Origin of the sequence: Pseudomonas sp. NPDC089547, assembly GCF_050280665.1 — a bacterium.
Taxonomy (GTDB): Bacteria; Pseudomonadota; Gammaproteobacteria; order Pseudomonadales; family Pseudomonadaceae; genus Aquipseudomonas.
Genome location: NZ_JBNNVS010000020.1, coordinates 1 through 114,687, shown reverse-complemented (window position 1 = coordinate 114,687; position 114,687 = coordinate 1). Strand labels below are relative to the sequence as shown.

The 114,687-nt window shown below is 62.1% G+C and carries 95 protein-coding genes, 4 tRNA genes and 1 pseudogene; 59 read left to right on the top strand and 41 right to left on the bottom strand.

The window, feature by feature from the left end:
• The 10 genes from ACQKPZ_RS15980 to ACQKPZ_RS15935 all read left to right on the top strand — a co-directional run.
• Positions 1–294, top strand: a 294-nt coding sequence (locus ACQKPZ_RS15980; RefSeq protein ID WP_427539750.1) for a transposase, incomplete at its 5' end; no start/stop codon positions are given.
• 301 nt (positions 295–595) lie between these two features.
• Positions 596–1,153 (top strand): CvpA family protein, encoded by a 558-nt coding sequence (locus ACQKPZ_RS15975; RefSeq protein ID WP_201207519.1) that lies wholly within the window; start codon positions 596–598, stop codon positions 1,151–1,153.
• A 42-nt stretch (positions 1,154–1,195) separates the two neighbouring features.
• Positions 1,196–2,701: an amidophosphoribosyltransferase gene (gene purF, locus ACQKPZ_RS15970; protein ID WP_391134723.1), complete on the top strand. Its 1,506-nt coding sequence runs from the start codon at positions 1,196–1,198 to the stop codon at positions 2,699–2,701.
• A 16-nt stretch (positions 2,702–2,717) separates the two neighbouring features.
• Positions 2,718–3,929 carry an O-succinylhomoserine sulfhydrylase gene (locus tag ACQKPZ_RS15965; protein ID WP_391134720.1) on the top strand — a complete coding sequence of 404 codons (1,212 nt, stop codon included), beginning with the start codon at positions 2,718–2,720 and terminating at the stop codon, positions 3,927–3,929.
• Entirely contained in the window at positions 3,926–4,699 is a 774-nt protein-coding gene (locus ACQKPZ_RS15960; RefSeq protein ID WP_403201348.1) for an SDR family oxidoreductase, read from the top strand. The genes ACQKPZ_RS15965 and ACQKPZ_RS15960 overlap by 4 nt, the downstream gene beginning before the upstream one ends.
• A gap of 147 nt (positions 4,700–4,846) precedes the next feature.
• Positions 4,847–4,922: transfer RNA gene (locus ACQKPZ_RS15955), tRNA-Val, on the top strand.
• Positions 4,923–4,988: 66 nt separating this feature from the next.
• Positions 4,989–5,065 (top strand) — tRNA-Asp (locus ACQKPZ_RS15950).
• Positions 5,066–5,164: 99 nt separating this feature from the next.
• A tRNA-Asp gene (locus ACQKPZ_RS15945) sits at positions 5,165–5,241 on the top strand.
• Between the two features lie 141 nt (positions 5,242–5,382).
• Positions 5,383–5,459: transfer RNA gene (locus ACQKPZ_RS15940), tRNA-Asp, on the top strand.
• Positions 5,460–5,657: 198 nt separating this feature from the next.
• Positions 5,658–6,470 carry a DUF2242 domain-containing protein gene (locus ACQKPZ_RS15935; protein ID WP_391134710.1) on the top strand — a complete coding sequence of 271 codons (813 nt, stop codon included), beginning with the start codon at positions 5,658–5,660 and terminating at the stop codon, positions 6,468–6,470.
• Positions 6,471–6,820: 350 nt separating this feature from the next.
• Here ACQKPZ_RS15935 and ACQKPZ_RS15930 read toward each other — a convergent pair whose 3' ends face one another.
• Both ACQKPZ_RS15930 and ACQKPZ_RS15925 read right to left on the bottom strand, forming a co-directional pair.
• Positions 6,821–7,861, bottom strand: a complete 1,041-nt coding sequence (locus ACQKPZ_RS15930; protein WP_427539747.1) for an AraC family transcriptional regulator — start codon at positions 7,859–7,861, stop codon at positions 6,821–6,823.
• A 4-nt stretch (positions 7,862–7,865) separates the two neighbouring features.
• Positions 7,866–8,984, bottom strand: a complete 1,119-nt coding sequence (locus ACQKPZ_RS15925) for a nitrilase-related carbon-nitrogen hydrolase (protein ID WP_427539744.1) — start codon at positions 8,982–8,984, stop codon at positions 7,866–7,868.
• Between the two features lie 202 nt (positions 8,985–9,186).
• On the opposite strand from ACQKPZ_RS15925, the gene ACQKPZ_RS15920 reads away from it, so the two are divergent.
• The 13 genes from ACQKPZ_RS15920 to dapB all read left to right on the top strand — a co-directional run bounded on the left by ACQKPZ_RS15920 (position 9,187) and on the right by dapB (position 21,039).
• On the top strand, positions 9,187–9,489 hold the full coding sequence (locus ACQKPZ_RS15920; protein WP_427539742.1) for a hypothetical protein: 303 nt from the start codon (positions 9,187–9,189) through the stop codon (positions 9,487–9,489).
• On the top strand, positions 9,482–10,183 hold the full coding sequence (locus ACQKPZ_RS15915; RefSeq protein WP_427539739.1) for an SDR family NAD(P)-dependent oxidoreductase: 702 nt from the start codon (positions 9,482–9,484) through the stop codon (positions 10,181–10,183). The genes ACQKPZ_RS15920 and ACQKPZ_RS15915 overlap by 8 nt, the downstream gene beginning before the upstream one ends.
• Positions 10,180–11,538 carry a class I adenylate-forming enzyme family protein gene (locus tag ACQKPZ_RS15910; RefSeq protein ID WP_427539736.1) on the top strand — a complete coding sequence of 453 codons (1,359 nt, stop codon included), beginning with the start codon at positions 10,180–10,182 and terminating at the stop codon, positions 11,536–11,538. Before ACQKPZ_RS15915 ends, ACQKPZ_RS15910 begins: the two co-directional genes overlap by 4 nt.
• Positions 11,535–11,771 (top strand): hypothetical protein, encoded by a 237-nt coding sequence (locus ACQKPZ_RS15905; RefSeq protein ID WP_427539733.1) that lies wholly within the window; start codon positions 11,535–11,537, stop codon positions 11,769–11,771. Before ACQKPZ_RS15910 ends, ACQKPZ_RS15905 begins: the two co-directional genes overlap by 4 nt.
• Positions 11,772–11,777: 6 nt before the next feature.
• Positions 11,778–12,794, top strand: coding sequence for a 3-oxoacyl-ACP synthase III family protein (locus ACQKPZ_RS15900; RefSeq protein ID WP_427539730.1), 1,017 nt, complete (start codon positions 11,778–11,780; stop codon positions 12,792–12,794).
• A gap of 64 nt (positions 12,795–12,858) precedes the next feature.
• Positions 12,859–14,868 carry an acyltransferase family protein gene (locus ACQKPZ_RS15895; RefSeq protein ID WP_427539727.1) on the top strand — a complete coding sequence of 670 codons (2,010 nt, stop codon included), beginning with the start codon at positions 12,859–12,861 and terminating at the stop codon, positions 14,866–14,868.
• 69 nt (positions 14,869–14,937) lie between these two features.
• Positions 14,938–16,491 carry an FAD-dependent oxidoreductase gene (locus ACQKPZ_RS15890; protein WP_427539724.1) on the top strand — a complete coding sequence of 518 codons (1,554 nt, stop codon included), beginning with the start codon at positions 14,938–14,940 and terminating at the stop codon, positions 16,489–16,491.
• Between the two features lie 33 nt (positions 16,492–16,524).
• Positions 16,525–17,241: a helix-turn-helix transcriptional regulator gene (locus ACQKPZ_RS15885; protein ID WP_427539721.1), complete on the top strand. Its 717-nt coding sequence runs from the start codon at positions 16,525–16,527 to the stop codon at positions 17,239–17,241.
• Positions 17,242–17,341: 100 nt separating this feature from the next.
• Positions 17,342–17,926, top strand: coding sequence for an acyl-homoserine-lactone synthase (locus ACQKPZ_RS15880; RefSeq protein WP_427539718.1), 585 nt, complete (start codon positions 17,342–17,344; stop codon positions 17,924–17,926).
• A gap of 85 nt (positions 17,927–18,011) precedes the next feature.
• Positions 18,012–18,683: an autoinducer binding domain-containing protein gene (locus ACQKPZ_RS15875; RefSeq protein WP_427539715.1), complete on the top strand. Its 672-nt coding sequence runs from the start codon at positions 18,012–18,014 to the stop codon at positions 18,681–18,683.
• A 112-nt stretch (positions 18,684–18,795) separates the two neighbouring features.
• Positions 18,796–19,809: an AfsA-related hotdog domain-containing protein gene (locus tag ACQKPZ_RS15870; RefSeq protein WP_427539712.1), complete on the top strand. Its 1,014-nt coding sequence runs from the start codon at positions 18,796–18,798 to the stop codon at positions 19,807–19,809.
• A gap of 45 nt (positions 19,810–19,854) precedes the next feature.
• On the top strand, positions 19,855–20,133 hold the full coding sequence (locus tag ACQKPZ_RS15865) for a YciI family protein (protein ID WP_427539709.1): 279 nt from the start codon (positions 19,855–19,857) through the stop codon (positions 20,131–20,133).
• A gap of 87 nt (positions 20,134–20,220) precedes the next feature.
• Entirely contained in the window at positions 20,221–21,039 is an 819-nt protein-coding gene (gene dapB / locus ACQKPZ_RS15860) for a 4-hydroxy-tetrahydrodipicolinate reductase (protein WP_427539706.1), read from the top strand.
• A 16-nt stretch (positions 21,040–21,055) separates the two neighbouring features.
• On the opposite strand, the gene ACQKPZ_RS15855 is transcribed toward dapB, so the two are convergent.
• From ACQKPZ_RS15855 to ACQKPZ_RS15845, 3 genes are all read right to left on the bottom strand, one after another.
• Positions 21,056–21,736 (bottom strand): hypothetical protein, encoded by a 681-nt coding sequence (locus tag ACQKPZ_RS15855; protein ID WP_427539703.1) that lies wholly within the window; start codon positions 21,734–21,736, stop codon positions 21,056–21,058.
• 71 nt (positions 21,737–21,807) lie between these two features.
• Positions 21,808–22,530, bottom strand: a complete 723-nt coding sequence (locus ACQKPZ_RS15850) for an NAD(P)H-dependent oxidoreductase (protein WP_427539700.1) — start codon at positions 22,528–22,530, stop codon at positions 21,808–21,810.
• A 280-nt stretch (positions 22,531–22,810) separates the two neighbouring features.
• On the bottom strand, positions 22,811–25,048 hold the full coding sequence (locus ACQKPZ_RS15845; RefSeq protein WP_427539697.1) for a TonB-dependent siderophore receptor: 2,238 nt from the start codon (positions 25,046–25,048) through the stop codon (positions 22,811–22,813).
• Positions 25,049–25,301: 253 nt separating this feature from the next.
• On the opposite strand from ACQKPZ_RS15845, the gene ACQKPZ_RS15840 reads away from it, so the two are divergent.
• Both ACQKPZ_RS15840 and ACQKPZ_RS15835 read left to right on the top strand, forming a co-directional pair.
• A complete protein-coding gene (locus ACQKPZ_RS15840) occupies positions 25,302–27,338 on the top strand; it encodes an FAD-dependent oxidoreductase (protein WP_427539694.1) in 2,037 nt (678 codons plus the stop codon).
• 153 nt (positions 27,339–27,491) lie between these two features.
• Entirely contained in the window at positions 27,492–28,382 is an 891-nt protein-coding gene (locus tag ACQKPZ_RS15835; protein ID WP_427539691.1) for a 1-aminocyclopropane-1-carboxylate deaminase/D-cysteine desulfhydrase, read from the top strand.
• Here the strand turns inward: ACQKPZ_RS15835 and ACQKPZ_RS15830 are convergent.
• Positions 28,373–28,918 (bottom strand): cytochrome b, encoded by a 546-nt coding sequence (locus ACQKPZ_RS15830; RefSeq protein ID WP_427539688.1) that lies wholly within the window; start codon positions 28,916–28,918, stop codon positions 28,373–28,375. The two genes, ACQKPZ_RS15835 and ACQKPZ_RS15830, sit on opposite strands and share 10 nt — an antisense overlap.
• 223 nt (positions 28,919–29,141) lie before the next feature.
• Complete coding sequence (locus tag ACQKPZ_RS15825) at positions 29,142–30,074, bottom strand: DUF1853 family protein (RefSeq protein ID WP_427539685.1); 933 nt, start codon at positions 30,072–30,074, stop codon at positions 29,142–29,144.
• 88 nt (positions 30,075–30,162) lie between these two features.
• Between ACQKPZ_RS15825 and ACQKPZ_RS15820 the strand changes: the two genes are divergently transcribed.
• The 11 genes from ACQKPZ_RS15820 (at position 30,163) to ACQKPZ_RS15770 (ending at position 42,178) form a co-directional block, all read left to right on the top strand.
• Positions 30,163–31,053 (top strand): NAD(+) kinase, encoded by an 891-nt coding sequence (locus ACQKPZ_RS15820; protein WP_016485536.1) that lies wholly within the window; start codon positions 30,163–30,165, stop codon positions 31,051–31,053.
• On the top strand, positions 31,053–32,024 hold the full coding sequence (locus ACQKPZ_RS15815; protein ID WP_427539682.1) for a metallophosphoesterase: 972 nt from the start codon (positions 31,053–31,055) through the stop codon (positions 32,022–32,024). Before ACQKPZ_RS15820 ends, ACQKPZ_RS15815 begins: the two co-directional genes overlap by 1 nt.
• Positions 32,021–32,908 carry a rhomboid family intramembrane serine protease gene (locus ACQKPZ_RS15810; RefSeq protein WP_427539679.1) on the top strand — a complete coding sequence of 296 codons (888 nt, stop codon included), beginning with the start codon at positions 32,021–32,023 and terminating at the stop codon, positions 32,906–32,908. The genes ACQKPZ_RS15815 and ACQKPZ_RS15810 overlap by 4 nt, the downstream gene beginning before the upstream one ends.
• Before the next feature lie 13 nt (positions 32,909–32,921).
• The gene (locus tag ACQKPZ_RS15805) at positions 32,922–33,182 is read left to right on the top strand and encodes a YeaC family protein (RefSeq protein ID WP_003260154.1); all 261 of its coding nucleotides are present in this window, start codon (positions 32,922–32,924) and stop codon (positions 33,180–33,182) included.
• Positions 33,179–34,009, top strand: coding sequence for a DUF2797 domain-containing protein (locus ACQKPZ_RS15800; RefSeq protein ID WP_427539676.1), 831 nt, complete (start codon positions 33,179–33,181; stop codon positions 34,007–34,009). Before ACQKPZ_RS15805 ends, ACQKPZ_RS15800 begins: the two co-directional genes overlap by 4 nt.
• A 13-nt stretch (positions 34,010–34,022) precedes the next feature.
• Positions 34,023–36,680 (top strand): aminopeptidase N, encoded by a 2,658-nt coding sequence (gene pepN, locus ACQKPZ_RS15795; protein ID WP_427539673.1) that lies wholly within the window; start codon positions 34,023–34,025, stop codon positions 36,678–36,680.
• A 238-nt stretch (positions 36,681–36,918) separates the two neighbouring features.
• Complete coding sequence (locus ACQKPZ_RS15790) at positions 36,919–37,947, top strand: WD40/YVTN/BNR-like repeat-containing protein (protein ID WP_427539670.1); 1,029 nt, start codon at positions 36,919–36,921, stop codon at positions 37,945–37,947.
• Between the two features lie 20 nt (positions 37,948–37,967).
• Positions 37,968–40,343 carry an efflux RND transporter permease subunit gene (locus ACQKPZ_RS15785; protein WP_427539667.1) on the top strand — a complete coding sequence of 792 codons (2,376 nt, stop codon included), beginning with the start codon at positions 37,968–37,970 and terminating at the stop codon, positions 40,341–40,343.
• 146 nt (positions 40,344–40,489) lie between these two features.
• Positions 40,490–40,780, top strand: a complete 291-nt coding sequence (locus tag ACQKPZ_RS15780; protein WP_427539664.1) for a DUF5629 family protein — start codon at positions 40,490–40,492, stop codon at positions 40,778–40,780.
• On the top strand, positions 40,746–41,876 hold the full coding sequence (locus tag ACQKPZ_RS15775) for a lactonase family protein (RefSeq protein WP_427539661.1): 1,131 nt from the start codon (positions 40,746–40,748) through the stop codon (positions 41,874–41,876). The genes ACQKPZ_RS15780 and ACQKPZ_RS15775 overlap by 35 nt, the downstream gene beginning before the upstream one ends.
• A gap of 122 nt (positions 41,877–41,998) precedes the next feature.
• On the top strand, positions 41,999–42,178 hold the full coding sequence (locus ACQKPZ_RS15770) for a hypothetical protein (protein WP_427539658.1): 180 nt from the start codon (positions 41,999–42,001) through the stop codon (positions 42,176–42,178).
• A 146-nt stretch (positions 42,179–42,324) separates the two neighbouring features.
• Here ACQKPZ_RS15770 and ACQKPZ_RS15765 read toward each other — a convergent pair whose 3' ends face one another.
• Genes ACQKPZ_RS15765 through ACQKPZ_RS15755 form a run of 3 tightly spaced genes read right to left on the bottom strand, consistent with a single transcriptional unit; the run spans position 42,325 to position 47,794 of the window.
• Positions 42,325–42,918: a glutathione S-transferase gene (locus tag ACQKPZ_RS15765; RefSeq protein WP_427539655.1), complete on the bottom strand. Its 594-nt coding sequence runs from the start codon at positions 42,916–42,918 to the stop codon at positions 42,325–42,327.
• Positions 42,915–46,559 carry an AAA family ATPase gene (locus ACQKPZ_RS15760; RefSeq protein ID WP_427539652.1) on the bottom strand — a complete coding sequence of 1,215 codons (3,645 nt, stop codon included), beginning with the start codon at positions 46,557–46,559 and terminating at the stop codon, positions 42,915–42,917. The genes ACQKPZ_RS15765 and ACQKPZ_RS15760 overlap by 4 nt, the downstream gene beginning before the upstream one ends.
• Positions 46,556–47,794, bottom strand: coding sequence for an exonuclease SbcCD subunit D C-terminal domain-containing protein (locus ACQKPZ_RS15755; protein WP_427539649.1), 1,239 nt, complete (start codon positions 47,792–47,794; stop codon positions 46,556–46,558). The genes ACQKPZ_RS15760 and ACQKPZ_RS15755 overlap by 4 nt, the downstream gene beginning before the upstream one ends.
• A 359-nt stretch (positions 47,795–48,153) precedes the next feature.
• Between ACQKPZ_RS15755 and ACQKPZ_RS15750 the strand changes: the two genes are divergently transcribed.
• Positions 48,154–48,600 (top strand): RHS repeat-associated core domain-containing protein, encoded by a 447-nt coding sequence (locus ACQKPZ_RS15750; RefSeq protein ID WP_427539646.1) that lies wholly within the window; start codon positions 48,154–48,156, stop codon positions 48,598–48,600.
• A gap of 959 nt (positions 48,601–49,559) precedes the next feature.
• On the opposite strand, the gene ACQKPZ_RS15745 is transcribed toward ACQKPZ_RS15750, so the two are convergent.
• From ACQKPZ_RS15745 to ACQKPZ_RS15720, 6 genes are read right to left on the bottom strand one after another with little or no spacing between them, the layout of a single operon-like run.
• A complete protein-coding gene (locus ACQKPZ_RS15745) occupies positions 49,560–51,194 on the bottom strand; it encodes a BatD family protein (protein ID WP_427539643.1) in 1,635 nt (544 codons plus the stop codon).
• Positions 51,191–52,909, bottom strand: a complete 1,719-nt coding sequence (locus ACQKPZ_RS15740) for a tetratricopeptide repeat protein (RefSeq protein ID WP_427539640.1) — start codon at positions 52,907–52,909, stop codon at positions 51,191–51,193. Before ACQKPZ_RS15740 ends, ACQKPZ_RS15745 begins: the two co-directional genes overlap by 4 nt.
• Positions 52,906–53,982: a vWA domain-containing protein gene (locus ACQKPZ_RS15735; RefSeq protein WP_300023774.1), complete on the bottom strand. Its 1,077-nt coding sequence runs from the start codon at positions 53,980–53,982 to the stop codon at positions 52,906–52,908. Before ACQKPZ_RS15735 ends, ACQKPZ_RS15740 begins: the two co-directional genes overlap by 4 nt.
• Positions 53,975–54,469 (bottom strand): DUF4381 domain-containing protein, encoded by a 495-nt coding sequence (locus tag ACQKPZ_RS15730; protein WP_391134641.1) that lies wholly within the window; start codon positions 54,467–54,469, stop codon positions 53,975–53,977. Before ACQKPZ_RS15730 ends, ACQKPZ_RS15735 begins: the two co-directional genes overlap by 8 nt.
• Positions 54,466–55,410 (bottom strand): DUF58 domain-containing protein, encoded by a 945-nt coding sequence (locus ACQKPZ_RS15725; RefSeq protein ID WP_403201282.1) that lies wholly within the window; start codon positions 55,408–55,410, stop codon positions 54,466–54,468. The genes ACQKPZ_RS15730 and ACQKPZ_RS15725 overlap by 4 nt, the downstream gene beginning before the upstream one ends.
• Before the next feature lie 4 nt (positions 55,411–55,414).
• Positions 55,415–56,374: an AAA family ATPase gene (locus tag ACQKPZ_RS15720; RefSeq protein ID WP_391134635.1), complete on the bottom strand. Its 960-nt coding sequence runs from the start codon at positions 56,372–56,374 to the stop codon at positions 55,415–55,417.
• 231 nt (positions 56,375–56,605) lie between these two features.
• Here ACQKPZ_RS15720 and ACQKPZ_RS15715 point away from each other — a divergent pair, with 231 nt between their 5' ends.
• On the top strand, positions 56,606–57,862 hold the full coding sequence (locus ACQKPZ_RS15715) for a phospholipase effector Tle1 domain-containing protein (RefSeq protein WP_427539637.1): 1,257 nt from the start codon (positions 56,606–56,608) through the stop codon (positions 57,860–57,862).
• Between the two features lie 261 nt (positions 57,863–58,123).
• Here the strand turns inward: ACQKPZ_RS15715 and ACQKPZ_RS15710 are convergent, their stop codons facing one another.
• The 5 genes from ACQKPZ_RS15710 to ACQKPZ_RS15690 all read right to left on the bottom strand — a co-directional run bounded on the left by ACQKPZ_RS15710 (position 58,124) and on the right by ACQKPZ_RS15690 (position 62,777).
• Positions 58,124–58,840, bottom strand: coding sequence for a type 1 glutamine amidotransferase (locus tag ACQKPZ_RS15710; protein WP_427539634.1), 717 nt, complete (start codon positions 58,838–58,840; stop codon positions 58,124–58,126).
• Between the two features lie 73 nt (positions 58,841–58,913).
• Entirely contained in the window at positions 58,914–59,807 is an 894-nt protein-coding gene (locus tag ACQKPZ_RS15705; protein ID WP_427539631.1) for a dihydrodipicolinate synthase family protein, read from the bottom strand.
• A gap of 44 nt (positions 59,808–59,851) precedes the next feature.
• On the bottom strand, positions 59,852–60,634 hold the full coding sequence (locus tag ACQKPZ_RS15700; protein ID WP_300023753.1) for an aldolase: 783 nt from the start codon (positions 60,632–60,634) through the stop codon (positions 59,852–59,854).
• A gap of 348 nt (positions 60,635–60,982) precedes the next feature.
• The gene (locus ACQKPZ_RS15695; protein WP_427539629.1) at positions 60,983–61,384 is read right to left on the bottom strand and encodes a hypothetical protein; all 402 of its coding nucleotides are present in this window, start codon (positions 61,382–61,384) and stop codon (positions 60,983–60,985) included.
• The gene (locus ACQKPZ_RS15690; RefSeq protein WP_427539626.1) at positions 61,377–62,777 is read right to left on the bottom strand and encodes a PAAR domain-containing protein; all 1,401 of its coding nucleotides are present in this window, start codon (positions 62,775–62,777) and stop codon (positions 61,377–61,379) included. The genes ACQKPZ_RS15695 and ACQKPZ_RS15690 overlap by 8 nt, the downstream gene beginning before the upstream one ends.
• A 398-nt stretch (positions 62,778–63,175) precedes the next feature.
• On the opposite strand from ACQKPZ_RS15690, the gene ACQKPZ_RS15685 reads away from it, so the two are divergent.
• The 3 genes from ACQKPZ_RS15685 to ACQKPZ_RS15675 all read left to right on the top strand — a co-directional run bounded on the left by ACQKPZ_RS15685 (position 63,176) and on the right by ACQKPZ_RS15675 (position 67,191).
• Entirely contained in the window at positions 63,176–63,676 is a 501-nt protein-coding gene (locus ACQKPZ_RS15685; RefSeq protein ID WP_427539623.1) for a sigma-70 family RNA polymerase sigma factor, read from the top strand.
• Entirely contained in the window at positions 63,673–64,599 is a 927-nt protein-coding gene (locus ACQKPZ_RS15680) for a FecR domain-containing protein (protein ID WP_427539620.1), read from the top strand. The genes ACQKPZ_RS15685 and ACQKPZ_RS15680 overlap by 4 nt, the downstream gene beginning before the upstream one ends.
• Positions 64,600–64,680: 81 nt before the next feature.
• Positions 64,681–67,191, top strand: coding sequence for a TonB-dependent siderophore receptor (locus ACQKPZ_RS15675; RefSeq protein WP_427539617.1), 2,511 nt, complete (start codon positions 64,681–64,683; stop codon positions 67,189–67,191).
• Positions 67,192–67,215: 24 nt separating this feature from the next.
• On the opposite strand, the gene mtlD is transcribed toward ACQKPZ_RS15675, so the two are convergent.
• Positions 67,216–69,339, bottom strand: a complete 2,124-nt coding sequence (gene mtlD / locus ACQKPZ_RS15670; RefSeq protein ID WP_427539614.1) for a bifunctional mannitol-1-phosphate dehydrogenase/phosphatase — start codon at positions 69,337–69,339, stop codon at positions 67,216–67,218.
• A 397-nt stretch (positions 69,340–69,736) separates the two neighbouring features.
• Between mtlD and ACQKPZ_RS15665 the strand changes: the two genes are divergently transcribed.
• Together ACQKPZ_RS15665 and ACQKPZ_RS15660 are read left to right on the top strand one after the other, a co-directional pair.
• Positions 69,737–70,033 (top strand): DUF3144 domain-containing protein, encoded by a 297-nt coding sequence (locus ACQKPZ_RS15665; protein ID WP_043202482.1) that lies wholly within the window; start codon positions 69,737–69,739, stop codon positions 70,031–70,033.
• 745 nt (positions 70,034–70,778) lie between these two features.
• Positions 70,779–71,924: a hypothetical protein gene (locus ACQKPZ_RS15660; RefSeq protein WP_427539611.1), complete on the top strand. Its 1,146-nt coding sequence runs from the start codon at positions 70,779–70,781 to the stop codon at positions 71,922–71,924.
• Positions 71,925–72,050: 126 nt separating this feature from the next.
• On the opposite strand, the gene soxR (ACQKPZ_RS15655) is transcribed toward ACQKPZ_RS15660, so the two are convergent.
• Complete coding sequence (gene soxR, locus ACQKPZ_RS15655; protein WP_427539608.1) at positions 72,051–72,506, bottom strand: redox-sensitive transcriptional activator SoxR; 456 nt, start codon at positions 72,504–72,506, stop codon at positions 72,051–72,053.
• 68 nt (positions 72,507–72,574) lie between these two features.
• Here soxR (ACQKPZ_RS15655) and ACQKPZ_RS15650 point away from each other — a divergent pair, with 68 nt between their 5' ends.
• Positions 72,575–72,886 (top strand): DUF3144 domain-containing protein, encoded by a 312-nt coding sequence (locus tag ACQKPZ_RS15650; RefSeq protein ID WP_427539605.1) that lies wholly within the window; start codon positions 72,575–72,577, stop codon positions 72,884–72,886.
• A 10-nt stretch (positions 72,887–72,896) separates the two neighbouring features.
• Here ACQKPZ_RS15650 and ACQKPZ_RS15645 read toward each other — a convergent pair whose 3' ends face one another.
• The gene (locus ACQKPZ_RS15645) at positions 72,897–73,790 is read right to left on the bottom strand and encodes a LysR family transcriptional regulator (RefSeq protein ID WP_391134601.1); all 894 of its coding nucleotides are present in this window, start codon (positions 73,788–73,790) and stop codon (positions 72,897–72,899) included.
• 147 nt (positions 73,791–73,937) lie between these two features.
• On the opposite strand from ACQKPZ_RS15645, the gene ACQKPZ_RS15640 reads away from it, so the two are divergent.
• The 4 genes from ACQKPZ_RS15640 (at position 73,938) to ACQKPZ_RS15625 (ending at position 79,118) form a co-directional block, all read left to right on the top strand.
• On the top strand, positions 73,938–75,017 hold the full coding sequence (locus tag ACQKPZ_RS15640) for a 4-oxalomesaconate tautomerase (protein ID WP_427539602.1): 1,080 nt from the start codon (positions 73,938–73,940) through the stop codon (positions 75,015–75,017).
• A gap of 59 nt (positions 75,018–75,076) precedes the next feature.
• On the top strand, positions 75,077–76,393 hold the full coding sequence (gene dctA, locus ACQKPZ_RS15635) for a C4-dicarboxylate transporter DctA (protein ID WP_427539599.1): 1,317 nt from the start codon (positions 75,077–75,079) through the stop codon (positions 76,391–76,393).
• Positions 76,394–76,515: 122 nt separating this feature from the next.
• A complete protein-coding gene (locus tag ACQKPZ_RS15630; RefSeq protein WP_427539596.1) occupies positions 76,516–77,820 on the top strand; it encodes a CitMHS family transporter in 1,305 nt (434 codons plus the stop codon).
• A 44-nt stretch (positions 77,821–77,864) separates the two neighbouring features.
• On the top strand, positions 77,865–79,118 hold the full coding sequence (locus tag ACQKPZ_RS15625; RefSeq protein WP_427539593.1) for an OprD family porin: 1,254 nt from the start codon (positions 77,865–77,867) through the stop codon (positions 79,116–79,118).
• A gap of 52 nt (positions 79,119–79,170) precedes the next feature.
• Here the strand turns inward: ACQKPZ_RS15625 and ACQKPZ_RS15620 are convergent, their stop codons facing one another.
• The gene (locus ACQKPZ_RS15620; RefSeq protein ID WP_086976253.1) at positions 79,171–79,419 is read right to left on the bottom strand and encodes a CsbD family protein; all 249 of its coding nucleotides are present in this window, start codon (positions 79,417–79,419) and stop codon (positions 79,171–79,173) included.
• A gap of 259 nt (positions 79,420–79,678) precedes the next feature.
• A complete protein-coding gene (gene soxR / locus ACQKPZ_RS15615) occupies positions 79,679–80,134 on the bottom strand; it encodes a redox-sensitive transcriptional activator SoxR (RefSeq protein ID WP_391134583.1) in 456 nt (151 codons plus the stop codon).
• Between the two features lie 84 nt (positions 80,135–80,218).
• Here soxR (ACQKPZ_RS15615) and ACQKPZ_RS15610 point away from each other — a divergent pair, with 84 nt between their 5' ends.
• The gene (locus tag ACQKPZ_RS15610; protein ID WP_427539590.1) at positions 80,219–81,316 is read left to right on the top strand and encodes an efflux RND transporter periplasmic adaptor subunit; all 1,098 of its coding nucleotides are present in this window, start codon (positions 80,219–80,221) and stop codon (positions 81,314–81,316) included.
• Positions 81,313–84,396: a MexW/MexI family multidrug efflux RND transporter permease subunit gene (locus ACQKPZ_RS15605; protein WP_427539587.1), complete on the top strand. Its 3,084-nt coding sequence runs from the start codon at positions 81,313–81,315 to the stop codon at positions 84,394–84,396. The genes ACQKPZ_RS15610 and ACQKPZ_RS15605 overlap by 4 nt, the downstream gene beginning before the upstream one ends.
• Before the next feature lie 138 nt (positions 84,397–84,534).
• Here the strand turns inward: ACQKPZ_RS15605 and ACQKPZ_RS15600 are convergent, their stop codons facing one another.
• Entirely contained in the window at positions 84,535–85,272 is a 738-nt protein-coding gene (locus ACQKPZ_RS15600; protein ID WP_427539585.1) for a GntR family transcriptional regulator, read from the bottom strand.
• Positions 85,273–85,390: 118 nt separating this feature from the next.
• Here ACQKPZ_RS15600 and ACQKPZ_RS15595 point away from each other — a divergent pair, with 118 nt between their 5' ends.
• Together ACQKPZ_RS15595 and ACQKPZ_RS15590 are read left to right on the top strand one after the other, a co-directional pair.
• A complete protein-coding gene (locus ACQKPZ_RS15595) occupies positions 85,391–86,746 on the top strand; it encodes a class-II fumarase/aspartase family protein (RefSeq protein ID WP_391134572.1) in 1,356 nt (451 codons plus the stop codon).
• 68 nt (positions 86,747–86,814) lie between these two features.
• Positions 86,815–88,116: a cation:dicarboxylate symporter family transporter gene (locus tag ACQKPZ_RS15590; RefSeq protein ID WP_427539582.1), complete on the top strand. Its 1,302-nt coding sequence runs from the start codon at positions 86,815–86,817 to the stop codon at positions 88,114–88,116.
• A gap of 134 nt (positions 88,117–88,250) precedes the next feature.
• Here ACQKPZ_RS15590 and ACQKPZ_RS15585 read toward each other — a convergent pair whose 3' ends face one another.
• The 6 genes from ACQKPZ_RS15585 to ACQKPZ_RS15560 all read right to left on the bottom strand — a co-directional run bounded on the left by ACQKPZ_RS15585 (position 88,251) and on the right by ACQKPZ_RS15560 (position 94,256).
• Positions 88,251–89,765, bottom strand: coding sequence for a DHA2 family efflux MFS transporter permease subunit (locus tag ACQKPZ_RS15585; protein ID WP_427539579.1), 1,515 nt, complete (start codon positions 89,763–89,765; stop codon positions 88,251–88,253).
• Positions 89,755–90,900 (bottom strand): HlyD family secretion protein, encoded by a 1,146-nt coding sequence (locus tag ACQKPZ_RS15580; RefSeq protein WP_427539576.1) that lies wholly within the window; start codon positions 90,898–90,900, stop codon positions 89,755–89,757. Before ACQKPZ_RS15580 ends, ACQKPZ_RS15585 begins: the two co-directional genes overlap by 11 nt.
• 160 nt (positions 90,901–91,060) lie before the next feature.
• Entirely contained in the window at positions 91,061–92,479 is a 1,419-nt protein-coding gene (locus ACQKPZ_RS15575) for an efflux transporter outer membrane subunit (RefSeq protein WP_427539573.1), read from the bottom strand.
• A gap of 104 nt (positions 92,480–92,583) precedes the next feature.
• Positions 92,584–93,294, bottom strand: a complete 711-nt coding sequence (locus ACQKPZ_RS15570) for an AraC family transcriptional regulator (protein WP_427539570.1) — start codon at positions 93,292–93,294, stop codon at positions 92,584–92,586.
• A gap of 168 nt (positions 93,295–93,462) precedes the next feature.
• Positions 93,463–93,729 carry a cupin domain-containing protein gene (locus tag ACQKPZ_RS15565; protein WP_427539753.1) on the bottom strand — a complete coding sequence of 89 codons (267 nt, stop codon included), beginning with the start codon at positions 93,727–93,729 and terminating at the stop codon, positions 93,463–93,465.
• A gap of 83 nt (positions 93,730–93,812) precedes the next feature.
• Entirely contained in the window at positions 93,813–94,256 is a 444-nt protein-coding gene (locus tag ACQKPZ_RS15560; RefSeq protein WP_427539567.1) for an acetyltransferase, read from the bottom strand.
• Positions 94,257–94,816: 560 nt separating this feature from the next.
• Here ACQKPZ_RS15560 and ACQKPZ_RS15555 point away from each other — a divergent pair.
• The 4 genes from ACQKPZ_RS15555 to ACQKPZ_RS15540 all read left to right on the top strand — a co-directional run bounded on the left by ACQKPZ_RS15555 (position 94,817) and on the right by ACQKPZ_RS15540 (position 99,936).
• A complete protein-coding gene (locus ACQKPZ_RS15555; RefSeq protein WP_427539564.1) occupies positions 94,817–95,743 on the top strand; it encodes a LysR family transcriptional regulator in 927 nt (308 codons plus the stop codon).
• 151 nt (positions 95,744–95,894) lie between these two features.
• The gene (locus ACQKPZ_RS15550; RefSeq protein WP_427539561.1) at positions 95,895–96,395 is read left to right on the top strand and encodes an RNA polymerase sigma factor; all 501 of its coding nucleotides are present in this window, start codon (positions 95,895–95,897) and stop codon (positions 96,393–96,395) included.
• Between the two features lie 52 nt (positions 96,396–96,447).
• Positions 96,448–97,386, top strand: a complete 939-nt coding sequence (locus ACQKPZ_RS15545) for a FecR family protein (protein WP_427539558.1) — start codon at positions 96,448–96,450, stop codon at positions 97,384–97,386.
• Positions 97,387–97,500: 114 nt separating this feature from the next.
• On the top strand, positions 97,501–99,936 hold the full coding sequence (locus tag ACQKPZ_RS15540) for a TonB-dependent siderophore receptor (RefSeq protein ID WP_427539555.1): 2,436 nt from the start codon (positions 97,501–97,503) through the stop codon (positions 99,934–99,936).
• Positions 99,937–99,940: 4 nt separating this feature from the next.
• Here ACQKPZ_RS15540 and ACQKPZ_RS15535 read toward each other — a convergent pair whose 3' ends face one another.
• From ACQKPZ_RS15535 to lysA, 6 genes and pseudogenes are all read right to left on the bottom strand, one after another.
• Entirely contained in the window at positions 99,941–100,366 is a 426-nt protein-coding gene (locus tag ACQKPZ_RS15535; protein ID WP_427539552.1) for an NUDIX hydrolase, read from the bottom strand.
• Positions 100,367–100,576: 210 nt separating this feature from the next.
• A pseudogene (locus ACQKPZ_RS15530) lies at positions 100,577–100,834 on the bottom strand (HIT family protein); the annotation flags it as partial.
• Positions 100,835–100,928: 94 nt separating this feature from the next.
• Positions 100,929–103,415 carry a TonB-dependent siderophore receptor gene (locus ACQKPZ_RS15525; protein ID WP_427539549.1) on the bottom strand — a complete coding sequence of 829 codons (2,487 nt, stop codon included), beginning with the start codon at positions 103,413–103,415 and terminating at the stop codon, positions 100,929–100,931.
• Between the two features lie 112 nt (positions 103,416–103,527).
• The gene (locus tag ACQKPZ_RS15520; protein WP_427539546.1) at positions 103,528–104,463 is read right to left on the bottom strand and encodes a FecR domain-containing protein; all 936 of its coding nucleotides are present in this window, start codon (positions 104,461–104,463) and stop codon (positions 103,528–103,530) included.
• Positions 104,464–104,468: 5 nt separating this feature from the next.
• A complete protein-coding gene (locus tag ACQKPZ_RS15515; RefSeq protein WP_427539543.1) occupies positions 104,469–104,969 on the bottom strand; it encodes a sigma-70 family RNA polymerase sigma factor in 501 nt (166 codons plus the stop codon).
• 244 nt (positions 104,970–105,213) lie between these two features.
• Positions 105,214–106,446 (bottom strand): diaminopimelate decarboxylase, encoded by a 1,233-nt coding sequence (gene lysA, locus ACQKPZ_RS15510; protein WP_427539540.1) that lies wholly within the window; start codon positions 106,444–106,446, stop codon positions 105,214–105,216.
• A gap of 123 nt (positions 106,447–106,569) precedes the next feature.
• On the opposite strand from lysA, the gene ACQKPZ_RS15505 reads away from it, so the two are divergent.
• The gene (locus ACQKPZ_RS15505) at positions 106,570–107,475 is read left to right on the top strand and encodes a LysR family transcriptional regulator (protein WP_427539537.1); all 906 of its coding nucleotides are present in this window, start codon (positions 106,570–106,572) and stop codon (positions 107,473–107,475) included.
• Between the two features lie 113 nt (positions 107,476–107,588).
• On the opposite strand, the gene ACQKPZ_RS15500 is transcribed toward ACQKPZ_RS15505, so the two are convergent.
• Positions 107,589–107,942 (bottom strand): hypothetical protein, encoded by a 354-nt coding sequence (locus tag ACQKPZ_RS15500; protein ID WP_009684028.1) that lies wholly within the window; start codon positions 107,940–107,942, stop codon positions 107,589–107,591.
• Positions 107,943–108,216: 274 nt separating this feature from the next.
• Here ACQKPZ_RS15500 and ACQKPZ_RS15495 point away from each other — a divergent pair, with 274 nt between their 5' ends.
• Positions 108,217–113,082, top strand: a complete 4,866-nt coding sequence (locus ACQKPZ_RS15495) for an NAD-glutamate dehydrogenase (RefSeq protein ID WP_427539534.1) — start codon at positions 108,217–108,219, stop codon at positions 113,080–113,082.
• A gap of 166 nt (positions 113,083–113,248) precedes the next feature.
• Here ACQKPZ_RS15495 and ppsR read toward each other — a convergent pair whose 3' ends face one another.
• Positions 113,249–114,067, bottom strand: a complete 819-nt coding sequence (ppsR, locus tag ACQKPZ_RS15490; RefSeq protein ID WP_427539531.1) for a posphoenolpyruvate synthetase regulatory kinase/phosphorylase PpsR — start codon at positions 114,065–114,067, stop codon at positions 113,249–113,251.
• A gap of 192 nt (positions 114,068–114,259) precedes the next feature.
• Here ppsR and ACQKPZ_RS15485 point away from each other — a divergent pair.
• On the top strand, positions 114,260–114,687 hold a 428-nt coding region (locus ACQKPZ_RS15485), incomplete at its 3' end, for a PEP/pyruvate-binding domain-containing protein (protein ID WP_427539528.1).

The window sequence follows — 114,687 nt, the reverse complement described above, 5'->3', positions numbered from 1 at the left end:
TATCTAGGTCTGGATGTGACGGTTGCCCAATCCGGCAAATGGTCGGGCAGAGGGAAGTTGAGCAAGCGTGGAGACTCGGAGGTCCGCAGACTTCTATACAACGCCTCGATGAGCGGCAGCCGAACCAAGACTTGGTCGCAGTTTTACGCCCATCATCAAGCACGCGGGAAGAAAACCACCCAAGCCTTGGTAATCCTTGCGCGTCGCTTGGCTCGGCTGGCATTCGGCCTGATGAGGCATGAGGCTGACTGGAAACCCGAGATATATACCGGAGGTGCCAAGCTGGCCAGCTGAGGCTGGGGCTGCTACGCAGCCCACCCGAACTGACGGGCAGCACCCGATGCTGGAGAGAAATTCTCTGGCAGGCTGATTCGTGCCTGGATGTTGCTGAGAGAGGCCGTGGGCTTTTCTACTGAAAATTTGCCTCCGGCCATAGAATCTCCCACAGGTGCAGCGCCGTATTCAATGTCAGCGCGGTCCCTGTGGGAGCGGGTTTACCCGCGAATGGGCTAACACTAATCCAGCTGACATTCCGCTTACTCCCAGCCCGCCGCTCTGGTAAAATGCGCCGCCTCAAACGTCTGCAGGCAGCACCGTGGCATTTACCTTGGTTGATTGGGCGATCATCGCGATCATCGCCGTCTCCACACTGATCAGTCTCAAGCGCGGCTTCGTCAAGGAAGCCTTGTCCTTGCTCATCTGGATCATTGCCGGTGCGGTTGCCTGGATGTTCGGCGGTTCGCTCTCGGTGTATCTTGAAAGCTATATCCAGACGCCATCGATGCGCGTCATCGCGGGCTGCGCCATTCTTTTCGTCGCCACCTTGCTGGTGGGGGCCATGGTCAATTTCCTGGTCGGCGAGCTGATCCGTGTGACCGGGCTGTCCGGCACCGACCGTTTCCTGGGCATGGCCTTTGGTGCCGCGCGCGGGGCCTTGCTGGTAGTGGTGGCCATAGGCCTGATCAGCCTGGGGCCGGTTCAACAAGACACCTGGTGGCAGGAATCACGCCTGATACCACAATTTCTCCTGGTCGCCGACTGGTCGAAAAACCTGATTCTGGGTTTCACCGGCCAGTGGTCGCCCGGTGGGCTGATCAGCGCTCCGGCTGATCTGCCGTTCAAGGAACAGTTGCTCGGGCCGGCAAAGCCCTGAGCGCTATTCACTCAAGTTTCGTCAAAGTAGGGGTTGCGTCGCATGTGTGGCATCGTCGGTATCGTCGGTAAGTCGAACGTCAATCAGGCGCTGTATGACGCGCTTACGGTCCTCCAGCACCGCGGCCAGGACGCTGCCGGTATCGTGACCAGCCATGACGGCCGGTTGTTCCTGCGCAAGGATAATGGCCTGGTGCGCGACGTGTTCCAGCAGCGCCACATGCAGCGCCTGGTCGGCAGCATTGGCATTGGCCACGTGCGCTACCCGACTGCGGGCAGCTCGACCTCGGCCGAGGCCCAGCCGTTCTACGTCAACTCGCCATACGGCATTACCCTGGCGCACAACGGCAACCTGACCAACGTCGAGCAGCTGGCCAAAGAGATCTACGAGTCTGACCTGCGCCACGTCAACACCAACTCCGACTCGGAAGTGCTGCTGAACGTGTTCGCCCATGAGCTGGCGGTGCGTGGCAAGCTGCAGCCCACTGAAGAAGACGTGTTTGCTGCCGTTTCCCACGTACACAGCCGTTGTGTCGGCGGTTACGCCGTGGTGGCAATGATCACCGGCTACGGCATCGTCGGTTTCCGCGACCCCCATGGCATCCGCCCGGTGGTGTTCGGCCAGCGTCACACTGACGAAGGCGTGGAATACATGATCGCGTCGGAAAGCGTGGCCCTGGACGTACTCGGCTTCACCCTGATCCGCGACCTGGCACCGGGCGAAGCGGTGTACATCACCGAAGGCGGCCAGTTGTTCACCAAGCAGTGCGCCGAAGCGCCGAACCTGCAACCGTGCATCTTCGAGCACGTGTACCTGGCCCGCCCGGACTCCATCATCGACGGTATTTCGGTGTACAAGGCCCGTCTGCGCATGGGTGAGAAACTGGCCGACAAGATCATGCGTGAGCGCCCCGAGCATGATATCGACGTGGTCATCCCGATTCCGGACACCAGCCGCACCGCTGCGCTGGAGCTGGCCAACCGCCTGGGCGTCAAGTTCCGCGAAGGTTTCGTCAAGAACCGTTACATTGGCCGTACCTTCATCATGCCCGGCCAGGCTGCGCGCAAGAAGTCGGTACGCCAGAAGCTCAACGCCATCGAGCTGGAGTTCCGCGGCAAGAACGTGATGCTGGTGGACGACTCGATCGTGCGCGGCACTACCTGCAAGCAGATCATCCAGATGGCCCGCGAAGCCGGTGCGAAGAATGTCTACTTCTGCTCCGCAGCCCCTGCGGTGCGCTACCCCAACGTCTACGGCATCGACATGCCGAGTGTTCACGAGCTGATCGCCCACAACCGTACCACCGAACAAGTGGCCGAGTTGATTGGCGCCGACTGGCTGGTCTACCAGGACCTGCCTGACCTGATCGATTCGGTCGGTGGCGGCAAGATCAAGATCGATCACTTCGATTGCGCGGTATTCAACGGTGAGTACGTCACCGGCGATATCGACGCGGCCTACCTCGACCGCATCGAGCAGGCCCGTAATGACCTGGCCAAGGTCAAGAACCAGGCCGTCAGCGCGATCATCGACCTCTACAACAACTGATTCAGGGAGCGACGGCATGACGGATCAATGGGATGCCGGGCGACTGGACAGCGACCTCGAGGGTGTCGGTTTCGACACCCTGGCGGTGCGCGCCGGTCAACACCGTACACCCGAGGGCGAGCACAGCGAAGCGCTGTTCCTGACCTCCAGCTACGTGTTCCGCACGGCGGCCGATGCCGCTGCGCGCTTTGCCGGTGAAACGCCGGGCAACGTCTACTCGCGCTACACCAACCCGTCGGTACGCGCCTTCGAGGAGCGCCTGGCGGCCATGGAAGGCGCCGAGCAGGCCGTGGGTACATCCACCGGCATGGCAGCGATCCTGGCCGTGGTCATGTCGCTGTGCAGCGCCGGTGACCATGTGCTGGTGTCGCAGAGCGTATTCGGCTCGACCATCAGCCTGTTCGAGAAGTATTTCAAGCGCTTTGGCGTGCAGGTGGACTACGTACCACTGGTCGACCTCGGTGGCTGGGAAAAGGCCATCAAGGCCAACACCAAGCTGCTGATCGTCGAATCGCCGTCCAACCCGCTGGCCGAGTTGGTCGACATCACCGCGCTCAGCGAAATCGCCCATGCCCACGGCGCCATGCTGGTGGTGGACAACTGCTTCAGCACCCCGGCGTTGCAGCAGCCACTGAAGCTGGGTGCCGACATCGTGTTCCACTCGGCCACCAAGTTCATCGATGGCCAGGGCCGCTGCATGGGTGGTGTGGTTGCCGGCCGTGCCGAACAGATGAAAGAAGTGGTGGGCTTCCTGCGTACCGCTGGCCCGACGCTCAGCCCGTTCAACGCCTGGATCTTCACCAAGGGCCTGGAAACCTTGCGCCTGCGCATGCGTGCGCACTGCGAAAGCGCCCAAGCCCTGGCTGAATGGCTGGAGCAGCAGGACGGCGTGGAAAAGGTGCATTACGCCGGCCTGCCCAGCCACCCGCAGCACGAACTGGCCAAGCGCCAGATGAGTGGCTTTGGCGCGGTGGTCAGCTTTGAGGTCAAGGGCGGCAAAGCGGGTGCCTGGCGTTTCATCGACGCCACCCGGGTGATTTCCATCACCACCAACCTGGGTGACAGCAAAACCACCATCGCCCACCCGGCCACCACCTCCCACGGCCGCCTGTCGCCGCAGGAGCGTGAAGCCGCCGGCATCCGCGACAGCCTGATCCGCGTTGCCGTGGGCCTGGAAGACGTGGCTGACCTGCAGGCAGACCTGGCTCGCGGGCTGGCTGCATTGTGATCGAGATCAGCCGCGGTACGCCCGGCCTCAACGGCCGGGTCGCCCTGGTAACCGGTGCCGCGCGCGGCATCGGCCTGGGGATTGCCGCCTGGCTGATCTGCGAAGGCTGGCAGGTGGTGCTGAGTGATCTTGATCGCCAGCGTGGTGCCAAGGTGGCCAAGGCCCTGGGTGACAATGCCTGGTTCATCACCATGGATGTTGCCGACGAGGCCCAGGTCAGTGCCGGGGTGTCTGAGGTGCTGGGGCAGTTTGGCCGGCTGGACGCGCTGGTGTGCAATGCGGCGATTGCCAACCCGCACAACCAGACCCTGGAAAGCCTGAGCCTGGCGCAATGGAACCGGGTACTGGCGGTCAACCTGAATGGCCCGATGTTGCTGGCCAAGCATTGTGCGCCGTACCTGCGTGCGCACAACGGGGCGATCGTCAACCTCACCTCCACCCGGGCGCGGCAGTCCGAGCCCGATACCGAGGCCTATGCGGCAAGCAAAGGCGGCCTGGTGGCCTTGACCCATGCCCTGGCCATGAGCCTGGGGCCGGAGATTCGCGTCAATGCGGTGAGCCCAGGCTGGATCGATGCCCGTGACCCGTCGCAACGCCGTGCCGAGCCGCTGACCGAGGCCGACCATGCCCAGCACCCGACGGGCAGGGTAGGGACGGTGGAGGATGTGGCGGCGATGGTGGCTTGGTTGTTGTCGCGCCAGGCGGCGTTTGTCACCGGCCAGGAGTTCGTGGTCGATGGCGGCATGACCCGCAAGATGATCTACACCTGAGTTCGACGTTATAGGAAGGGGGACCGAAAGGTCCCTTTTCTGTTTTTACCTTTTTTGAAAAAAATTCAATGGGGCTATTGACTTAGCTTCGCCACCTGCGTAAATTTCGCGGCCTCAGCGAAGCAAACGCAACAAGCAACATCGCGAGGGTGATTAGCTCAGCCGGGAGAGCATCTGCCTTACAAGCAGAGGGTCGGCGGTTCGATCCCGTCATCACCCACCACTTCCTGAGATGTTCCTGTAGCATCGGGTTCCGCAAGAAGCCGATAGGCAGAGAGGAACGCACTGCGCAGCGGTAGTTCAGTCGGTTAGAATACCGGCCTGTCACGCCGGGGGTCGCGGGTTCGAGTCCCGTCCGCTGCGCCATTTTTCAGTAACAGATGGGTGCCTGGCACCGGTCTGAGCCACAAGGTCAAGCACCTTGGGCTGATCCCAGTTTCAATCGGGCGCAAGCCTGAACGATACGCAGCGGTAGTTCAGTCGGTTAGAATACCGGCCTGTCACGCCGGGGGTCGCGGGTTCGAGTCCCGTCCGCTGCGCCATCTTCGTTTCAAGGTCCCTAGAACACCTTGAAGCAAACACAAGAGAAGCGATCACGTCATCGCTTTTTTTGTGCCTGCCCTGAGGCGAATTCGCCGGAAGGGTAGACCCAGGTTTCAATCGGGCGCAAGCCTGAATGATACGCAGCGGTAGTTCAGTCGGTTAGAATACCGGCCTGTCACGCCGGGGGTCGCGGGTTCGAGTCCCGTCCGCTGCGCCATCTTCGCCTCAAGGCCCCTTGAACGCCTTGAAGCACGAAAAAGCGACCTTCGGGTCGCTTTTTTCGTTTCCACGGCTAATTTTTTCGGCCTTTACCCAGATTTACACCAACCTGACAGGTTCTTCACCGACCAATGGTTCCTGTGCCTACCCGCTGTGTTGCACAATAGGCACCTTCTCGACTTACCCGGAATTCGCAATGACCAGATCTTCCGTCTTTGGTGCGCTCGGGCTGGCCCTGGTGCTGGCGGGCGTGACCGGTTGTTCTTCGAAAAAAACCACCGTGTACGAACACGAGAACTTCGATGACTCGGGCACCTTCTCGCGCAGCTTTCCGGTGAGCGATGCCGGCTCTTGCGAAGCGGCCCGGCGTGCCTTGCTCAGCCAGGGCTACATCATCACCAGCAGCGGTGCCAACCAGGTGGTGGGCAACAAGAGCTTCCAGCAGAACAGCGAGAACCACCTGCAGATCAGCTTCAACGTCACCTGCGCGCCGGATGTGAGCGACGAGCAGCGTTCGACCATGTTTGCCAACGCCCTGCAGGACCGGTATGCGCTGAAAAAGTCCAACACCTCCGCCAGCCTGGGCGTGGGGGTGCTGGGTTCGGTGTCCATGCCGATTGGTTCCAGTGACGATTCGATGGTCAAGGTAGCCAGTGAAACGGTAACAGCGGCGCAGTTCTATGACCGCTATTTCGCCCTTGTGGAGAGTTACCTGCCCAAGCCGAAAAAAGTTGCCAAAGCCAAGGTCGAGGCGCCCAAGGCGGAAAAGCCAGCGGTGGACCTGGGGCTGCCGGAGCAGGCTGCGGCGAACCCGGTGGCTCCGACACCTGCGCCGGCGGCTGAGGTTGCGCCAGCGCCAGCGGCCGTTGCCCCGGTCAGCGAAACAGTGGCAGCGCCGGCAGTGAATGACAGCCAGGGTTCGCAGCCGGTGGCGCCACCTACGGAGGCTGCACCGATTCAGGTTCAACAGGATGCACAGCCTGCCGAGGCGGCTTCACCCGCTCTCTGATGATCGCCTGTACTGGCCTCTTCGCGGGCTTGCCCGCTCCCACAGGTAATGCGCAAGTTTCAGCGCTTGTGCAAATCCTGTGGGAGCGGGCAAGCCCGCGAAGAGGCCGGCGCAGGCTGCACACATCCCCTGTTACAGACGCCCCGCGATAACTTCCTGAACACCTGCTACGTTTACCACTCATAAGATTGTCATCATTCCTTCATGCCACCTGCTTAGCTTGAAGGCGACACCTACGAAGACAAAATGACAAAGAGGACACAGGGCATGGACGAATATCAGGAAGAACTACTCGAAACCCAGGCTTACGAGCTGGACACCCCGGAACCGGCTGACGACGCTACCGAGCTTTAGCCCGCCCGCCGCTGGCTGCGGCGGAACTCCCCCGGCGTAAGGCCCGTCCAGCGCTTGAACGCGCGCTGGAAGGCCTCTGCCGATGCAAACCCCAACAGATAGGCAATCTCGCCAAAGGCCAGCTCCGTATCACGGATATAGGTCTCGGCCAGGTCGCGTCGTGTTTCGTTGAGCAAGTCGCGAAAGCGCGTGCCTTCCTCGGCCAGCTTGCGGCGCAGTGTCCAGGTGGGCAGTTGCAGGTGCAGCGCCACTTCTTCCAGGTCTGGTTCACGGCCGCCATTAAGCAGCGGGCCCAGCAGGTGGGTAATGCGCTCGCCCAGGCTGCGCACCCGCGTAAGCTGCTGCATTTGTGCCTCGCACAGCTGCAACAGATGCTGCCAGGTGCTTGGGCAATGCCTGGGGTTGGCCAGCTGCAGTGTTGCGCGGCCTAGCCGCAGCCGGTTGCCCTCGGCCGCAAATTGCACAGGCGTGCTGCACAGCGCTTGATACCGCGCAGCGTAGGCAGGGGCGGAAAATTCGATGTCCAGGCGCTCGGCCTGGACCGCCGTACCCGCCAGATCGGCAAGCTGTGCCAGCCACCCGGCGAGCAGCGAGTCGACCACGAAACGGTTATAGGCGTTGTAGGGGCTGATCGAATAGAAACGCAACCAGGCGCCCTGGGCATCTTCCTCAAAGCTGGATTGGCCACGGTAGTTGGCCGCGTACAGTGGCTCAAAACGCAGCAGGGTGCGCGCCGCCTCGCCCAAGGTCGGCGCCTGGGCGGCGGTGATCCCGGCTAGGCCGGCATGCGCCAGGCGGCTCAGGCGCCCCATATGCAGGCCCAGTGCGGCTTCACCGCTCAGCTCGATGGCTGCGTGGCCCAGGTGCATGTAGCGGGGAATCGACAAGCGTGCGCCGGCTTCGGCAAGGCGTGGCGCATCAAGGCCATAGCGGCTCAGCAGGGCCTCGGGGTCGTGCCCCAGTTCACGCAGCGCCTCGCTCAGCGGCTGGACAAAACCAACCGAAAGGTCGCCAAGGCGTACGCGGGGGCGGGCCATGCGCCTACAGCCACAGGTTCAGGAGGCGGGCGCCATGGCTGGGAGTCCCCACCAGCAATTCGCCCGACTGGCGGGCAAAGCCCTGGCCGTCGCCGGCCTGTTCCCAGAACTGCCCGCGCATGAACACGCTCATGCTGCTGACGCCGGCCCCGGCCGCCTCGGTCAGGCGTTGCCATGCGCTCTGTTCGCTGACTTCGCCACGTTGCAGGGCAAGCCCGGCGCTGGCGCCCTGATGGCGATTACCACGCCAAGGCGCATCCCAACTGCCCTTGCCGCTGAGGAACACCGGGTTGGCAATCAGCTGAACGGCTTGTTGTGCCAATTGCTGGTGGTTTTCCGGGTACCAGCTGTCACTGCCCACTAACACGCCTAGGCGCCCGGCAGGGGTTTGTACCACTTGCAGCGGTTGCTGGCGGCCAGCGTGGACGTAGCGGCGGTTTTCACTGTCGGGGAATTGCTGGCGCTGGGGTTGGCCCAGCAGTGAGCCATCAGCGGCAAACACCAGGCTACTGTTGAACAGCGGGCCACTGCCGACGTGCAGCACGCCCTGTTTCACGTAGGGCGCGGGCAGCACGATGGAGCCGGCCACCAGCGTAACGCCGAACTCCTTGGCCAGGCCGCCAAACAGCTGCTGGTAGTCCGCAGCCATCTGCTTGGCCTTCATGCGCAGGTGCGCATCAGCGCGCCAGTCGTCGCCGTCGGTACCAAGCATGGCCAGGCCATAAAGCAACGGGTTGCTCAGCTCCAGCCACTGCAAGGCCTCGCGGCTTTGCGTCACCTGATAAAGCTCGTTCTTTTCCCCGCGTGCCCACAGCCAGGTACCAATATGCTCCGGCAGCACCACCACCGTGCGCGAGCTCACCAGCCCTTGGGCGCGCGCCTGTTCCAGGTAGGCGGCAAGCTTGCGGTGCAGGCGTTGCAGGTTCTGGTAGTCGCCCGGGAACAGCAACGGCTCGACACCGAGCAGGTTGCCATGCTCGCCGGGCACGCCATGGTTCAGTGCCAGTTCGATACGCAGGTCGGACAGGTAGTGGCCTTCCGGGCGTTGTTGGGTCCAGAAGCCGTAGCCGCAAAAGGCGGCAATCATCACCAGCGCCAGGGCGCTTGCCAGGAGTTTTCGCATGAACCTTTACTTTGTCACAGCTCTCTTTTGCCGCGTGGACCGTGTTTTTAACGGTTATCGCCAGCACCTGTCAAAAATCGCAGTGTGAATCTTCCCAGCTAGGAAAGTCAGTACCGCTTGCAGAGTATACCCAGGCCAGGGGCAATCGGCGGTCTTACCCCATGGCTCAATGGAACTGGTTATAACCAAGAGGGACTTGCGTGTGAAAGATAAAGTTGAGGGCATCATTTTCGCTGCGGTAGATGGACTGAGCCATGTTCTGGCTCAACCTGTCGATTGTTCAGCAGGGGCTGCAACTGCGCTGTTCGGCGTAGAAGGGCAACTGGACTCCATGTCACTGGTATCTCTGATCGTATCGGTAGAGGAAGCGGTGGAGGCTGCATTCGGTGTGACGGTTGTGCTTGCCAGCGAAAAGGCCATGTCAGCCCGGCGCAGCCCGTTTACCAGCGTGGCATCCCTGACTGAGCATGTCATGGCACTGGTAGGAGAGCAGGCCCATGCATGAAGCCCCTGTTACCTTGATCACTGGCACTCGTAAAGGAATTGGCAAGTTTCTCGTCGAACATTACGTCGCCCTTGGCCACCAAGTGGTTGGATGCAGTCGCAGTGACATTGATTGGGAATTACCGGGCTACCGGCACTTCGTCGGTGACGTGGTTGACGAGGCTGCGGCCATGTCGATTTTTTCGCATATACGTCGGAACTATGGGCGGCTAGATAACCTGATCAACAATGCCGGTATCGCGAGCATGAACCATACGGTATTGACGCCACTGGCAACCGTGGAACAGATTCTCGATACCAACGTGGTCGGCAGTTTTCTGTTCGCTCGTGAAGCGGCCAAGCTGATGTCTAGCCGCAAATATGGGCGGATTGTCAATTTCACTACCGTGGCCACACCGTTGAAGCTCGAAGGTGAAGCGATCTATGCCGCTTCCAAGGCGGCAGTGAAGTCACTGACCGAGGTCATGGCCCGGGAGCTCGCGCCTTTCGGTATCACCGTCAATGGTGTCGGTCCAACCCCGATCGAGACTGATCTCATCCGGTCGGTACCGCAGGAAAAGATGCAACGCCTGCTGGCGCGTCAGGCCATTGCTCGCTTCGGTGAAATGACTGATGTGGCCAATGTGGTGGATTTCTTCATCAGCCAGAACAGCGGTTTTGTCACCGGGCAAAATATTTACCTGGGGGGCGTATGAACGCACTCCAGGTCTTGTTGGAACGTTTTGCCGAACATGCTGATCGCCCGGCGGTTGTCTATCAGGATCATCCAATCAGCTATGGCGAGTTGCTTGAGAGGGTTCGTCACTACCAGTCGTTTCTGGCTGAACAGGCACAGCCTTGCAGCAGGGGATCACTGGTGGCGGATTTTTCTCCTGATGCCATCGCTGCACTCATTGCGCTCTGGCTCAACCGCTGTACCGTCGCCCTGATCACACCCCGCCCCGGTCTTCAGCTTGAGACGTTGCATGATATTTGCCAGGCGCAGTGGGTGGTTCACGTCGGCGAGCAGGGGCAACTGTGCCTGACGACACGAGCCGGCAGCACCGAACCTGCGCTGATCAGGCAACTGCGTGATCAGGAGGTGCCGGGTGCGATCATCTTCACGTCCGGCTCTTCGGGTATTCCCAAGGCCAGCGTACACAAGGCATTGGCACTGCTTGAGCGGCATCAGCAGCGCAAGCGGCAGCTCACCAGCATTGCGTTTTTGCTGTTCGATCACATCGGTGGGCTCAATGCACTTTTCTATACCCTGTTCAATGGCGGCTGCCTGGTCATTCCGGCTTCCCGTCAGCCGTTGCCGGTAGCAAGGGCCATCGAGAAGTATCAGGTGCAGGCTCTGACCACCTCGCCAACTTTCATCAACCTGCTGCTGCTCAGCGACGCCTTCAAACATCACGATCTCGGTTCGCTGCAGGTCATCAACTACAGTGCCGAACCCATGCCTGAGCTGGTCTTGCAGCGCTTGCACAGACTCTTGCCGCATGTGCGCCTTTCGCAAAGTTACGGCCTTACCGAGACCGGAGTGGTTCCGGCGCGCTCCGAGTCATCCCGCTCTGGCTGGATGAAACTGGGAGATGAGCGGTGCCATGTACGGGTCGTCGACGGTCTGCTGGAAATTCGTAATGACAGCACCATGCTCGGCTACCTGAATGCCCCTAGTCCTTTCACCGAGGATGGGTTCTACCGAACCGGTGATGCGGTTGTGCAACGCGGCGGGTGGATGAAAGTGCTGGGGCGAGCGACGGAGATGATCAACGTGGGGGGTGAGAAGGTTTTCCCCAGTGAGATCGAAAATGTGCTTAAGGGCCTTCCCAGAATCCTGGATGTAATGGTCAGTCATGAGCGGCATGCGATTGCCGGCAACCTGATCACGGCGACCTTTTCCCTGGCAGAAGATGAGCCCCTTGCCGATTTCAAGGCCCGGCTCTATGCATTTTGCAGAGACCGCCTTCCAGCTTTCCAGTTGCCGCGCAAGGTGATCCTCACCCAGGACAGGCTGCATACCGCGCGCTTCAAGAAGAATCGCAACACACTCAAGGAAACGAGATGAACGACCAAGCCTTTGCCGAAGAACTGGCTCAACTGCTGGAAATCAGTGTCGATCTGCTGCACGTCGACGTGCCCCTCGGACAGTTCGAAAACTGGGATTCGCTGACACAAATATCTGTACTGGCACTGGTGCGTGAGCGTTATCGACGCATCCTGAACAACGATGTCTTCGACAAAATCACGACATACGGTGAGTTGCTCGCATCCATCAATGACGCTCACGTTGCGGGGTAACCGAACATGAAGGTTGGATTGGCGGGGGTGCGCATCGTGGGGGTGACCGCGGCGCTGCCGGAGCAGCGGTTGGCGTTGGCGGATCTGGCAGGCGACTTCGGTGCGTTGGAAGTCAAACGCATCATCCATAGCACGGGTATCGAAGCAGTCAGGGTCGCAGGCAGTCTGAGCACCGGAGCGCTTTGCGCAGCGGCGGCGCGGCACTTGCTGGCCAGTAGCGGCACCGCTGCAGCCGATATCGATGGTGTCGTGGTGGTGACGCAAACACCTGATGACCTCATGCCGGGCGTCGCTGTGCAGTTGCAGCATCACCTGGGTTTGAGTGAGCAATGTGTGGCGTTCGATATCAACTATGGTTGCTCGGGCTACATCTATGGGCTCTATCAGGCGGCCATGCTGATCCGTGCAGGAGGGTGTCGGCGGGTCTTGCTCTGTACGGGGGACGTCACCCGTACGCTGCTGGACCCGGCGGATCGACATGTCAGGATGGTGTTCGGCGATGCGGCGAGCGCGACTCTGTTGGAGGCTGGAGAAGGTGGAATTGACCTGTTGATACGGTCCCAGGGGGGCAGGGAGCATCTTTACACGCCGTGGCGCTCCATGCCTCCCGAAGGCGGCAGCCGGGAAGCCGGTTTCCTGCACATGAACGGTACGGCAATCATGAACTTCGCGTTGAACGGCGTACCTCCCGCCATCGAGGAGCTGTTGCTGCACTGCGGCCTGAAGTTGCAGGACGTACCCATGCTGGCGCTGCACCAAGCCAACGGCTTCATGCTCAATTACCTGCGCAAGCTGCTGGGTGTAGAACGCTCCAGGGTGCCGGTCAACATGCGTAATGTAGGCAACACGGGCCCGTCTTCAATCCCGTTGTTGCTTGCAACGTTGCCTGCGGCTGATTGGCGGCAACGGGAAAACATCGTGCTCTGTGGCTTTGGCGTCGGCTTGTCGCTCGGGGCGGCCCGGGTCGACCTCAGCAGCACGCACATCTATGAGCCCGTCGAGGTGCCTCAGGTCGCTGCCTGAGTTGCACCCGGCAGCGGTTTTCCACAGACCTTGTGCCCCGCAAATGGGGCTGGGAATCATGGTAATGAATGGATTTCATCGGCGCGCAGACATCGATGGGCTGCGCGCGCTGGCAATTATCTCGGTCATGGCATTTCACTTCAACGCAGCTTGGTTGCCAGGCGGCTTTGCCGGTGTGGATGTATTTTTCGTCATATCGGCCTATCTGATCACGCGCATCATCGCTTCGGGGATCGACGCCGGCACGTTCACGTTCAGGGACTTTTACGCACGGCGCATCAAGCGGATATTCCCGGCAGCCATCCTGGTGTTTCTGTTCAGCGTAATGGCGGCCAGTCAATTGAACAGCTTGTTGTTGCCCTCTGCGAAGTTCGTGCTTTTGTCATTGTTCAATCGATTCACCAGTGACTACTTTACTCAGGACACACAGCAAAATTTCTTCTTGCACTACTGGTCGTTATCGATCGAAGAACAGTTCTATTTTATCTGGCCAGCGTTGCTGGTGATGTTGAGCTGGGCATGTGGCCACTGGCTGGCGCCTGGCCAGCGGGCGCGTGTGCGGATGGGCGTCTGCCTGATCATCGCCGTGATGTGTTTTGCCCTGGGTGAATATTGGGCGCGTGACGTCGGGCATCAGGCGGGGGTGTACTTCTTTTCGATACCACGCTTCGGTGAGATGGCCCTGGGCGCATTTATTGCGCTTGCGCCGGCGCCGCAAGTAAAGGCACGAGAGTTGCTTGAAGGGCTACCCCTGCTGGGTGCGTTGCTGCTGAGTGGCAGTTTCCTATGGTTGGCCGAGCAGCCTTACCCAGGTTTGCACGCCCTGGCACCCTGCGTTGGTACGCTTTTACTGATCCGTTATGGGCGAAACCGCGATGGCGAACCGTCGATGGTTGCCCGCGTCCTGGCCTGGCCCCCTATGGTGGGCATCGGTTTGATTTCATATTCGCTGTACCTCTGGCACTGGCCGGTACTGGCCATTGCCCGTTTCATCGAGGGCGACAACCAATTGTCCATCCGCGTGATGGCCTGCTTGCTGGTGCTGATCGTGACGCTGGCGATCATGACCTACTTGGGTGTCGAACGCCCATTCATTCGCTCAAGGCGTGGGCACAAGGCTGTCTTCACGGGTTTTGCGGGGTTAACCACGGCGTCATTTGCGCTGATCGTGTCCATGACAGGCCTGGAGGAATTGAAACTGCCACCGGTACTGGGCGAGCGCTATGCCAACCTGACGGTGGATGGCCAGAACATTCATATGACCGAAGGCTGGGTGGCGCCATGCTGGGAGGTTGAGCATCTGGACCTGGGGAAGGCTGCAGTGGATGAGCGGTGCCACATTGGTGCCCGCTCATCCAGGCAGGTGTTGCTGGTCGGCGACTCCCACGGGGCGGCGCTTGGTGGTTTCATCGACCGGCTGGCCAAGGCCGAAGGTTTTTCCGTCACGGCTTATGAGGTGGGTGGTTGCCAAGTTGCCGAATGGGGGATGGCCAAGCGCGTGCCGGCTATCGTGCTGACGGACGAGCGGCGTGCCAAATGCGCAGCGATGCTCGACTTCATCGAGCGCAATCACTCGCGCTACCAAGCGATTTTTGTCGTGAACGCTTTCAATCTGTTTGCCGGTGCTTACGACGTGCTGGCGAAGGTCGATGGCGTGCCGGTGACTTTGGATGAGGAGCGTATACGCAAGCTCGCGGCGACGACACCCATGTACTTCTTCCACGATGCGCCAGTGCTTGACCGCTCGATGCAGCATTCGGCCCTGCTGAGTCGTCTCGGCCTACGTCTGGGGGCGTCTACGGTGGTGCATGGCGCACAAGGCAATCCGTTGGTCAAAGCAATGGTGGCGAGGGTGGCAAACACTCATTGGGTGGACCTGAGTACGGCTTACCAGGTGCTTCAGGACAGCCATTTCCTGCATGACGGTCTCCCGGCCTATGCCGATACCAACCACTTGAGTGGCCGCGGCGCGCTGGCGCTGGCGGGGATCTTCCAGGCTCAGGGCGGGTGTCTGCTCTGTCTGGCGGGCACGTCTGGCAAGGAAGACATGGCGGTGTCCGGGGTACCCCGCTGAGGACATCGCAAGGTTTGCCGTGGGCGGCCAGATTGCTGGCCCACGGCCTATCAGACAAAGGAGGTTCAAATGAGTCCTGAACAAGGAAAGCATCAGGTAGTGGTAGTCGGCGCCGGGCCGGTCGGGTTGCTGCTCGCCTATGTGCTGCGACGCCTGCAGGTCGAGGTGACGGTAGTGGAACGGCGCCTCACGCGGTCGACGCAGTCGAAGGCGTCCTCCATGAATGCGTACTCGCTGGCGATCATGGACATGATCGGGCTGGCGGATTCGTTCATCGAACAGGGTATGCCGATCCACGACTTGCTGGTGTACTGGAACAACCGGCGTACGATGCATGTCAATTACCGCCACTTGCCATCAATTCACGACTATATCCTCGGCATTTCCCAACCCGAAACCGAAGCGGTGCTCGAGCACGCCTACCGAGAACTGGGGGGCAGCCTGCAGCGAGGTTGCAGCGTGACGGCATTGACGCCCACCCGGCAAGGCGTCGAAGTGGTGCTGGACGATGGCCGTGTCCTGAACTGCGATTACCTGGTTGGTTGCGACGGCAGCCGCAGCACTGTCAGAACCTTGCAGGGCATCGATTTCGAAGGTACCGATTCCGGTGTGGATTTCTTCATGTTCGATGCGCAGGTCAGCTGGAAGGGGGAAGTCGACAAGGTTCACTACTACGTTCGCGAGGACAGCTTTTTCCTGATCATCCCGCAAGCGGGAGGCACCCACAGGGTTATCATCAAGGCAAGCGATGGCAAGGTTGCCCAGGTGCAGGGCGACCCACTGGCGTTTTATCAGGCGCTCACCGACCGCTATGGCCGTTGCCAGGTCAAACTGGAACGCATCATCTGGGAATCGAATTCGCGCTTCTACAACAGGTTGGCTCGCCGATATTCGCGAGACCGGGTGTTCCTGTGCGGGGACGCTTGCCATCTGTTCAGTCCGGTAGGAGGGCTGGGCATGAACACAGGGTTTCAGGATGCTTTCAATCTCGCCTGGAAACTGGCGGGTGCATTGGACGGTAGCGTCTACCCCTCGGTGCTCGACAGCTATGAGCGCGAGCGCCGGCCTGTTGCGGCGCAAATGATATCGACGACCGATGCCAATACCCGGCTGATCCTGCGGCAGGATCGCGATCCGGCTGGCGCACTGCGTCGATGGCTGCCAACCGTGGACAACCGCTCAAACATGGCCGTTGGCTTGCCTATGACTTTTTCAGGGCTGGGCCAGCGATACGGGGATCAGGCGCTGGTCGCGGGCAGTGGGCGTTGGGTAGGGCAGCTGTTGCCTTGTGCGCAGTTGGTTACTGACACAGGGGGGCAGCGCAGCCATGCGCTGATGCGAGGAGGACGGTTCGTGCTGATTGTTTGCGGGGCCTGTCCCGACCTGCTGAGCCAGCGACTGCGGGCCACTGGGCGGGTCGGCATCGTAGCGGTTACCGAGGTGCCGGCCAGGCGAGCGCAGGCATTGGCGTTGCGAATCGGCGAAGCCCTCTTGGTCAGGCCTGATGGTGTGGTTGCCCTGCAGGCAATGGTCAACGATCAGAACGTGTTCCTGGAGTACCTGAGCAGCGTCTTGCCTGCATTGGCGCAGTTCAGGCCTGTGGAGGAATCGCTGCAGGTCTGATGCATGATCAGATGCACGGAATGAGGGGCAATCTTGACTGACATCGAACGATTTAGAGCATTGACTGCAACAGCAACGCTGGATGAATGGTTCGATACCTTGAAAAGGCTTGCCGACGATATGGGGTATGGCCAGATCCTGCTGGGCCTGAAGTCCAAGGCCCAACTGGATCATCGTGGGGCTTTCATCAGAAGCAATTATCCACAAGCCTGGCGCCAGCGCTATGACGATGAGGATTTTGCCCTGCTGGATCCAGTGGTTGCACACTGCATGGGCTCGCCCTTGCCGTTTTCGTGGAGTGGTTACAGTTGTCGCTGCGAGTCGAGTCGCAGGTTTTTCGAAGAAGCCGCTGCCTATGGATTGCAACACGGTGTGGCCTTGCCCCTGCACGGCGGGCAGGGGCATAGCGGTATGCTCAGTCTGGTCTGGCAGGGAGATAGCGGCAAAGGCTACCAGCGCCACCTTGAGCAGACGCTTGGCCGTGCCACGCTGCTACGTGACTTTGCCCTGGAAGGTGTTATCGCCTTGATGTCACGCAACCAGTGGCCCAATGCCGTGCTCACCAAGCGGGAACTGGAGGTGTTGCTGTGGTGCGCAGCGGGCAAGACCACTTGGGAAATTTCCATGATCCTTTCCTGCTCGTCTTCGACGATCGACTTTCACTTCAAGAACATTCGTCGCAAGTTCAATGTCAGCTCTCGCCAGCTCGCAGTTGTCAAGGCGCTTCAGAACAAATTGATCCACCCCTAGTCGAAATGCACGATGGTGTCACCTCCCTGATCTGGGAGGTGTCTAAGTGGTTTTGTAACTATAAATTTCTACGCGAAAATTGATGCAATGGAATGTCGCAATGCTGATCTCGATACAACAACGCAATGAAATGGACAGCGCGCACCTGAAGGCAATGCATGCCTTGCGCGCGAGGGTTTTCAAGGACCGCAAGCAGTGGGACGTAAGCATTATCGATGATATGGAAATCGATGGTTATGATGCGTTGAATCCGTATTACATGCTGATTCGTGACCCGAGCCACCCGCAGGTGCCGATCGGTTGCTGGCGCCTGATGCCGACAACGGGCCCGAATATGTTGGCTCACAGCTTTTCGCAATTACTACACGGGCAACCGGCACCTTGCTCGGAGCGGGTATGGGAACTGAGCCGATTTGCCATCGATTGCCCTGATCGATCAGCGTGCCGTTTTTCCGAGGGCACTATCCACGCCATAAGTGAAGTCGTTGCCTTCGGCATGGCGCGTGATCTCTGTCGGTACGTCACAGTGACGACCACAGGTGTCGAGCGCTTGCTGCGGCGACTGGGTGTCGACCTGTCGCGCCTGGGGCCCGCCCGGCAGATTGGCGTCGAGCGGGCAGTGGCGCTGATGATCGAACTCAACGAAATCACGCGTCGGGCGCTCGCCGCTCGCCAGCCTTCGTAGGCTTGGGTCACTGTGCTCGATATCGGGGGCATGGCAACCCGTACCACTTTCGGAGGAAGTAGGCATGCTATCCGGACGCATGTTCATGGAAGATATCATCAAGATGGCGGATGATGCCGATGTATATGCATTCTGTCGTCGTTGGGTGAAGTTGCTGGGCTTTGACTATTTTGCAGGTGGCACGCGCAATCCGCTACCCATCTTCAATCCATCAATCAGCATGTTCAGCAACTATCCGGTCGATTGGCAGACGACGTATCAGGACAATGACTATGTGTCCATCGACCCCGTCGTTCGCCGTTGTCGCGAATTCATATCACCGCAAGCATGGAGTTGTCGCGAGTTCACTGAACGTCCGTTTGCCGAACAGGCCCTGGCGCATGGCATCGGGCATGGTGTGTCGCTGTGCATGAGGGATGGGCGGGGGTACCAGAGCGTGATCACGTTTGCGCGCCAGCAGGAGCCGTGTATGGCCATCGAACTTCTGGAGTTGCAGGGCATGCTGGCCATGTTCGGTCAATTGACACATGCCCAACTGGTGCGCCAGAGCCAGTGCCCGGACCTGGCGTCATTGACCTCTCGCGAACTGGAAGTCCTGAAGTGGACTGCCGAAGGCAAGACCTCGGCAGAAATTGCCCAGATCATGGATATCAAAGTGCGTACGGTAAATTTTCACGTCGATAACTGCGTCTTGAAGTTGTCGGCATCCAACAAGCTCCATGCCGTGGTCAAGGCCTCTAGAGTAGGCATTCTGTGAAAGTTCGCAGGTTGCCTGTGATTTTACGCTTGATAACCTGAGCCCACCGCGGAGTGGCGGGCCAGCACGGGGTCTGGCCTGGCTCTGAGGCGTCAGCAAAAGGACCGATGCAATGGAAAAGGCGTCAATTCAGCCAAGATGGCTGCACAAGGATAGCGATGAGGATGTCTTGATCAGAAATTACCGGCCAGCATGGCCGTTATACCTGCCGGCAACGGTAGCCGACATGGCGCAGCTACCTTACCAGCGGGAGGCAGATGGGCGTTGGCGTCTCCTCCTGCCGAGCAATTCGGTGGACGAATACCTGGCCAATGGCAGCCTGGCCCAGCCTATTGCCCGGGATGTCTCCTGGCAGGCACGGCGCGCAGTGCCGTATCAGCTGTCGGAGGAGCTGCTGCAGGCCCCAGGGGAGGTACCGTCTTTCCCTGGTAATCACTCAAGCAGCTACCAATTAATCAATGACGCCGATCATTACTACTTTTATCGAAAGTCCCACGAGCATGTGCCAGGGGTCATGCTGATCGAAGCCCAGCGCCAGGCGGTTTACCACCATCTCTATCACACCACGGCGCATGTGCGTGGCGAAGTGACGGTCAGCTGGAATCAGGTCAACGCAAACTTCCTTTCCCACGCCGAGTTGATGTACCCCATCGAGCTTGTGGTCGACGATCTGCAGGCAGAGCTGTCGTCAAGGCCGCGCAAGGTTCACTATCGGGTAGCGTTCTATCAACGTGGCTACCTGCTGGGCACGATCGATACCCTGGCGAGTGTGATCGAACTGAGGCGTTTCGAGCGCTTGCGCAATGTGTTTGGCTTTAGTAATGATCGGTTTCGCCCGCTTGCCAGTGTCCACCACGAATGTTGGCTGCTACTGGCCGATGGCAGTCGGGTGGGGACGCAATTGACGTCACTTGAGCGCAGCCATTGCATGACTCCAGCGATTCGCGAGGACTCGCAACGTGTGACGGGGCTTGGCATTGCCAATGCCGAGGGTTTGCGCTTCGAGGCCAATGTCCGCTCTGCTGTTGTGCTCGATGGCCAGGTAAGGTGGTATTTCGAAGCGCTGTCCAGCGATCAGGAAACTGCCATGGGCAAATTGATCAAACGTGGTTATGTCGCGGCCTGAACAGGCCGTGCTTTTTGCTGTAGAACATCCAAAAGGGAATGACAGATGCTCGTAATCGAAACGCGTTACATCGTAGATCCGGCACTTGCCGAGCCATTCAAGCAATCGCATGTTGACTGGGTCCGTAAGTACATCGCCGAGGGGGTATTCATTCTGGCCGGCCCCAAACTGGAGACCGGCGGTGGCGTGATCGTTGCTCATTCCACGGATGCCGATCGCCTGCAGGCCATCCTGAACGAGGATTCCTATGTCAGCGAGGGCATCGTCGATTACACCGTGAGTGCCTTCAATCCGCTGTTCAAGGGTGCTCCGTTCCAGGCGTGAGCCACAATAAGCTGCACAGCGAAATGTCGTGGTTGACGCAGGAACGGCGGCAACCACGATTTTTTTCACGGAGGCGTTTCGGTAGTCATGGATAAAGTGATGAAACTGGTAGTTCTGGGAGCGTCGGGGCGGATGGGGCAGCGGCTGCTGCAAAGCCTGGTCAAGGCCCAGGGCGCATGTCTGCATGCCGCGGTGGTACGGCCTGGTTCCAGTCTGGTCGGTAGGGACTGCGGCGAGTTGGCCGGTGTTGGCACGACGGGTGTGTATTTCAGCGACGATTTGTCGGGCTCGCTCGAGGGGGCCGATGGAGTGCTCGACTTCACCCAGCCTGAAGTCACGCTGCAATGCCTGGAGCACACTGCGGCGAGGGGGCTTGTTCATATCATTGGCACGACCGGCTTCAGCCCGGAGCAGGAGGAAAGGATTGCCGCCAGCCGAGGGGCGCGTATTGTCAAGTCTGGCAACATGAGTGTAGGGGTGCGATTGCTTGGCGTTCTCGCCGAAATCGCCGCACGGGTGCTGCCTGGTGAAGACTGGGATGCCGAAGTGCTGGAAATGCATCATCGTCACAAGGTGGATGCCCCCTCGGGCACGGCGTTGATGATCGGTGAAGCGGTCGCTAGCGGGCGACAGGTGGACCTGAACAACCATGCAGTACGAGTACGTGATGGCCTGACCGGCGCGCGGGAGCAGGGGACCATAGGTTTCGCCACTCTGCGGGGCGGTTCCTTGGTGGGGGATCACTCGCTGATATTTGCAGGCGATGGTGAAATATTTACCCTCACCCACCAGGCGCTGGATCGCCAGGTATTCACCAGAGGCGCCTTGCGGGCGGCCCGCTGGGCCAGCCATCAGCCTGCTGGATTATATTCCATGCAGGCAGTGCTGGGCCTGGCGGCGACGTGAGGGGAATACGCTTTGGCTAGGGGTGTAATTGCAGCATGGACTCGTCCAGCGCTTGCAAGAGCGGCTCGTCGATCTCGTCCAGGTTCTTGCAGATGAACTGCACGCCTGATGCCTGCATCTGCTGCGCCTGATACTCGGTTGAGGGTTTGCCTATGAAGCCGCAACCGAGCATCTTGCTCACCTGAGCGACCCGGTTAAGGTCATCGATGAACACCAGTTCGCCAGCACCTGTAGCGGACTCGCGGAAAATTTCAACCATGCCGGGGCGCGCGAACCCCATGTCGATGTAAGGCAATTCGGCATCGAAGTACTCGCGCACAGGGGCCAGGTAGCGGTCAAAGATCGCTGCCTTGGGGCTTCCACCGTAAGCGGTGATGCGCGCGCCTGTCGCCTTGAGCCGGGCAAGCAAGGCATTGGCACCTGGTGCCAGTTGCACGGGGTGGAGTTCGGCGTACTCGGCCTGTTCGACGAGGAACGCCTCGATGGTTTCCATGGCTGTCCAAGGCAGGTTGCAGGCCAGTGCCATGATATGCCCCCCTGCCATATGGGGGGAGCCTAGTACCAGGCGTTCGAGATCGGCTGTGTAGTGCCCGCCACGGCGTTCGATGAACGTCCGAATGGGGGTGCTGTAGACATCATTGAGCAAAACGCCGTTGGTATCGATTGCGAAGTGGCGGATTTTCTTGAGCGTGTTCATTCTGGCTTCCATTTCCGAATGGGCGCATGGGCGGTGAGAAGCAACCTGGGCTGCTTCTCACGGTCACGCATTCAGGCCTCTTGAGTGGCCGCTTTGCGCAGGCGGAACGTATTCGGGTCATAATCGCTGAGGCTGGAAAAAGGCAGCGGTTCGGCTGTGAGTAGATGGTCCAGGCGATCACGGTAGGCTTGCAGGTAATTGGCGCGGATCTCGGCACTGACGCTTGCCGGCTGCCAGGAAATGAAAGGTTCGAGTACGTCGAAGCCGGTCAGGCGCAGCACCCCGTGCTGGATGGGGAACAGCAGCGTGTCGATGTTGCCGTTGATACCGTCATGGGCATACATCGAGGCACCGCCCCCTGTGGTAAGCGATACCATGGCACGCTTGCCCGCGAACTTGCCTTGGTCATACCACGCCCCGCCACCGTAGACCGCACCGTAGGCCAGCACACGGTCAACCCAGCCTTTCAGGATCGCAGGCATTGAGAACCACCACAGCGGGAATTGCAGAATCAGCACATCGCAAGCAAAGAGCTTGTCGATTTCCGCCTGGATATCCGGGGCAAAGCCGGCGTGCTCGGTTGCGTGAGCCTCTTCGATCTGTTGCTTGAAATAGTCCGGGTCCGCACAGGTCGTGAAGTTGCTTCGTCCGGACAATGCTTGCCAATTCATCGCGTAAAGGTCTGAAACCGTGACCTCGTGGCCTTGGCCGGCCAGGTGGCTACAGGCTTGTGCCGTCAGCGCGGCATTGAAGCTTTTGGCTTCAGGATGGGCGTGGACGATATGTACTTTCATGTGTGCTCCCGGAAGATGTTCACTGTTGGCGGTAAGCGAGCGGCGCTTCGTCGGCCCTGCTGTTGCAGGGCAGACGCGAGCCGTTCGCCTGCAGACTCTGGGCAAACTCGGGAAGTTCGACTAGCTGCGAACTATCTCAGGTAGCGGTTTACCGGGCTGAGTCACGGTGAAGTTCAAGGGCAGGCCTGTACACATTGATCATTAACTTGTCAGTTTCGATCATGTCGCAGGCAGATAAACGAATGCCTATCGGGGCGCGACGTAGCCCCGACAGCCCGCCTCAGAACTTTCCGCTCAAGCTGAGAAGGAAGCTGCGAGGCTCACCATAAAGGTTGCCGTAGCCGGTCGACGACACCGTGCTGTAGTAGGTCTTGTCGAAAACGTTGTTGGCATTGAGTGCCAGCGTCCAGTGCTCGTCCAGATCGTACGCGGCGCGTGCCGAGTAGATGGCGTAGCCGCTTTCCACGAAGGAGTAGTCCAGTGATTCGCTGCCGCCCAACGGTACCACGGTGCCCGACTCGCTGTGCTCGCTCTGGGCGATCACCCCGGCGCCAAGGCTCAGTGCCGGCAGGCGCTGGAAGCGGTAGTCGGTCCACAGCTTGAACAGGTGGCGCGGGGTATGGGTGCTGAAGCGGGCATCGCCTTCACGTTTGTTCTCGTTGGCGTTGTAGGTATAGCCCAGCGCCACTTGCAGCCCCGGCAGCACTTCGCCGTTCAGTTCCAGTTCGAAGCCCTGACTCAGCTGATAACCATTGCCTACATAGCAGCATGAGGTGACAGCCCCCCACTGGCGTGGGTAGTCCGGGTCGATCTGGCCCTCGCCCTTCTTCTCGATGCGGTACAAGGCAAAGCTGGCCAGCAGCTTGCCGTCCGCCAGTTCCTGCTTGATACCGACCTCGTAGTTGGTGCCGGTCAACGGCTCCAGGGCCTTGCTGCCTGGCGGCGGGCCTTGCAGCTTGGTGGCCTGCGACTTGTAGATTTCGGCGTGGCTGGCATACAGGCTGGTGGTTTCGCTGAGGTCGTAGACGATGCCGTAGTACGGCACGAACTGGCGGTCCTCATCGATGGAGTTGAGCTTCTGGCCATTGGCACCGACATACTCGGTGTCTTCCATGAGCGTGTAGCGGCCACCGATGATCAGCGACAGGTCGTCCACCGGGCGGATGCGTAGCGAGGTGTAAGCGCCTGCCTTGCGCACATCGGTGCTGGTGTCTGGGAAGTTCTGCGCCGTGGGGAAGCGGTCCGGCAGGGTTGGCGAGAAGATCAGGTCGTCGTAAAGGAAGTTCCAGTAGCTGCCGCCACGGCTCTTGAGCTTGCTGCCGTCCACCCCCACGGTCAGGTCGTGCATGTGGCCGAAGGCGTCGAACGAGCCTTGCAGGTTCAGGTCCAGGGTGGTGTTGGTGGTTTTGAAATCATGCTGGTTGTTCCACCACGAGCCACCGGTGCCAGTGGCCGGGTCGATGGGGTTTTCCAGCTCCACCACATTCTGCGCGTTGCGGTTGATGTTGTGGCGCACGTTGGCCACGGCTTTCCAGTTGTCGCTCAGTTGCTGGTCCAGGCGGGCGAACACCGTGGTGTTCTCGATATCGTTCCAGCTCCACGGCGTGGTCAGGTTGGTGCTGCGTGACAGGCCCAGATCGCTGCCATCAGAGAAGCGGCCCAGGGTGTTGCGCACGCCATTGAGGTCGTCACGCTGGTGGCTGGCACCGAAGAACAGCAGGGTATCGTCGCTGGCATCGAACTCGAACGACACATAATTGAGGTTGCGTTTCTTGTGGTCGTAGTCGACGAAGTTATGTTTGTCTTCCAGTACGCCTACATAGCGTCCGCGCAGGCGCCCGTCCATTGCCAAAGGGCCGGTTACATCGAATTCGCCGCGGTAGTTGTCCCAGCTGCCGGCCGAGGTCAGGGTTTTTACCTGCGGCTGCGCCAGCGGGCGCTTGTAGCTGAAGTTGATCACGCCGCCCGGTTCACCTGCGCCATACAAACCGTCGGCACCGCGCAACAAGCCGACGCTGTCGAACTGGGCAAGGTCTTCGTAGCGGCTGCTGTCGAGCATGCTCGACGTGGCGCCACCTTCGTAGCGCACATCGTTGATTTCGAAGCCACGGGACACATAGGTGTTCTTGGCCCATGCCTCCTTGCGGGTAACACCGGTCATCTGGTTCATCACCTGGTCCATGTTGCGCAGCTGCTGATCCTGCAAGCGCTGATCGGTGATAACGGTGACTGATTGCGGAATCTCGCGCAGTTTCTGCGGCCCCTTGCCGCCCATGGTGGTGGTGCCCGGCGCATAGCTGCCGGTGTTTTCCGTGTTGGCGCCCAGCCATTGGCTTTCGATATTGGTGGCGCTGAGTTCCAGCGCGGGTGAGGTTTGCTTGCCGCCTTCCTTGGCAGCCTCCTCTGTCGTGGGTTCCAGCGTTTCGGCGCGTACCACGCCGGTGGTCATTGCCGCGGCGACGCCGAGGCACAGGTGCAGCGACAGGGGGGACAGCCGGGTAAGGCGGGTTTTGAGCATGAAAGCAGCATCCAAATGGTATTTATTGTCGGATGCGAATTATTTACAAATGACTTACGTTTTCAATACATGTCCTGACACATTTTGACGCTCCATTACAAAAAAGTCCGCCCTGGGTGTTTTTTATGATCATTAACTTGTCAGTTTTGATCATTGAGCCAATTCAAACGGCTGTTTAATGTCGCAGGTAGACAAACGACGGGGCCCGGTGAGGCACCCGCATCCCGTGACCACGCTTAATGGGGACCTTTCCATGGCCGCCGACCGCTACCCGCACCTGCTCGCCCCGCTGGATCTGGGCTTTACCACCTTGCGCAACCGTACCCTGATGGGCTCGATGCACACCGGCCTTGAAGAGCGCCCTGGTGGTTTCGAGCGCATGGCTGCCTACTTTGCCGAGCGAGCCCGAGGTGGCGTCGGCCTGATGGTCACCGGCGGCATTGCGCCCAACGATGAAGGCGGGGTGTATTCCGGTGCGGCCAAGCTCAGCACCGAGGAAGAGGCCGACAAGCATCGCATCGTCACCGAAGCGGTACATGCCGCAGGTGGCAAGGTCTGCCTGCAGATCCTGCATGCCGGGCGCTATGCCTATAGCCCGCGCCAAGTGGCGCCAAGCGCGATCCAGGCGCCGATCAACCCGTTCAAGCCCAAGGAGCTGGACGAAGCGGGCATCGAGAAGCAGATCGCCGACTTCGTCAATTGCGCGGTGTTGGCCCAACGTGCCGGTTATGACGGCGTCGAGATCATGGGTTCGGAAGGCTACTTCATCAACCAGTTCCTCGCCGCCCACACCAACCACCGCACCGACCGCTGGGGCGGAAGCTATGAAAACCGCATGCGTCTGGCGGTGGACATCGTCAGCCGGGTGCGGGGCGCGGTGGGGCCGAACTTCATCATCATCTTCCGCTTGTCGATGCTCGACCTGGTGGAGGGGGGCAGCACCTGGGACGAAATCGAGCTGCTGGCCAAGGCCATCGAGCAGGCCGGCGCGACCTTGATCAACACCGGTATTGGCTGGCACGAAGCGCGAATCCCGACCATCGCCACCAAGGTGCCGCGTGCGGCATTCAGCAAGGTCACTGCCAAGCTGCGTGGCGTGGTGAGCATCCCGTTGATCACCACCAACCGCATCAACACCCCGGAAGTGGCTGAGGCGGTGCTGGCGGAGGGTGATGCCGACATGGTCTCGATGGCCCGCCCGTTCCTGGCCGACCCGGACTTCGTCAACAAGGCGGCGGCCGGCCGTGCCGATGAGATCAACACGTGCATCGGTTGCAACCAGGCCTGCCTGGACCACACGTTCGGCGGCAAGCTGACCAGTTGCCTGGTCAACCCGCGTGCCTGCCACGAAACCGAACTCAACTACCTGCCCGTGCGGGCAGTGAAGCGTATTGCCGTGGTGGGTGCCGGCCCGGCTGGCCTGGCAGCGGCCACCGTGGCCGCCGAGCGCGGCCATTCGGTCACCCTGTTCGACGCTGCCAGCGAGATTGGCGGGCAGTTCAACGTCGCCAAGCGGGTGCCGGGCAAGGAAGAGTTCCATGAAACCCTGCGCTACTTCCGCAACAAGGTGAAAAGTACGGGCGTGGACCTGCGCCTGAATACCCGTGTCGATGTGCAGGCGCTGGTGAGTGGCGGCTACGACGATATTATCCTGGCCACCGGCATCGCACCTCGTACCCCGGCCATTCCTGGTGTCGAGCATGCCAAGGTGCTCAGCTACCTGGACGTGTTGCTCGAACGCAAACCCGTGGGCAAGGCGGTCGCGGTCATAGGTGCGGGGGGTATCGGTTTCGATGTGTCCGAGTACCTTGTGCACCATGGCGTGGCCACCAGCCAGGACCGTGAGGCGTTCTGGAAGGAGTGGGGCATCGATACCCGGTTGGAAGCCCGTGGCGGTGTGGCCGGGGTCAAGGCCGAGCCACATGCACCGGCGCGGCAGGTGTACCTGTTGCAGCGCAAGGCGTCCAAGGTGGGTGATGGCCTGGGCAAGACGACCGGCTGGATTCACCGCACCGGGCTGAAGAACAAGCGGGTGCACATGCTGAACAGTGTTGAGTACCTGGGGATCGACGATGCCGGCCTGCACATTCGTGTGGCAGATGGCGAGCCGCAGGTGTTGCCGGTGGACAGCGTGGTGATCTGCGCCGGGCAGGACCCGCTGCGCGAATTGCAGGACGGGCTGGTGGCGGCAGGGCAGTCGGTGCACCTGATTGGTGGTGCAGATGTAGCGGCCGAGCTGGATGCCAAGCGGGCGATCAACCAAGGGTCGAGATTGGCGGCTGAGCTCTGAGATTGCCGGGGCTGCTTTGCAGCCCTTTCGCGACACAAGGCCGCTCCTACACAGACCGCGAAAAGCCAAAGGATACGCGGTCCCTGTAGGAGCGGCCTTGTGTCGCGAAAGGGGCGCACAGCGCCCCCACGATTTCACAGGTACACTCGCAGCATGCAACCAGACCTTCCCCAAGCCCCCCTGCAACCCCTGAACCTGCCCTGGCTGCAACAAGCCCAGGTCCATGCCGCCATCCTGCGCCTGGACCTGATCGACCCACTGATCAGCGGCAACAAATGGTTCAAGCTCCGCCACCACCTGCAACAGGCCAGCGCCAGCAAAGCCCCGGGCCTGATCAGCCTGGGCGGCAACCATTCCAACCACCTGCACGCTCTGGCCGCCGCAGGCAAACGCTTCGGTTTCGCCACTGCCGGCCTGCTGCGCGGCCATGCCCAGCACACACCCACTGTGCGTGACCTGCAGGCCCTGGGCATGGAACTGCACTGGCTGGGCTATGGCGGCTATCGCGCACGCAACGAAGCCGGCTTCTGGGAGCCCTGGCAGGCACGCTACCCCGGCTGGCATTGCATCCCCGAAGGCGGCGGCGGGCTGGCCGGTGCACAGGGCTGTACCCTGATCATGGCGCAGGCGCGCTCACAGATCGCGGCGCTGGGCTGGTGTGGTTATGACGCCTGGTGGCTGGCTGCCGGAACGGGTACGACCCTGGCCGGCCTGGTACTGGCAGAGGCGGGCGCACATGCCGTGCATGGCGCGCTGGCCGTGCCCAGGGGTCATGGCGTACCTCAAACGGTGGCAGCACTGGCCGGCGCACACGGCTACCAGCTACATGACGCCTGCCGCGGCGGTTTCGGCAAGTTCGACGATGAGCTGCTGGCGTTCATCGCCGAGTGCGAGCAGCACAGCGGTGTGCCACTCGAAGCCCTCTACACCGGCAAGGCCCTGCTGGCCCTGCGTGAACAGGTCGAGGCCGGGCTGTTCGCGCCCGGCACCCGCCTGATCGTCGTGCACACCGGTGGCCTGCAGGGCCGACGCGGTTACTTGTAGGGCAGCATGCGTAGCAGCGTGTTGTCGCGCTGTACGTAATGGTGGTACAGCCCGGCCAGCGCGTGCAGGCCGATCAGCCAGTAGCCCCAGCTGCCGATACGCTCATGCCAGCCTTTGATGAACTTGGCCTGGTCCGGGTCCGGGCCGATCAGGTGTGGCAACTCCAGGCCGAAGTACGGTACCGGTTTGTCGGCGGCGCTGAGGATCAGCCAGCCGGCCAGCGGCATGCCGATCATCAGCAGGTACAGCGCCAGGTGCATCAGGTGCGCAAGCCCGGTCTGCCAGGCCGGTGGCTTGGGCACGATGGGCGGGGTCGGGCGGCTCAGGCGCATGGCCAGGCGTAGCCACACCAGCACGAACACACTGAGCCCGAGCATGAAGTGCAGGTCTTTCATCAGGTTGCGTTCGACGCTGTCCTTGGGGAACAGGCCGCGCAGTTCGATAAGCGCATAGACAGCGGCCAGCAGCACCAGCATCAGCCAGTGCAGGGCGATGGACAGGCGCGCGTAATGGGTCGCGGGGGTGGAGGAAACCATGATCGGTCCTCGTCATCAGGTCGGAATGGCGCTCTTGCTGGCGCTCAGGCATCACTTTAAAGGCTACCGGGAACGAATCTTTGCGCTGGGTCTGTGAAAATTGTGTTGCCAGCACTGGCCTCTTCGCGGGCGCGCCCGCTCCCACAGGTACTGCACAGCCTTCCAAGCTTGTGGAGTACCTGTGGGAGCGGGCGCGCCCGCGAAGAGGCCGGAACAGGCGACATCAGTTATCGGGCAGATACGGCCAGTCATCAGCCACCAGAAACACCCGCTCCACTTCCTGCCAGGCGCCATCGGCATCAGGCTCCAGGCGCACCAGCAACTGCGCCGGCGCCTGCCGTTCCAGTACATGCAACCAGGCCGCAAACTGCTCCACCGCCCAGTATTCGCCGGCTTCGACGCGCGCAGGTGCCAGCCAGGCGTGCCGCTGCAGCGGCTGCCAATGCTCACCCTCGGTGATGGCCCAGTCCTGCCGCCGCACCCAGCGCCCGCGCAGGTGCTGCGGATTGGCGCCCGCGGGTGGTTCGGCATGCCCGGGCCAGGGATAGAACAGATATCCCCCCAGCCACACATGTGCCTGTAGCTCATCAATCCCCAGCTGGTTCAGCACCTCGCGGCTATGCGCCCCGCTCGACATGGGCAACTGGTGCCCCGCCAGGTGCGCAAGCTTGCTCCCCAGCCGGTCATGGCAGCCAGGCCCAAGCCAGGCATGAGGGTCGTGCCCGGCGCCTTGCGGCCCCAGGTACAACTTGATTGCCAGTTCCAGGTGGTGCACCCCGTCACGGTCACGCAGCACCACATCCAGCTCGCCCAGCGTGCGCACAGCGTCACGAATCGCCAGGTTGGCTGCCAGCAGCTCTATGCCCGGCGCCTGGCCCAGGGCGAACTGCCACAGGCGTTCGTAGTAATGCCCCAGCCGCCGGCTGCCCAGCTTTGCCAACCAGTCCTGCAGGGGGCGGTCATCCTCATCCAGTGCCCGCAACCACTGTTCAAGGCGCTGCGGCTGCTCTGCCCACAGGCTGCCTGCCAGCGGGTGGCGCTGGGGGCAAGGCGGGGCGCTGAGCAAGGGCGGCGACAGCAGGGCCCAGGCCAGGTCGCGTACCGCAGGGCGGCGCAGTTGCCGGGGCAGGTCATGTAGCTGCATGAATGGCGTCATGCAGCGAGCATAGCCGGTTTGCCGCTACCCGGTGGTTTCGCCCATAATCGGCCCATCGTCACCCGCCGCAGAGCCTCGCAGGAGCCCCATGGAGCAATTTCGCAATATCGGTATCATCGGTCGCCTCGGCAGCTCGCAGGTGCTCGACACCATTCGCCGACTGAAAAAATTCCTCCTCGACCGCCACCTGCACGTGATCCTCGAGGACACCATCGCCGAAGTGCTACCCGGCCACGGCCTGCAAACCTCCACCCGCAAGCTGCTGGGCGAGGTCTGCGACCTGGTCATCGTGGTGGGTGGCGACGGCAGCCTGCTGGGCGCCGCCCGCGCGCTGGCCCGCCACAACATTCCGGTGCTGGGCATCAACCGCGGCAACCTGGGCTTTCTTACCGACATTCGCCCCGACGAGCTGGAAGAGAAAGTCGCCGAGGTGCTCGACGGCCACTACCTGGTGGAAAACCGCTTCCTGCTGCAGGCCGAGGTGCGCCGCCACCACGAAGCCATTGGCCAGGGCGATGCGCTGAACGACGTGGTGCTGCACCCGGGCAAGTCCACGCGCATGATCGAGTTCGAAATCTACATCGACGGCCAGTTCGTCTGCAGCCAGAAGGCCGACGGCCTGATCGTCGCCACCCCCACCGGCTCCACCGCCTACGCGCTATCGGCCGGTGGCCCGATCATGCACCCCAAGCTCGATGCCATCGTCATCGTGCCGATGTACCCGCACACCTTGTCTGGCCGGCCGATCGTGGTCGACGGCAACAGCGAGCTGAAGATCGTGGTGTCCAAGGACTTGCAGATCTACCCGCAGGTGTCTTGTGACGGCCAGAACCACTTCACCTGCGCCCCCGGCGACACCATCACGGTCAGCAAGAAGCCGCAGAAACTGCGCCTGATCCACCCGCTGGACCACAATTACTACGAGGTCTGCCGCACCAAGCTGGGTTGGGGCAGCCGCCTGGGGAGCAGGGACGACTGATGCTCGATCCGGCGCGAAGTTTCGACATCATCGGTGATGTGCACGGCTGTGCGCTGACCCTTGAACGCCTGCTCGACGCCCTCGGTTACAAGCGCGTGGCCGGCGTGTGGCGCCACCCGCGGCGCATGGCGCTGTTCCTGGGCGATATCGTCGACCGCGGGCCACGCATCCGCGAGGCGCTGCATATCGTCCACGACATGGTCGAGGCTGGCCAGGCGTTGTGCATCATGGGCAACCACGAGTACAACGCCCTGGGCTGGGTGACCCCGGCACTGCCTGGCAGCGGCAAAGCCTATGTGCGCGAGCACACGCCACGCCATGCCCGGCTGATCGACGAAACCCTGACCCAGTTCGCCCACCACCCCGGCGACTGGCACGACTTCGTCAACTGGTTCTACCAGATGCCGCTGTTCGTCGACGCCGGGCGCTTCCGCCTGGTGCACGCCTGCTGGGACCCGCGGTTGATCGAGCCGTTGCGCCAGCAGTACCCCGACGGGCGTATCGACCAGCACTTCATCCAGGCCTCGGCGGTGAGCAACAGTTTTGCCGCCACCGTGTGCAACCGCTTGCTGCGCGGCACCGACATGCGCCTGCCGGACGGCCTGACCCTGACGGGCGGCGACGGCCTGACCCGCGCCTTCTTCCGCACCAAGTTCTGGGAAGAAGACCCGCAAACCTACGGCGACATCGTGTTCCAGCCCGATGCCTTGCCCGAAGCGGTGGCCAGCACCCCGCTCAGCCACAGCCAGAAGAATGCCTTGCTGCGCTACGACGAAGACGAGCCCTTGCTGTTCGTTGGCCACTACTGGCGCAGCGGCCGCCCGGCGCCGATCCGCGCCAACCTGGCCTGCCTGGACTACAGCGCCGTGCTTTACGGCAAGCTGGTCGCCTATCGGCTGGATGATGAAACCCGCATCGACCCGCACAAGTTCGTCTGGGTTGACGTCGACCGCCCACAGGCCAACCAATGAACATTATCGAAGTGATGCGCCTGCCGCTGTCGGTCGACCTCAGCGGCTTCGTCCACCTGTTGCAGCGCCTGCAAGTGCCGCACCGGGTGAGCGAAGAGGGCGATGCCCAGGTCCTCTGGGCCCCCGACACCCTCGCCGAAGATGTCCGCGAGCTCTACCAACGGTTCCCCGAAGGTAACGCCGACATCCAGGCGACTGATGCCCCTGTGGGAGCGGGCATGCCGGCGAATGCCCCAACACAGCCCTCCCTGGCAGAACAGGCCAAAGCCTGCAAGATCACCACCCTGACCCTGCTGGCGTGCTTCATCGTCGCCGGCCTCACCAGCCTGGGCGACAACTTCACCACCATCAGCTGGTTCACCTTCCTCGACTTCCGTGTCCAGGGCGACTACCTGTACTTCACCCCGCTGGCGCAAACCCTCGACCATGGCCAGTGGTGGCGCCTGGTATCGCCCATGCTGCTGCACTTCGGCGTGCTGCACCTGGCCATGAACAGCCTGTGGTACTGGGAACTGGGCAAACGCATCGAACTGCGCCAGGGCCCGTGGATGCTGCTGGGCCTGACCCTGCTGTTCAGCCTGGTGTCCAACCTGGCCCAGCACTACACCAGCGGGCCGAGCCTGTTCGGCGGCCTGTCTGGCGTGCTGTACGGCCTGCTCGGGCATGTGTGGCTGTTCCAGTGGCTGGCGCCCAACCGTTACTTCAACCTGCCCAAGGGCGTGCTGGTCATGATGCTGATCTGGCTGGTGGTGTGCCTGACCGGTGTGGTCGGCACCCTCGGCCTTGGCCAGATTGCCAACGCCGCCCACGTGGGCGGGCTGCTCATCGGATGCCTGACCGGGCTCTTGGGCGGGGCGCTGGCCCGGCGTAAACTGTCAGCTTGAATCAGGAGACACTATGTCCACTTTCGCGCAAATGATTGAAAACATCACCCCGGAAATCTACGAAAGCCTGAAACTGGCCGTGGAAATCGGCAAATGGTCGGATGGCCGCAAGCTCACCGCCGAACAGAAAGAGCTGTCGTTGCAGGCCGTTATCGCCTGGGAGATGAAAAACCTGCCTGAAGACCAGCGCACCGGTTACATGGGCCCGCAGGAATGCGCATCGAAGTCTGCGCCGATCGCCAACATCCTGTTCAAGTCGGACTCGGTACATTGATCGAACTCGCTCGTGGCTCGTTGAGCAAGATGGCGGTAAGCCTGCAGGCACCGGTGGTGCAGTACAGCTTCCGCCTGGATGACACGCAGGTGTCGGTCAACCCGTTGATCGGCCAGCGCCTGCGCCTGGAGTACCTCGGCGCCATTTACTGCAGCCATTGCGGCAAGCGTACCAAGACCAGCTTCAGCCAGGGTTATTGCTACCCGTGCATGACCAAGCTGGCCCAGTGCGATGTGTGCATCATGGCCCCGGAAAAATGCCACTACGACGCCGGCACTTGCCGCGAACCGTCCTGGGGTGAACAGTTCTGCATGACCGACCACGTGGTCTACCTGGCCAACTCGTCGGGGATCAAGGTCGGCATCACCCGCGCCACCCAGTTGCCCACCCGCTGGCTCGACCAGGGTGCCAGCCAGGCTTTGCCGATCATGCGCGTAGCCACCCGCCAGCAATCGGGCCTGGTCGAAGACGTGCTGCGCAGCCAGGTGCCAGACCGCACCAACTGGCGTGCGCTGCTCAAGGGCGACGCCGAGGTGCTCGACCTGCCGGCCATTCGTGACCAGATTTTCGATGCCTGCGCCGACGGCCTGCGCGAGCTGCAAGGGCGTTTTGGCCTGCAGGCTATCCAGCCACTGCCGGACGCCGAAGTGGTGCACATGCGTTACCCGGTCGAGGCCTACCCGACAAAGATCGTCAGTTTCAACCTCGACAAGAACCCGGTAGTGGAAGGCACGCTGCTGGGTATCAAGGGCCAGTACCTGATCTTCGACACCGGTGTGATCAATATTCGCAAGTACACGGCCTACCAGTTGGCCGTGCTCCAGTAAAAAGGACCTGCACATGCGTACCGAACAACCGCAAGTGATCTACCTCAAGGATTACCAGGCGCCCGAGTACCTGATCGACGAGACGCACCTGACCTTCGAGCTGTTCGAGGACCACACCCTGGTTCACGCGCAACTGGTCATGCGCCGCAACCCGGCACGTGGTGCCGGGTTGCCGCCTCTGGTGCTCGATGGCCAGCAGCTGGAGCTGCTGCGTGCCTCGCTGGACGACCAGGAACTGCACGCGGCCGATTATCAGCTGGACGTCGACAGCCTGACCGTGCACCCCAAGGCCGAGCGCTTCACCCTCGACACCAGCGTAAAGATCCACCCCGAGAGCAACACCGCGCTGGAAGGCCTGTACAAGTCGGGCAAGATGTTCTGCACCCAGTGCGAGGCCGAGGGCTTCCGCAAGATCACCTATTACCTCGACCGCCCGGACGTGATGAGCACCTTCACCACCACGGTGATCGCCGAGCAGCATCGCTACCCGATCCTGTTGTCCAACGGCAACCCGATCGGCAGCGGGCCGGCCGAAGATGGCCGCCACTGGGCCACCTGGGAAGACCCGTTCATGAAACCGGCCTACCTGTTCGCGCTGGTGGCTGGTGACCTGTGGTGCGTCGAGGACAACTTCGTGCGCCAGTCCGGCCGGGACGTGACCCTGCGGATCTACGTCGAGCCCGAGAACATCGACAAGTGCGACCACGCCATGGTCAGCCTGAAGAAGTCCATGCGCTGGGATGAAGAAGTCTATGGCCGTGAGTACGACCTGGACATCTTCATGATTGTTGCGGTCAACGACTTCAACATGGGCGCCATGGAAAACAAGGGCCTGAACATCTTCAACTCCAGCTGTGTGCTGGCCCGTGCCGAAACTGCCACCGATGCCGCGCACCAGCGCGTCGAAGGCGTGGTCGCCCACGAGTACTTCCACAACTGGTCGGGCAACCGCGTCACCTGCCGTGACTGGTTCCAGCTGTCGCTCAAGGAAGGCTTCACGGTGTTCCGCGATGCCGAGTTCAGCGCCGACATGAACTCGCGCACGGTCAAGCGTATCGAAGACGTCGCCTACCTGCGTACCCACCAGTTCGCCGAAGACGCTGGCCCCATGGCCCATCCGGTGCGCCCGGACAGCTTCATCGAAATTTCCAACTTCTACACCCTGACCGTGTACGAGAAGGGCGCCGAAGTGGTGCGCATGGTCCGCACCCTGCTGGGTGACGAAGGCTTCCGCAAAGGCAGCGACTTGTACTTTGAACGCCACGATGGCCAGGCGGTGACCACCGACGACTTCATCAAGGCCATGGAAGACGCCAACGGCGTCGACTTCACCCAGTTCAAACGCTGGTACAGCCAGGCCGGCACCCCGCGCCTGGAGGTCAGCGAAGCCTATGACGCGGCTGCGCAGACCTACAGCCTGAGCTTCCGCCAGAGCTGCCCGCAAACCCCGGACAAGGCCGAAAAACTGCCGTTCGTGATCCCGGTGGAGCTTGGCCTGCTGGATGCCGCTGGCAACGACCTGCCGCTGCAACTGGCCGGCGAAGCCGCTGCCCAGGGTAGCAGCCGCGTGCTGTCGGTGACCGAGGCCGAGCAAACCTTCACCTTCCAGGGCATCGTGGCCAAGCCGCTGCCATCGCTGTTGCGTGGCTTCAGCGCCCCGGTGAAGCTGAGCTTCCCGTACGACCGCGACCAGTTGATGTTCCTGATGCAGCACGACAGCGATGGCTTCAACCGCTGGGAAGCGGGCCAGCAACTGTCGGTGCAGGTGTTGCAGGAACTGATTGGCCAACACCAGCGCGGCGAAGCGCTCAAGCTTGACCAGCGCCTGATCATCGCCCTGGGCACCGTGCTGGCCAATGAAGCGCTGGACCCGGCCATGGTGGCCGAGATGCTCTCGCTGCCGGGTGAGGCCTACCTCACCGAAATCAGCCAGGTGGCCGACGTGGATGCCATCCACGCCGCCCGTGAGTTCGCCCGCCAGCAGATCGCCGATCAGCTGTTCGATGCCCTGTGGGTGCGCTACCAGGCCAACCGTGAAGTGTCGCGCAGCACCGCCTACGTGGCCTCTGCCGAGCACTTTGCCCGCCGTAGCCTGCAAAACATTGCCCTGTCGTACCTGATGCAGAGCGGCAAGCCGCAGGTGCTGGAAGCGACCCTGGAGCAGTTCGAGCAGTGCGACAACATGACCGAGCGCCTGACCGCGCTGGCGGTGCTGGTCAACTCGCCGTTCGAAGCCGAGCGGGCCAAGGCGCTGGCAACCTTTGCCGAGCACTTCAAGGACAACCCGCTGGTCATGGACCAGTGGTTCAGCGTGCAGGCGGCCAGCGCGTTGCCGGGCGGGCTGGCGCGGGTCAAGGCGCTGATGCAGCACCCGGCGTTCACCCTGAAGAACCCGAACAAGGTGCGTGCACTGATTGGTGCCTTTGCCGGGCAGAACCTGGTCAACTTCCATGCAGCGGATGGTTCGGGGTATCGCTTCCTGGCGGACCTGGTGATCAAGCTGAATGCGCTGAACCCGCAGATTGCTTCGCGTCAATTGGCACCGCTGACCCGCTGGCGCAAGTATGATGACGCGCGCCAAGGCCTGATGAAGGGCGAGCTGGAGCGCATTCTGGCTTCGGGTGAGCTGTCCAGTGATGTGTATGAAGTGGTGAGCAAGAGCCTGGCTTGAGTTTTCTGTAGTCAGGGCTGGCCTCTTCGCGGGTAAACCCGCTCCCACAAGTACCTGTGGGAGCGGGTTTACCCGCGAAGCTTTTTGGGGCCGACAACAAAACATAACACCCCGCCCGTTGTAATCCCGCGAACATCCCCGCTACGATCCCCTCAAGCTATTGCAGGCCTCTAGATCAGGCTTTTCGCAGTGCCTGCAGTGCATTGACCCACCAAGAAGAACACAACAGGGGGCAGTCATGAGGGAACAGCTACAGGTGCCAGCCAGGCGTGGTGCCTGGCCATGGGCGGCCAGCGCAGTGCTGGCGCTGGCTTTGGGGGTGTGGGCCGACAGCGCCCAGGCCGCCGCCGCCGACGAATACTCCACCGAATCGGCCAAGGCCAGCCAAAGCCTGTTGATCGATGCCACCCATGCCGGCAAACGCCTGGTAGTGGTGGGCGATCGTGGCCATATCCTGTTCTCCGACGACCAGGGCAACACCTGGACCCAGGCCCGCGTGCCTACCCGGCAACTGCTCACCGCCGTGTTCTTCCTCGACGACAAGCGCGGCTGGGCCGTCGGCCATGACGCGCAGATCCTTACCAGCAGCGATGGCGGCGCGACCTGGAGCAAACAGTTCGAAGACCTCGCCCGCGAAGCCCCCTTGCTCGATATCGCCTTCCTCGACGCCCAGCACGGCTTTGCCGTGGGGGCCTACGGTGCCTTGCTGGAAACCACCGACGGCGGCCAGCACTGGCAGGACGTGGCCGAGCGCCTGGATAACCCCGACCAGCTTCACCTGAACGGCATCGCCCAGGTGCGCGATGCCGGCCTGTTCATCGTGGGCGAGCAGGGCGGCATGTTCCGCTCCGCTGACAACGGCCAGACCTGGGCCAAGGTTGAAGGCCCGTACGAGGGCTCGCTGTTTGGCGTGATTGGCACCGCCCAGCCGCACACTCTGCTGGCCTACGGCCTGCGCGGCAACCTGTTCCGTTCCACCGATTTTGGTGACAGCTGGCAGCCTGTCGCACTCAAGGCCGCACGAGGCAACCTCGAATTCGGCCTGGCAAGCGCTACGCTTCTCGATGATGGCACCGTGGTGCTGGTCGGCAACGGTGGCAGCGTGCTGCGCAGTGCCGATGGCGGCCAGACCTTCAGCGTGTACAACCGTTCCGACCGCATCGCCCTGGCGGGCGTCAGCGGCCTGGCCAACGGTGGCCTGCTGCTGGTAGGGCAGGGTGGCGTGCACCTGGCGGATGCCCAAGGCGCCGAGGGGGCAAGCCGATGACCAGCAGGGAGAGCATTACCATGCACCCGCACCACCAGGACAAGGCCACGCTGCTTGAACGCCTGATCTTCAACAACCGCCCCGTGGTCATCGCCCTGTGCGTGCTGGTGAGCATTTTCCTGTTCTGGCAGGCCACGCAGATCCGCCCGTCCACCAGCTTTGAAAAGATGATCCCGCTGCAGCACCCGTTCATCGAGCAGATGATGGAGCACCGCAACGACCTGGCCAACCTGGGCAACACCGTGCGCATCTCGGTGGAAGCGGTCAATGGCGACATCTTCGACAAGGACTACATGGAAACCCTGCGCCAGGTCCATGACGAGGTGTTCTACATCCCCGGCGTCGACCGTGCCGGGCTCAAGTCATTGTGGAGCCCCAGCGTGCGCTGGAGCGAAGTCACCGAAGAGGGCTTTTCCGGTGGCGAGGTGATACCCAATACCTACAACGGTTCGCAGGACAGCCTCGATACCCTGCGTGACAACGTGCTCAAGTCTGGCCAGGTGGGGCGGCTGGTGGGCAACAACTTCAAGTCCAGCATCGTCGACGTACCGCTGCTGGAGAGCTACCCCGACCCGCAAGACCCAGGCAAGCAGGTGAAGCTCGACTACCAGCAGTTCTCGCACCTGCTGGAAGAAAAGATCCGTGACAAGTTCCAGGCGCAGAACCCCAATGTGAAGGTGCATATCGTCGGCTTCGCCAAGAAAGTCGGCGACCTGATCGACGGCCTGGTGATGGTGGCAATGTTCTTCGGTGTCGCCCTGGCGATCACCTGGGTGCTGTTGTACTGGTTCACCTGGTGCATCCGCAGCACCATCGCCGTGCTCATCACCACCCTGGTGGCGGTGGTCTGGCAGCTGGGGCTGATGCATGCGGTGGGCTTTGGCCTGGACCCTTACTCGATGCTGGTGCCGTTCCTGATCTTTGCCATCGGCATTTCCCACGGGGTGCAGAAGATCAACGGCATCGCCTTGCAGTCCAGTGACGCCGACAACGCCCTCACGGCAGCACGACGCACGTTTCGCCAGCTGTTCCTGCCGGGGATGATCGCCATCCTCGCCGACGCGGTGGGCTTCATCACCCTGCTGATCATCGATATCGGGGTAATTCGCGAGCTGGCCATCGGCGCGTCCATCGGCGTGGCGGTGATCGTGTTCACCAACCTGATCCTGTTGCCGGTGGCCATTTCCTACGTTGGCATCAGCAAGAAGGCCATCGAGCGCAGCAAGAAGGACGCCACCCGCGAGCACCCGTTCTGGCGCCTGCTGTCGAACTTCGCCAGTGCCAAAGTGGCGCCGGTGTCCGTGGCCCTGGCGCTGGTCGCCTTTGCCGGCGGCCTGTGGTACAGCCAGAACCTGAAAATCGGCGACCTCGACCAGGGCGCACCAGAGCTGCGCCCCGACTCGCGCTACAACCAGGACAACAACTTCATCATCAGCAACTACTCCACCAGTTCCGACGTGCTGGTGATCATGGTCAAGACCCCGCCGGAGCAATGTTCGATCCACTCGACCATGGCACCGATCGACGAGCTGATGTGGACCATGCAGAACACCCCGGGCGTGCAGTCGGCGATTTCCCTGGTGACCGTGTCCAAGCAAGTGATCAAGGGCATGAACGAGGGCAGCCTGAAATGGGAAACCCTGTCGCGCAACCCGGACATCCTCAACAACTCGATTGCCCGTGCCGACGGCCTGTACAACGGCGATTGCTCGCTGGCGCCGGTATTGGTGTTCCTCAACGACCACAAGGCCGAAACCCTTGAACGGGTTACCGCCGTGGCCAAGGCGTTTGCCGACAGCCACAACAAGGAAGGCCTGCAATTCCTGCTGGCGGCGGGTAACGCGGGGATCGAGGCGGCGACCAACGAAGTGATCAAGTCGGCCGAGCTGACCATCCTGATCCTGGTGTACATCTGTGTGGCGGTGATGTGCCTGATCACCTTCCGCTCGTTTGCCGCCACGCTGTGCATCGTGCTGCCGCTGGTGCTGACCTCGGTGCTGGGCAACGCGCTGATGGCCTACATGGGCATCGGGGTGAAGGTGGCGACCCTGCCGGTGGTGGCGCTGGGGGTGGGCATTGGCGTGGATTACGGCATCTACATCTACAGCCGGCTGGAGAGCTTCCTGCGTGCCGGGTTGCCGTTGCAGGAAGCCTATTACCAGACCTTGCGCTCGACCGGTAAAGCGGTGCTGTTCACCGGCTTGTGCCTGGCCATTGGCGTGTGTACCTGGATCTTCTCGGCGATCAAGTTCCAGGCTGACATGGGGCTGATGCTGACCTTCATGCTGCTGTGGAACATGTTTGGCGCGTTGTGGCTGCTGCCGGCGCTGGCGCGGTTCCTGATCAAGCCGGAGAAGATGGTGGGCAAGGAAGGGGGCTCGATTTTCGCCCATTGACCGTAGGGGGCCGCGTTGCGGCCCATCGCGACACAAGGCCGCTCCTACAGGGATACGCGATCTCCTGTAGGAGCGGCCTTGTGTCGCGATGGGCTGCAAAGCAGCCCCAGGGCTATAATGCCAACTCATTTCTGATTGGTACCCCCATGTCCCCCCTAGCCACCGCCCTGCAGTCTTGCGACATGCTCCTGATCGACGGCCTGCACGCCTTCGACTTCACCGCCGACGACTCCGGCCTCACCGTCGAATGCATGGATGGCCGTCAGCTGCGCCGCTGGTCTTTCACCCCCGAGCAAGTCGCCGCGGCTATCGCCACCGGCGATGAATGGCAACTCGATGATGCCAACGGCGAGCATCGGCTAGTCTGTATGAGTGCCTTTCGCGCCCCGGATGAAGACCACGATGAACCGGACCTGGACGAGCCTGCTGACCGCTAGCCTGATGACCCTGACAATTCACGCCCACGCCGCCACCTTGCTGGTGGGCAGCTACACCGATGGCGCCAGCCAGGGCATCTACCGCTACCAGTTCGACGACAAGGCCGGCCGTATCGATCCCACGCCCCTGCAAGTGGTGAAGAGCGTCAGCCCTTCGTGGCTGGTGCTGTCAGCCGACCAGCGCCTGCTGTTCGCGGTCAATGAAACCCCGGGCGGCCACGCCAGCAGTTTCACGGTCAGCGCCAAGGGCGAAATCAAGCCGCTCAATCAAGTGGCCAGCAAAGGCGACGAGCCGACCCACGCCAGCCTTAGCCGCGACCAGCGTTTCCTGTTCGTGGCCAACTATGCGGTCAAGCCCGATCCGGGCGGCAACCTGGTGGTGATCCCGGTGGCAAGGGACGGCAAGCTCAAGCAAGTCGTGCAGCAACTGCAACACAAGCCAAGTGGCGTAAACCCTGAGCGCCAGGCCGGCGCCCATGTGCATTCGCTGGTGCTGTCGCCCAACGGCCAGCATCTCTACGCCAGCGATCTGGGTGCCGACAAAGTGTTCATCTACCGATACGACGGTGCGAGCCCGGACCAGCCATTGAGCCCGGCCATCCCGGCCTCGGTGGACCTGCCACCCGGCAGTGGACCCCGCCATCTGCTGTTCGACGCGAAGGGCAGGCATGCCTACCTGACGCTGGAAATGAGCGGTGAAGTGGCGATGTTCGACGTCAAGGACGATGCCCTGCTGGAGCGTCAGCGCCTGCCACTGACCGAACTGCAGGATGCGGCAGCCAAGGCTGCGGGCGGCCTGCACCTGTCGGCGGACGGGCGCTTCCTGTACGTCAGCAACCGTGGCACGGCCAATGAAATCGTGGTGTTTGGCGTGGGCAAGGACGACGGCCAGCTGACGTTCCTGCAGCGCCGTTCGGTGGAGGGTGATCATCCTCGGGAATTCGCCCTCGACCCGAGTGACAACTTCCTTCTGGTGGCCAACCAGAAGAGCAACCAGATTGTGGTCATGCGCCGCGATCCGCGCAGCGGCAAGCTGCTGGAGACAGTACAGACCCTGACTCAGGATGCCCCTTCGGACCTCAAGTTCATCGAGTGATATCGATCGGCGTGATAGTCGATACTGGTGCAATGAATTTTTGCGTTCGGCGTCGTCGGCGTAAGTTTGACCCAAGGCCCAAACGGGCCACCGTCAAACCACCGCCGTCGAGGTCAGCCCAGATGAACTTCAATCTCTTCCCGGTCATTGCTGCATCCGCCATTTCAGCTTCGGTTGTATTGCCGGCACATGCCCATGCCGATAGCAGCGGTAAGGCGTCCGCGACTCACAGCTACACCGAGCAGTACCTGCGCCAGAGTGCCAACTTCCATGCGGCCCTCAGCGGCAAGCACCACTCGTGAACCTGATTCGGTCCCGTGTAGGAGCGGCCTTGTGTCGCGATAGGGCCGCCGAGCGGCCCCGGCAATTTCGGCTGTAATGCAAAAAACTGGGGCCGCTGCGCGCCCCATCGCGACACAAGGCCGCTCCTACAAGGGATCGTGTGAACCTACTTGGCCATCACTGACCTGAACAGCTCCGAAGCCAGCCACCCCTCCAGCCAGCTCCGCACTCGCGGATAAGCCGCCTCGGCGAACCACTGCGGTTCGACCCCGGCAAACTGGCGCATCAGGGGCAGCAACGCGGCATCGGCAAGGCTTGGGTGATCGGCCAGCAGGTAAGCCCGGCCGTCAAGCAAACCTTCGAGCTCCGCCAGCCAGGCCTCGGCCTGCTGGCGGTAATGCTCGCGGGAATGCGCCGGGTAACGTTCGGCGTACTTGTACAGGTTCACCTGCGCCTTGAAGGTGCTGTCGTTGCGCGCAATCAACGCTTCAGCCTGCTGCGCCGCCGCCGGGTTTGCCAGCAGTTGCCAGTCCTGCGGGTCGCTTTGCGCCAGTGCCCAGCGCATGATGTCCAGGCTCTCTTCCAGCACGCCGGCACCGGTATCCAGCACCGGCACCGTGCCTTTGGGCGACAAGGCCAGCAGTTCTGCCGGCTTGTTCTTCATCGCCACCTCACAGATTTCCACCGCGCACCCGGCATAGCGCAGGGCCAGGCGTGCACGCATGGCCCAGGGGCAGCGGCGGAACGAGTACAGGATCACCCACACACCTCCACGTCACTCAGGCCATTGCCCTGGCGGCGGACCTGGATCTGTACCGGGATGCGCTCGTGCATTTCCTGCACGTGGGAGATAACCGCCACCTTGCGGCCTTGAGCCTGCAAGCCGTCGAGCGCGTCCATCGCCAATTGCAGCGATTCCGGGTCGAGGCTGCCGAAGCCTTCGTCGATGAACAACGACTCGATGCGCAGGGTGCTGGAGGCCATTGATGCCAGGCCCAGGGCCAGGGCCAGCGACACCAGGAAGGTTTCCCCGCCGGACAGCGAATGCACCGAGCGCAGTTCGTCGCCCATTTCGGTGTCGAGCACCAGCAGCCCCAGAGCACTGCCGCCGCGCTTGAGGCGGTAGCGGCGGGCCAGCTGGCGCAGCTGGGCATTAGCGTGGTGCAGCAGCAGGTCGAGGTTGTAACCCTGGGCGATCTTGCGGAATACATCCCCCGAGGCCGAACCGATCAGGGCATTCAGGCGCGCCCAGCGTTGCCACTGCTGGTGGGCCTGGACGATTTCGGCCGCCAGTGCCTGGTGAGCCTGCTGGCGACGCTGGTCGTCGGCCTGCTGTGCACGCAGTTCGGCACAGTGCTGCTCATGGCCGGCCAGGCGCTCACGCAGCTCAGCCAAGGCCTGCTCCAAGGCTTCGGCTGAAGCCTCCACGGTCATTTGCGCGGCATGTTGCTGCAAGCGTTGTTCGCGTTCGCGCAGCAGTACGCGGCCCTGTTCGATGGCTTTTTCGGCGCTTTGCAGGTGCTGGCGCAGTTCATTGACTTGCCCATCGTCCATCGCCAGCAGGCGGTCCAGGCCGGCGTCGTCCAGTTCGGGGTGCTCGCTGCGCCACTGGGCGATCTGCCCCTGCAACTGCTGGCACTCGGCGTCCAGTGCCTGTTGCTGCTGGGCGTTGGCCTTGAGCTCACCCGCCAATTGCACGCCCTGGGTACGCAGGTCTTGCAGGCGCTGGGCAGTGTCGGCGTCGAGGGCGCGGGCTTGTTCCAGCGCGGCGTCCATATGCTGTTGCCAGGCTTCGGCACTGACGTGCTCGCCGAGCAGTTCGGCGAGCGAAGCCTGGGCGTGCTGGCGCTGCTCATCAAGTGCGGCGAGTTTCTGCAGCAACTGCTGCCGGGTTTGCACGCGAGCCTGTTGCTGGTCGCGCAATTTGTCCAGCTGAGCCTGGCGGGCTTGCTGTTCTTCCAGTTCGTCCTTGCGCCGCTCCAGCTGTTGCACGCGCTGGGCAATCTGTTGGTCCAGGGCGAGGAAGGCGTTGGCCGGGTCGTCGTTCAGGGCCTTTACGGCGTCCTCGGGCAATACGCCAGCCAGGTCGTCCAGGCCTTGTTGCAGTTGTTGCTCGTCACTGGCCAGGGCCTGGTGTTGTTGTTCCAGGTGGCGTTGGGCCTGTTGCTGGGCTTCGTGCGCGGCTTGCAGTTGCTGGTTCAGGCGGGCTGCATCTTTTTGCAGGGCGAGCAGGGCGCTCTGGCGCTTCTCGTCCTGGCCGATTTCTTCGTCCAGGCGCCGCAGCTGGCTGTCGAGCCAGGCACTGCGGGCCTTGTCGTCCTGCGGGGCGAGGGCAGGCCACAGGCTGTGCGCCTGCACCTCGGCCACCAGCGGTTGCAGCTGTTCACCCAGTTGCGACTGTTGCTGCTGGTAATCCTTGAGCTGGGCGTTGACCACACCCAACTGGGTACGCAGTTCCACCAGCTTGCTGTTGAGCGTTTCGACTTGCGTCTGCGCGGCGTCTTCTTCGGCCTGATCATGGCGCCCCAGGCTTTGCAGCAGCGCTTCGGGTTGATGGAACGGATGCTCGGCGCTGCCGCACACCGGGCAGGGTTCGCCATCACGAAGCTGGCCGCGCAATTCTTCGACACTGGTATTGCGCGCCAGGCGCTGGCGCTCCAGCAGTTGGCGGGTCAGGTTCAGCGCCTGCTCGGCGGTTTCCAGCTCGGCCTTGGCGGCGGTACCCTCGGTAATCAGTTGCTGGCGCTGCTGCATGGCCTGCTGTTGCCGCTCGCGTACGGCATCCAGTTGCTGGCGCAACTCCATTTCCCGGCCATGCAGGCGCGACAGTTGTTCGAGGGCGCGTTGCTGCTTGCGGTTGTCCTGCAGCATGGCGCCCAGCAGCTCGACCTGTTCGGTCAGGGCTTGCGGTTCGGCCTTGGCTTCGCGGAACAACAGGTCGTAGGCGTCGCGTTCGGCCTGCAAGTGCGCGTTGGCCTGGCTGGCCTGGGCTTGCAGGCCGGGGAGTTCTTCACGGCCCTTGGCCAGGCGACCGCCCACCAGCATCACCTGCTTGAGCTGCGGCAGGTAGGCATGCCAGGCATCGGCCAGGCCTGCCAGGTGCTGGCTGTCGGCAAGCGCGGTGTCGATCTGTGCCAGTTGCTGCTGGCTGCGCTGCTGGTTGTCCTCCAGTTGCTGTAACTGTTGCTGGCCTTCGGCGACTTGCTGCTCTGCCTGTTCGCTGCTGCTGCGCTGCGCAGCCAGTTCCTGGTCCAGGCGGGCCAGGTTGTCCTGGGCGGCAAAGGCCTGGCGCAGGCGCGGGGCGTTTTCGCCGTGCCGGGCCTGGCGGTCGGCAAGCGCCTGGCGCGCGGTATCCAGCGCTTGTTCAAGCTGAAGGGTACACACTTGCAGCTCGGCTTGCTGCTGCTGTTGCTCAATGATCTTCGCGGCTACTGGCGCCAGTTGCGCGGTCAGTGCCTGCTGGCGGTGGAACTGGTGGCGCTGCGGGGCCAGACGCTCCAGGCGCACGAGGTCCAGGCGGGGCTCGGCCAGCTGCTGCCAGGCCTGCTCGGCGGCTTGCAGTGCGTTGCCGGCTTCGGCGTGCTGGGCCTGCAACTGGTGTTGCTCATTCAGCCAGTTGCGTTGCTGTTCGAGTTGCCGCTCGCCGGCCTGGTCGGCCTTGAACTGCTGTTGCGCCTGCTCCAGGCGCTGGTCGAGTTCGGCGCGGGCTTCGTCGGCCATCGGCAGCAGGTGGCTGGCGCGGTCCTTAAGGGCAGTGTGGGCCTCGCCGGCCTCACGGGCCTTGCTGAAGGCGCGCTGGCCCAGGCGGGTATAGATGGCCGTGTTGGTGAGCTTTTCGAGCAGCTCGCTACGCTCTTTGTCGTCGGCTTTCAAAAACGCGCCGAACTCACTCTGGGCCAGCATCACAGCGCGGGTGAACTGCTCGAAGTTCAAGCCCAGGCGGGCCTCGACCAGTTGCTTGTATTCGTTTTTGCCGCTGCCCAGCACCTGTTCGCTGTCCAGGTCGTAGAAGCTCTGGCGGCTGTGTTGCAGCTTGCCGTTGGCCTTGTCGCGGGCGCGGTTGGCTTCCCAGCGGGCGCGGTAGCGGCGGCCATCGATGCCGATGAAATCGACCTCGGCAAAGCCGCTGCCGGTGCCACGGCGCAACAGGTTGCGCGGGTCGGAGGTGGGGATTTCGCCGTCGGCGTCCGGCACCTTGGCTTCGCGGCCAATGTCGTTCAGCCGCGGTACGGTGCCGAACAACGCCAGGCACAGGGCATCGAGCAGGGTGCTCTTGCCGGCCCCCGTAGGGCCGGTAATGGCGAACAGGCCGGCACTGGCCAAAGGCTCGGCAGTGAAGTCGATGTCGACCGGGCCGGCCAGCGATGCCAGGTTCTTCAGGCGAATGGCGAGAATCTTCATGGCTGCTCCTCTTCCTGCTGCACGTCCTGCAACAGCAGGGCAAAGTCAGCCAGCGCCTGCTCGTCGGCGGGGTTGCCGTAGGCCTGTTCCCAGGCACGGCTGAACAGGTCCTGCGGGGTCATCCGTGCCAGTTCGACAAAGGCCAGGTCATCGTCCTCGGCGTTGGTACGGCCGGCGTATTCGGCGCTGATGCGGATCAGCCGCACGGCCTTGCCTTCCAGCGCGGTCTCGATCTGCTGGCGCAAGTCGGGTTGCGGCTCGTCCAGTATCACCCGCACCTCCAGCCAGGGCTGGCGGTTGGGGTCTTCGAGCAGGTCGATCACTGGCAGGTCAGCCAGTTGCTGCAACAATTCGCCCAGCGGTGCCGGGCCGACCCGTTGCAAGGCCACCGCGCGCGGTACCGGGCGCGGTTCGACGCTGACCAGGCCGCTGCCGTCCAGCTCCACTTCCAGCACCTGGTGCGGGTAGTTGATTTCGGCAAACGACAGCGGGATCGGAGAGCCGCTGTAGCGGATGCGTTCTTCGCGGTTGACCTTCTGCGGTTTGTGCAGGTGGCCGAGGGCAACGTAGCTGATGGCTTTGTCGAACAGCTTGGCCGGCAGGGCCTCGGCGTTACCGATGATCAGGCTGCGCTCGGAGTCTTCCGACACCGCGCCACCGGCCATATGAGCGTGGCTGATGGCGATCAGCGCCTGGTCTTTCTTGCGCTTCTTTTGCGCCGCGGCGATCAGTTGCTGGTGCACCTGGGTGATGCCTTGCAGGTAGTCGTCACCCAGCTGCGGGCCGGTGACCTCGGCCGGGCGCAGGAAGGGCAGGGCCAGGCACCAGGCGGCGACCTTGCCACGGCCGTTGGTGAGCGGGATCAGCAGGCGTTCGGCATCCAGCTGGCCATCGTCCAGCCAGTGCACACGGCCCAGCGCATGGGTACGCAGGCGGCGCATCAAGGCAGCAGGCAGCTCAATGCGGGAACCGGAGTCGTGGTTACCGGCGATCATCACGATGTCCAGCTTGGGCTGCTGCTCGTGGGCCTGGACGATGAAGTCGTAGAGGCGTTCCTGGGCTTTGACCGGCGGGTTGACCGTGTCGAAGATATCGCCCGCGATCAGCAGCGCATCGGGCTGGCGCAGGCGCAGCTGGCCGAGCAGCCAGTCGAGGAAGCAGGCGTGTTCGAAGTCGCGTTCCTGGCCGTGCAGGCTTTGGCCCAGGTGCCAGTCGGAGGTATGAAACAGACGCATGGATGACCTGTGGATGTCGAGTCGGGCGAGCGGGGAAAGGGCAGTATGGTAACCCAAGCGTAGGGCCGCTGTGCGGCCCAATCGCCGGCAGCCAGCGCCAACAGGTACAGCGCGATGCTCAAGGTATGTGCTGTACCTGTGGGAGCGGCCTTGTGTCGCGAAAGGGCCGCAAAGCGGCCCCGACGATTTGGCGGTGATGTGAAGATCCTGGGGGCGCTACGCACCCCGATCGCGACACAAGGCCGCTCCCACAAGGACCGCGCTCGCCTGGCATTTTTGTCAGTTGCCTCGCCGTTGATTGCGGCTGAAAAATTGTGTTCGAGCAAACTACAACTGGCTCACTTGCATGAGGCTAGGCGATGGCAACCTTGGCAGAGGTCTATACAGCATACGGGTACTCCAAGCGGCCATTGAAAAGCACGGTGCTCGGTTTCAATGGTGAACGGCTGGCCGTTGAGTTGGCGAGTTACCAGTTGGGCAACGGGTATCGTGCATTCAGCCCGGCTCTGATGCGCTTTCTGTCGGCGGACAGCTTCAGCCCGTTTGGTGAGGGTGGGTTGAACAGCTACGCCTATTGTTCCAATGATCCTGTTAATCGGCAGGATCCAAGTGGGCATGGGTTCGAGAGAAATGCTCTTTCACGGCGACCCGTGCGGATCAAGCCAGTCTCCGTGAAGAAAGCTCAGCAGCTAACTACAGATCAGTTGGTTAAACGGTACAACACACTGGGTTTGCAAATGGTCGACAGTATGATTTCGAAGTCCAAGAGAACGCATTACGCGTTGCACGAGCAACAAATGCACTGATCAGTGAGTTGGCATCCAGGCAGGATAAAAGGAGCCCCAAACCTCTGCTGAGTGATCCACAAGGTAATGCATCCAATGCAACGCCAATGATTGACGCGCTTCTGAATCCGAACGATCCCTTCCCGCCCAAGCTAGGGCCAACCGAGGCAGTCGCAGAGCAGCCCGCTCAGTCGGCTGCACGGCTGCGTAAAGAAGAATGGTTTTAAGCACGATCCTCAAGGGTTTGCGGTTCAGTTCATCGTGGGCGCGGCCTTGCCGGGCCGGTCGCAGAGGGCCGCAACGCGGCCCGGCGATTTTGCGGTGATGCGAAGACCCTGGGGGCGCTTCGCACCCCGATCGCGACACAAGGCCGCTCCTACAAAGGCTGCAATCAGCGCAGGGTGATTTCCCCGGTCTGCCGGTGTAGCAGCAACTCGGCCAGCGCTCTGGTCATCTGCACGTGATGCACTGCGTTGACCAGCATGTTGATACCGGGTTCACCGGCATTGGCGCAGATGTATTCGTCCAGCGAGTCTTCGATGATCTTACAGGTGAAGGAGGTGTTGGTTGCTGGGGCGGTAGGGCGGGGGATTGGGTGAGGGCTGCCAGGGGGGCGTCATCACATTTGCAGCGCCTGTGAGATCGAGCGCCGCCCGCGCGGCGCATCGCGAGCAAGCTCGCTCCTACATTCGTTTCGGGCCAATCTCTCCTGTGCCTGGCGCGCGCGACCGCCTTGTTTTTACAACGCGACATCGAGGCATGCGCCAAGGCGTTCGCGCGCATATGCCACAGGCATAACTGGCCCGAAACAAATGTAGGAGCGAGCTTGCTCGCGATGCGCCGCGCGGGCGGCGCTCGATCTCACAGGCGCTGAAATTGTTGTGGCGAACACCTGGCAGCCCTGACGCGACCTGATGGCTGGCACCGGCCGCGCCGGTATTCACGGGTTCACCCGCGAAGAGGCCAGCCCAGGCAACACATCACTTGGGATAAAGCGGCGGCAACCCGCCATTCTCCCCAGCCGGCAACAATACCTGTTCAGCTGGCGGAATCGTGCCAATCGCGCGCCACAATTCCTCACCTTGCCAATACTGGCCGCTCTCGCTGTACAACGCCCCGTTCAACCCATCCAGCGCATCCGACAGCGGCACGAACCGGGCTGCCATTTCGGCCAGGGTTTCTGGCTGCTGCCGGGCCCAGGCGTCCAGCGCCTGGCGCGTTGCCTGGGGGTCGTTGGCCTGGCAGGCACGCTTGAGGTCGTCCAGCAAGGTACGCGGGCTAGGCCCGTTCTGCGCGGCACGTAGCACAGCCGGTTGCGAGCGGGCTCGCCACCACAGGACGAAACCCAGCACGGTTGTGAGGGCGAACACCAGGGTAGCCAACTGCCAGGGCCACAGCAGGGTGCTGGCGCTGCTGTTGTCACCGACCGGGGTATCGGCGCTCAGCGCCGGGTTGTCTTGCACGTTCAGCGTGCGTGCCGGCAGGCTGGTGTGCTCCAGATGGTCTTCGCGGGTATTCCACCAGGCCACTTCCAGCGCTGGCAGGGCCAGTGTGCCGCTGTGGGTCGGCACCAATGCCTCGCGTTCTTCGCGGTTGGCGGTCATGCCGCGGTCGCCGATTTCGTTACGCAGCAGCGGCTGGTCAGGGTAACGGCGCAGGCCGATGATCTCGGTGGCCGGCAGCGGCGGCAGCTGGGTGCTGGACAAGCCTTCGGCGCGCAAGGTGATGTTGCGCGTCAGCGAGTCGCCAATCTGCACTTGCTGGCTGCCCGGGTCGGGGTTCCAGTGCTCTTCGAGGGTCAGGCTGCGGGCTGGCAACCACGGCACACCTGCGGGCCAGGCTGCGGGAATCGGCCGCACGGTCAGGCGCAAGGGCAGCGAACTGACCTGCACCTGGCGGCCTGCGCGGGCCGTGCCGTTGGCCTGCGCGTTTTCGTCGCTGTTGGCGGCGGCCGTGGCAGTGAAGGTCAGTGGCGGAATGTCGAGGGTGCCGCTTTGCTGGGCGTACACGGCATAGCGGGTTTCGATCACGCCATGGCGTACGCCGTTGATTTCCTTTTCATAGGTGCGCGATTCGCCCAGCGGTTCGACCTTGGCATTCTCCAGTTGCAGTGGGCTGAGGTTGCTGTCGTCGTACAGCGCCACCGAGTGGTAGATGCGCAGGGTCAGCACGGCCTGGGCCTGGACGTAGACGTCGCTGCTGTCGAGGGCCGCTTCGATGAACACCTGGGAGGCGCTGTCCTGGCGGCTGGCATCGGCCTGCAGCACCTGCAGCTCGATGGCCTGGCTGTGCGATTGGCCCAGTTGCAGCTCGGGAATGCGCAGGCTGCCGCTGCGCCGTGGCAGCAGGGTGATGATCCAGCGGGTGCTGGCGCGGGTTTCGCCGTCCAGGGTGTGCAGGCTGTTGAGCTGGCGGGTGCCGCGTACCTCGAAGTCGCCTTCCAGGGCGCGCAGGTCCGGCTTGCCGAACTGGGTCACGTCCTGGCTTTCCAGGGTCAGCTCCAGGCTTTCGCCGGCTTCCAGGCGGGTACGGTCGACGCTGGCTTGCAGCAGCGGTTCGGCCTGGGCCAGCACGGCCCACAGCAGGGTGAGAAGCAAGACGCCGAAGCGACTCATCGTGGGGTTTCCTGATGCAATTGCTGTTCATACCAGAATTTGCGCCGCAGCAGCTCCGCCGGGTTGTCGGGGATCTCCCGCAGCCATTGTTCCAGGGCTTGGCGCTGTTCGGCATCGAGATTGGTCGATACCGGGCGCTGCGGCGGCTGTATCACGCTGTCATCGGCGCCCGCCTGGTTTCCGGGCGCTGCCTGGCTGTTGTTGCTGCCTTCGCCGGGTTGTTCGGCGCTGGCTTGCTCGTCGTTGCCGGCTGTGCCCTGGGCCGGGCTGCTGGCCGAGCTGCTGTTGCCCTCGGTTTCGCTGCCGGGTGTGCCTTGGGCATCGCTGCTGGCCGGTTGCTCTTCGGCTTTGGCCTCACGCTGTTGCAGCAGTTGCTGCACCAGCGCCTGGTTGTCCAGCGCCGCTTGCAGGTCGGGCTGGCGCTCCAGGGCTTGCTCGTAGGCGTCCAGGGCGGCCTCCAGTTCGCCGCTGCGGGCCAGGGCATTGCCTCGATTGTAGTGGGCTGCGGCCGTGTCGCCTTGGGAAAACGCCTCGGCGGCGCCGGCATAGTCGCCCGCCTGGTACAGGGCCATGCCACGCCACTGTGGGTCCTGGAAGTGGCGTGCGGCGCTGGCCGGGCGGTTCTGTTCCAGCAGGCGCTGGCCTTGCTGGTCGGGGCGCAGCCACAGGTCGTTGAACTCGAAGGCCTGGCTGGGTTGTGGCAGGGCCAGCAGCAGCGGTAGGCAGAACAGCCAGCCACGCCGGCCCGCGCAGGCGGCCAGCAGCAACAGCGGTATCAGCAGCCAGTAACCCTGGTCGGCCCAGCTGTCCAGTTGCAGGGTCTGGCCGTCATTGCGCGCAGTGCGCGGGTTATCGAACAGGCCCAGGCCCCGCAGGTCGAGGTCGTCGACGCGGGCATGCCGGTAGCGCCCGCCGGTGCCGCTGATAAAGCCCTTGAGGCCGGCGCTGTCCAGGCGCGGCAGCAGGATACCGCCTTGGTCATCCTTGAGGTATTCGCCATTGGCCTGGCGCACCGGGGCGCCTTCGCGGCTGCCGATGCCCAGCATCAACAGGCTGGGGCCCTGGCGGCCGAGGGCCTGGCTGATACCTTGGCGCTCCGGGGCACTGAGCGATGAGCCGATCAGTAGCAAACGGCCTTGGCCCAGACCGCTCTGGGCCAGCAGCGCCAGGCCCTTTTGCACGGCCAGGTCGGCGCGTTGGCCGGCTTGCGGCATGATCGACGGGTCGATGGCCTCCAGCAGGTTGCGGGTGGTGGCCAGGTCATCGGACAGCGGCACCAGCGTGTGCGCCGAGCCGGCATACACCACCAGTGCCGTCTGGCTGTCGCGCCGGTGTTCAAGCAGGTCGAGGATTTTGCGCCGGGCCTGTTCCAGGCGGTTCGGCGGGCTGTCCTCGGCCAGCATTTGCGGGGTCAGCTCCAGCAGGATCACCAGTGGGTCGGCCGGCCGTTGGCGGTTTTCTTCAACGCGCTGCCAGCTGGGGCCGAGCAGGGCCAGGATTACCAGCGCCCAGGCCAGCCCCAGCGCCACCCATGGCAGCTTGCTGGTGCTACCGTTGCCGCCGCCCAGCAATACGCCATGGAACGCCGGCGGCAGAATCATCTGCCAGCGCCCGGCGCGCTTGCGCCGGTGCCACAGCTTGTACAGCAGCCAGCCAAGCAGGGGCACGGCCAGCAGCCAGAGCGGGCGTAGCCATTGGGGCCACAGTTCGATCATCGCCGCCTCCTCAGGCGCAAGCGCTTCAGGCGTTGGCGCCATTCCGGGTGCGGCTGCAGGAAGCGCGGTTTGCGCAGCAGGCGTTGCAGCAGGTTGTCGGGCCATTGCACGGCCACCACCAGCAGCACACTGAGCAGCAGCGCCAGGGCCAACGGCCACGCGTACAGGGCCTGGGCCGTTCGTGCCTGGGTGGGTTGCTGAGCGACCGGTTCGAGCTGGTCGAGGGTGTCGCCGATGGCGTCCAGTTCGGCGCCGTCGTGGGCACGGAAATAGGCACCATGGCTAATATCGGCGATTTCCTTCAGCGAGGCTTCGTCCAGGTCCAGGCTGGGGTTGAGCCCGAGCAGGCCGGGGGTGCCACTGGCCTCCGGGTTGGCGCCGATGCCGATGGTATAGATGCGCACGCCTTCCTGGGCTGCCAGGCGGGCGGCGGTCAGTGGGTGGATTTGCCCGCCGTTGTTGGCACCGTCAGTAATCAGTACCAGCACCCGGCTTTGTGCTGGCCGCTGGCGCAGGCGTTTGACTGCCAGGCCAATGGCGTCGCCGATGGCGGTGTTTTTCCCGGCGATGCCGATTTGTGCTTCGTCGAGGAAGGTGCGCACGGTGCGTCGGTCGAAGGTGAGCGGGGCTTGCAGATAGGCCTGGCTGCCGAACAGGATCAGGCCCACGCGGTCGCCTTCACGGTCTTGCAGGAAGTCACCCATCAGCGCCTTGACCAGGTCGAGGCGGCTGATGTCTTCGTTTTTCCACTGCATGTCGGGGAAATCCATCGACCCGGACACGTCCACCGCCACCAGCAGGTCACGGCCGCTGGCGGCCACCGGCACCGGTTCGCCCAGCCATTGCGGGCGAGCGGCGGCGCACAGCAGCAACAGCCAGATGACCACGAACGGCGCCTGCTGGCGCCAGGTGGGCAGGTTGAGCCGTGCGCGGCGCCCGGCCAGGCCTTCCAGTTCGTTGAGGAAGCCTACCTTGAGCACCGGCTCGCCGCTGTCGGCGGCCGGCAGTAGCAGGCGCGCCAGCCACGGCAGCGGCAACAGCGCGAAAACCCACGGCCAGGCCAGTTCAAACATGCTTGCGGATCCAGGTTTCGACGGCTTGGCTGAGCCCGACAATGGCTTTGTCGTCGAGCTTGCACTCGGGTTTGTAGGCACCCTCGACCAGCACCATCCAGCGGGTGAGGCCGGCGGCGGGGCAGCGGTTATCGAGAAACGCCAGCCACTGACGGCCGTTCAGGGTGTGGCTGTTGGCGCCCGGATAATGGCTGCGGCACAGCCGCTTGAGCAGTGCGTTTATCTGCTGCAACCAGGCACCTGCCGGGGCGCCGTCGTAAGGGCGTGGCAGCAGGGCCAGTTCGGCCAGGGCGGCCACGCGCACCGGGTCGAGCGGTTGCTCGGCACGCACGATGCGGCGTTTGCCCGGGCGCCAGCGGCGCAGGCGCCACAGGCCCCAGCCCAGCAGTGGCAGCAAGGCCAGCAACAGCCACCAGCCGGGTGCAGGTGGCCATAGGCCGACAGGCGCCGGTTCGATCAGCGGATGCAGCTGGTCGAGCGGGTTCATGACGCGTTCCTTGGGCGCTGGGCGTTCAGGTATTCGCGCAGTTGTTCGATCATGTCGCTTTGCGTGCTGAGCGGCATCAGCACTACGCGCAGTTTCTGTGCCATCAGCTCCCAGCGCTCGATGCGTGCCTCGGCCTGCTGGCGGTAGGCCTGGCGCAGGTTGGCGTCCAGCGTATCGAGCTCCAACTGGGCGCTGCGCTGGGCAAAGCGTAACAGCCCGGCGGCGGGCAGGGCGTGGTCGAGCGGGTCGGACACCGGCAACAGCAACAGGTCGCAGTGGCGCGAGAGCATGGCCAGGTGCTGTTCGCACTGCGCGGTCAGCGAGCGCTCGTCACAGATGACGATGGCCAGACTGCCCGGGCGCAGCACTTCCCGCGCCCGGCGCAGCGCCAGGCCAAGGCTGTCGGCCTGGGGCACGGCTTCGGTGTGCAGCGACTGGTTGACCTTGGCCAGGCGGTTGAGCAGTTGCAGCAGGCTTTGCTTGCTGCGCCGGGGCTTGATTTCGTGCGGGTCGTTGTCGCCGAACACCAGCCCGCCGATGCGGTCGTTGTGGCCCAGCGCAGCCCAACCGAACAGGGCCGCGGCCTGGGCTGCCAGCACCGACTTGAACATCAGCCCGGAACCGAAAAACAGCCGCTGGCTTTGCTCGACAAGAATGAAGATGGGCCTTTCGCGTTCTTCGTGGAACAGCTTGGTGTGTGGTTCCTGGGTGCGTGCGGTGACGCGCCAGTCGATGTTGCGCACATCGTCGCCGGCCTGGTACACGCGCACCTGGTCGAAGTCCACCCCACGCCCACGCAGCTTGGAGTGGTGCAGGCCCACCAGCGGGCTGCGCTGGCCGGGCTTGGAGAACAGCTGGATTTCGCGCACGCGGTGGCGCATGTCGATCAGCTCGGCGAGGCCGATGCGGATGCCAGGTTCGGCCAGCTGCGTGGTGGGCATGGGGTCAGGCAACGGCGACGACGTCGAGGATGCGCTGGACCACGCGGTCCTGGTCGATCCCCGCCGCCTCGGCCTCGAACGACAGGATGATGCGGTGGCGCAGCACGTCGAACAGCACCGCCTGGATGTCTTCGGGGCTGACGAAGTCGCGCCCGGCCAGCCAGGCGTGGGCCCGTGCGCAGCGGTCCAGCGAAATGGAACCCCGCGGGCTGGCGCCGTAGGCGATCCAGTCGGCCAGTTCGGCGTCGAACTTAGCCGGGGTGCGGGTGGCCATGACCAACTGCACCAGGTATTCCTCTACCGCGTCGGCCATGTACAGGCCAAGGATTTCCTTGCGTGCGGCAAAAATTGCTTGCTGGCTGACCCGGCGTTCGGGCTTGGTCTCGCCGCCCAGGGCTTCGCCACGGGCCTGTGCCAGGATGCGCCGCTCCACCGCGGCGTCGGGGAAGCCGATTTTCACGTGCATCAGGAAGCGGTCGAGCTGGGCTTCGGGCAGCGGGTAGGTGCCTTCCTGCTCGATGGGGTTCTGCGTGGCCATGACCAGGAACAGCGGCGACAGGTCGTAGGTGCTGCGGCCCACGCTGACCTGGCGTTCGGCCATGGCTTCAAGGAGTGCCGACTGTACCTTGGCCGGGGCGCGGTTGATTTCGTCGGCCAGCACCAGGTTATGGAAGATCGGCCCCTGCTGGAACACGAAACTGCCGGTTTCCGGGCGGTAGATTTCGGTGCCGGTGATGTCGGCCGGGAGCAGGTCGGGGGTGAACTGGATGCGATGGAACTGCGCCTCAACACCTTCGGCGAGCTCTTTGATGGCTTTGGTCTTGGCCAGGCCCGGGGCACCTTCGACCAGCATGTGGCCGTCGGCCAGCAGCACGATCAACAGCCGCTCGACCAGTTTTTCCTGGCCTAGGATCTGGGAAGAAAGAAAGGTGCGCAGCGCGATCAGCGCTTCACGGTGTTCCATCGGCGACGGTTCCTGGTATGGGGCCACAGGCGGGCTGGAGTCAGCTGCCCTGGCAAGGGGTGATACTTTAATCCATCCGGAGGGGTGGCGACTAATGGCGGCAGGGAAATTTATCCGTGCCGTGGGCCATGCCGATACAGAAATGTCCTGCAAAAGGCTGGCCATGGGCTGATGTTCTGTTGCGGCGGTCTGGCGCCTGCTTGTGCTTTTGACGCAAGCAGGAGCACAACGATGATCGTGAGGTTTGGGGTGTTTTTCGATGGCACCGGTAACAACCAGCACAATGTGATGCCGACGGAGGCGAACGCAGGCATGGGCGCGAGTTATACCAACGCCTTGAGCAATGTGGCCCTGTTGCACGCGCTTTATCCGGCAGAGGGGGCCAGCGCCGACGGCTGCATGGCCTTTCTCAGCCGCTATGTGGAGGGGGTGGGAACCCTGGCAGGCGCGGAGGATCATGCGTATGCCTCGGCCACCGGGCGGGGGCGCACCGGCGTCGAGGCGCGAGTCACCGAGGCATTGGCGGGTATCGCCGGGCAGCTGCGGGAGTGGGAGCACGTCCATCCGCAGGCAAGCCTCGAGGGGGTCGAGTTCGACCTGTTCGGCTTCAGCCGCGGTGCTGCGGCGGTGCGTCACCTGGCGAATCTGCTGCACGCCGACGGGGACAGGGTGCTGGCCGTTACATGCGGCATCACGATCAATTTCATAGGCCTTTTCGACACCGTGGCGGCGATCATTGCGCCTTTACAGGGCGACTTTGACCCTGCCGACGCTGGCCATGGAGGTTTACGCCTGGGCCTTGGGTCGGGCATGGCCCGGCAGGTGGCGCAGCTAGTGGCAGGGGATGAGCAGCGGCACAACTTCCCGCTGGTGTGCAGCGGGCACGATATCGTGTTGCCGGGTGTGCATTCGAACATCGGCGGTGGTTACCCGGACTTTACGCAGGAGCAGGTGCTGTTGTGCAAACCTCAGTCACAACGTGTGCCATCGGCCATGCGTGCCGACCAGACGTGTGTGCATGCCAAGGTGAGTGACCTGCTGTGCGCAGCCTTTGATGGCCTGGGTGCAAGGGTGATTACCTGGGAGGAACCGATTTCCGGCGGGCGTCCGGGCGAGGCGCAGAAGCAGGTTTATGCGGCGGTGTACCGGGAGCGGGAGGTGGCGGGGCAGCTTTCACGGGTGTACTTGAGTGTCATGCGGGCGCTGGCGGTGCGTGCAGGGGTACCGTTTGGGCCGTTGGGCGGGCAGGCGGAGCACCAGGTGCCTGATGAACTGGTGGGCATCAGCCGCAAGCTGCATGATTTTGCCTTGGGTGTCAGTGAGGAAATGGGGTTGACCGAGCAGGAGCAGTGCTTGCTGCGTGACAGGTACGTGCATACGTCGGCGAACTGGAATGCGGTGAAGGGGCTGCGCAACAGTGTGCTGGACGTGCTGTTCGTCAATCGACCGGGGGCACAGGGGCGAGTGGTGCATGCGGACCCGGTATAGCGTTATGGGGGCTGCCTGGCGCCTGTCTTGGGGGTTGCAGCGCCTGTGAAATCGAGCGCCGCCCGCGCGGCGTAAGGCCTCCACAGGTTCAAGGTGAACCCGAGGCCGATGCAGTAACTGTGGGAGCGGGCACGCCCGCGAACACCGGCGTAGCCGGTGCCATTCACCGCGTTGGATTCTTCGCGGGCAAGCCCGCTCCCACAGGGTACGCTGTGCGCCCGGCATCACCACAGGTGCTGCCTACCTTAAGACAAGCACCTGTCAGCCTCGATACGCTTCCATCAACTTGTCGAGGAAAACATACAGCTTCTGGTTCATGTCATCCCAATCGTTGGCACGCAGTGCGTCAGGCGTTTGAACGAAGCGCCGGTCTGTGAGGGTGGCCAGTTCGGCTTCGGATGCTGCAATCAGTAGTTCGACTACCTCCCTGGTAAACTCCATGTGGCACTGGAAGCCATAAACCAGCGGGGTGTACTCGACGATCTGCCGTGGGCAGCCTTCGCTCGTGGCGAGGACTTTGGCGTCGGCCGTCAGGCCCGGCATGTCGTTGTGCCAATGGCCAACTTGCAGCACCTCGCCAAAGTGGCTGACGTTCTCATTGGCTTTGCCTTCGGGCGTGAGGCTGATGGGGAATTTGCCAATCTCTTTTTCCGGGCTGTGGGCAAACCTGGCACCTAGGGCCTCGCCGATCAGCTGGGAGCCCAGGCACACCCCGACGACCGCTTTGCCAGCCGTGATGGCTTGCCGGATCAGCCGGCATTCGTTGGCCGCGTCAAAATGTGGGCATTGCGCGACGGTGGTGGCGGGGTCTTGCGGCCCGCCTAGCACCACCAACAAGTCGAAATGGCTGGCATCTGCAGGCAGGGGCTGACCGGCATAGACACGAGAAAAGCTGGCCTCGTGGCCGCGCGTCTTGACCCAGGTTTCGTACGCGCCGGGCGCTTCGAATGATTCGTGGACGATGAAGTGGACTTTCATTCTGGTTCTCTATGCAGAGGGTGCAGCAGGCACAACCCGGCAGCGAGGTGCTACCGGGCAAGAGTCGAACTGGTCAGTTGGTCGCGCCTAGCGCTTTCAGCAAGCCTTTGAGGTAGATGCTGCCTTGCTCATCCAGCGGTTGTAGGGGCAGGCGTGGCGCACCGACATCCTGGCCGAGCATTTTCAAGCCGGCCTTGATGGTGGTGGGCAGGCCGCGGCGGGTGATGTATTCCAGCAGTTCGTACTGGCGATAGAAGAGCGCACGGGCTTCGGCCAGCTCGCCTTGCTGCACCGCATCCCACAGTGCCAGGTTCAGTGCCGGGATCAGATTGGGTGCGGCGGTGCACCAGCCCGTGGCGCCGGCTACCAGGGCTTCCAGGGTCAGCGGGTTGCAACCGTTGTAGAACGCAACCTGGCCATCGGTGGCCTTGTACAGACGGTGCATGCGCTGAATGTCACCGGTGCTTTCCTTGACCATGGTCACATTGGGCACATCGCCGAGAATGCGCAGGATCAGCTCCACCGACAGGTCGGTGCCGCTGGTGCCCGGGTTGTTGTAGAGCATGATCGGGATATCGATGGCCGCGCCGACGGCTTTGTAGTGGGCGACCACCTCGGCTTCGGTGAGCTTCCAGTAGGAAACGGGCAGCACCATCACGGCCGTGGCGCCGCAGGCTTGCGCCAGGCGGGCGCGTTGCACGGTACGCGCAGTAGTCAGGTCGGAGACGCTGACCACGCTGGGCACGCGGCCGGCAATGCGCGCCTGGCTGAAGCGCACGACGGCTTCCCATTCGCTGTCGGACAGGTAGGCCCCTTCGCCGGTGCTGCCCAGTGGCGCGATAGCGTGCACGCCGCTGTCGATCAGGCTGTCGATGGACGTGCCCAGGGCTTCCAGGTCAAGCGTGCCCTCAGCCGTGAAAGGAGTAATGGTGTAGCCGATAACGCCGCGAATTACAGGTGTAGACATGACCAGGCACCTCTGCCGTTATTGAGGAAAGAATACAGCGTCAATCAGCCCAGGCAGTCGCCATGGGCACGCAAGGCACGGCGCGCGTAGTAGCTGAACGCGGCTCCATGACGTTTGGGGGTGGAGATCCAGTCGTGGGCTTCTTTGCCCAGCGCTTCGGGGATGGGGCGGATATCACCGGCGCCCATGGCCAGCAGCTGCATCTTTGCCGCGCGTTCGAACAGCAGGGCGAGCACGCAGGCTTCTTCGATCGAGCCACCGGCAATCAGCAGGCCGTGGTGGGAAAGCAGGATGGCGCGCTTGTCGCCGATCGCCTTCGCGATGATTTCGCCTTCTTCATTACCTACCGGCACGCCTGGCCACTCCTTGAGGAACGCGCAGTCGTCGAACAGCGGACACAGGTCCATGTGCGAGATCGCCAGTGGCACCTCCAGCATCGACAGGGCAGCGCTGTGCAGCGGGTGGGTGTGAATGATGCAGTTGACGTCGGGGCGGGCGCGGTACAGCCAGCTGTGGAAACGGTTGGCCGGGTTGGCCATGCCGCGGCCTTGCAGCACGGTGAGGTCTTCGTCCACCACCAGCAGGTTGGAGGCGGCGATTTCGTCGAAGCCCAGGCCCAGTTGCTGGGTGTAGTAGGTGCCCGGTTCCTGCGCACGTGCGGTGATCTGCCCGGCCAGGCCAGAGTCGTGGCCGCCATCGAACAGGATGCGGCAGGTGAGGGCGAGTTTTTGCCGGGCGCTGTAAGTGTTGTCGGCCAACGCGGTCAGCATCTGCTGCTGGGCGAGTTTCACCAACTGGTCCTTGGGGGTGTGCATGGTGGTCGTCATGGGCGGTACCTGCATGGGGAAGGGCGGGCATTGGCTGAACGTCGTAGGGGCGTTGCCAGGACACATGGTGATCTTAATGACACATTGTGTCATATGCAAGCATTGTGTCATCCACAAAAAAGGGCCGCTTTGCGCCCCGGTGGTGTTGAAGACGGTATGAAGGGGTTAGAAGCTGCCGCGCAGGGTCAGCTGGAGCGGCCTTGTGTGGCCAAGGATGGGCAGAATCAGCAACGTGCTCGTTATGCTGATGATCTTGTAGCCGAAGGAGGGCGACAGGTTTCTAGCATCGACGACAGATCGATGCAAAGAGAGGAAGACCCGCGAGAGCGGGTCTGACCTGAAATGTTTCTATCTCCCTTTGGATAGTTCAAGAAGGGCATAGGCAACAATCATCCAGACACAACCCATTAATGTTAGCCAGGTCGCAAGCGCCAACTTGATTTTTAGCGCCGCAGGAAAGCGCTTCAATTCATCAGCATCTAACTTGCCTCTGCGCAATGCCAAGCCTGGAAATGTGATTAGCCCAGCGATCGTGCACATCAGCATCCATCGCCACTTGAACCTTCGCCCCCCCCACGCTTGCTTGATGGACTCAAGGTAAGGGTTACTCTTAATCGCGGAGCACGCGATATCGTAATCTTTCCTGAGTACGAGAAAGGCAAGAATCGCGGGGCCAGGGAGTCCAATTACAAATGGCCCAGTTACCAATATTATCTTCGCCAAGACCGGCCAGTCGTTGATGTCAATCACTCGTAGCCTCGTAGATGAACTCACCTGCCGACTCACCCAGTTTTTCTCCAGCGAGGCCACCTGCGACCCCTCCTGCCCCTACCAGCAAAACTCCACACACCGGAACACTTATCCCAGCGGTCCCTACTGCAAAAGCTGCGCACAGCGTACCAGCGGTTAGCCCAACGCCAGTGGAAACGAGCGTGCTTAATCCAACGCTACCGGCAAAACTAGCGGCTTCTGTCATTCGAATCTTTTTACACGCCTCTGTCTCACCAGCCCGGCAAACCTCCCGAACTTTTATGTAAGACGAAGCCCCTCCGAGCCCGATAGCGGCGTATCCGCCGTAAGAAAGGTATTTGCTAAGTCTCGCGACTTTATCCAAATGTGTTGCATACCCCGGAATCTGCCCCGGTCCGCCCGCTTTCGACCAGTGGTGCACCAGGCTCTTCGTCGAGATGTTCAAGCTCTTCCTCAAGCGCTCATAGTTTCCAAGGTTCAACTGTTTGTTCAAAAGTGCTGTTTTAAGCTGCCCATCCAGCTGCTGCAGAAGCCGCCGCCGTTCGGCAAAGAAGCCCGGGCTGTTCAAGTGGCCATGACGCATGAACTCCCGCTGATGCAGTTGTTCGATACTGGTCAACGTATGACTGACCTGCTTCAGACCTTGATCCAGCATGTCCTTGCCCACACCCATGGAAAGGCTGGCGTCGCTGAGCAAGCCGGCGATTTCGGCCTGGTGCTCCATCATGAAATCCGCTTCAGCGAAATCGAGCACTTCCAGCGCGCGGCGTGCGTGTTGCGCCGCGGCCATCAACTGGCCTTCCTCGCGGGTACAGGCATCACCGTTGTCAGGATCACCAATAACGAAGATTTCCCCTGCTTTGAAGCCCTGTTCAAACGTAGGGTTGAGCCGCTGCAATCGGGAAATTGGCAACGTGGCGTCGTGCTCGGCCAGTTGCAGCAGCACCTGTGGGAACGACATGCGTCGAGGAATCACGTAAAAGCCAGGTTCCAGTGTGCCGGGCAATCCGCCAACTACAGGCTGGGAGAAGCGTGCGGGGTTGACAGTGGTTGCCGGCTCGGCAAAGTGGGTATGGGCGTGCCCTGCAACGGGATACCGGGGCGGCGGTGCTTGATCCAACGGCGCGACCACCCGGTTGCTGCCCGGCGAACAGCCACAGATAACCAGCGCACCGTCCATGGCCACCCGCTGGCCATCGGAAATGAAGTGGTCTACGCCTTCGGCGACTGTGCCCACCTGCCCACAAAGGGGACATGCCGTGGTGTGGTCGCCTTCACGAAGCACCATTCGCCCTTCATCCAGATACCCGTGCCCCGTTGCAATACAGATAGCACCCGTCGTGGTGACATCGCCATCTACTGCCTGGCCTTTTCCCTCTAGGCTGACGCGCATATACAAATTCCCTGTGCATGGTTGAGGTTAAAAACCTAACATCTGCCAAGGGGCCTTAAGTGCTCTCCGAAGAAATTCAGATGATTCCTACAAGTTGTTTGAACTTTACGTTATGAACTTCAACCATGTGTTGCTGTGTAGCGAACTCAACTTGCCTACAGCACAACTTCGAATACGAACTGATGCCCTCACTGGCCGAGGGTGTGTTGATGTTCATCCTGGCTGGCCTGGCGTGTAGCTTGTCGGCATGCTTCGCCTTGCCCACGGTACAGGCAGACTCACTTGCCGAACCACCGTTACCCACCTGAGCAGGGCCTTGAGAGCAGCAGGGGAAAACCGTAGTATTGCGAACGATTTGCAACTGCGCTTTCTGCGTTACCTGAAGATGAGGGACCACCGTGTCTGCCCGCGAGCCTGTCGATGCGCTTTATCGTGACCATCACGCCTGGCTGTTGAACTGGCTGCAGCGGCGCCAGCCCTATGGCGACCAGGCCCGCGATGTTGCACACGACACCTTCCTGCAAGTGCTGCTGCGCCCCCAGCAGATTGCCGGTCTGCGCCAGCCCCGGGCGTGGCTCAGCAGCGTCGCCAAGGGCCTGTTGATCGACCGCTTTCGTCGGCAGAAACTGGAAGCTGCCTATCTGCAGGCAATCGCGCAACTGCCTGAAGCACAGGCACCCTCCGCTGAGCGGCAAACGATGCTGTTGCAGACACTGATGCAAATCGATGCTTTGCTCGACGGCCTGCCTGCCAAAGCGCGCATGGCGTTCCTGTTGTCGCGCCTCGAGGGGTTGAGCTATCAGGACATCGCCATTCGCCTGGATGTCAGCCTCAGCAGCGTCGAGAAGTACATGGCCAAGGCCATTCGTCATTGCTACCAGATCAGCCACGAGCAATGACCGACAAGGTGCTCGACCAAGCCATCGACTGGCTGGTGAAGCTGGAGTCCTCTCAACACGCACCAGCGCTGTTGGCGGCCTGCCTGGCATGGCGTCAGGCCGATCCCCGGCACGAAGTGACCTGGCAGGCATTGCACGAAGCGCAAACCTGTTTTTCCCAGGCGCGTGCACTCCCTGCCGGGGTGGCTATCAGCACTCTGGCCGAACCAGGCCGCCGCGCGGCAGTGAAAACGTTGGCGCTGGGCCTGCTTGGCCTGGGCATGGCCGGTGGCACCCTGCAGCAGACGCCTTGGCGCGTCAGCCTTGCCGACTACAGTACCCGCAGCGCAGAGCGGCGACGCTTCGAGCTGGCCGATGGCACCGTGTTAAAGCTCAACAGCCAGAGTGCGCTGGATGTGCGCTTCAGCCAGATCGAGCGGCGGGTCGAGCTGCGTGAAGGGCAGGTGAATGTGAAAGCCGGCCCCGAGCCGCTGCAGCGCCCTTTGTGCGTAAGCTCGGCGCAAGCCCGCTTCCTGGGCAGCGCTTTCGATGTTTGCCAGGAAAACGGTCGCACGCGGCTGACCGTGGACCAAGGCACAGTCGCCATCCATCTGCCCGGTCAGCCTCCGGTGCCAGCGCAGGCGGGGGAGCAGTTCATGGTCGATGGCGCAGGGGCGCGGCGGATTGAGCGGCCCACGTTCGAAGGCTCGGCCTGGACCCGCGGCCTGTTGATCACCCGGCAGATGCCGTTGCAGGAACTGGCCGGGCACCTGGCCCGTCAGCGCAAGGGTTGGGTCGGCTGCGATCCAGCCATTGCCGCCCTGGAAATCTCCGGGGTGTTCCAACTCGACGATACGGACAACGCCTTGCGCACGTTGGCCCATACGTTGCCTGTACGCCTGGTGTGGCGGACTTCGCTGTGGGTGCGCATGGTGCCTGCCTGAAAATGTGCCCGTCCAGTTACGGGTTTTTGCCGGCTTCTTCGACAAGAAGAAAAACCAGCACGTTTCAGGAGCCGCACCTCGATGGATTTGTTGTCCCGTTTTCGTCATGCCTTGCTCGCTCAGGCTATCTTCATGGGGTTGGGTTCAAGCCTTTGTCAGCAAGTGCTGGCCGCGCCGTCCAGCCGGCACTACGACCTGCCCGCAGCGCCCTTGGGCCAGGCACTGGACCGTTTTGCCGAACACACCGGTATCAGCTTGCTTTACGACCCACAGTGGGTTGAAGGCAAGAACGCACGTGCGGTAGAGGGCCAGCTACCCGTCAAGTTGGCGCTTTACCTGCTCTTGGAGGGCACTGGCTTGACTGCCGAACAGGCGGCGGATGGCAACTGGTCGTTGCAACCCGCAGCGCCGCAAGCCGGTGGGCCGTTGGCGTTGCAAAGCACCATGATCCAGGGCCAGGGCCTGGGTGAGGCCACCGAAAACACAGGCTCCTACACCACCGGCGCAACCGCAGTTGGCAGCAAGGTAGCCCAGTCGATCAAGGAAGTACCGCATTCGGTGTCGGTGGTCACCCGCCAACGCATCGAGGACCAGAACCTCACCACCCTGACCGATGCGCTGGACAAGACCACTGGTGTAACCCTGCAGAAGAACGGTGCTACCGGTTCGTCGTTGGGCAACGACACCAACTTCTTCTCGCGTGGTTTTGCCGTGTCGAACATCCAGTTCGACGGTGGCGCGCCGATGGACACCGCGATCTCGGGCTACGGTTCGATCAGCCAGCTCGACCTGGCCCAATACGATCACGTGGAGTTTCTGCGCGGTGTCGATGGCCTGTACTCCGGTAGCGGCAACCCCGGCGGCAGCATCAACCTGGTGCGCAAGCGTGCCCTGGAGCATGACCAGCTAAAGTTTTCTGCCTCGGCCGGCAGTTGGGACACTTACCGCAGTGAGCTCGATGTCACCGGCCCATTGACTGAAACCGGCAACATCCGCGGCCGGGCAGGGTTGGCTTACCAGAACAACAGGTTCCACTACGACACGGCGAATATGGAAAAGCACCTGTTCTACGGTTCGCTGGAGTTCGACCTCAGCGCTGACACCCTGCTCACTGTCGGTGCCAGTTACCAGGAGAGTGAAGGCATACCCAACTTCGGCGGCCTGCCACGCTACAAGGACGGCGCCGACATCGGCCTGCCACGCAAAACCTCCTTCCTTGCCGGCTGGGGCTCGGTTGAAGAAAAAACCCGGCAGGCCTATATCAAACTCGACCACAGCTTCAATGATGACTGGATGTGGACCACCGACCTGACCTGGATGGACATGGACCGCGACGGCAATTCGTTGTTCGCCAATGGCGCGGTCGACCCGCTTACCGGCAGCGGCACAAGCTGGCTCAACTACCCGGCCAGAACGGGGCTGGAGCGCAAAGGCATCAACAGCTACGTGAAGGGCGGCTTTGATCTGTTCGGCCTGCGCCATGACGTGTTGGTGGGCGGCGACTATTCACATGCGGATGGCTACACGGTGCAGCGCTGGGGCCTGCTCAATTTCACGCCGGTCGATATCTTCAACCCGTCCACCCCCGTCGACCCGGGCAGCACGCCGAACAAGACGCACGACAATACCACCGAAAAGTACGGCTACTACGGCATGACCCGGCTTGCACTGACCGAGCGGACCAAGTTGATCCTCGGTGCCCGGGTGTCTACCTACAAGTACCGCGATACAGAGGTGTTCTTCGATGACTTCGGCAACGTGCTGGATGACCCTGCGCCCTACCATCGAGGGCTCAAGGAGCAGGGGGTGACCACACCCTATGCCGGCCTGACCTATGATCTGACCCCCCAATGGACGACGTATGTCAGCTACGCCGAAACCTACAAACCGCAGTTTCTACAGGTGGCGGCGGGTGGCAAGACACTGGATGCCGCAACGGCCAAAAATTATGAGGTTGGCCTGAAAGGTTTGCTGTTCGATGAGCGGATCAACACCAGTTTTGCCCTTTACCGTATCGAGCAGGAAGGGGCAGCTATCCAGGACACTCGATACCCGCAAACCTATGGCGCTTCCAATTGCTGCTACCTGAATCAGGGCGAAGTGGTCAGTGAAGGTTTTGATGCCGAAATCAGCGGCGAAGTGCTGACCGGGCTTCAGTTGTTTGCCGGCTATACCTACAACCATACCGTCGACAAGGCCAGTGATGACACGCGCGCCATCTATGCGGCCGTCACCCCCAAGCACCTGTTCAAACTGTGGGGCACATACCGTTTGCCCGGTGCCCTGGACAAATGGAAGGCCGGCCTGGGTGTCACTGCCCAGAGCAGTAACGGCCGCAGCGGCACAGTGACGCCCTATGATCCGGCCACCGGCCAATACAACGGCGAAACGCAGGACTTCAAGTTCGTCCAGGCCGGTTACGCCGTCTGGGCTTCGAGCCTGGAATACCAGATTGACCCGAACTGGGTGGCAGTGCTGAACGCCAACAATATCTTCGATAAGAAGTACTACCAGACAGTGGGCACCTCGGCCAACGGCAACTTCTACGGTGAAGCGCGCAACTTCACCCTGACCGTGCGTGCAACTTACTGAGTCTTCGGCTAACGGGCAATTGTCCTATGTAGGGGCGGCTTCCGAGCGGCGCGAATCCGGCTGCTGCAACTGCCGGAAGCCCTCTGCAATGGCATTGATCAGTTCCACGTCCTTGACCGGGCATAACCTTGGGAACCCGTTGCCGTCATGGGTAAGCACGGCCTCGACACGCGCGTCGTTCTCGAGGTGAACCTGCCTGATCGCCTGGCTTTCCTTGTCTTTGCTGTCGCCGCACCTCAGCGCATGGTGAATAGCGAGGCCTGCCCCGAAGGCCAGCGCCGGGGTTTCAATACCATGCTTGCGTGCAAGATCGATGCTGCTGAAGATGCGTTCGTTGCGCTGAAGCTTGCGCAACGGGTCGCGCCCCACCCGGGCACAGGGGTCTTTAAACGAGGTTTTACAGCGTTCCAGGAAGGTGTCGGCAAAACGGCTGACCACTTCTGCCATCTGTGGGTACTCCGCCACCAGTGCGGGGCCGACTTCCTGGCGAATCAGGCGTTCGGCCAGTTCGCTTACACGTGCATCGCCCATACCCTGGCCTACCGAGTCATGGCCCAACAGGCTGGCGTACCAGGCAACGATGGCATGCGGGCCGTTCCACAGGCGGTTCTTGATAACCTGGATCAGGGTGATGTCAGGCTCCGTCTTCACCTGGCGCAGGCGTTCAAGCAGGTCGCTGCCATGCTCCACATACAGCGGCATGTCGGGCTCGCTGTTGAACAGGATCAGGTGCAACTGGCTCATCGCGCTGCTGGGCTGGGCGAACGGCCTGAAGCGCCCGATCAGTCGTTCGTATTCAGGCACTGGCGTCGATGCCTTTTTGGCGATGGCTGGCTCGTCTTCCAGGCTGTTCTGGAACATCCGTGACTTGATGCGCAGTTGTCGCACCAGTGCATCGTTGCTGAGTTTGGAGACGATGCGGCTGACCACTGTTTCGGCGAAGTGGGTCTTTTCCAGCACTTGCTTGCCGATGGCTGGCGAGCACAGCAATGCCAGTTCCGCTTGCACATGGCGGCGCACGAACGCGGCGCCGCCCACCTTGTTCAGCACGATCAGCAACGTCAGCTCACGGCCACGTCGTTCGAAGCGTTGCAATAGCCCCTTGGCAATCACCTTCGCCTGGTTGCGGATGGCCTGTTCCGGAAGGCTCAGGCCGATGATTTCGGCCGCGGTGTACATGCCGATGACTGCGTCGTCATCGTCCAGGTCGATCATGCGCACGTTGTCGATGGTCTGGTCGAACGATGTAGCACCGTAGCGCACGCTGTAACGGCCGAAGGCATTGACGCTTTCGCGAAGCATGCGCGAGCGGGTCGCGGCGATGATTTCACATGGCCGGGTGTAGCCATCCCAATGGGAAAAGACCTGCGTCAGGTAGCCACCCCCGATGGCGCCGAAACCATGAATGCCCACGCGGAACTGGTTCATGGAGGCCGGGAAGCTTTCGTTCAGTTCGGGCATGCCCAGGTCGGGCACGCACTCGCTCAAATCAGCCAGGAATTCGGTCATGCTGCGGTAGGCCTTGAGCGCGCCTGCCTTGATCTCGGCGGCAGGTGGCTTGATGTCTTCGATCAGGATCGCCTGGCCTTCGGCGCGCATGGCCGACAGCATGCCGTTCTCCGAATCCTCGACCATGAAGCATTGGCCTGGCTCGCAATTGAGTGCGCGGGCGGCTTTCAGGAAAATCTCGGGGTGGGGTTTGCCCTGGCTGACTTCATCGCCACAGACGGTGATGTCGAAGTACTTCAGCACGTTGGCGTTGATCAGGTATTCCTCGGCAATCGCACGGCGGCTGGACGTGGCCACCGCCATGGTCAAGCCTGACTTGCGCAAGCGCTCCAGCACTTCCAGCAGGCCGGCCTTGATCGGTACGCCGTGATTGCGCACGTACTCCAGTTCAAGTTCATCTGCGCGTTTGCGGATCTCGGCGTACGGGAAGTCTTTACCGTTATGGGCCTTGGCAAGGGCTTCGGCCTTGGTCGCGCTCAGGCCCAGCGAGCCGATCAATGTGTGCTCGCTCAGCGCTTTGCCGAAAATTTCCAGTGAGGCTTGCTTGAGTGTCTTGACGCGCAAGCGTTCGGTGTCGAAGAGGGTGCCATCCATGTCGAAGATGGCGCTGAGAATCTGTTTACCTTGAAATAAAAGCATTGAGTGTTGCCCCTGTGAATGCGTCAGACATCTCGCCTTAGCAAGCGAGTACGGCGTGTGAACTGCAGCGTCGGCAGTCAGGTCGGGGGCACGCGTTTGTCAGGTGCACGCTCAGGCGTGACACAGAGATAAGGCGGGGCAGAGCGGGGAGTGCAGAGGAGGTTTGCAACCTTTGAGGCAAGGCGGGCGGCTCGGTTGGCCTTGAGGTCACGCCCACTGGCTGCAGTCGGTTTTGCAGGCAGTGGGCGCAAGTAGCGATGGATACGTGTGATTCCAAGCATAAGGTGCTTTGCTTCCTGTCTGGTTGTGTCGTTGATCCTTTTTCAGCCTTGCACGTATGCGCCGCGACATGCAAGGCTTGGCCTCCCGCTCGTATCCCGCAACAAGGTGAACCGCAATGACCAAAGCTACCGACCAGGCTTTTTACGACCGCGCCGACGCGCACATCGAACTGGCCAACCAGCAGATCGAAAAGTTCGAGGACCTGGGCAAGGTAAGCGCTTCGCTGACATTCGGTGCGGCACGTTTCAGCGCCTGGATGAGCGCCCGCAGTTTCAAGAGCGGCGCCGAGCTGGGCGCAGCGCGGGAAGAAATTCTGAAGTACTTCTGCGAGCAGTACCGGATGATGCTCGAAGACAACCTCGATGAGCATATCGAGCATTTTGACCAGTACATGCTGGGCAAGAACGACTGATCCACGCAACAACGCATTCTACTGTTTACTGCGAGTCAGCTAAGCGTTATGGGGCTGATAGGTGCTTGCCACAGCGTATCCAGAATGCGCGCCTCTGGCACAGGATACGTGGGAACGGCCTTGCACCGCGCAGCACCGTTCGATCTCAAAGGCAATGCAGTCGTCATAACGATAAACTGGCAGACCTAAAATTGCTTAACTGACTGATACTGCTCTACAGGGGTAGTTAGGCGCTGGCCGAAAAATTGCGGCTGCGCGGTGAAGAAGTTACATGCGCAAAAATTCAGTTCGATGGATTCAGCAACGCAGAGTTTGCCCTGCAGGTCCGTGATTACAGGTGCAATCACCAAACCGCGCGGCCAGAGAGTAGCACGCCGTTAGACTTTCTCAGGTGCTTGAAGCATACGTTTGAAGCTTCACATTGTTCTTTGTCGTGTTAGTTGTCTACGTTCAAAGATACTTAGTGAGTTAAGCATTTTCAAGGTTGGATGCGGCGTGTAGGTGTTTTTCATGCGCTGCACTTTAAGGTAAGAGTATTGGTAAGTGGTGGGCTTGTTTTCCTGTGCTGGAAATTGCTATGCTGGCCATATGGTGCTGAAAAAATCTTCGTAGTTTCGTGATTTTTGTAATGTGCTGAAGTGGTTCTTAGTAAGTGTAAAGGTTGATAGTAGTGTGGCAGGTGTTGGCAAGTTAGTACTTTCTGGTTTCGGGGGCTGAAAAATTGTTTGAAGCAATGGCTGCGTACGTGTCAAGTCTGGTTTTGCGTTTTAAAGAATATTTTTCCAATTGGCGTGGCTTCCATACAGCAGTGTCAGAGGTTTCGAGTGAAGAGGGTAGTCTGGCAGCATCCTCTCATGCAGGGGGGCTGGGATTTGACTATCTCAACGTGAGAGTGGGGGATTTAGTTGATGGGAGAGCAGTTACTGAAATCCTCCATCAATCAAATAATGCATTAATTTTTATGAACTATGAAGGTGTAAGATATTTTTATCGCGGTGTTAGTCTTAGGACAAAGGTTTTAATTTATAAGCTTGAGAGCTTGATGCATGAAGGCGGAATAAAGTTTAGGGGGGCGCATAAATTTGTTCTGGATGATTACAGGGTTTCAATACTCAGGATTATCCTAAGTGCAGATAGTTCTCGCGTAGAGGTTGAGGATGACTTGTTTCAACCTCTTCTTCACTTTATCGATAATAAACCGAAGGTTGAATATGTTTTTGAGAATAATCCGAGGTTTGTTGTATTTTTGAGTGAGATGAATGAAGTGTCCTATCAGTTGAGGAGTTCCGCAGAATTCAGTGCGAAAGCTCTTTCTGAGTTTAGGCGTTTGAAGGCGATGGGGCATGCATCTTTAAGTGGGAGACAGGTTGAGGCTTTTAATTATTCAATTGCTTCTGGGCTTATTTCTGCTCTTCGTGAGCCTGATGATGTCGAAGGCTGTTTTTCTATGGCTAGAAACTATTTAGATAAGGCTTTAAGTAATCGCGTTGGTATACATTTGGCATTCTCGGTGTTTGGTGTATTGGTTTTGGTTTTGGTTGTTTTGGGTGGCGTGTATTTTAGTCTTTCTACTTCGCTGACGCAAAATCTAAACATGTTGCTGGCAGGGGTGTCTGGTGGAATGATCGGAGCAGCAATATCTGTGTTGCAACGCTCAAAGGACGTGAGGGCAGTTGTCTTTGATTCGCACGGTCTATTGGTTTTGCAGGCGATTACAAGGCTGGGGTTAGGCTGTTGTTTTGGGGTGATTGCAATTATTGCAAGCAAAGCGGGCTTTTTCTTCGAGATGTTTGTTGGGGACCACAAGAAAATGTTTTTGCTTGCTGTTGTAGCCGGATTTAGTGAGCGAATAATGCCAGAGTTTATCGAAAGAGTTATCGAAGAAAAGTGATGGGTTTTGGCAGAGTCTGGTCCTCCCAATATGAGGTTTTCCTTGATGCCCACGGCAAACCGAGGGCAAACTCGACTGTTTCTCGAGAAACAGGTGCGTAGTGGCGCTTGCAGCCAGAGATTGCTCTTATTTGGCCTTTTTCTCCAGGATCCGCGCCCCGGATCCTTCCTTGGCCAGCACATCTTCAGGGTTGCGCAGCGGGCAATCTTCCAGTGACAGGCAGCCGCACCCAATGCAGTTGTCCAGGCTGTCGCGCAGCGCCTCCAGCGTGCGGATGCGGGCGTTCAGGTCTTCGCGCCAGGCCGTGGACATCTCGCCCCATTGCGCTGCCGTGAGCTTGCTGTTAGGCGCATAACGGCTGAAGGCCTGCTTGATTTCCTCCAGCGGAATACCGGTGCGTTGCGCCACCTTGATGATCGCCAGCGTACGCAGCACCAGCGAGGGAAAGCGGCGCTGGTTGCCGGCTGTGCGGACACTGGCGATCAGCCCCTTGGACTCGTAGAAGTGCAGCGCAGACACCGCCACGCCGCTGCGTTTGGCCATTTCGCCCACGGTGAGCATTCGCGTATTGTCTGCTGCCATGCCTGTTGACCTCAGGTTAAGTTGAGCTCTTATAGTCCTGCCCGATCTTCCCCGCAACCGCTTTCCTGATGATCGAAGCACTGCATGAACAAAATACCGATCAGGCCTTTTACGACCGCGCCGATGCGCACATCGACCTGGCCAACCAGCAGATCGAAAAATTCGAAGACCTGGGCAAGGTCAGTGCCTCGCTCACCTTCGGGGCCACACGCTTCAGCGCCTGGATGAGTGCCCGCAGTTTCAAGAGCGGCGCGGAGCTGGCGGCAGCCCGGGAGGAGATTCTGAAGTACTTCTGCGAGCAGTACCGGATGATGCTCGAAGACAACCTGGATGAGCACATCGAGCACTTTGATCGCTTTGTGCTGGGCAAAGGCGACTGAGCCTCGTCCCTCAACGGTTGGGCCACTGCTCCAGCAGAATTGACACGAATTTTTCCGCGGCGGGCGACAACGACGCCCCGCGGCGGTAGACCAACCCCAGTGTGCGCGTGACCTGTGGCTCGATCAGCGGCACGCTGACCAAGGTGGGGTGGTCTGCGCTGGGCATTGCCAGGCTGGGCATGGCAGATACGCCCAGGCCGGCCTCCACCATGCCCAGCGACGTGGACAGGTGCTGCACCTCGTAGAACCACTTGGGCCGCAGGTTGAGCCCTGACAGCGCGTGGTCCAGCAGCATGCGGTTGCCGCTCAGGCGACCCACGCCGATCAGGCGGTGCTCGGCGAGTTCGGTCCAGGTCACGGCCTTGCGGTTTGCCAGGGCGTGGTCCCGTCGGCAGGCCAGTACGAAGTGCTCCTGCACCAGTGAAACAAACTCGATGTCCGGGTGTTGGCCACTCATCATGTTGATGCCGAAGTCGGCTTCGCCACGCAGCACGGCTTCCAGCCCGTCGTTGGCGCTGAGGTCCAGCAGGCGGATGCGGATTTTCGGGTAGCGCTCGTTGTAGTCGCGGATCACCGACGGCAGGAAGTAGAAGGCGGCGGTGGGGATGCAGGCGAGGGTGACCTGGCCGGTCTGCCGCTCGGCCAGCTCGCGGATGCTGAGGATCGAGTCTTCAAAATCATCCAGAAGACGCCGGGCCTTGGGCAGGAAGTCGCGGCCAACGCTCGTCAGGCCGACCCGGCGTGTGGTGCGTTCGAGCAAGGAAGTGCCCAGCCCTTCTTCCAGCTTCTTGATCCGCCGGCTCAGTGCCGGCTGAGACAGGTGGAGTGCTTCGGCAGCCTCGTGAAAACTCCCAAGTTCGGCGATTTTCACGAAAGATCGGATGTCTTGCAGCTCATATTCCATAAGAAAGCCCGTTAGTGTCGCCGCGTTTTATTGATGCTTGTATCGCAATAATAGCTACGATATTTGCATTGGATTGATTTATCCAACCCTGCCACTCTTTTGCTCACAGCATCAATGATGTCCATTGATCGACAAGAGTGCAAAATCATGCAGCGAATTCCTTGCGTACTCATGCGCGGTGGCACCTCGAAAGGGCCGTTCTTCCACGCCTGGGACCTGCCTGCCAATGTGGTCGAGCGCGACGAGCTGCTGATCAACCTGATGGGCTCTGGCCATGAGCTGGAAATCGACGGCATCGGTGGCGGCAGCCCGCAAACCAGCAAGGTGGCGATCGTCAGCCCGTCGCTGCATGCCGATGCCGATGTCGACTACCTGTTCGTGCAGGTGATGGTTGCCCAGCGCCGCGTCGACACGGCGCCCAATTGCGGCAACATGCTGTGCGCCGTCGGCCCGTTCGCCATCGAGCAGGGCCTGGTGAAAGGCCAGGATGGCAAGACCTTGGTCCGCATCCGCAACCTGAACACCGGTACCTTGGTGAATTCGCTGGTGGAAACCCCCGGCGGCATCGTGCGCTACGAAGGCCGCACGGCAATTGACGGCGTACCGGGCACTGCCGCCCCGGTGCAGCTGACTTTCCTCGATGCTGTTGGTAGCAAGACCGGCAAGCTGTTCCCCACCGGCGCGGCCACGGATGTGATCGATGGCGTACCGGTAACCTGCATCGACATGGCCATGCCCATGATGGTCGTGCAGGCCAGTCAACTGGGGGTGACAGGATCGGAAACCCCTGCAGAACTCGATGGCAACGCCAAACTGCTCAAGCGCCTGGAAGCGTTGCGCCTGAAAGCCGGCAAGGCCATGGGCCTTGGCGACGTCAGTGGCATGGTAATCCCCAAGCCGGTGCTGGTGTCGGCGCCACGGTACGATGGCACGTTGCAGGTGCGGTACTTCATGCCGCACAACTGCCACCGCGCCTTGGCCATCACGGGCGCAGTCGGGCTGGCAACGGCCTGTATCAGCCCTGGTACGGTCATCGGCGACCTGCTGGGCGAGGGTGCCGAACCCTTGACCGAGGTGCGCCTGGAGCATCCGAGCGGTGGCATCGATGTGGCGCTGTCGCGCAGTGGTGCCGACGGCAAGACCACCCAGGTTTCGGTAGTACGCACCGCCCGGCGGCTGTTCTCAGGCTTTGTCTACGCCCCTACCTTGCGCAGGCTGGCAGGGTAGCCACACGCTCGTACATTCACCCAAGCGCATCCGCACAATTTCAACAACGGTGATGCCTCATGAAACTCGCCAAATCGCTGTACTTCCAGATCCTTTGCGCCGTGCTGCTGGGTGTATTGGTCGGCCACTTCTGGGCGCAACAGGCCGTTGCACTCAAGCCGCTGGGCGATGCCTTCATCAAGCTGATCAAGATGATGATCGCCCCGGTGGTGTTCTGCACGATCGTCACCGGCATCGCCGGGATGACCGACAAGCGCTCGCTGGGGCGCCTGATGAGCAAGACGTTGCTGCTGTTCCTTGGCCTGACGGTGGTCAGCCTGGTGATAGGGCTGGCGGCGGTGTACCTGTTCAAGCCAGGTGCAGGCATGAATATCGACCCTGCCACCCTCAGTACCGAAGGCCTCAGCCAGTACACGGCCTCGGCTGCCAAGCTGGGCGTGGTGGACTTCTTCATGCACATCATTCCCGACACCTTCATCGGCGCCTTCAACAAAGGTGAAGTGCTGCCGGTGCTGTTCATTGCCGTGCTCAGCGGTTTTGCCCTGTCGTCCATGGGTGACAAGGGTAAGCCCGTGCTGGAGGTGCTGGAGTCGGCCTCGACCATGGTATTCCGCATTTTCGGCTACCTGATGCGCTTTGCGCCGGTGGGCGCCTTCGGTGCGCTGGCCTTTACCGTGGGGCAATACGGCATCACCTCGCTGGGAGCCCTGGCCAAGCTGGTAGGTACGCTGTACATCGCCTGCGCATTCTTCGTACTGGTCGTACTGGGGGGCATCTGCCGTGCCCACGGCTTCAGCCTGTGGAAACTGCTGCGCTATTTCCGCGAAGAATTCCTGGTGGTGCTGGGTACTTCGTCCACCGAGCCAGTGCTGCCACGCATGCTGGAAAAGCTCGAAAAGCTGGGCTGCAAGAAAGGAGTGGTCGGCCTGGTGTTGCCAACCGGTTACTCGTTCAACCTTGATGGCACAGCCATCTACCTGTCACTGGCGGCCATCTTCATCGCCCAGGCTTGCAATATCGATATCACCCTGGGGCAGACACTGACCATGCTGGCGATCATGTTGCTGTCGTCCAAAGGTGCCGCCGGGGTGACAGGCAGCGGGTTTGTCGCCCTGGCCTCGACCCTGACCGTGATCCACGATATTCCGCTGGCTGGCCTGGCCCTGTTGATTGGCATCGATCGCTTCATGTCCGAGGCCCGCGCCCTTACCAGCCTTGCCAGCAATGCGGTGGCCACCGTGGTGATCTCGCTGTCCGAGAGTGCCTGTGATCGGGCTACCCTGCTGCACACCCTCGATGGCGGGCAACCAGCGCAGCCGGCTTCACCCGCACCTGCTCAGGTCGACTGGCCCGCAGAGCCACACCGCCACGTCTGATTGGCCGCCGCTACACCCACGCCTGACTTAAAATTCCACTCGACATCACCGCGATGCCGAGTGGGGTAGGGGGCTGCCTGCCCGCGGGCGGCCACGCACAATAAAAACAAGAGAGAAAGACCATGCTCGCACTCCTGGGCCTGATCATGGTGGTGACGTTCACCTACCTGATCATGAGCAAGCGCCTGTCGCCTATCGTTGCGCTGACCGTTGTCCCGATTGTTTTTGCCGTGATCGGCGGGTTTGCCCCCGAGCTGGGCAAGATGATGCTCGACGGCCTGAAAATGGTCGCACCATCGGCCGCTTTGCTGCTGTTCGCCATCCTGTTCTTCGGCCTGATGATCGACGCCGGCCTGTTCGATCCGCTGATCCGCAAGATCCTCAAACGGGTGAATGGCGACCCGGTCAAGATCGCCATCGGTACGGCGCTGTTGTCACTGCTGGTGGCGCTGGACGGTGACGGCACCACCACTTACATGATCACCTGTGCGGCCATGCTGCCGCTGTACAAGCGCATCGGCATGAACCCGATGATCCTGGCCACCGTGGCCATGCTGTCGCTGAGCATCATGAGCGGCTTGAGCCCCTGGGGCGGGCCGGCCACGCGGGCCATCGCCGCGCTCGGGCTGGACGCCAGCGAATACTTCATCCCGATGTTGCCGACCATGATCGGCGGTGCAGCCTGGGTGGTGTTCACTGCTTTTCTGCTGGGGCGCACCGAACGCCGTCGCATCGGCAACATCGCGCTGGAGTCTGGCGGTGGCAACTGCTACATCAAGGAAATCCTCGGCGACAACCCGCACAAGCGCCCGCGGCTGGCCTATGTGAACCTGCTGCTGGTGATTGCCGTGATGACGGCGCTGGTGATGGGGCTGATGCATGCCGCCATCCTGTTCATGATCGGCTTTGTTACCGCGTTGATGGTCAACTACCCGCAGCTGGAGTTGCAGAAAGAACGCATTCTGGCGCACTCGGGTAACGCCATGACCGTGGTGCTGCTGGTGTTTGCTGCGGGTATCTTTGCCGGGATCTTCTCGGGCACCAAGATGGTCGACGCGCTGGCGCAAACCCTGGTGGACTGGATTCCCGAAGAATGGGGCCACTGGTTCCCGTTGGTGGTGGCGCTGACCAGCATGCCACTGACCTTCGTGCTGTCCAACGACGCTTACTACTTTGGCGTGGTGCCGATCCTGGCCAACGCCGCAGCGGCCTATGGCATCGACCCGCTGGAAATTGCCCGCGCCTCGGTCCTCGGCCAGCCGGTGCACCTGATGAGCCCGCTGGTGGCTTCGACGCTGCTGCTGGTGGGCATGGTCGACCGTGACATCGGTGACTTCCAGAAGGCCACCTTCAAATGGGCCGTACTCACCTCGCTGGTGATCACCGCGCTGGCCCTGCTTACAGGTGCGTTGTCGTTCTTCGTCTGAGCCCTGTTTGCACATTTTCAAATAACAACAATAGAGTACCGATCATGTCCCGAGCTGTATTCCGTGGGGCCACCTGTGGCCTGCTCTGCGGCTGGCTGCCTGTTGCCGGCGCGGCTGGTTTTATCGAAGACAGCACGCTCAAGTTGCAGCTGCGCAATGTCTACTTCAATGAAAACTTCCGTGATGAGCAGGGCATGAGTGCACGCGCCGCCGCGACTGCCAAAAGTGAGCGGGTCGAGTGGGCACAGGGCTTTCTGCTCGACTACCAGTCAGGGTACACGCCAGGCGCGCTGGGCCTGGGGATTGATGCCCAGGGCCTGCTGGGGATCCGGCTCGACTCCGGTCGCGGGCGCAGTGGCACGGGCCTTTTGCCGGTGCATGACGATGGCCGGGCGGCGCAGGAGTTCGCCAGCGCCGGGGCAACAGCCAAGGCGCGTCTGGGCAAATCGGTGATCAAGCACGGCACCTTGCTGCCCAGGACGCCGGTGCTGGTCTACAACGATGCGCGGCTGCTGCCGCAGACGTATCAGGGCACGCAGCTGACCAGTGCGGATATCGACGGGCTGACATTGAGCGCCGGTCACCTGGACCGCTTCAAGCAGCGGGACTCAGCCGACAGCACAGGCCTGTATCTGGACGGCTACGGCGGTACCAAGTCGGGGGATTTCACGTTTGCAGGTGCTGAGTACAGCGTCAGCAAGCCGCTGCGCCTGAGCTACTTCCATGGCCGGCTTGAGCACTTCTACCGCCAGGACTTCATCGGCCTGGTGCATGACCTGCCGCTGGCCGGTGGGGTGCTGACCACTGACCTGCGCTACTTCAAAAGCCGTGACAGCGGCACGGCCTACGGCGGTGCCATCGACAACGACATGCTCAGCGGCCAGGTGGCGTATGCGCACTCCGGCCATACCGTCGGCGCGGGCTACCAGGTGCTCAATGGCGAGGCTGGGTTGCCGTACATCAGCGGTGCGACGGTGTATTCGTTCAGCAACGTGGGTATCGGCAAGTTCATCGAGGAAGAGGAAAAGACCTGGATGGCCAGCTACGCCTACAACTTTGCGGCAGCAGGTGTGCCGGGCCTGACTTTCATGGCGCGATACCTGAGTGGCGATAATGGCCGCTCGGGTGCCGCGGGCATCAAGGAGTGGGAGCGTGATGCTGAGATTGCCTACGTGGTGCAGAGCGGGCCGCTGAAAGGGCTGGGCGTGAAGTTACGCAACTATGTCTACCGTTCGGACTTTGCCCGCGGGCGCGACAGCAATCGCTTGTACCTTACCTACGATATCGCCCTCTGGTGATGGCGCGGGCCGGATGGCATACCCGGCCCTGGCCCTGCTTGCGGTGCCCTGTTCAGCGGCGCAGCAGGCGAGACACCAGCAGCGTGGCAGCAGCCGTGATGGCCAGTGCGGCGAACGGTTTTTCCTTGACGAACGAAGACACCGTGTCCAGGGCATCACCATAGGTTTTGGTCACCTGGCCTGCGGCCTGACGCGCATCGCCTTCGGCTTCCAGCGCGGGGTCTTCGACCAGTCTGCCTACAGCGCTCTGCGCCTTGCCTGCAAGGTTCTCTGCAACGCCTTCGATCTGTTCGCGTTTCATGATGGTTTAGTTCCTTCCTGTAAGCGGCTTGGGTTAACGGCACAGGGTTAGGGCGTTGGCAGGTCGCAATGGTTCCAAACGATTGCTTGTCGCCTTCAGGTCACGCCGTCCCTGTAGGAGCGGCCTTGTGTCGCGACAGGGCCGCAAAGCGGCCCCAGGGTTTCAGCAAGGACGCACAAATTGCCGGGGCTGCCTTGCAGCCCGATCGCGACACAAGGCCGCTCCTACAAGGAATCGCACTTTGCTTGAGAGGGCGAGGCTAGCGCGCTTTCTTCTCAAGGATCCGCGCCCCGGTTCCTTCTTTAGCCAGCACATCCTCTGGGTTGCGCAGCGGGCAATCTTCAAGTGACAGGCAGCCGCACCCAATGCAGTTGTCCAGGCTGTCGCGCAGCGCCTCCAGCGTGCGGATGCGGGCGTTCAGGTCTTCGCGCCAGGCCGTGGACATCTCGCCCCATTGCGCTGCCGTGAGCTTGCTGTTGGGCGCATAACGGCTGAACGCCTGCTTGATCTCCTCCAGCGGAATACCGGTGCGTTGCGCCACCTTGATGATCGCCAACGTACGCAGTACCAGTGAGGGAAAGCGGCGCTGGTTGCCGGCAGTGCGGACACTGGCGATCAGCCCCTTGGACTCGTAGAAGTGCAGCGCAGACACCGCCACGCCGCTGCGTTTGGCCACTTCGCCTACCGTGAGCATCCGCGTGTTGTCCGCTGCCATGCCTGTTGACCTCAAGTTAAGTTGAGCTCTTATAGTCCTGCCCGACCTTCCCCGCAACCGCTTTCCTGATGATCGGAGCACTGCATGAACAAAAGGACGTTACTGGCCTGCACCGGCGCTGTGGCAGGTGTGCTGGCCGCTGCCTATGCGCTGGTAGGTAGTGGTTCGGCACCACCCGCTACGGCGGCGTGGCCTGCAACCAAGGTGGCGCTGGCCACCGCCGAACAGGTGCAGGTGGCGCGGCAGAACTTTGCCTCGGGGGAGCTTGAGGCGGTCAACCAGGTGCAGGTGGCGGCGGAGGTGGCAGGGCGCATTACCGCCATCGCGTTCGAGTCGGGGCAGGCGGTAACGGCCGGGCAGGTGCTGGTGCAACTCAATGACGCGCCGGAGCAGGCCCAGCGCGTGCAGTTGCGGGCCAAGCTGCGCAACGCCGAGGTGGTGTTGCAGCGCAGCCGCAAACTGCTGGCAATGCATGCCGTTTCGCAAGAGCTGTTCGACAACGCGGCCACGTCCGTGGATGTGGCCCGTGGCGAGTTGCAGCACGTCGAGGCGCTGATTGCGCAGAAGGCCATCCGTGCGCCGTTTGCCGGCAAGCTCGGCATCCGTCGGGTACATCAGGGCCAATACCTGGGCGCTGGCGAGACCATCGTCAGCCTGGCAGACACCCGCCAGTTGCATGTCAACTTTTCCTTGGGCGAGCAGGCTGCGCCCGACGTGCATGTCGGGCAGGTGCTGGCACTGGGTGTGGATGCCGTGCGCAGCCAAGGTTTCCAGGCCCAGGTAGTGGCGGTCGACCCGGTTATCAGCAAGGCGCGCCTGGTGCAGGTGCAGGCAGCCCTGCCGAACCCGGACGGGCAGTTGCAGCCGGGCATGTACGCCAGTGTGCGCCTGGATGCTGCGCAGCCGTCTACCGTGCTGGCCGTGCCGGAAACCGCAATCACCTACACCGCCTATGGGCAGACAGTGTTCGTTGCGACCCAGGATGCGCAACATGGCACCCGGGTCGGCCGAGTGCGGGTTACCACCGGTGCGCGCTGGCAGGGGCGGGTGGAGGTGACCTCCGGGCTGGCGCCAGGTGACCGGGTGGTGGTGTCCGGCCAGCTTAAGCTGAGCGATGGCATGCCGGTCGAACCGGTGGCGCAGGACAGCCTCCAGGCCAACCTGGGAGGGCGGCAGCCGTGAAGTTTACCGATCTCTTTGTGCGCCGCCCGGTGCTGGCGCTGGTGGTCAGTAGCCTGATCATCCTGTTGGGGCTGTTTGCCATGGGCAAGCTGCCGATCCGCCAGTACCCGTTGCTGGAAAGCTCGACCATCACCATCAGCACCGAGTACCCCGGCGCCTCCGCCGAGCTGATGCAAGGCTTCGTGACCCAGCCGATTACCCAGGCGGTGTCATCGGTGGAGGGCATCGACTACCTGTCCTCGTCGTCGCAGCAGGGGCGCAGCCTGATCACCCTGCGCATGGTGCTGAACCGCGATTCGACCCAGGCGTTGGCCGAGACCATGGCCAAGGTCAACCAGGTGCGCTATCGCCTGCCGGAAAAGGCCTACGACCCGGTGGTGGAACTGTCGGCAGGTGACTCCACCGCTGTGGCCTACGTGGGTTTTGCCAGCGATACCCTGTCGATACCCGAGTTGAGCGATTACCTGTCGCGGGTAGTGGAACCGCAGTTCTCCGGCATCGATGGCGTAGCCAAGGTGCAGTCGTTTGGCGGGCAGCGCCTGGCGATGCGCCTGTGGCTGGACAGCGAGCGCATGGCCGGGCGCGGGGTGACGGCAGCCGATGTGGCGCAGGCGGTGCGTGCCAACAACTACCAGGCAACACCGGGCCAGGTGCGCGGGCAGTATGTGCTGGCCGATATCCAGGTAGACACCGACCTCACCCGGGTCGAGGACTTTCGCGAGCTGATCATCCGTAACGCGGGCACCGACCTGGTGCGCCTGCGCGATGTCGGCACCGTCGAGCTGAGTGCGGCGGCCACCCAGACCAGTGCCACCATGGACGGCAAGCCGGCCGTGCACCTTGGCCTGTTCCCCACGCCGGCCGGCAACCCGCTGGTGATTGTCGAGGGCATTCGCCAGCTGCTGCCGCAGATTCAGCAGACCCTGCCACCGGGTGTGCATGTGGCGCTGGCGTACGAGACCGCACGGTTCATCGACGCCTCCATCCACGAGGTGCTGCGCACGCTGGTAGAAGCGATGCTGATCGTGGTGCTGGTGATCTGGCTGTGCCTGGGCTCGCTGCGCAGTGTGATGATTGCAGTGGTGGCCATCCCATTGTCGATGCTCGGCGCCGCAGGCTTGATGCTGCTGTTCGGCTTCAGCCTCAACCTGCTGACCTTGCTGGCGATGGTGTTGGCCATCGGCCTGGTGGTAGACGATGCCATCGTGGTGGTGGAGAACGTGCACCGCCATATCGAAGAGGGCAAGTCGCCGGTTGCTGCGGCACTGGCGGGTGCGAGGGAAATTGCCGGGCCGGTGATTGCCATGACCCTCACGCTGGCGGCGGTGTATGCGCCGATCGGGCTGATGGGCGGGCTGACCGGTACGCTGTTCCGCGAATTCGCCCTGACGCTGGCGGGGGCGGTAATCGTGTCTGGCGTGGTGGCGCTTACCTTGTCGCCGGTGATGTGCTCGCTGCTGCTGCAACCCGGTCAGCAGCACGGCGCAATGGCCAACCTGGCGGACCGTGTGTTCGGGGCGCTGACCGGGGCTTACGGGCGGGTGTTGGCCTACACCCTGTCGCATCGCTGGATCAGTGGCGGCGTGGCACTGCTGGTGTGCCTGAGCCTGCCCTGGTTGTACCTGCTGCCACAGCGCGAACTGGCACCCCCCGAGGACCAGGCGGCGGTGCTCACGGCCATCAAGTCGCCGCAGCATGCCAGCCTGGACTATGCGGAACGCTTTGCGCTGAAGCTCGACCAGGTGATGAAGTCCATTGCCGAAACCACCGACACCTGGATCATCAACGGCACCGACGGCCCGGCCGCAAGCTTTGGCGGCATCAACCTCAGTGTCTGGCAGGCCCGCGAGCGCTCGGCTGCGCAGGTGCAGGCGCAACTTCAGCAGGCGGTAGCGGACATCGAAGGCAGCAGCATTTTTGCCTTCCAGGTGGCCTCGCTGCCGGGCTCCAGCGGTGGCTTGCCGGTGCAGATGGTGCTGCGCAGTGCCGGGGATTACCCTGAGCTCTACCAGACCATGGAAGCCCTCAAGCAGCGTGCCCGCGACAGCGGCCTGTTCGCCGTGGTGGACAGTGACCTGGACTACAACAACCCGGTGGTGAAGGTGCGCATCGACCGGGCCAAGGCAGCCAGCCTGGGCATCAGCATGCAGGCCATCGGCGAGTCGCTGGGCGTGCTGGTGGGCGAGCAATACGTTAATCGCTTCGCCCTGTTCGGGCGTTCCTACGACGTTATCCCGCAGAGCATTCAGGACCAACGCCTGACGCCGGCAGCGCTGAATCGCCAGTATGTGCGCGCCGAAGACGACAGCCTGGTGCCGCTGGCCACGGTGGTGCACCTGGATATCGAGGTTGCGCCCAATCGCCTGCTGCAATTTGACCAGCAGAATGCCAGTACCTTGCAGGCGATCCCGGCGCCGGGTGTATCGATGGGCAATGCCGTGGCGTTTCTCGAGAAACTGGCCAGTGCGTTGCCACCTGGCTTCAGCCACGACTGGCAATCGGAATCACGCCAGTACGTGCAGGAAGGTTTTGCCCTGATGTGGGCGTTTCTTGCCGCGCTGGTGGTGATTTACCTGGTGCTGGCGGCGCAGTACGAAAGCCTGGTGGACCCGCTGATCATCCTGGTGACCGTGCCGCTGTCGATCTGTGGTGCACTACTGCCGCTGGCACTGGGGTGGGCCACGCTGAACATCTACACGCAGATCGGCCTGGTGACACTGATCGGGCTGATCAGCAAGCACGGCATCCTGATGGTGGAGTTCGCCAACGAGATTCAGGTGCGTGACAACCTGGCCCGCGCCGAGGCTATCGTGCGCGCTGCGCAGATACGTTTGCGGCCGGTGCTGATGACCACGGCGGCGATGACCTTCGGCGTGCTGCCGCTGCTGTTCGCCAGCGGTGCCGGGGCCAACAGCCGTTTCGGGCTGGGGGTGGTGATTGTGTGCGGGATGCTGGTGGGGACGTTGTTTACCTTGTTCGTGCTGCCGACGATCTATGCCTGGCTGGCGCGGGATCACAGGCTGACAACGGTGCGCGGGCGGCAATTAATCGATGCCGACAGGCAACTTGGGATCCTGTAGGAGCGGCCTTGTGTGGCGAAAGGGCCGCAAAGCGGCCCCGGCGATCTTGCAGTGAGGCGACGATTCTGGGGGCGCTTCGCACCCCTTTCGCGACACAAGGCCGCTCCTACAGAGATTGTGCGCGCCGTTGGGACTGAATCAGGCGGGCGAGCGATCCCGGCGCATCTGGGTCACCAGGGTAAAGCGGTCATCCGGGTGCACCGTCTCGGACACCGCCATCAAATCACCATTCTCCTCGCGATAATGGCGAATGATCTTCAACCCCGGTGAGCCCGCTTCGGCCTTCAGCGCCCGGGCCATTTCCGTGGTCAGCAGCACTGCCCGCACCTGCTGATCGACCACCGCGATCGCCCGGCCATAGTGCTGCTCGATCAAGCCTGCGATCAGTTGGTCGGGGTGCTCGCGGGCCCGTTCGATCACCTCGGCATAGTCACGCTGCGCGTACACATCGGTCCAGCACAGGGGCGCCGCATTGTGCGCGCGATCAACGCGAATGCTCGACACGCAGAAGTAGTGCTCACCCGGCACCAGCCCAAGCCGCGCCGCTTCGCTCAAATCGGCCACGAAGTGGCGCACGTCCTGGATTTCCCGCTGCTGGGTTTCGGCCAGGTGGGCAAGGTCGGCCACGCTGGCCAGCGACTGCGAATAACCGCCGCGCGGGCTGCTGGCCTCGACCCGGGTGCCCACACGCTTGCGCCGCGACACCAGCCCCTGGTTGAGCAACTGGTCGATCGCCGCGCGAACCGTGTGCCGGCTGACACTGTACAGGTCGCACAGCTCGAACTCGGTCGGCAGCAGGCTGCCAACCGGGTAACGGCCGCTGGCGATGCCTTCCATCAAGTCCTTTGCCACGGTGGTGTAGCGGGTCGGGTTCATACCTTTGGTCTGTCTCGCAAATTTCATCGGTTGACAGTGTAACAGCGACAGGGCAAGAATTATGTACGGACATAAACAATATGTCCGGTCAAAAAATAACATTTCAGGATCCCTGCCCATGTCCACCACCGTTTTCGATTCCACCCTGTTCCGCGACATGTTCGGCACCGCCGAAATGCGTGCGGTGTTCTCCGACAAATCGCTGATCGAGCGTTACATCGAAGTGGAAGTGGCATTGGCCAAGGCCGAAGCCCGCTGCGGCGTGATCCCTGCCGAAGCCGCCGTGCAGATTGCCGAGCTGTCGCGTTACGAGGCGCTGGACCTGGCGCTGATGCAGCACGAGACTGAAATCGTCGGTTACCCGATCCTGCCGCTGGTCGAGCAGCTGTCGAAGCTGTGTGGCGAGGCTGGCCGCTACGTGCACTGGGGGGCGACTACCCAGGACATCATGGACACCGCCGTGGTATTGCAGGTGCGCGCCGCGTTGGCCATCGTCGAACGTGATATCCAGGCCGTGCGTGGCCTGCTGGCCGAACTGGCGCTGCGCTACCGCGATACGCCGATGGCTGGCCGCACCCACCTGCAACACGCGCTGCCGATCACCTTCGGCTACAAGTGCGCGGTGTGGCTGAGCATGTTCGACCGCCATGCCGAGCGCCTGGTGGAACTGCGCCCGCGAGTGGAAGTGGGGCAGTTCGCCGGTGCTGCCGGTACCCTGGCCTCGCTGGGCGACAAAGGCCTGGAAGTACAAGCCGCGCTGATGGCCGAACTGGGCCTGGGCGTGCCGCAAGCCACCTGGCACGTGGCCCGTGACGGCCTGGCCGAAACCCTGAACTTCCTGGGCCTGGTCAGCGCCTCGTTGGGCAAGGTGGCACTGGACATCATGATGATGATGACCAGCGAACTGGGCGAAGCCTACGAGCCGTTCGTCAAGGGCCGTGGCGCCAGCAGCACCATGCCGCAAAAGCGCAACCCGATCTCGTGCGAGCTGATGTACGCCGCCGCCAAGGGCGTGCGCCAGCAGGCCGGGCTGATGCTCGACGCCATGATCCAGGACTTCGAGCGCTCCACCGGCCCGTGGCAGGCCGAATGGATCGCCGTCCCTGAAGCCTTCGCCCTGACCGGTGCCTCGCTGGCGCAAGCGCGCTTCATGCTGGCCGGCCTGGACGTACGTACCGAGCGCATGCGCAAGAATCTGGACATGACCCAGGGCCTGATCGTTGCCGAGGCGGTGATGATGGGCCTGGCCCCGGCGCTGGGCCGCCAGGTGGCGCACGATGTGGTGTATGCCGCCTGCCGTATGGCCAACGACCAGGGCATCAGCCTGCTGGAAGCCTTGAAGGCCCAGGGTGAAGCCACCGCGCGCCTGGACCTGGCGACGCTCGAGCAGCTGTGCGACCCGACCAACTACCTGGGCCTGGCGCCGCAGATGGTTGACCAGGCCCTGGCCCGCCCGGGTGCCGTTGCCCGCTGATACGCCCGTGGCCCGGCACGCCCGGGCCACGACCTGAGTTTACGTACAATAACAATGAGAACGCTACCATGGCTTCCACTTCGAAAAAGCCGCTGTACAAGGACCTGACTTTCCAGGTGCTTGCCGCGATGCTGCTGGGCATCGCTTTCGGTTTCCTCGCCCCCGAGCTTGCTGCCAAGTTCAAGATCCTGGGGGACATCTTTCTCAAACTGATCAAGACCGCTGTGGCACCGCTGGTGTTCTTCACCGTGGTCCATGGCATTGCTTCGGCCGGTGATATCAAGCGGGTCGGCAAAGTCGGCTGGCGCGCACTGGTGTACTTCGAACTGCTGTCCACGTTGGCGCTGGCGTTGGGCCTGCTGTGGGGCAACCTGATCAGCATCGGTTCGGGCATGCACGGCGCACATGCCAGCAGCGCCGCATCGGCGGCTGCCAGTGCTGCCGTTGCCAAAGGCCATGCGCCGACCTCGACCATGGACTTCATCTACAACATTTTCCCCGACAACTTCGTGGGGGCCTTTGCCGGTGGCCAGTTGTTGCAGGTGCTGGTGATCGCCGTGCTGTTCGGCTTTGCCTTGCTGGCCTTGAAACAGGAGCGCCGGGCGGTGATCGAGGACGGCCTGAACCGGGTGTCGGAGTGCTTCTTCGAGTTCATCAACCTGATCATGAAGTTCGCCCCGCTGGGTGCGTTCGGCTCGGTGGCCTATGCGGTGGGCAGCAACGGCTCGGCGGTGCTGATGTCGCTGGCCAACCTTGTGCTCATGTTCTACGTGGCGGTCGCCTTCTTCCTGTTCGTGGTGCTGGGTGCTGTGTGCCGGTTGTCGGGGTTCAGCCTGTGGCGCTTCCTGAAGTACATCAAGGACGAGATTTTCATCGTGCTGGGGACTGCTTCGTCGGAGAGCGCACTGCCGCGTTTGCTGCAAAAGCTCGAACGCTTCGGTTGCTCGAAACAGAGCGTGGGCCTGGTGCTGCCGACAGGTTATGCCTTCAACCTGGATGGCACCTCGATCTACATGTCGATGTGCGTACTCTTCATTGCCAACGCCTACGGTGTGCCGCTGGGTTGGGAGCAGCAGCTGGGCATCCTGGCGATCATGCTGGTGACCTCCAAGGGCGCGGCGGCCGTGTCGGGTGGCAGCTTCGTGGTGTTCGCCGCCACGGTGACCGCCATTGGCGTGTTGCCGGTGGAAGGCCTGGCTTTACTGTTTGGCGTTTACCGCTTCATGTCCATGGCCATGGCTACCTGCAACACCATCGGTAATAGCGTGGCGACGGTGGTGGTTGCCAAATGGGCGGGCGAGTTTACCGAGCAGAGCGCGCGTGAGGAGTATTCGCGGGTGCTGGGCAGGGCGCCTGGGGCAGCACTTTGATGTACTCGGTTGCCTGACAGATTTTGGGGCTGCTTTGCAGCCCTTTCGCGACACAAGGCCGCTCCTACAGAAATACGCGATCCCCTGTAGGAGCGGCCTTGTGTCGCGAAAGGGGCGCAAAGCGCCCCCAGCATTCAACTGTCTTGCCTGGTCCGTAGCAGCAACGCCGCCAATGCACACCCGATCAGCGCCAGGCACGCCAGGTAAAACGCATCACTGTAAGCCATCAGGTACGCCTCCCGCCGAATGGTGGCTGCCAACCCCTCCAGCATCTGCTGCTGGTGCGGCAACCAGCTTTGCACTGTCTGGTTGAGCCGTTCCTGCACACCAGGCTCGAATACCGTCACCTGCTCGTGAATGCGTTCACTGTGAAAGCGCTCACGGGTCGCCACCAGTTGCGTCAACCCGGCCGTGCCAATGGCACCGCCCAGGTTACGCAGCATGGAGAACACTGCCGAAGCCGAGCCAGCCTCACGCTTGTCCAGCCCGGCCACTGCCAGCACCGACAGCGCCACCATGATGAACGGCTGGCCGATGCCACGCACCACCGTGGACGGGATGATCACGTTGTCGGCACTGTCAGCGCTCAGGCTCGCGCCCAGCCAGCAACCCAGCGCCATGATCAGGAAGCCGCTGGCAACCATCAACTTGGCACTGGTCCTACCCATCAGCCTGGGCATCAACGGCGCCAGCAGCAACTGCACCACGCCATAGGCAATCAGCGACACCCCCACGTCGTGCGCGCTGAAGCCCTGCAACTGCGACAGGTAGTTGGGCACCAGGAACACCAGGCCGAACGTGGCCGCGCCGAAGACGAACATCGCCACGCTGGCGACGCCGAAGTTGTAGCGCCCCAGCAAACGCAGGTTGATGAACGCGCGCTGGCCAAACAGCTGGGTTACCACGAACACCGCCAGGGCCATGGCAGCGACCACACTCATGCCGACGATGAACGGCGAGCCGAACCAGTCCAGCCGGCCACCTTCCTCCAGCACGATCTGCAGGCCCCCCAGGCCCACCACCATGGCCGCAATGCCCAGCCAGTCACCCTTGCGCAACAGTTCAAGCTTCATCGGCCTGGCCTCGATCGACCAGGCGATGGCAAGCAGCAGTGCGATACCGGGGAACAGTTGCAGGTAGAAGATCCAGCGCCATGAATAAGCATCGGTCAGCCAGCCGCCAATCGAGGGCCCGGCCGCCTGCGCCACGCTGTTGGCCAGGCTGAACAGCGCCATGCCCATGGCCATCTTGCTGGCCGGCAGCTCGGTGATGATCAGCTGGAACGACAGCGGGATCAGCACCGCGCCCGCTGCGCCCTGGACCACCCGGATGGCAATCATCGCCTCCAGGTTCGGGGCCCAGGAACAGGCCACCGAGGCCAGCAGGAAGATCAGCGAACCGGTCCACATCACCCGGCGCAGCGAGAACACTTCCACCAGCCAGGCAGTCAGCGGAATCATCACGATTTCGGCCACCAGGTAAGCGGTGGATATCCACGAGCCTTCTTCAAAGCTGGCGCCCAGCGAACCACGGATTTCCGGCAGGGCGGCGCTGGTGACATGCACGTTCATGCCGGCCATGAAACAGCCGAACAGGCCACCCAGCACCGCCACCCAGGCACGCAGTGGCACCGGTTGTTCAGTGGGCATCGGCAACCTCGGCAGGGCGGGTGTCGACGGTGGTTACCACCGACATGCCGGGCAGCACGTGCGGGCCATCCAGCGGTTTGTCGAGCAGGATGCGCACCGGGAAGCGCTGGACGATCTTGGTGAAGTTGCCGGTGGCGTTGTCGGATGGCAGCAGTGCGAAGACATTGCCCGAAGCCGGCGAAAAGCTGGCTACCCGGCCATGCAGCGGTTGACCGGCGAAGGTGTCGACACGGATTTCAACCGGTTGCCCCGGCCGCATGTGGGCCAACTGGGTTTCCTTGTAGTTGGCCACCACGTAGGCCTGCTGCACAGGCACCACAGCCAGCAGCGGCTGGCCCGGTACCACGTACTGGCCAGCGCGTACGCGGCGTTGGCCGACGATGCCAGTGATGGGGGCACGGATCACGGTGTCGTGTTCATCCTGTTCGGCCAGTACCCGGCGTGCCTGTGCGTGGGCCAAGGCCGCTTCCCGTTGCTTCAGTTCGGCGTCAGCCTGAGTGGCCTGGGCGTTAGCCATGGCCAGTTGGGAGCGCTGTTCGCGCAAGGCAGCCTGCGTACCCTGCACGGCAGCTTGAGCCTGGGATGCAGCGGCACTGGCGCTTTCCAGGCGCTGGGCCGTTGCGGCATCGTCACGCACCAGGCCCCGGTAGCGTTGCATGTCCAGCGCGCTGCGCTGGCGTTCGGCAATGGCACTGTGCACCGCTGCTTGTGCCTGGACGATGGCTTGTTTGCGCTGGTTGATGCGTTCGGCCGCCACCTGCTGGCTGGCCTGGGCGGCGGCCAGTGCTGCCCGGGCTTCGGCCACGCGGGCCTGGGCCTGGTCGAGCCGCGCCTGGTAGTCGCGGTCTTGCAGGCGCACCAGCACATCGCCCGCGTTTACCGGTTGGTCGTCATCGACCTCTACCTTCGTCACGTAGCCAGCCACGCGCGGGCTCAAGGCCACCCAGTCGGCGCGGATGTAGGCGTCGTCGGTGGTTTGCAGGTAGCGGCCGGTGGAGAGCCAGTAGCTGGTGAAGGCCAGCAGGGTGATGGTTGCGGCGCTGGCGCCGGCGATGCAGGCCAGGCGGCGACGGGATCTGGCTCTGGCCTGCTGTGCGGTTTCGGCTGGGGCGGTTTGTTCTATGGCGGCATTCATGTCCGATTTCCATACTTGATTTTTGGGGCTGCTGCGCAGCCCTTCGCGGGCAAGCCCGCTCCCACAGGGATGGCGTTGTCTTCAGGCGTTGCGCAGTTTTTGTGGGAGCGGGCATGCCCGCGAAGGGCCGCAGAGCGGCCCCGTTTGTAGTGATCTGGAGCTACCACCGCCCACCCAGCGCGCGGAACAGGTTGACCTGCGCCTGTGCCAGCCGCCCTCGGGCTTCTACATGGCTGGCCCGCAGGCGGATCAGTTCGCGCTCGCTGTCGAGCAGGGCCAGCCCGTCAACCGTGCCGGCGCGATAATTGCCCTGGGCCAGCGCAAACCCCCGCTGGCTGTGTGCCAGGGCCGCGTCCAGCGCCTGCAAGCGCTGCCGTTCACCGTCGTAACGTGCCAGCGCCTGGCGCACGTCCTTCAGCGCGCTCAGTGCCACGCCGTGGTAATGGGCCACCTTCGCCTGCTGCAACGCCTTGGCTTTAGCAACCCGAGCGCGGTTGGCCTTGACGTTGGGGAACTCCCAGCGGATCAGCGGGCCGATGCCGAACACCACCGCATTGCTGTCGCCCAGGTTGGCAAGGTGATGGTCCGAGGACGTCAGCGAGGCGCCGAAGCTGACCTTCGGGTACAGGTCTGCCTGGACGATGTCGATTTCCAACGAGGCGGCCTGCAGTTCACGCTCGGCCTGGCGCACATCCGGGCGGCGTTCAAGTAATTGCCAGCCGTCGCCAGCCGGCAAGGGTGCCGACAGCGTAGGGATCGACGCGCAGGTGTGCGTCTCGGCCACAGCGGCCTGACCGCTGAGCATGCCCAGTTCGTACAGCGCCATTTGCCGCCGGGCTTCCAGCATCGGTAACCGTGCCCGCACCTGTTCCCGCAACCCCAGCAGGCGCTCGCTGTCCAGGGCGGTGGCAACGCCGGCCTGGCGCTGGCGTGTGCTGAGTTGCACGCTGTGATCGAGCGATTGCAGTGACTGGCGGGCCGCATCCAGGCGGGCGGTGTAGACACACTGGTCGATATAGGCACGGCTGGTTTGCGCCACCACGTGCAGGCGCACCAGATCCCGTGCGGCCTGGGTGGCATCAGCCTGTACCCGAGCACGCTCGATGGCGGCACGCACCTGGCCCCAGATATCTACCTGATAGGCCAGTTCGATACCGGGGTTGAATTGCCATTGAGACGGCGCATGGCTGTCGGTGGCTTCGGCCAGGGTCTGGTCATCGGCGCTTTTGCCATAGGTAGCGGCAAATTCCACTGAAGTGGACGGCCAGCGCCTGGCATCGAACTCGCCGATGCCAGCGAGCATGGCGTGCACATTCGCATCGGCCTGCGCCAGGTCCTGGTTGTGTGCCAGGGCTTTTTGCACCCAGCGGTCGAGCTGTGGATCCTGGAACAGTGCCCACCAGCGTACGGGAAGCGGTTGCTTGCTGGTGCCAGCCGGCAAGCTGGCCAGCGGGTCTGCCTGTAGTGCGGCGGGTGGCTCGATCGGCGCAGGTTGCCGGGCGCAAGCTGTAAGCAGGCTCAGTATGCCGAGGGCGGCACCAAGCCGGGCAGGGCAGGGGAATGATTGCAGTAAAGGCATCACGCACGTCGCTTGAAGGGTGGTGATGCGAGGTTAACGAGGGCGAGGCGGGTATCGCTGCCGCAAGCGGGACAACCCTGCGCGCAATCGGGACAAGCTGAGCTTCAGTATCCGCGGGTGGAAATGTTCTGCCAGTCGCTGGGGGCGTAGCCGAGTATGCGTTTGAACATGGCAGCAAAGGCGCTGGCGCTCTGGTAGCCATGCTCCAGTGCGACGTTCAGGATCGGTTGGCCCTGTGCCAGGCATTGCTGGCTGAGCATCACCCGGGCCCGGGCGCGCCATTCGCCATACGACATGCCCACCTCGCGCTGGAACAGCCGCGCCACAGTGCGGGCACTCATGTTCAATTGCTCGCCGCATTGTTCCAGGGTCAGGTCCTGGGCCGGGGCCTGCAGGAAGCGCTCGCACCAGGCCCGCAGCCGCGCCTGTTGCGGCAACGGCACAAAGGCATCGATGCGCCTGGCGGTGGCCAGTTCGCACTGGATCAGCGCCCGCACGTGTTGGCCGTCACGCAGGTCAAACAAGCGGGAGGCAGCCAGGATCAGTTCGTGCAGCAGGCCGGACACCACGATCACCTGGCAGCGCTCGACGCGTGCCTCAAGCAGCAAGGTACGCATGCACACCACGCCCTCCATGCGGATGGCATGGTTGACCCCGGCGGGCATCCACAAGGCGTGCCCGCCGGGGATCACCCAGCTACCGCCGTCGCTGCTGACCCGCATCACGCCGCTGGCGGCGTAGATCAGCTGATCTTCGGCGTGGCAGTGGCTGGCGACCTGATCGCCGTGCCGGTAGTCCATTTCCAGTGCTTGCATGCGGGGCATCCTCGGTATTGGATCCGATTATACGGTGGTTGAGTGATGCCCAGTTGCTAAGCGTTGCAGGATAATGGCTTTGGGTGGCTTTTTTTGGCTTTATGCAAGCTTTTAGAGATTAAAAATTGCTACTGATTCGGATTCTATGAGCTTTGGTGCCGATATTTTTCAGATCCAGACATCATTCATGGCAGTACGCTCACCCCCTTCATGCCCAGTGTTCAGAACGCCTCGCGGCTCGATCATCATCAGTTTCGCCTCACCTTGGGCTGCCGTCCGATGCTCGATGCCACGGGGCACCACATACAGCTCCCCCGGATGCACATGCACGCAGCCATCCGGCAGGTCGATGCGCAGGGTGCCTTCGAGCACCAGAAAGGCTTCGTCGGTTTCCGGGTGTGCGTGCCAGATGAATTCGCCTTCGATGCGCTCGATCCCACCCGGCTAGGCGCTGCGAATGACCCAGTCGGACGGCGGTTTGGGGAGGCTTTGCGGTCCATCGCGGTATGTATTCCTGATCACGACTGGGTGGGCAAGCTCATGTGCAGCAACGGGAATGGCCGGCCTTCGCCATCCAGTGGTGAGCGGCCTGTCTGGATGAAACCGTAATGCCGGTAGAAGCCCACAGCTTGCGGGTTTTGCTCGTTGACGTCGACGCTCATTGCAGTGCGCGATTGGTGCCCGAAGTCCAGCAGCGCGCGGCCGATGCCTTGCCCATGAAGGTCGGGGTCGACGAAGAGCATTTCCACGTGATGCTCGTTGAAACCGATGAAGCCCTGCGGCTGGTCATCCGTGTCGACTGCTACCCACAACTCGACGGCCGGGAAGTAGATATCGCGCAGTTGTGGCAGCAACGCGTCGATGTCGGCGGGTTGCAGAAAGTGGTGCGTAGCGCGCACGGCGCGCAGCCAGATGTCGAGCAGCTGCGGGTAGTCGGCAGCGATGCCTTGGCGAATGATCATGAGGTCATCCTGAATGTATTGATGGCGGGTGGGCGCGCGAGTGAGTGGCGGCCATGCAAGGGTCGGCATCATGAATGACCGCTTCGCGAATCAACGCCTGGGCGGTGCACGGCAGGGAGGCCGGAAGGGAAGAGGCGGGAAGAGTACCCGGATTGTGTTGTGTGGGGCAATGCAGCCTGAGCCGGGCCTGAGAGATTGACCGCCAGTACCGGCCCTTTCGCGGGTGAACCCGCTCCCACAAGTGCAGCACTACCCTCAAGCCTGGTGCGGTACCTGTGGGAGATTCTATGGTTTCTGGCAATGGCATCAGGGTTGCCAGGTGCTCGCCACAGCATCTTCAGCGCCTGGGAGACCGAGCGCCGCGCGTGCGGCGCTCGGTCTCCCAGGCGCTGCATATCTTGTGGCTAACACCTGTAAGCCCTGATGCGATCTCTCTGTGGGAGCGGGTTCACCCGCGAAAGGGCCGACGCCAACGGTACAAGTCCGCACCTTTGACGCGACCAGGATTACTGTCAATGCTGCAACTGTACCCGCAAAACAAGCATGGCCTGGGAGCGCCAATGAACCGAAACGAACTGCGCAAAGCCGATATCAACCTGATGGTGGTGTTCGAAGCCCTGATGCAAGAGCGCAACCTCACCCGTGCGGCAGAAAAACTGTTCATCGCCCAACCCACGGTCAGCGCCGCGCTGGCCAGGTTGCGGGCGATGTTCAACGACCCGCTGCTGATCCGCGTGGGCAACCGCATGGAACCTTCGGCCAGGGCAGAAGAAGTGATCAAGTACCTCACTCCGGCGCTGGATGCGATGTCCATCGCCCTCAGCCTGTCCCACGATTTTGACCCGGCCACCAGCAACATGACGTTCCGTATCGGTTTGTCCGATGACGTGGAGTCGGGCTTGCTGCCGCCACTGCTGCGGGCCCTGCGCGTAGAGGCGCCGAACGTAGTGGTGGTTGTGCAGCATGTGGATTACTGGCGCATCCCGGACTTGCTGGCAGCGGGCGATGTGACGGTGGGCATCAGCCAGACCAAGGGGCTGCCGGCCAACGCCAAACGCAAGGTGCTGCGGACCATGCAGGGCAGGGTAGTACGGGCCGACAAGTCAGCAACGCCCTTGTCGCTGGATGAGTTCTGCACCCGCCCGCACGTTCAGGTATCACCGACCGCCAACACGCACGGCGTGGTCGATGACTGGCTGAAAGAGATCGGCCGCGAACGCAAGGTGGTGTTGTCGGTGCCGCAGTTCAGTTCGTTGCCCGCGATTCTGGCAGGCACCGACCTGCTGGCCTGCTGCCCGGATTACGCCGCGCACGGCATGGAGCGCTGGGGCAACCTGCAGGCCGAGACGCTGCCATTCGAGGCGGCTGCACTGGAGCTGGCCATGGTCTGGTTGAGCACCACCGACAGCGACCCTGCGGAACGCTGGTTGCGTAGCCGCCTGGAGCAATACATGGGGGGCGAGCGTGAAGTGACTGTCGGGCTCTAGCCGCGATCACCTCTGCTGCGCATCGTGAGGTGCGCTTACTGCCTTCCTCGATCTGCGAGGCGCAACCAGGCTAGAAATGTAGTTGAGAACCGTTAGCAACAAGTGCTACCGTGCCGCCAATTTCCCCGCCGCTGTGCAGGATGCTTGGCGAATGCCGCAAGACCGCGACCCGTTGACATCGACGTTCCTGGAGAACCGCGAAGCGCTGAAAGCCTATTTGGTGCGGCACTTCGGCAACGTCACCGTGGCTGAGGACCTGACCCAGGAAACCTGGTTGCGGGTGGCCAGCCGCAAGGTGGGCGAGCGCATCGGCAACCCACGTGCGTACATCTTCCGCATTGCACGTAACCTGGGCATGGACATACGCCGTCGCGAAGCCTTGGGTATTGAGGTGCAGGCCGATCCGGTAGTAGTCGAGATGATCCCCGATGGCAAACTCGACCCGGCCCGTAAGAACGAACTCAGCCGTGAACTGCAACGGGTCATGCAGGTGATCGACGAACTGCCACCACGCTGCCGCGAAGTGTTCATCCTGTGCCGTATCGACGGCCTGGACCACCAGCAGGTCGCTGAGCGCCTGGGTATTTCCAAAAGCACCGTGGTTTCGCAGATGGTAAAGGCCATGCAGCGCATCGAGAAGGCAATGTCGTGAAAGGCTGGTTACACTGCGCACGTTTTCACTGCCACCTGCCCGCGCTGTCATGATGAACGAACACGATTCGGATACCCCCCTGGACCAGGCACTTGAATGGTGCGTGCGCCTGCAGGACGCGGGTGTAACACGGGCCGAGCAGGCAGCCTTTACTCGCTGGCTTGAGGCTGACCCAAGCCACTCGGTGGCCTGGCAGCGGGCCCAGCAGGTGTGGCGTGTTTCCGGGGTGGCGGGCAACGCCCATGTGGCTGCCAGCTCAGCACAGCGTCAGCGCAGGCCCCGGCGCTTTTCGCTTGGCTTGGCCAGTGCTGCGGCAGTACTGCTGGCAGTTTCGGTGCTTGTCCTTTCGCCAGCCCGCTGGGCGGATTACCGCACCGAGGTGGCTCAGGTGCGCAGCTGGACGCTGGACGACGGCTCGGTCGTGCAGTTGGCGCCGCAATCTGCACTGGATGTGCGTTATAGCGCGGGTGAGCGGCGCCTTGTTCTGCACAAGGGCGAGGCCTGGTTCAAGGTGGCGCCCAACCCGACACGGCCCTTTGTTGTCGAGGCAGCAGGTGGTGATGTACGCGCCTTGGGCACCGCGTTCGACGTACAGGTGCTGGAGGACGGCGCGAACGTAACGGTGACCGAGCACAGTGTGCGGGTCAGCCGTGCGGGGCAGCAGGCCGAGGCCGGGGAGGGCCAGGCCTTGCACTATGGCGCACAGGGTATCGGCGCATTGCGACGGGTTGATCCCGGTCAGCAACTGGCTTGGCGTGAGCAACGGCTGGTGTTCAGCGACGAACCATTGACCCAGGTGTTGCAGCGCCTGCAGCCCTATTCCCGGGCGCACCTGCTGCTGACGGACAGCAGCCTTGCCCAGCTGAGGGTCACGGCAGCAGTGCAAGCGCGTGAGGTCGATGCGGCGTTACAGAGCCTGCAAGTCATCCTGCCGATTCGTGTCACCACGGTAGGCCCGTGGCTGACCTTGGTTCGCCCCGTTCAGCGCTGATTGAAAAAAACTGAAAATCAGCGTCGTTGTGTTTTACCGGTGGTCCGTCATTAGTGTTGATCGCAAACGAGAATGAGTTGCGAGTACTGCCATCAGGACGGACTGGAAATTCGAATGCCCACCCCTAGCACCCCCATCAAGCCCTTGCTGCTGGTCAGCGCCTTGAGCTGCGTTTGCATGTTTACCGCCCTGCCGCAAGCACACGCGGCCAGCCCTACGCAGACGCAAACCCGCACCTACAGCATTGCTGCTCAGCCGCTTGAAAACGCGATCGCGCAGTGGTCCGCCAGCAGCGGCATCCAGCTGTTCGCTGACGGTGCGTTGACCCGCGGCAAGACCAGCACCGCCGTGAACGGCGAGTACACCGCCAGTGGCGCGCTGCAGCAGTTGCTGGCAGGTACCGGCCTGAGTTTCGTCCTGGCCGATGGCAACCGCGCCTATCTGCAGCAACGCAACGAAAGCGAAGCGGCGGTGCAGTTGGGCGCAACCACCATTCAGGGGCAGGGGCTGGGCATGGTCAGCGAGCAGACCGGGTCTTACACCACCGGTACCATGCAGACCGCGACAAAGCTGCCGATCTCGGTCCGCGAAACCCCGCAGTCGGTGTCGGTCATCACCCGCCAGCGCATTGAAGACCAAGGCATGACCACCCTCAATGATGTGGTCAGGAACGCGCCGGGTTTGACCCTGACCCAGTGGGGGGCCGAGCGGCCGCGTTTCAATTCCCGCGGGTTCGGCATCGAAAACATCATGTTCGACGGCCTGCCCGTTGCGTACGAAGAGGCGTCGTTGTCCACGGGGGCACTGGCCATGTACGACCGTGTCGAGATCGTTCGCGGCGCGGCAGGCCTGATGGAGGGGGCCGGATTGCCCTCAGGCTCGATCAACCTGATCCGCAAGCGGCCTACGGTTCAGCCACAGGTCATGCTTACCGGCAGCCTTGGCAGTTGGGACAATCGCCGTTTCGAAATCGATGCGGGCTCTTCACTCAATACCGACGGCACGCTGCGAGGTCGAACGGTATTGAGCTACCAGAACAAGAACGCCTTCACCGATGATTCGGGCAATGAACGCACCCTGCTGTACGGCATTCTCGAAGCCGACCTGAATGACGACACCACGGTCAGCCTTGGCCTGTCTTACAGTGATGAAAATAACCCGGGTGCCGACTGGAATGGCCTGGGTACCTACCCTGACGGCAGCTTCCTGCCTGTGTCTCGCTCAGACCGCATGAGCCCATCCTGGTCCTACTGGAACAAGGAAAGCAAAACGGTATTCGCCGATATCGAGCACCGCTTCAATAACGGCTGGAAGGCTAAAGGTGCCGCCACCTACATCACCAGTGAAATGAACATGATGGGCACCTTCCTCGCCAATCCATCGGTAGATGCCAGCGGGAACCCGAGCATGTCGTTGCGTGGCGGCAAATACGACTACGAGCGCGACCAGTCCAGCATCGATGGCTACCTCTCCGGCCCCTTCGAGCTTGGTGGGCGGTCCCATACGCTCGTAGTAGGTGCCAGCCATCGTGAAAGTGACTGGGATGATCGTGGCGGCCCGTTCGTGACGAACGGCAATTATGAGTTGGCACTGTTCAACCCCATCACCTGGGACCCGGACTCCGTGTCCAAACCGGTCGGTGTCGACATGACCCTGTACAACCGTCAGACCGAAGTTGAGCAGAGCGGGGTCTACAGCACGGCGCGCATCAGTCTCGCCGAGCCGTTGACGCTTATTGTCGGTGGGCGTATCGATTGGTATGAGCAGGAGATCAAGAACGCCTCGCATTTCAAGGCAACCCGTGAAGTTACCCCGTATGCCGGCCTGGTGTATGACCTAAACGATACCTACTCGGTGTATGCCAGCTGGACACGGATCTTCCAGCCGCAGAATCTGGAAACCGCAAGCGGCACCCTGCTGGAGCCGATTCAGGGCACCAACTATGAGATCGGGCTGAAAGGTGAGCATTTTGGCGGTCGGCTCAATACCAGCGTGGCTCTGTTCCAGATCGACCTGGAGAACCTGCCTGATCAGTTGCAGGCCAGCCAGTGCCAAGGCGGCACCACCCTCTGTTACGAGTCGGCAGGTGAAATCCGCAGTCGAGGTGTCGAGTTTGAAGTCACGGGGGCATTAACCGAAAACTGGCAGATGTCTGCCAGCTACACCTACAACACGGCTGAACGCATCAAGGACACCACGTACAGCCCGATTGGTTCATTCACCAAAGGCAAACGCTACGGCACCAATCTGCCGGCCAACCTGTTCAAGCTGACGACGAGCTACCGGTTGCCGGGTGTGATGGACCAATGGCGAGTGGGGGGCGCGGTCCGCTCTCAGAGCCAGACCTATACCCAGTACGGCGTGCAACAGGGGGGCTACACGCTATATGACATGTTCACCCGCTTTGACGTGAACGAAAACCTGCAACTCAACTTCAACCTCAATAACGTGTTCGACAAGCGCTACTACTCGTCGATCAGTTCCACGACCGGCAGCAACTTCTTTGGCGAACCGCGCAACTTCCTGGCTACCGCCCGCTACAGGTTCTGATGGCTCAAATCAATGGCGTACGCGTTTTCAGGGCCTCGCACAGGAATGCCAACGCACGCTGAAAAACCGGGTGGCAATCGGCAAAGGGTAGCTCGTCGAGCGAGGCCCAGAAGAACGTGAACAGGTGGCCATGGTCATCCTGGGTCTGGTGGGACCACTGCTCGGGCAGGGCATTCTCCACCTGGCACAGGTGAAACGACCACACCTGGCCAAGATGCTCTGCATCCCAGCAGCCCAGGTCTTGAACAACCTGGGCGTTGGCGATGCCGGACTCTTCACTCAGTTCACGCAGGGCGGCCGTGGCGGGTGTTTCACCCTTTTCGATGGTGCCTTTCACCAGTTGCACACCGGCCAGCGGGTGGCGGAACAGCAGGATTTTTCGAGGCAGCGTGGATGAAAGGACTACGGGGCAGGCCTTGTTGGCGCGCATGGGTGATTTCCATATTGGCTAATAGATTCCTGTGGGAGCGGGCGCGCCCGCGAACCAGGCAACGCAGTGGATGGCACCGGCTCTGCCGGTGTTCGCGGGCTTGCCCGCTCCCACAGAGATTGCGCGAGCTTGAAGATTTTGAATAAGACAGTTGCTCCCACAGGGACAGCGGTGCGCTCACGGGCTTTGTTTTCTGCGCGACAGCGGGGACTACAAAGTTTTTTGATTTCCTGCCGGGAATGCCCTGCGCAACAAGGCAATGGCTTCATCCACCGAGCACCCTTGTACCGCTGGCGGCTCAGGGCGCTCACAAAACTCACGCCAGATGAACAGCGTCAATTCGGCACCATCAGTCTGTGGCTGCGCTGCTTGCGTCCAGCCAAACGCTTGCAGCGCCCGGTATCGCTCATCCGCCCAGAACAGCGCCTCGACCCAATCGTAGACAGGAATGAAATGAAAGTGAATGACGTACCCCGCGTCGCATCCTTTCAGGCCCCGAGGGCAAGGCGGTAAGGCTACAGCAATGCTGATGCCTTGCGCGATGCCCCCTGGTTGGTCAGCCTCAGAACGCCCCTTGCAACGTCACCATGAAGTTACGTGGTTCGCCATAGAAGTTGCCCCACGCCGGCGCGCCGATGGTGGAGTAGTACTTCTTGTCGAACAGGTTGTTGCCATTGAGGGCAACCGTCCAGTTCTGGTCCAGGCGGTACTGCACGCGGCCGTTCCACACGGTATAGCCGGCCTGCTCGACACGGGTACCGCGGGTAGTGCGGAAGTTTTCGCTCTGGCTGTTCAGGCCGGCGCCAAGCGTCCAGCGTTCAAGTGCGCCGCCCAGTTGGTAGTCACCCCACACCTTGAGCATGTGCCGCGGGATGAAGCTGGAGGTAAAGGTCAGCTCGGTCGGGTCGGTGTCTTCGATGGTTTTCAGGTATTTGGTCTGGGTGTAGGTGTAGCCCGCCAGCAGTTGCAGGCGCTCGATGGGCGAGCCGCTGATTTCGGCTTCGAAACCCTGCGCGCGGACCTTGCCGCTGTCGGTGTAGCAATAGCCGTCGCCTGACGGGCAGGTTTCGATGTAATCGGTTTCTGCGCGGTGATTCTCGATCGTGCGGAACAGGTTGAATGACGTATTCAATGCACCCTCAAGCAGTTCGCCCTTGATGCCGATCTCGTAGTTGGCACCGGTCTTGGGCTGAAGGGGCTGCCTCTGGGCGTTCACTTTGTCGCTCTGCGGTTGGAAAATGTCGGCGTAGCTGGCGTAGGCGGTCCACTGGTCATTCAGGTCGTACAGCACGGCGGCGAACGGTGTGACCTGGCCGTTTTCCTGGCTGCGGTTGTTTACCCAGTATTCATAGCGCTGAGTGTAGGAGTCGCTCTTGTTGCGGTACCAGCTCACCCGTGCACCCAGCACCAGGGTCAGTGGTTCTGCCAGTTTCAGGCGCAGGTTGGCGTAGGTGCCGTACTGGGTGGTGGTGGAGTCGGTTGGAATGCTACCGCCACGCAGGGGGCTGACCAGGTAATCAGCCTTCGCCGGGTGAGGGAAGTCTGCCGAGGGGTCGAGCGGATTCTGGCTGCCGCTCAGCGCCATCAGTGCAAAGTAGTCATGGGTTTTCTGGCGGCTGGCGTTGGCACCGATGATCAGTTCGTGCTGCAAGCCGAAGGCTTCGAACTTGCCGTCGACGTAGCTATCGAAGCCGTAGTCGTCCTGGTCGTAGTCGAAGCGCCCGGCATAGCGGCCCATGCTGGCGCTGGTGGCGCCGACCGGTACCGAACCTTCGGAGTAACCGTATTCGATGTTCTGATTGTTGTGGGTGTAGACCGAGGCAAAATTCAGTGTCCAGTCTTCGTTGAAACGGTGCTTGAGATCGGCAAAGCCGGTAATGCGCTGGCTTTGCAGGTCGTTCCAGCTGGCACCCAGGCAAGTGGAGCGGGACAGCTTCAGGTCGCTGCCATCGGCGTAGCGGGGCAGGCCGTGGTAGCACGGCGTGGCATCCACATCCTCGTACGCCAGGCCAAAGCCCAGGGTCGTGTCGGCGCTGACGTCCCAGTCGATGGCACCGTACAGCACCTGGTCCTGGCGCTTGGCGGTGTCGTAGAAGTACTGGCGGTCTTGCAGTGCTGCCACGGCGCGGCCACGCACGGTGCCCGAGTCGTTCAGCGGGCCGCCCACATCCACCTGGCCACGGTAGTTGTCCCAGCTGCCGGCAGACAGGGTGACGGTGGTAGCGGCCTTTTCCTGGCCACGCTTGCGTACGAAGTTGACGCCACCGGCCGAGGAGCCGGAGCCCTTCATCATGCCGGCTGCGCCCTTGAGGATTTCGACGCGGTCATAGAAGGCCATGTCGCTGGAAAAGCTGTTGGCCTGCACGTAGTTGCCGCCCACGTCCAGCGGGACGCCGTCATACTGATACTGGCCGTCGAGGTTGAAGCCGCGCGAGTAGAAGTACTTGCCGCCCATGGGTGAGTCGTAAATGGTGATGCCCGGGGTCTTGTCCAGCACCTGCTCCAGGGTGTTGAGGTTCTGGTCGTCGAGCATCTTGCGGGTCATGACGGTGACCGACTGCGGGGTTTCCTTCAGGGTGTGCACACCCTTGCCAATGGTCACGGCGCGGGCGGTGTAAGACTGAGTACCCTCGCTGGTCGCGTCCAGCCGGTTGGCGTCGATGTTCAGTGGCCCCAGTTCCATCGCTGTGCCGTTATCCGAAGGCACCAGCACGTAACCGCCATTGCCCTGGCGTTGTGCCTGCAAGCCGCTGTTGCCCAGCAGGCGTACCAGCCCCTCCTCGACGCTGTAGCTGCCCTGCAGGCCTGCGCTGTTGAGGTTGCGGGTTTGCTCGGTGTCGAACGAAATGGTTACACCCGCCTGCACGCCAAACTGGGTGATGGCGTTGCCCAGCGGGCCAGCGGCGACGTGGTAGGCAGCCTGGCTCTGGGCCATGGCATGGGCAGGCGTCAGCAGCAAGGCTGGCGCGCTGGCCAGGGACATGCCGAACAACACCAGGCGCACAGCCTGGCTCAGCTTGGTTGCAGGGGTGAGGTGCAGGTGGGGCATTACGTGATCCTTCCGAGTCATGGCAGAGAGCCGCTGTCGTCGCGGCTTGTGTCAGGGACGGACGAGAATCGAAATCAGCAAGATTTCACTGAAAGTTTTTTTCACCCGTTGCTCAGGCAGGCTCCACGCTGACCCAGTAGCGGCTCAGGTAACGCACGTTCACGGGCAGGGTTTTCGGCAGGTTGGCCAAGGCGATGTCGGTGTCATCAATGCGGAATGCCCCGGAAATGCTCATGGCCTGGATCGACGGGGCACAACGCAACACGCCTGGCCGATAGCGCCCCAACTCTTCGATGAAGTCGCCCAGGCGCCAGTCGTTCACGCTCAGCATGCCTTGTAGCCAGGCTGTGGAGTCGGCTGGCAGGGCATGGGCCACGGTAAAGTCTTGCGGGTCAAAGCTTGCTTGCTGGCCGGCCTGCAACTGCAGCACGCGGTCCGGGTAGCGCTGTGGACGCACCTCGACGCTGGCTTGCAGCACCCCCACGCGTGTCTGCTGCACAAGCTTGCGGACGCTGAACTCGGTGCTGCGTGCAAGGACGCTGCCGTCATCGGTGTGCACGATGAGCGGGCGCTGCTGAAGATCGCCGAGCGGGCGCACCAGGATTTCACCTTGGTACAGCTGGATCGTCCGCACTTTCGCATCAAAGCGCACATCCAGCGCGGTATCCACGTTCATTTCCAGTTGCGAGCCATCCTCCAGTTGCACGGCGCGCCGCTCGCCGGTACCGGTACGTTGTTGGGCCATCAGGGCGCGATAGGGCACCTGCTCGGCTGCCAGCCAGCCACCGCCGCCCATGGCCAGCAGCAGGCCCAGCACTTTCAGCACATCGCGCCGCTGCGCCTGAGCCGCGCCCAGGCTGGACAGTGCCGCCTGGGGCGGCACCATGGCCCATTGTTGCTGGAGCTTTTCAACGCGGGCCCAGGCCGCGGCATGCTGTGGGCTGGCCTGCAACCATTGCCGCCAGGCGTGGGTACGGGCTGCGTTGCTGTCGCCATCGTTGAGCTGCACGTACCAGGTGGCAGCGGCTTCCAGCGTCTTGATGTCCATGCCGTTCAGCCTTCGACTGCCAGCAGGCAGCGGGTCATGGCCTTGATCAGGTGGTTCTTCACCGTGGTGACCGACACGCCGAAGCGCTCGGCTGCGGCGCCGTAGGTCAGGCCTTCCAGCTGCACGGCAAGAAAGATGGCGCGGGTCTTGGGGCCGAGTTCGTCCAGCAGGTTGTCCACGGCCACCAGCATTTCGATGATCGACAGGCGGATTTCAGGCGATACCTCCACCGGCTCCGGGCGCAGGGCCAGGGCTTGCAGGTAGGCCTGTTCGATGGTGCGGCGGCGGACCTTGTCGATCAGCAGCGAGCGGGCGATGGCGCTGAGGTAGCTGCGCGGTTCGCGTATTGGCAGCTGGTTGCGCGCGGTCATCACCCGCAGGAAGGTGTCGTGTGCCAGGTCGGAGGCATCGGCGGCATTACCCAGGCGGGCGCGCAGCCAGCCCTTCAGCCAGCTGTTGTTCTCGCTGTACAGCTGGTGCAGGGCCTGGGGATCGAGCGTCGACATGGCGTCAAATTCGCAATATGAATAGGAATTGATCGCATTGTTAGGGGCGGATGCCTCGATTGCAAGAGGCTCGGCAGTGGTGGCGGGCCTGCGCGGTTGTTGTAGGAGCGGCCTTGTGTCGCGAAAGGGCCGCAAAGCGGCCCCGGCAATTCTGCGGTGATACGAAGATTCTAGGGGCGCTTCGCACCCCTTTCGCGACACAAGGCCGCTCCTACAAGGGACCGCGCATGCTTGGAGACGGTGTTTAGAAACCTGCTTCCAGCTCTAGCAGGTCCTGCACGGTCTGGCGCCGACGGATCATGCGCAGGGCACCGTTCTCGATCAGGAACTCCGGCAGCAACGGCCGGCTGTTGTAGTTCGACGACATCGACGCGCCATAGGCCCCGGCATCGTGAATCACCAACAGGTCGCCCACCTGAGCCTGAGGCAGGTCTTGCGGGGTCAGCTCCTGGTCGTCCTGGGTGAACACGTCACCCGACTCACACAACGGCCCGGCCACCACGGTCGGCTGCCGTGGGCGGTCCACCGGCTGGCCGTTGGCATCGAGCAGGGTCATGCCGTGGTAGGCGCCGTACATGGCCGGGCGCATCAGGTCGTTGAAACCGGCGTCGATCATCACGAAGGTATTGCGCCCCACCTGCTTCACGGCGCGCACTTCGGCCACGAGGTAGCCCGACTCGGCCACCAGGAAGCGCCCGGGCTCGATTTCCATGCGCACGGGGTGGCCGAGCATTGCTTCGATTTCCTTGCGCGCCACCGCCCAGGTCCGGGCGTAACGTTGCAGGTCGACTGGTTTATCGGTGCTGCGGTACGGGGTGGACAGCCCGCCGCCGATGGAGAAGGCCTCGATATCCACGCCCAGGCGGCCGATCAGCTCGATCATCGAGCGGGCCACCTGTTCCAGGTGCTGGTAATCCACCCCGGAGCCGATGTGCATGTGCACGCCCACCAGGTGCAGGCCATGGGCCTTGATCACCGCCAGCGCTTCGTCCAGCTCTTCGTGCCAGATGCCGTGCTTGCTGTTTTCGCCGCCGGTATTGGTCTTGCGGCTGTGGCCATGGCCAAAGCCCGGGTTGATGCGGATCCATACGCGGTGGCCGGGCGAGCGTTCACTCAGTTGGCGCAGCATGTCGATGGAGCCGGCGTTGACTTCGATCTTTTCTGCCACCACCCGCTCCAGGGTTGGCCGGTCCAGCGCGTCGCAGGTCAGCACCACGCCGGCCGGGTCGCCCTCGACGCTGGCACCTGCTGCAAAGGCCCGCTCCATCTCGCCCAGGGACACCGCGTCCAGCACCAGGCCGTGGGCGCGCATCAGGCGCAGCACATGCAGGTTGGGGTTGGCTTTCTGGGCGAAGCGCACAGTGTCGAACACCTTCAATTGCTCGACACGTTCGGCGATGGTGCTGGCGTCATACGCCCACAGTGGTGAGCCGTGCTGGCGTACAGCCTCGGCCAGGAGGGTGAAGGGTGCAGTCATGGTGGCACTACTCATATAAAGAAGACCACGAGAATGCGCTAACGCAGGAATTCAGAAAAATAGCTATTTTTCTATCAGCTATTCATATCTGATATACCCATTGCCGACTCATCAGGTACCCCCGTGAAACTCTCCGTCCGCCATATCGAAGTGTTCCGCGCCATCATGGCCGCTGGCAGCGTCACCGGTGCGGCACGCCTGTTGTTCACCTCGCAGCCCACGGTCAGCCGCGAACTGGCGCGGCTGGAACAGGTAACCGGGTTGAACCTGTTCGAGCGCGAGGGCGGGCGCCTGGTGGCAACGGCCCAGGCGTTGCTGTTGATCGAAGAGGTCGAGCGCGCCTACGTGGGGCTGGAGCGGATCGACCGCTTTGCCCAGGCCATTCGCAATTTCGAGCAGGGCCGGCTGGCCATCACCTGCCTGCCGTTGTTTTCCCAAACCCTGCTGCCCAAGGCCTGCCAGCGCTTCCATCAACAGCACCGCGGCGTGAGCGTGAGCATCCTGGCGCAGGAGTCGCCGTTGCTGGAGGAGTCACTGGTGGCCCAGCAGCATGACCTTGGCCTGACCGAGGTCGAACAGATACCGCGCGGTGCCTATGGCGAACTGTTGTTCAGCGCCAACATGGTGTGCGTGTTGCCCGAGCACCACCCGTTGCAGGCCAGGGCCGAACTGGAACTGAGCGACTTTCACGAGGTGGACTTCATCAACCTGGCCAGCCTGGACACCTATCGGCAGCGCCTGGACCAACACTTTCGCGCGGCGGGGGTGAACCGCCGCACGGTGATCGAAACCACCAGTGCCGCCTCGGTGTGCGCCATGGTCAGGCAGGGGTTGGGGGTGGCAATCATCAACCCGCTGAGCGGGCTGGAGGCGGCGCAGGGCGGGCTGCCGATCCGCAGTTTGCGGGTGTCGGTGCCGTACCAGGTGATGTTGATCAGGCCGGATCATAGGCCTGCTTCGGCGGCGGTGGAGCCGTTTTGCGAGGCGTTGCGGGCGCAGGCTAAAGAGATGCAACAAGCGCTGGCCTGATCACTGTGGGAGCGGGCAAGCCCGCGAAGCAGGCGACGCGGTGGATGGCACGGGCTTCGCCCGTGTTCGCGGGCGAGCCCGCTCCCACAGAGGTCGCGCTGGTGTTCAGTCAATCACAGCTCGCAGACGAAGGTGCCAGTCCCGGCCAGGATGTTCTCCAGGGTTTCCTTCACTTCATCCAGGTCGCTCAGGTCGCTGGTCAGGTTGATCTCCAGCACCTCGTCGCCCTTCAGCGCATCGCGGTCGCCGGCCGCCACTTCGATCAGCAGGCGCTTGGCGCTCAGGGTCACTTTCAGCCCGTCCAGGGTCGATGGCTCGTCATCCAGGGTCAGGTCGACGGTGTCTTCGTCCGGGTAGCGGGTAAGCAGAAACATCTGACCCTTGTCGCTGTGGCAGCACAGGGTCGCCATGTTGTCTTCCTCGTCATCGCAAGGGGTGGCGAAGAGCAGGGCGGTGTTGATTTGCATGAGCAGGCTCGGATCAAAGGAAACGGAAGGGAATTCTGACAGTCTTGGCTACATGCATAAACGTAAAGTTACCGCCCCTTGACCGAAATTGTCGCAGCGCTGCAAGCCTTGATGACCGATCAGTCGTTAAGCTTCGCCCAGCCCTGGGCGTGCCTGCGCACGTTCAACGTCTGGTTTTTACCGTCCGCCTTGCCACGGGTTGGCTATCGTTGATCCGTACACGGCGCACGCAGCGACGCTTCAACTATTACAAAGCCCAAGCGGAGTACCACAGATGGCGTTCTTCACCGCAGCCAGCAAAGCCGACTTCCAGCATCAACTGCAAGCGGCCCTGGCGCAGCACATCAGCGAACAGTCCCTGCCACAAGTGACGCTGTTCGCCGAGCAGTTCTTCGGCATCATCTCTCTGGACGAACTCACCCAGCGCAGGCTTTCCGACCTGGCCGGCTGCACCCTGTCAGCCTGGCGCATCATCGAACGTTTCGACCCTGAATACCCGCAAGTACGGGTGTACAACCCCGATTACGAACGCAATGGCTGGCAGTCGACCCATACGGTGGTCGAAGTGCTGCACCACGACCTGCCGTTCCTGGTCGACTCGGTGCGCACCGAGCTCAACCGCCGCGGCTACAGCATCCACACCCTGCAAACCACCGTGCTCAGCGTACGCCGTGGCGCCAAGGGCGAGTTGCTGGAACTGCTGCCCAAGGGGACCCAGGGCGAGGGTGTACGCCACGAGTCGCTGATGTACCTGGAGATCGACCGTTGCGCCAATGCCGCCGAGCTGACCGTGCTGGCCCGCGAGATCGAGCAGGTGCTGGCTGAGGTGCGGGTAGCCGTCGCCGACTTCGAACCGATGAAAGCCAAGCTGCGCGAAGTGGTGGGGCAGGTGGAGCAGACCGCCTTCGGCCCTGCCCAGAACGAAAAGGGCGAGGTCAAGGCCTTCCTCGAATGGCTGCTGGACAACCACTTCACCTTCCTGGGCTATGAAGAGTTCACCGTCAAGGGCGACGCCGATGGCGGCCAGATGGTCTACGACGAGCAGTCGTTCCTCGGCCTGCCGCGCCGCCTGCGCGTGGGCCTTACGGCCGAAGAGCTGCGCATCGAAGACTACGCCGTGGCCTACCTCAACGAGCCGCTGCTGCTGTCGTTCGCCAAGGCCGCGCTGCCCAGCCGCGTACATCGCCCGGCCTACCCGGACTACGTGTCGATCCGCCAGCTGGACGCCGACGGCAAGGTCATCAAGGAACACCGCTTCATGGGCCTGTACACCTCGTCGGTGTATGGCGAAAGCGTGCATGCCATCCCCTATATCCGCGTGAAAGTGGCCGAAGTCGAGCGCCGCTCGGGCTTCGACCCCAAGGCTCACCTGGGCAAGGAACTGGCCCAGGTGCTGGAAGTGCTGCCCCGCGACGACCTGTTCCAGACGCCAATCGACGAGCTGTTCACCACCGTCATGGCAATCGTGCAGATCCAGGAGCGCAACAAGATTCGCGTGTTCCTGCGTAAGGATCCGTACGGCCGCTTCTGCTACTGCCTGGCCTACGTACCGCGGGAAATCTACTCCACCGAAGTGCGGCAGAAGATCCAGCAGGTACTCATGGAGCGCCTGAAGGCCAGCGATTGCGAGTTCTGGACCTTCTTCTCCGAATCGGTGCTGGCCCGTGTACAACTGATTCTGCGGGTAGACCCGAAAAACCGCATCGACATCGACCCGCAGCAGCTGGAGCGCGAAGTCATTCAGGCGTGCCGTTCGTGGCATGACGACTACTCGGCGCTGGTGGTGGAGAACTTCGGCGAAGCCCAGGGCACCAACATCCTCGCCGACTTCCCCAAAGGCTTCCCGGCCGGCTACCGTGAGCGCTTCGCTGCGCACTCGGCAGTGGTTGACCTGCAGCATGTGCTGAACCTGTCGGAAAGCAAGCCGCTGGCGATGAGCTTCTACCAGCCGCTGACCCAGGTGGGTGAGCGCATCCTGCACTGCAAGCTGTACCACGCCGACACCCCGCTGGCGCTGTCCGATGTGCTGCCGATCCTGGAAAACCTCGGCCTGCGCGTGCTGGGCGAGTTCCCCTACCGCCTGCGCCATGCCAGCGGCCGGGAGTACTGGATTCACGACTTCGCCTTTACCTACAGCGAAGGCCTGAGCCTGGATATCCAGCAGCTCAACGACACGTTGCAGGATGCCTTCATTCACATCGTGGGTGGCGATGCCGAGAACGACGCGTTCAACCGCCTGGTGCTCACCGCCGGCCTGCCATGGCGTGACGTGGCACTGCTGCGCGCCTACGCCCGTTACCTGAAGCAGATCCGCCTGGGCTTCGACCTGGGTTACATCGCCAGCACCCTGAACAACCACACCGACATCGCCCGCGAGCTGACCCGGTTGTTCAAGACCCGCTTCTACCTGGCGCGCAAGCTCACCCAGGACGATCTGGATGACAAGCAGCTGCGCCTGGAACAAGCGATTCTGACCGCGCTGGATGACGTGCAGGTACTCAACGAAGACCGCATCCTGCGGCGCTACCTGGACCTGATCAAGGCCACCCTGCGCACCAACTTCTACCAGCCGGACGCCAACGGCCAGAACAAGTCGTACTTCAGCTTCAAGTTCAACCCCAAGCTCATCCCCGAACTGCCCAAACCGGTGCCCAAGTTCGAAATCTTCGTCTATTCGCCGCGCGTCGAGGGTGTGCACCTGCGCTTTGGCAACGTTGCCCGTGGCGGCCTGCGCTGGTCTGACCGCGAGGAAGACTTCCGCACCGAAGTGCTGGGCCTGGTAAAAGCCCAGCAGGTGAAAAACTCGGTCATCGTACCGGTAGGCGCCAAGGGCGGTTTCCTGCCGCGCCGTCTGCCACTGGGCGGCAGCCGTGACGAGATCGCCGCCGAAGGCGTGGCGTGCTACCGCATCTTCATTTCCGGCCTGCTCGACATCACCGACAACCTGAAGGACGGTGGGGTGGTGCCGCCGGCCAACGTGGTGCGTCATGACGATGACGACCCGTACCTGGTGGTGGCGGCCGACAAGGGCACCGCAACCTTCTCCGACATCGCCAACGGCATTGCCATCGACTACGGCTTCTGGCTGGGCGACGCCTTTGCCTCGGGCGGCTCGGCCGGCTACGACCACAAGAAGATGGGCATTACCGCACGCGGCGCCTGGGTGGGCGTGCAGCGCCACTTCCGTGAGCGCGGCATCAACGTGCAGGAAGACCCGATTACCGTCATCGGCGTGGGCGACATGGCCGGCGACGTGTTCGGCAACGGCCTGCTGATGTCCGACAAGCTGCAACTGGTGGCGGCGTTCAACCACCTGCACATCTTCATCGACCCCAACCCTGAGCCTGCGTCCAGCTTTGCCGAGCGCAAGCGCCTGTTCGACCTGCCGCGCTCGGCCTGGAGCGATTACGACACCAGCATCATGTCTGAAGGCGGCGGCATCTTCCCGCGCAGTGCCAAAAGCATCGCCATCAGCCCGCAGATGAAAGAACGCTTCGCCATCGAAGCCGACCGGCTGACCCCGACCGAGCTGCTTAACGCGCTGCTCAAGGCCCCGGTGGACCTGCTGTGGAACGGCGGCATCGGTACCTACGTGAAGGCCAGCACGGAAAGCCACGCGGATGTCGGCGACAAGGCCAACGATGCGCTGCGGGTAAACGGCAACGAACTGCGCTGCAAGGTGGTGGGCGAGGGCGGCAACCTGGGCATGACCCAGCTCGGTCGGGTCGAGTTCGGCCTGAGCGGCGGCGCCACCAACACCGACTTCATCGACAACGCCGGCGGCGTGGACTGTTCCGACCACGAGGTCAACATCAAGATCCTGCTCAATGAAGTGGTGCAGGGTGGCGACATGACCGAGAAGCAGCGCAACCAGCTGCTGGGCAGCATGACCGACGAAGTCGGCAACCTGGTACTGGGCAACAACTACAAGCAGACCCAGGCGCTGTCGCTGGCAGCCCGCCGGGCCCGCGAGCGGATTGCCGAGTACAAGCGCCTGATGGCCGACCTGGAGGCCCGTGGCAAGCTGGACCGCGCCATCGAGTTCCTGCCTTCCGAAGAGCAACTGGTGGAACGCCTGGCCGCCGGCCAGGGCCTGACCCGCGCCGAGCTGTCGGTGCTGATCTCGTACAGCAAGATCGACCTCAAGGAGCAACTGCTCAAGTCGCTGGTGCCGGACGACGACTACCTCACCCGCGACATGGAAACTGCGTTCCCGCCGTCGCTGGTCAGCAAGTTCGCCGAGGCCATGCGCCGTCACCGTCTGAAACGCGAAATCGTCAGCACCCAGATCGCCAACGACCTGGTCAACAACATGGGCATCACCTTCGTCCAGCGCCTGAAGGAGTCGACTGGCATGAGCCCTGCCAACGTGGCCGGGGCCTATGTGATTGTGCGCGACATCTTCCACCTGCCGCACTGGTTCCGCCAGATCGAGGCCCTGGACTACCAGGTGCCGGCAGAAATCCAGCTCACCCTGATGGACGAGCTGATGCGCCTGGGCCGCCGTGCCACGCGCTGGTTCCTGCGTAGCCGCCGCAACGAGCAGGACGCCGGGCGTGACACCGCGCATTTCGGGCCGAAGATCGCGCAGCTGGGGCTCAAGCTCGATGAGCTGCTCGAAGGGCCGACCCGCGAACGCTGGATGGTGCGTTACCAGGGCTTTGTCGAGGCCGGGGTTCCAGAGCTGCTGGCGCGCATGGTGGCCGGTACCAGCCACTTGTACACCTTGCTGCCAATCATCGAAGCGGCCGACGTTACCGGCCATGACCCGGCGCAGGTGGCCAAGGCGTTCTTCGCCGTGGGCAGCTCGCTGGACCTGACCTGGTACTTGCAGGAAATCAGCAACCTGCCGGTGGAAAACAACTGGCAGGCGCTGGCCCGCGAAGCCTTCCGCGACGACATCGACCTGCAGCAGCGGGCAATCACCATTTCGGTATTGCAGATGGCCGATGCGCCTGAAGACATGGACGCCCGCGTGGCGCTGTGGACCGAGCAGCATCGGGTGATGGTGGAACGCTGGCGCGCCATGCTGGACGACCTGCGCAATGCCACAGGGACCGATTATGCGATGTACGCGGTGGCCAACCGCGAGCTGGTCGACCTGGCCATGAGCGGGCAGGCGGCGGTGGTGCCGTCCTGAGGCCTTTAGTGAGGTAAAACAAAGCCCCGGCAGCGATGCCGGGGCTTTTTTGTAATCCTGTGCTGGCCTCTTCGCGGGCATGCCCGCTCCCACAGGAATACGTCAGGCCCGAGGGCAGTGGTGTACCTGTGGGAGCGGGCGCGCCCGCGAAGAGGCCGGAACAGGCTTACTTGAACCGCCGCTCCACCCCTTTCTCCACCAGGATCTTCGCCGAAATCTCCTCCACCGAAAAATGCGTGGAATTGATGTTGGGAATGTTCTCCCGGCGGAACAGGTTCTCCACCTCGCGCACTTCGAACTCGCACTGGGCAAAGCTGGAATAGCGGCTGTTGGGCTTGCGCTCATGACGGATGGCGGTGAGGCGGTCGGGGTCGATGGTCAGGCCGAACAGTTTGCTGTGGTGCTTTTTCAGCACTGCCGGCAGTTGCAGGCGCTCCATGTCGTCTTCGGTCAGCGGATAGTTGGCAGCGCGGATGCCGAACTGCATGGCCATGTACAGGCAGGTAGGGGTCTTGCCGCAGCGTGATACCCCCACCAGGATCAAGTCGGCCTTGTCGTAGTAATGGGTGCGTGCGCCGTCGTCGTTGTCCAGGGCGAAATTCACCGCCTCGATGCGTTCCATGTAGTTGGAATTGCCGCCAATCGAGTGCGATTTACCTACGGAATACGACGAATGGGCGGTCAATTCCTGCTCGAGCGGGGATAAAAACGAAGAAAAGATGTCGATCATGAAGCCGTTCGACGTTGCCAGGATCTCGCGAATGTCCTGGTTGACAATGGTGTCGAAGATGATCGGGCGTACCCCGTCACGCTCGGCCGCAGCGTTGATTTGCAGGACCATGGTCCGCGCTTTTTCCGGCGAATCGATGTACGGACGGGTGAATTTGTTGAACGGAATGCTCTCGAATTGCGCGAGCAGACTCTGGCCCAGGGTTTCGGCAGTGATACCGGTGCCGTCGGAGATGAAGAACGCGGTTCGTTTCATTTGCGATCTGGGCCTTAAGCTGATGAAGATTCTTGGATATGATAAGTTCGGTTTGCCGAATGCGGCTGTCGTCATTCTGCCACATTTGCAGAGCCTATTTTCCAGGTACAGGCCACAAACGCCCGGCCAAGTCACAGAAGACAGGCGGGCGCCTTTTTGAGCTTTTCCAACACAGTTAGTGGAGAGATCACCTTGGTAGAGTACGTAGTTTCCCTCGATAAGCTCGGCGTCCATGATGTGGAGCATGTGGGGGGCAAGAACGCATCCCTGGGCGAGATGATCAGTAACCTCGCAGGTGCCGGGGTGTCCGTGCCGGGCGGCTTTGCCACCACGGCGCAGGCGTACCGTGACTTCCTCGAGCAGAGTGGCCTGAACGACAAGATTCACGCCGCGCTCGACGCGCTGGACGTGGATGACATCAACGCCCTGACCAAGACCGGCGCGCAGATCCGCCAGTGGGTCATGGAAGCCGAATTCCCGGCACGTCTGGATTCGGAAATCCGAACCGCCTTCGCCGCCATGGCCGCCGGCAACGACAACATGGCCGTTGCCGTGCGCTCCTCGGCCACCGCCGAAGACCTGCCGGACGCCTCGTTCGCCGGCCAGCAGGAAACCTTCCT

Excerpts from the sequence above, each read along its gene's own strand:
- purF (WP_391134723.1), top strand. The coding sequence starts at position 1,196 with ATGTGTGGCATCGTCGGTATCGTCGGTAAGTCGAACGTCAATCAGGCG.
- ACQKPZ_RS15965 (WP_391134720.1), top strand. The coding sequence starts at position 2,718 with ATGACGGATCAATGGGATGCCGGGCGACTGGACAGCGACCTCGAGGGT.
- ACQKPZ_RS15935 (WP_391134710.1), top strand. The coding sequence starts at position 5,658 with ATGACCAGATCTTCCGTCTTTGGTGCGCTCGGGCTGGCCCTGGTGCTG.
- ACQKPZ_RS15930 (WP_427539747.1), bottom strand. The coding sequence starts at position 7,861 with ATGGCCCGCCCCCGCGTACGCCTTGGCGACCTTTCGGTTGGTTTTGTC.
- ACQKPZ_RS15925 (WP_427539744.1), bottom strand. The coding sequence starts at position 8,984 with ATGCGAAAACTCCTGGCAAGCGCCCTGGCGCTGGTGATGATTGCCGCC.
- ACQKPZ_RS15915 (WP_427539739.1), top strand. The coding sequence starts at position 9,482 with ATGCATGAAGCCCCTGTTACCTTGATCACTGGCACTCGTAAAGGAATT.
- ACQKPZ_RS15910 (WP_427539736.1), top strand. The coding sequence starts at position 10,180 with ATGAACGCACTCCAGGTCTTGTTGGAACGTTTTGCCGAACATGCTGAT.
- ACQKPZ_RS15905 (WP_427539733.1), top strand. The coding sequence starts at position 11,535 with ATGAACGACCAAGCCTTTGCCGAAGAACTGGCTCAACTGCTGGAAATC.
- ACQKPZ_RS15900 (WP_427539730.1), top strand. The coding sequence starts at position 11,778 with ATGAAGGTTGGATTGGCGGGGGTGCGCATCGTGGGGGTGACCGCGGCG.
- ACQKPZ_RS15895 (WP_427539727.1), top strand. The coding sequence starts at position 12,859 with ATGAATGGATTTCATCGGCGCGCAGACATCGATGGGCTGCGCGCGCTG.
- ACQKPZ_RS15890 (WP_427539724.1), top strand. The coding sequence starts at position 14,938 with ATGAGTCCTGAACAAGGAAAGCATCAGGTAGTGGTAGTCGGCGCCGGG.
- ACQKPZ_RS15880 (WP_427539718.1), top strand. The coding sequence starts at position 17,342 with ATGCTGATCTCGATACAACAACGCAATGAAATGGACAGCGCGCACCTG.
- ACQKPZ_RS15875 (WP_427539715.1), top strand. The coding sequence starts at position 18,012 with ATGGAAGATATCATCAAGATGGCGGATGATGCCGATGTATATGCATTC.
- ACQKPZ_RS15870 (WP_427539712.1), top strand. The coding sequence starts at position 18,796 with ATGGAAAAGGCGTCAATTCAGCCAAGATGGCTGCACAAGGATAGCGAT.
- ACQKPZ_RS15865 (WP_427539709.1), top strand. The coding sequence starts at position 19,855 with ATGCTCGTAATCGAAACGCGTTACATCGTAGATCCGGCACTTGCCGAG.
- dapB (WP_427539706.1), top strand. The coding sequence starts at position 20,221 with ATGGATAAAGTGATGAAACTGGTAGTTCTGGGAGCGTCGGGGCGGATG.
- ACQKPZ_RS15855 (WP_427539703.1), bottom strand. The coding sequence starts at position 21,736 with ATGAACACGCTCAAGAAAATCCGCCACTTCGCAATCGATACCAACGGC.
- ACQKPZ_RS15850 (WP_427539700.1), bottom strand. The coding sequence starts at position 22,530 with ATGAAAGTACATATCGTCCACGCCCATCCTGAAGCCAAAAGCTTCAAT.
- ACQKPZ_RS15845 (WP_427539697.1), bottom strand. The coding sequence starts at position 25,048 with ATGCTCAAAACCCGCCTTACCCGGCTGTCCCCCCTGTCGCTGCACCTG.
- ACQKPZ_RS15840 (WP_427539694.1), top strand. The coding sequence starts at position 25,302 with ATGGCCGCCGACCGCTACCCGCACCTGCTCGCCCCGCTGGATCTGGGC.
- ACQKPZ_RS15835 (WP_427539691.1), top strand. The coding sequence starts at position 27,492 with ATGCAACCAGACCTTCCCCAAGCCCCCCTGCAACCCCTGAACCTGCCC.
- ACQKPZ_RS15830 (WP_427539688.1), bottom strand. The coding sequence starts at position 28,918 with ATGGTTTCCTCCACCCCCGCGACCCATTACGCGCGCCTGTCCATCGCC.
- ACQKPZ_RS15825 (WP_427539685.1), bottom strand. The coding sequence starts at position 30,074 with ATGACGCCATTCATGCAGCTACATGACCTGCCCCGGCAACTGCGCCGC.
- ACQKPZ_RS15820 (WP_016485536.1), top strand. The coding sequence starts at position 30,163 with ATGGAGCAATTTCGCAATATCGGTATCATCGGTCGCCTCGGCAGCTCG.
- ACQKPZ_RS15815 (WP_427539682.1), top strand. The coding sequence starts at position 31,053 with ATGCTCGATCCGGCGCGAAGTTTCGACATCATCGGTGATGTGCACGGC.
- ACQKPZ_RS15810 (WP_427539679.1), top strand. The coding sequence starts at position 32,021 with ATGAACATTATCGAAGTGATGCGCCTGCCGCTGTCGGTCGACCTCAGC.
- ACQKPZ_RS15805 (WP_003260154.1), top strand. The coding sequence starts at position 32,922 with ATGTCCACTTTCGCGCAAATGATTGAAAACATCACCCCGGAAATCTAC.
- pepN (WP_427539673.1), top strand. The coding sequence starts at position 34,023 with ATGCGTACCGAACAACCGCAAGTGATCTACCTCAAGGATTACCAGGCG.
- ACQKPZ_RS15790 (WP_427539670.1), top strand. The coding sequence starts at position 36,919 with ATGAGGGAACAGCTACAGGTGCCAGCCAGGCGTGGTGCCTGGCCATGG.
- ACQKPZ_RS15785 (WP_427539667.1), top strand. The coding sequence starts at position 37,968 with ATGCACCCGCACCACCAGGACAAGGCCACGCTGCTTGAACGCCTGATC.
- ACQKPZ_RS15780 (WP_427539664.1), top strand. The coding sequence starts at position 40,490 with ATGTCCCCCCTAGCCACCGCCCTGCAGTCTTGCGACATGCTCCTGATC.
- ACQKPZ_RS15775 (WP_427539661.1), top strand. The coding sequence starts at position 40,746 with ATGAACCGGACCTGGACGAGCCTGCTGACCGCTAGCCTGATGACCCTG.
- ACQKPZ_RS15770 (WP_427539658.1), top strand. The coding sequence starts at position 41,999 with ATGAACTTCAATCTCTTCCCGGTCATTGCTGCATCCGCCATTTCAGCT.
- ACQKPZ_RS15760 (WP_427539652.1), bottom strand. The coding sequence starts at position 46,559 with ATGAAGATTCTCGCCATTCGCCTGAAGAACCTGGCATCGCTGGCCGGC.
- ACQKPZ_RS15755 (WP_427539649.1), bottom strand. The coding sequence starts at position 47,794 with ATGCGTCTGTTTCATACCTCCGACTGGCACCTGGGCCAAAGCCTGCAC.
- ACQKPZ_RS15750 (WP_427539646.1), top strand. The coding sequence starts at position 48,154 with ATGGCAACCTTGGCAGAGGTCTATACAGCATACGGGTACTCCAAGCGG.
- ACQKPZ_RS15745 (WP_427539643.1), bottom strand. The coding sequence starts at position 51,194 with ATGAGTCGCTTCGGCGTCTTGCTTCTCACCCTGCTGTGGGCCGTGCTG.
- ACQKPZ_RS15740 (WP_427539640.1), bottom strand. The coding sequence starts at position 52,909 with ATGATCGAACTGTGGCCCCAATGGCTACGCCCGCTCTGGCTGCTGGCC.
- ACQKPZ_RS15735 (WP_300023774.1), bottom strand. The coding sequence starts at position 53,982 with ATGTTTGAACTGGCCTGGCCGTGGGTTTTCGCGCTGTTGCCGCTGCCG.
- ACQKPZ_RS15730 (WP_391134641.1), bottom strand. The coding sequence starts at position 54,469 with ATGAACCCGCTCGACCAGCTGCATCCGCTGATCGAACCGGCGCCTGTC.
- ACQKPZ_RS15725 (WP_403201282.1), bottom strand. The coding sequence starts at position 55,410 with ATGCCCACCACGCAGCTGGCCGAACCTGGCATCCGCATCGGCCTCGCC.
- ACQKPZ_RS15720 (WP_391134635.1), bottom strand. The coding sequence starts at position 56,374 with ATGGAACACCGTGAAGCGCTGATCGCGCTGCGCACCTTTCTTTCTTCC.
- ACQKPZ_RS15715 (WP_427539637.1), top strand. The coding sequence starts at position 56,606 with ATGATCGTGAGGTTTGGGGTGTTTTTCGATGGCACCGGTAACAACCAG.
- ACQKPZ_RS15710 (WP_427539634.1), bottom strand. The coding sequence starts at position 58,840 with ATGAAAGTCCACTTCATCGTCCACGAATCATTCGAAGCGCCCGGCGCG.
- ACQKPZ_RS15705 (WP_427539631.1), bottom strand. The coding sequence starts at position 59,807 with ATGTCTACACCTGTAATTCGCGGCGTTATCGGCTACACCATTACTCCT.
- ACQKPZ_RS15700 (WP_300023753.1), bottom strand. The coding sequence starts at position 60,634 with ATGACGACCACCATGCACACCCCCAAGGACCAGTTGGTGAAACTCGCC.
- ACQKPZ_RS15690 (WP_427539626.1), bottom strand. The coding sequence starts at position 62,777 with ATGCGCGTCAGCCTAGAGGGAAAAGGCCAGGCAGTAGATGGCGATGTC.
- ACQKPZ_RS15680 (WP_427539620.1), top strand. The coding sequence starts at position 63,673 with ATGACCGACAAGGTGCTCGACCAAGCCATCGACTGGCTGGTGAAGCTG.
- ACQKPZ_RS15675 (WP_427539617.1), top strand. The coding sequence starts at position 64,681 with ATGGATTTGTTGTCCCGTTTTCGTCATGCCTTGCTCGCTCAGGCTATC.
- mtlD (WP_427539614.1), bottom strand. The coding sequence starts at position 69,339 with ATGCTTTTATTTCAAGGTAAACAGATTCTCAGCGCCATCTTCGACATG.
- ACQKPZ_RS15665 (WP_043202482.1), top strand. The coding sequence starts at position 69,737 with ATGACCAAAGCTACCGACCAGGCTTTTTACGACCGCGCCGACGCGCAC.
- soxR (WP_427539608.1), bottom strand. The coding sequence starts at position 72,506 with ATGGCAGCAGACAATACGCGAATGCTCACCGTGGGCGAAATGGCCAAA.
- ACQKPZ_RS15650 (WP_427539605.1), top strand. The coding sequence starts at position 72,575 with ATGATCGAAGCACTGCATGAACAAAATACCGATCAGGCCTTTTACGAC.
- ACQKPZ_RS15645 (WP_391134601.1), bottom strand. The coding sequence starts at position 73,790 with ATGGAATATGAGCTGCAAGACATCCGATCTTTCGTGAAAATCGCCGAA.
- ACQKPZ_RS15640 (WP_427539602.1), top strand. The coding sequence starts at position 73,938 with ATGCAGCGAATTCCTTGCGTACTCATGCGCGGTGGCACCTCGAAAGGG.
- dctA (WP_427539599.1), top strand. The coding sequence starts at position 75,077 with ATGAAACTCGCCAAATCGCTGTACTTCCAGATCCTTTGCGCCGTGCTG.
- ACQKPZ_RS15630 (WP_427539596.1), top strand. The coding sequence starts at position 76,516 with ATGCTCGCACTCCTGGGCCTGATCATGGTGGTGACGTTCACCTACCTG.
- ACQKPZ_RS15625 (WP_427539593.1), top strand. The coding sequence starts at position 77,865 with ATGTCCCGAGCTGTATTCCGTGGGGCCACCTGTGGCCTGCTCTGCGGC.
- ACQKPZ_RS15620 (WP_086976253.1), bottom strand. The coding sequence starts at position 79,419 with ATGAAACGCGAACAGATCGAAGGCGTTGCAGAGAACCTTGCAGGCAAG.
- soxR (WP_391134583.1), bottom strand. The coding sequence starts at position 80,134 with ATGGCAGCGGACAACACGCGGATGCTCACGGTAGGCGAAGTGGCCAAA.
- ACQKPZ_RS15610 (WP_427539590.1), top strand. The coding sequence starts at position 80,219 with ATGAACAAAAGGACGTTACTGGCCTGCACCGGCGCTGTGGCAGGTGTG.
- ACQKPZ_RS15600 (WP_427539585.1), bottom strand. The coding sequence starts at position 85,272 with ATGAACCCGACCCGCTACACCACCGTGGCAAAGGACTTGATGGAAGGC.
- ACQKPZ_RS15595 (WP_391134572.1), top strand. The coding sequence starts at position 85,391 with ATGTCCACCACCGTTTTCGATTCCACCCTGTTCCGCGACATGTTCGGC.
- ACQKPZ_RS15590 (WP_427539582.1), top strand. The coding sequence starts at position 86,815 with ATGGCTTCCACTTCGAAAAAGCCGCTGTACAAGGACCTGACTTTCCAG.
- ACQKPZ_RS15585 (WP_427539579.1), bottom strand. The coding sequence starts at position 89,765 with ATGCCCACTGAACAACCGGTGCCACTGCGTGCCTGGGTGGCGGTGCTG.
- ACQKPZ_RS15580 (WP_427539576.1), bottom strand. The coding sequence starts at position 90,900 with ATGAATGCCGCCATAGAACAAACCGCCCCAGCCGAAACCGCACAGCAG.
- ACQKPZ_RS15575 (WP_427539573.1), bottom strand. The coding sequence starts at position 92,479 with ATGCCTTTACTGCAATCATTCCCCTGCCCTGCCCGGCTTGGTGCCGCC.
- ACQKPZ_RS15570 (WP_427539570.1), bottom strand. The coding sequence starts at position 93,294 with ATGCAAGCACTGGAAATGGACTACCGGCACGGCGATCAGGTCGCCAGC.
- ACQKPZ_RS15560 (WP_427539567.1), bottom strand. The coding sequence starts at position 94,256 with ATGATCATTCGCCAAGGCATCGCTGCCGACTACCCGCAGCTGCTCGAC.
- ACQKPZ_RS15555 (WP_427539564.1), top strand. The coding sequence starts at position 94,817 with ATGAACCGAAACGAACTGCGCAAAGCCGATATCAACCTGATGGTGGTG.
- ACQKPZ_RS15550 (WP_427539561.1), top strand. The coding sequence starts at position 95,895 with ATGCCGCAAGACCGCGACCCGTTGACATCGACGTTCCTGGAGAACCGC.
- ACQKPZ_RS15545 (WP_427539558.1), top strand. The coding sequence starts at position 96,448 with ATGAACGAACACGATTCGGATACCCCCCTGGACCAGGCACTTGAATGG.
- ACQKPZ_RS15540 (WP_427539555.1), top strand. The coding sequence starts at position 97,501 with ATGCCCACCCCTAGCACCCCCATCAAGCCCTTGCTGCTGGTCAGCGCC.
- ACQKPZ_RS15535 (WP_427539552.1), bottom strand. The coding sequence starts at position 100,366 with ATGCGCGCCAACAAGGCCTGCCCCGTAGTCCTTTCATCCACGCTGCCT.
- ACQKPZ_RS15525 (WP_427539549.1), bottom strand. The coding sequence starts at position 103,415 with ATGCCCCACCTGCACCTCACCCCTGCAACCAAGCTGAGCCAGGCTGTG.
- ACQKPZ_RS15520 (WP_427539546.1), bottom strand. The coding sequence starts at position 104,463 with ATGGACATCAAGACGCTGGAAGCCGCTGCCACCTGGTACGTGCAGCTC.
- ACQKPZ_RS15515 (WP_427539543.1), bottom strand. The coding sequence starts at position 104,969 with ATGTCGACGCTCGATCCCCAGGCCCTGCACCAGCTGTACAGCGAGAAC.
- lysA (WP_427539540.1), bottom strand. The coding sequence starts at position 106,446 with ATGACTGCACCCTTCACCCTCCTGGCCGAGGCTGTACGCCAGCACGGC.
- ACQKPZ_RS15500 (WP_009684028.1), bottom strand. The coding sequence starts at position 107,942 with ATGCAAATCAACACCGCCCTGCTCTTCGCCACCCCTTGCGATGACGAG.
- ACQKPZ_RS15495 (WP_427539534.1), top strand. The coding sequence starts at position 108,217 with ATGGCGTTCTTCACCGCAGCCAGCAAAGCCGACTTCCAGCATCAACTG.
- ppsR (WP_427539531.1), bottom strand. The coding sequence starts at position 114,067 with ATGAAACGAACCGCGTTCTTCATCTCCGACGGCACCGGTATCACTGCC.